Origin of the sequence: Acidovorax temperans, from assembly GCF_028596105.1 — a bacterium.
Lineage (GTDB): Bacteria > Pseudomonadota > Gammaproteobacteria > Burkholderiales > Burkholderiaceae_C > Acidovorax > Acidovorax temperans.
In genome coordinates this window covers 745172-859858 of the sequence record NZ_CP117193.1, presented here as the reverse complement: position 1 = coordinate 859858, position 114687 = coordinate 745172, and the positions used below count along the sequence as shown (strand labels likewise).

At 63.0% G+C, this 114687-nt stretch carries 104 protein-coding genes, 3 pseudogenes and 2 riboswitches (2 of these 109 only partly in view); of the genes and pseudogenes, 46 read left to right on the top strand and 61 right to left on the bottom strand.

Features of this window, described 5'->3' with window-relative positions; genetic code table 11:
* The 3 genes from PQV96_RS04015 to PQV96_RS04005 form a co-directional block, all read left to right on the top strand.
* Positions 1-1148, top strand: partial view of a cyanophycin synthetase gene (locus PQV96_RS04015; RefSeq protein ID WP_273624682.1) — the 3' portion only. Its footprint begins 1087 nt before the window's first position; only the last 1148 of its 2235 coding nucleotides appear in the window; its start codon lies beyond the left edge, outside the window; the stop codon is at positions 1146-1148.
* Positions 1149-1226: 78 nt separating this feature from the next.
* Positions 1227-3806, top strand: a complete 2580-nt coding sequence (gene cphA / locus PQV96_RS04010) for a cyanophycin synthetase (RefSeq protein ID WP_142081834.1) — start codon at positions 1227-1229, stop codon at positions 3804-3806.
* On the top strand, positions 3803-4294 hold the full coding sequence (locus tag PQV96_RS04005; protein ID WP_142081836.1) for a CreA family protein: 492 nt from the start codon (positions 3803-3805) through the stop codon (positions 4292-4294). Before cphA ends, PQV96_RS04005 begins: the two co-directional genes overlap by 4 nt.
* A gap of 122 nt (positions 4295-4416) precedes the next feature.
* On the opposite strand, the gene PQV96_RS04000 is transcribed toward PQV96_RS04005, so the two are convergent.
* Positions 4417-5064 (bottom strand): DsbA family oxidoreductase, encoded by a 648-nt coding sequence (locus tag PQV96_RS04000; protein WP_142081837.1) that lies wholly within the window; start codon positions 5062-5064, stop codon positions 4417-4419.
* 226 nt (positions 5065-5290) lie between these two features.
* On the opposite strand from PQV96_RS04000, the gene PQV96_RS03995 reads away from it, so the two are divergent.
* From PQV96_RS03995 to PQV96_RS03950, 10 genes and pseudogenes are all read left to right on the top strand, one after another.
* Positions 5291-6280, top strand: a complete 990-nt coding sequence (locus PQV96_RS03995) for a YcjF family protein (protein ID WP_142081839.1) — start codon at positions 5291-5293, stop codon at positions 6278-6280.
* A gap of 315 nt (positions 6281-6595) precedes the next feature.
* Complete coding sequence (locus PQV96_RS03990) at positions 6596-7873, top strand: SPOR domain-containing protein (protein WP_273624681.1); 1278 nt, start codon at positions 6596-6598, stop codon at positions 7871-7873.
* Positions 7874-8034: 161 nt separating this feature from the next.
* On the top strand, positions 8035-10569 hold the full coding sequence (locus PQV96_RS03985) for an EAL domain-containing protein (protein WP_273624680.1): 2535 nt from the start codon (positions 8035-8037) through the stop codon (positions 10567-10569).
* A gap of 127 nt (positions 10570-10696) precedes the next feature.
* A complete protein-coding gene (locus PQV96_RS03980; protein ID WP_066695091.1) occupies positions 10697-11386 on the top strand; it encodes a DUF3334 family protein in 690 nt (229 codons plus the stop codon).
* Positions 11387-11510: 124 nt separating this feature from the next.
* On the top strand, positions 11511-11834 hold the full coding sequence (locus PQV96_RS03975; protein WP_067512141.1) for an ArsR/SmtB family transcription factor: 324 nt from the start codon (positions 11511-11513) through the stop codon (positions 11832-11834).
* A gap of 29 nt (positions 11835-11863) precedes the next feature.
* Positions 11864-12358: an ArsI/CadI family heavy metal resistance metalloenzyme gene (locus PQV96_RS03970; RefSeq protein WP_273624679.1), complete on the top strand. Its 495-nt coding sequence runs from the start codon at positions 11864-11866 to the stop codon at positions 12356-12358.
* Positions 12359-12385: 27 nt separating this feature from the next.
* Positions 12386-12892, top strand: a complete 507-nt coding sequence (locus PQV96_RS03965) for an arsenate reductase ArsC (protein WP_273624678.1) — start codon at positions 12386-12388, stop codon at positions 12890-12892.
* Between the two features lie 28 nt (positions 12893-12920).
* Complete coding sequence (arsB, locus tag PQV96_RS03960; RefSeq protein WP_273624677.1) at positions 12921-13997, top strand: ACR3 family arsenite efflux transporter; 1077 nt, start codon at positions 12921-12923, stop codon at positions 13995-13997.
* A 171-nt stretch (positions 13998-14168) separates the two neighbouring features.
* Positions 14169-15116: pseudogene (gene garD / locus PQV96_RS03955) on the top strand (galactarate dehydratase); the annotation flags it as partial.
* Between the two features lie 151 nt (positions 15117-15267).
* Positions 15268-16092 (top strand): oxygen-binding di-iron domain-containing protein, encoded by an 825-nt coding sequence (locus PQV96_RS03950; RefSeq protein ID WP_066695076.1) that lies wholly within the window; start codon positions 15268-15270, stop codon positions 16090-16092.
* 155 nt (positions 16093-16247) lie between these two features.
* Here the strand turns inward: PQV96_RS03950 and hisD are convergent, their stop codons facing one another.
* From hisD to PQV96_RS03795, 31 genes are all read right to left on the bottom strand, one after another.
* The gene (gene hisD, locus PQV96_RS03945) at positions 16248-17573 is read right to left on the bottom strand and encodes a histidinol dehydrogenase (RefSeq protein WP_066695074.1); all 1326 of its coding nucleotides are present in this window, start codon (positions 17571-17573) and stop codon (positions 16248-16250) included.
* Positions 17574-17593: 20 nt separating this feature from the next.
* A complete protein-coding gene (gene hisG, locus PQV96_RS03940) occupies positions 17594-18244 on the bottom strand; it encodes an ATP phosphoribosyltransferase (protein WP_044397041.1) in 651 nt (216 codons plus the stop codon).
* 189 nt (positions 18245-18433) lie between these two features.
* Positions 18434-19705: a UDP-N-acetylglucosamine 1-carboxyvinyltransferase gene (gene murA, locus PQV96_RS03935; RefSeq protein WP_273624676.1), complete on the bottom strand. Its 1272-nt coding sequence runs from the start codon at positions 19703-19705 to the stop codon at positions 18434-18436.
* A gap of 85 nt (positions 19706-19790) precedes the next feature.
* On the bottom strand, positions 19791-20033 hold the full coding sequence (locus tag PQV96_RS03930) for a BolA family protein (RefSeq protein WP_044397039.1): 243 nt from the start codon (positions 20031-20033) through the stop codon (positions 19791-19793).
* A 1-nt stretch (position 20034) separates the two neighbouring features.
* A complete protein-coding gene (locus tag PQV96_RS03925) occupies positions 20035-20790 on the bottom strand; it encodes an ABC transporter permease (protein ID WP_207373994.1) in 756 nt (251 codons plus the stop codon).
* A complete protein-coding gene (locus PQV96_RS03920; protein ID WP_207373995.1) occupies positions 20787-21725 on the bottom strand; it encodes an ABC transporter ATP-binding protein in 939 nt (312 codons plus the stop codon). The genes PQV96_RS03925 and PQV96_RS03920 overlap by 4 nt, the downstream gene beginning before the upstream one ends.
* A gap of 50 nt (positions 21726-21775) precedes the next feature.
* Positions 21776-22072, bottom strand: coding sequence for an STAS domain-containing protein (locus tag PQV96_RS03915; protein WP_044397037.1), 297 nt, complete (start codon positions 22070-22072; stop codon positions 21776-21778).
* 35 nt (positions 22073-22107) lie between these two features.
* A complete protein-coding gene (locus tag PQV96_RS03910; RefSeq protein WP_273624675.1) occupies positions 22108-22749 on the bottom strand; it encodes an MlaC/ttg2D family ABC transporter substrate-binding protein in 642 nt (213 codons plus the stop codon).
* A 142-nt stretch (positions 22750-22891) separates the two neighbouring features.
* Positions 22892-23689 carry an MlaA family lipoprotein gene (locus PQV96_RS03905; protein ID WP_082758742.1) on the bottom strand — a complete coding sequence of 266 codons (798 nt, stop codon included), beginning with the start codon at positions 23687-23689 and terminating at the stop codon, positions 22892-22894.
* Positions 23686-24174 (bottom strand): outer membrane lipid asymmetry maintenance protein MlaD, encoded by a 489-nt coding sequence (gene mlaD, locus PQV96_RS03900; protein WP_066695061.1) that lies wholly within the window; start codon positions 24172-24174, stop codon positions 23686-23688. The genes PQV96_RS03905 and mlaD overlap by 4 nt, the downstream gene beginning before the upstream one ends.
* 31 nt (positions 24175-24205) lie before the next feature.
* Positions 24206-24988, bottom strand: a complete 783-nt coding sequence (gene mlaE / locus PQV96_RS03895; RefSeq protein WP_044397034.1) for a lipid asymmetry maintenance ABC transporter permease subunit MlaE — start codon at positions 24986-24988, stop codon at positions 24206-24208.
* Positions 24985-25803 (bottom strand): ABC transporter ATP-binding protein, encoded by an 819-nt coding sequence (locus PQV96_RS03890; RefSeq protein ID WP_273624674.1) that lies wholly within the window; start codon positions 25801-25803, stop codon positions 24985-24987. Before PQV96_RS03890 ends, mlaE begins: the two co-directional genes overlap by 4 nt.
* Before the next feature lie 234 nt (positions 25804-26037).
* The gene (locus PQV96_RS03885; RefSeq protein WP_273624673.1) at positions 26038-26841 is read right to left on the bottom strand and encodes an amino acid ABC transporter ATP-binding protein; all 804 of its coding nucleotides are present in this window, start codon (positions 26839-26841) and stop codon (positions 26038-26040) included.
* Complete coding sequence (locus PQV96_RS03880; protein ID WP_044397031.1) at positions 26822-27475, bottom strand: amino acid ABC transporter permease; 654 nt, start codon at positions 27473-27475, stop codon at positions 26822-26824. Before PQV96_RS03880 ends, PQV96_RS03885 begins: the two co-directional genes overlap by 20 nt.
* A 187-nt stretch (positions 27476-27662) precedes the next feature.
* Positions 27663-28460 carry an amino acid ABC transporter substrate-binding protein gene (locus tag PQV96_RS03875; protein ID WP_273624672.1) on the bottom strand — a complete coding sequence of 266 codons (798 nt, stop codon included), beginning with the start codon at positions 28458-28460 and terminating at the stop codon, positions 27663-27665.
* Between the two features lie 258 nt (positions 28461-28718).
* Entirely contained in the window at positions 28719-30197 is a 1479-nt protein-coding gene (locus tag PQV96_RS03870; protein WP_273624671.1) for a glutamate synthase subunit beta, read from the bottom strand.
* Positions 30198-30247: 50 nt separating this feature from the next.
* Positions 30248-34981 carry a glutamate synthase-related protein gene (locus PQV96_RS03865; protein ID WP_273624670.1) on the bottom strand — a complete coding sequence of 1578 codons (4734 nt, stop codon included), beginning with the start codon at positions 34979-34981 and terminating at the stop codon, positions 30248-30250.
* 180 nt (positions 34982-35161) lie between these two features.
* Entirely contained in the window at positions 35162-35866 is a 705-nt protein-coding gene (locus PQV96_RS03860; protein WP_066698368.1) for a transposase, read from the bottom strand.
* A 474-nt stretch (positions 35867-36340) separates the two neighbouring features.
* Positions 36341-37159, bottom strand: coding sequence for a hypothetical protein (locus PQV96_RS03855; RefSeq protein ID WP_066698387.1), 819 nt, complete (start codon positions 37157-37159; stop codon positions 36341-36343).
* 128 nt (positions 37160-37287) lie between these two features.
* The gene (locus tag PQV96_RS03850) at positions 37288-38763 is read right to left on the bottom strand and encodes an alkaline phosphatase (protein WP_273624669.1); all 1476 of its coding nucleotides are present in this window, start codon (positions 38761-38763) and stop codon (positions 37288-37290) included.
* A gap of 32 nt (positions 38764-38795) precedes the next feature.
* Positions 38796-40214 (bottom strand): alkaline phosphatase, encoded by a 1419-nt coding sequence (locus PQV96_RS03845; protein WP_420482184.1) that lies wholly within the window; start codon positions 40212-40214, stop codon positions 38796-38798.
* An 862-nt stretch (positions 40215-41076) separates the two neighbouring features.
* Positions 41077-41970 carry a class I SAM-dependent methyltransferase gene (locus PQV96_RS03840; protein ID WP_420482183.1) on the bottom strand — a complete coding sequence of 298 codons (894 nt, stop codon included), beginning with the start codon at positions 41968-41970 and terminating at the stop codon, positions 41077-41079.
* A 29-nt stretch (positions 41971-41999) separates the two neighbouring features.
* Positions 42000-42623 (bottom strand): DUF1415 domain-containing protein, encoded by a 624-nt coding sequence (locus tag PQV96_RS03835; protein ID WP_273624668.1) that lies wholly within the window; start codon positions 42621-42623, stop codon positions 42000-42002.
* Positions 42624-42730: 107 nt separating this feature from the next.
* On the bottom strand, positions 42731-43891 hold the full coding sequence (locus tag PQV96_RS03830) for a deoxyguanosinetriphosphate triphosphohydrolase (RefSeq protein WP_273624667.1): 1161 nt from the start codon (positions 43889-43891) through the stop codon (positions 42731-42733).
* A 67-nt stretch (positions 43892-43958) separates the two neighbouring features.
* Positions 43959-45089, bottom strand: a complete 1131-nt coding sequence (aroB, locus tag PQV96_RS03825; RefSeq protein WP_273624666.1) for a 3-dehydroquinate synthase — start codon at positions 45087-45089, stop codon at positions 43959-43961.
* Positions 45090-45191: 102 nt separating this feature from the next.
* On the bottom strand, positions 45192-46751 hold the full coding sequence (locus tag PQV96_RS03820; protein WP_207375407.1) for an Ig-like domain-containing protein: 1560 nt from the start codon (positions 46749-46751) through the stop codon (positions 45192-45194).
* 23 nt (positions 46752-46774) lie between these two features.
* Positions 46775-48913: a type IV pilus secretin PilQ gene (locus PQV96_RS03815; protein WP_273624665.1), complete on the bottom strand. Its 2139-nt coding sequence runs from the start codon at positions 48911-48913 to the stop codon at positions 46775-46777.
* Positions 48910-49413, bottom strand: coding sequence for a pilus assembly protein PilP (locus tag PQV96_RS03810; RefSeq protein WP_044397021.1), 504 nt, complete (start codon positions 49411-49413; stop codon positions 48910-48912). Before PQV96_RS03810 ends, PQV96_RS03815 begins: the two co-directional genes overlap by 4 nt.
* A 38-nt stretch (positions 49414-49451) precedes the next feature.
* Positions 49452-50138, bottom strand: coding sequence for a type IV pilus inner membrane component PilO (locus PQV96_RS03805; protein ID WP_273624664.1), 687 nt, complete (start codon positions 50136-50138; stop codon positions 49452-49454).
* Entirely contained in the window at positions 50135-50761 is a 627-nt protein-coding gene (locus PQV96_RS03800; protein WP_207375415.1) for a PilN domain-containing protein, read from the bottom strand. The genes PQV96_RS03805 and PQV96_RS03800 overlap by 4 nt, the downstream gene beginning before the upstream one ends.
* Positions 50758-51837, bottom strand: coding sequence for a pilus assembly protein PilM (locus PQV96_RS03795; RefSeq protein ID WP_273624663.1), 1080 nt, complete (start codon positions 51835-51837; stop codon positions 50758-50760). Before PQV96_RS03795 ends, PQV96_RS03800 begins: the two co-directional genes overlap by 4 nt.
* A 261-nt stretch (positions 51838-52098) precedes the next feature.
* Here PQV96_RS03795 and PQV96_RS03790 point away from each other — a divergent pair, with 261 nt between their 5' ends.
* Entirely contained in the window at positions 52099-54492 is a 2394-nt protein-coding gene (locus tag PQV96_RS03790; RefSeq protein WP_273624662.1) for a penicillin-binding protein 1A, read from the top strand.
* An 81-nt stretch (positions 54493-54573) separates the two neighbouring features.
* Here the strand turns inward: PQV96_RS03790 and cyaY are convergent, their stop codons facing one another.
* Entirely contained in the window at positions 54574-54903 is a 330-nt protein-coding gene (gene cyaY, locus PQV96_RS03785; RefSeq protein WP_207375412.1) for an iron donor protein CyaY, read from the bottom strand.
* 12 nt (positions 54904-54915) lie between these two features.
* On the opposite strand from cyaY, the gene lptM reads away from it, so the two are divergent.
* The 3 genes from lptM to PQV96_RS03770 all read left to right on the top strand — a co-directional run bounded on the left by lptM (position 54916) and on the right by PQV96_RS03770 (position 57018).
* On the top strand, positions 54916-55101 hold the full coding sequence (gene lptM, locus PQV96_RS03780) for an LPS translocon maturation chaperone LptM (protein WP_207375413.1): 186 nt from the start codon (positions 54916-54918) through the stop codon (positions 55099-55101).
* Between the two features lie 261 nt (positions 55102-55362).
* A complete protein-coding gene (locus tag PQV96_RS03775; RefSeq protein WP_066698437.1) occupies positions 55363-55674 on the top strand; it encodes an HU family DNA-binding protein in 312 nt (103 codons plus the stop codon).
* Between the two features lie 169 nt (positions 55675-55843).
* A protein-coding gene (locus PQV96_RS03770) for an IS3 family transposase (protein ID WP_273624661.1) occupies positions 55844-57018 on the top strand; the annotation gives its coding sequence in 2 pieces (ribosomal slippage) (positions 55844-56096 and positions 56096-57018; 1176 coding nt in all).
* Between the two features lie 104 nt (positions 57019-57122).
* On the opposite strand, the gene PQV96_RS03765 is transcribed toward PQV96_RS03770, so the two are convergent.
* The 4 genes and pseudogenes from PQV96_RS03765 to PQV96_RS03750 all read right to left on the bottom strand — a co-directional run bounded on the left by PQV96_RS03765 (position 57123) and on the right by PQV96_RS03750 (position 60493).
* Positions 57123-58430 carry a D-amino acid dehydrogenase gene (locus tag PQV96_RS03765; RefSeq protein WP_420482182.1) on the bottom strand — a complete coding sequence of 436 codons (1308 nt, stop codon included), beginning with the start codon at positions 58428-58430 and terminating at the stop codon, positions 57123-57125.
* Between the two features lie 164 nt (positions 58431-58594).
* Positions 58595-58683, bottom strand: a riboswitch (glycine riboswitch).
* A 159-nt stretch (positions 58684-58842) separates the two neighbouring features.
* Positions 58843-59406, bottom strand: a complete 564-nt coding sequence (locus tag PQV96_RS03760; RefSeq protein ID WP_273624660.1) for a histidine phosphatase family protein — start codon at positions 59404-59406, stop codon at positions 58843-58845.
* 110 nt (positions 59407-59516) lie between these two features.
* Positions 59517-59748: pseudogene (locus tag PQV96_RS03755) on the bottom strand (hypothetical protein).
* A gap of 258 nt (positions 59749-60006) precedes the next feature.
* A pseudogene (locus PQV96_RS03750) lies at positions 60007-60493 on the bottom strand (GreA/GreB family elongation factor).
* Positions 60494-60926: 433 nt separating this feature from the next.
* On the opposite strand from PQV96_RS03750, the gene PQV96_RS03745 reads away from it, so the two are divergent.
* Positions 60927-61757, top strand: coding sequence for an urease accessory protein UreD (locus PQV96_RS03745; protein ID WP_273624658.1), 831 nt, complete (start codon positions 60927-60929; stop codon positions 61755-61757).
* 46 nt (positions 61758-61803) lie between these two features.
* Here the strand turns inward: PQV96_RS03745 and PQV96_RS03740 are convergent, their stop codons facing one another.
* The gene (locus tag PQV96_RS03740; RefSeq protein ID WP_273624656.1) at positions 61804-62715 is read right to left on the bottom strand and encodes a response regulator transcription factor; all 912 of its coding nucleotides are present in this window, start codon (positions 62713-62715) and stop codon (positions 61804-61806) included.
* Entirely contained in the window at positions 62705-66085 is a 3381-nt protein-coding gene (locus PQV96_RS03735; RefSeq protein WP_273624655.1) for a hybrid sensor histidine kinase/response regulator, read from the bottom strand. Before PQV96_RS03735 ends, PQV96_RS03740 begins: the two co-directional genes overlap by 11 nt.
* 204 nt (positions 66086-66289) lie before the next feature.
* Between PQV96_RS03735 and urtA the strand changes: the two genes are divergently transcribed.
* From urtA to ureG, 17 genes are all read left to right on the top strand, one after another.
* Complete coding sequence (gene urtA / locus PQV96_RS03730) at positions 66290-67567, top strand: urea ABC transporter substrate-binding protein (RefSeq protein WP_066698459.1); 1278 nt, start codon at positions 66290-66292, stop codon at positions 67565-67567.
* 90 nt (positions 67568-67657) lie between these two features.
* A complete protein-coding gene (gene urtB / locus PQV96_RS03725; RefSeq protein WP_044397003.1) occupies positions 67658-68572 on the top strand; it encodes an urea ABC transporter permease subunit UrtB in 915 nt (304 codons plus the stop codon).
* 27 nt (positions 68573-68599) lie between these two features.
* Complete coding sequence (gene urtC, locus PQV96_RS03720) at positions 68600-69805, top strand: urea ABC transporter permease subunit UrtC (RefSeq protein ID WP_273624654.1); 1206 nt, start codon at positions 68600-68602, stop codon at positions 69803-69805.
* A 17-nt stretch (positions 69806-69822) separates the two neighbouring features.
* The gene (gene urtD, locus PQV96_RS03715; RefSeq protein ID WP_273624652.1) at positions 69823-70566 is read left to right on the top strand and encodes an urea ABC transporter ATP-binding protein UrtD; all 744 of its coding nucleotides are present in this window, start codon (positions 69823-69825) and stop codon (positions 70564-70566) included.
* 19 nt (positions 70567-70585) lie between these two features.
* Complete coding sequence (gene urtE, locus PQV96_RS03710) at positions 70586-71275, top strand: urea ABC transporter ATP-binding subunit UrtE (protein ID WP_044397000.1); 690 nt, start codon at positions 70586-70588, stop codon at positions 71273-71275.
* Positions 71276-71311: 36 nt separating this feature from the next.
* Positions 71312-72544 carry a formamidase gene (gene fmdA, locus PQV96_RS03705; RefSeq protein WP_207374898.1) on the top strand — a complete coding sequence of 411 codons (1233 nt, stop codon included), beginning with the start codon at positions 71312-71314 and terminating at the stop codon, positions 72542-72544.
* A 16-nt stretch (positions 72545-72560) separates the two neighbouring features.
* The gene (locus tag PQV96_RS03700; RefSeq protein WP_273624649.1) at positions 72561-72911 is read left to right on the top strand and encodes an FmdB family zinc ribbon protein; all 351 of its coding nucleotides are present in this window, start codon (positions 72561-72563) and stop codon (positions 72909-72911) included.
* Positions 72912-73082: 171 nt separating this feature from the next.
* On the top strand, positions 73083-74129 hold the full coding sequence (locus PQV96_RS03695) for an aliphatic amidase (protein ID WP_054254879.1): 1047 nt from the start codon (positions 73083-73085) through the stop codon (positions 74127-74129).
* Positions 74130-74189: 60 nt separating this feature from the next.
* Complete coding sequence (locus tag PQV96_RS03690; RefSeq protein ID WP_273624643.1) at positions 74190-75014, top strand: CbbQ/NirQ/NorQ/GpvN family protein; 825 nt, start codon at positions 74190-74192, stop codon at positions 75012-75014.
* 6 nt (positions 75015-75020) lie between these two features.
* On the top strand, positions 75021-76667 hold the full coding sequence (locus PQV96_RS03685) for a nitric oxide reductase activation protein NorD (RefSeq protein WP_273624641.1): 1647 nt from the start codon (positions 75021-75023) through the stop codon (positions 76665-76667).
* A gap of 231 nt (positions 76668-76898) precedes the next feature.
* Positions 76899-77201: an urease subunit gamma gene (locus PQV96_RS03680; protein WP_044397060.1), complete on the top strand. Its 303-nt coding sequence runs from the start codon at positions 76899-76901 to the stop codon at positions 77199-77201.
* Positions 77202-77246: 45 nt separating this feature from the next.
* Positions 77247-77852 (top strand): HupE/UreJ family protein, encoded by a 606-nt coding sequence (locus tag PQV96_RS03675; RefSeq protein ID WP_273624638.1) that lies wholly within the window; start codon positions 77247-77249, stop codon positions 77850-77852.
* A gap of 23 nt (positions 77853-77875) precedes the next feature.
* The gene (locus PQV96_RS03670) at positions 77876-78181 is read left to right on the top strand and encodes an urease subunit beta (protein ID WP_207374895.1); all 306 of its coding nucleotides are present in this window, start codon (positions 77876-77878) and stop codon (positions 78179-78181) included.
* 89 nt (positions 78182-78270) lie between these two features.
* Positions 78271-79989 carry an urease subunit alpha gene (ureC, locus tag PQV96_RS03665; protein WP_273624635.1) on the top strand — a complete coding sequence of 573 codons (1719 nt, stop codon included), beginning with the start codon at positions 78271-78273 and terminating at the stop codon, positions 79987-79989.
* 79 nt (positions 79990-80068) lie between these two features.
* A complete protein-coding gene (ureE, locus tag PQV96_RS03660) occupies positions 80069-80764 on the top strand; it encodes an urease accessory protein UreE (RefSeq protein ID WP_273624633.1) in 696 nt (231 codons plus the stop codon).
* Positions 80765-80775: 11 nt separating this feature from the next.
* Positions 80776-81486: an urease accessory protein UreF gene (locus tag PQV96_RS03655; protein ID WP_207374892.1), complete on the top strand. Its 711-nt coding sequence runs from the start codon at positions 80776-80778 to the stop codon at positions 81484-81486.
* A 62-nt stretch (positions 81487-81548) separates the two neighbouring features.
* Positions 81549-82208 carry an urease accessory protein UreG gene (gene ureG / locus PQV96_RS03650; protein WP_273624630.1) on the top strand — a complete coding sequence of 220 codons (660 nt, stop codon included), beginning with the start codon at positions 81549-81551 and terminating at the stop codon, positions 82206-82208.
* A 65-nt stretch (positions 82209-82273) separates the two neighbouring features.
* Here the strand turns inward: ureG and glmS are convergent, their stop codons facing one another.
* Positions 82274-84202, bottom strand: a complete 1929-nt coding sequence (gene glmS, locus PQV96_RS03645) for a glutamine--fructose-6-phosphate transaminase (isomerizing) (RefSeq protein WP_273624628.1) — start codon at positions 84200-84202, stop codon at positions 82274-82276.
* A 138-nt stretch (positions 84203-84340) separates the two neighbouring features.
* Here glmS and PQV96_RS03640 point away from each other — a divergent pair, with 138 nt between their 5' ends.
* Entirely contained in the window at positions 84341-84832 is a 492-nt protein-coding gene (locus PQV96_RS03640) for an Lrp/AsnC family transcriptional regulator (RefSeq protein WP_273624626.1), read from the top strand.
* Positions 84833-84861: 29 nt separating this feature from the next.
* Here PQV96_RS03640 and PQV96_RS03635 read toward each other — a convergent pair whose 3' ends face one another.
* The 3 genes from PQV96_RS03635 to PQV96_RS03625 form a co-directional block, all read right to left on the bottom strand.
* Entirely contained in the window at positions 84862-85653 is a 792-nt protein-coding gene (locus tag PQV96_RS03635; RefSeq protein WP_273624623.1) for a sensor histidine kinase, read from the bottom strand.
* Between the two features lie 20 nt (positions 85654-85673).
* On the bottom strand, positions 85674-87104 hold the full coding sequence (glmU, locus tag PQV96_RS03630) for a bifunctional UDP-N-acetylglucosamine diphosphorylase/glucosamine-1-phosphate N-acetyltransferase GlmU (protein ID WP_273624621.1): 1431 nt from the start codon (positions 87102-87104) through the stop codon (positions 85674-85676).
* A gap of 171 nt (positions 87105-87275) precedes the next feature.
* On the bottom strand, positions 87276-88031 hold the full coding sequence (locus tag PQV96_RS03625) for a Crp/Fnr family transcriptional regulator (protein ID WP_273624619.1): 756 nt from the start codon (positions 88029-88031) through the stop codon (positions 87276-87278).
* A 134-nt stretch (positions 88032-88165) separates the two neighbouring features.
* Here PQV96_RS03625 and PQV96_RS03620 point away from each other — a divergent pair, with 134 nt between their 5' ends.
* Positions 88166-88558 (top strand): BLUF domain-containing protein, encoded by a 393-nt coding sequence (locus PQV96_RS03620; RefSeq protein WP_273624617.1) that lies wholly within the window; start codon positions 88166-88168, stop codon positions 88556-88558.
* 64 nt (positions 88559-88622) lie between these two features.
* On the opposite strand, the gene PQV96_RS03615 is transcribed toward PQV96_RS03620, so the two are convergent.
* Positions 88623-89180: a DUF2917 domain-containing protein gene (locus PQV96_RS03615; RefSeq protein ID WP_207374544.1), complete on the bottom strand. Its 558-nt coding sequence runs from the start codon at positions 89178-89180 to the stop codon at positions 88623-88625.
* A gap of 245 nt (positions 89181-89425) precedes the next feature.
* On the opposite strand from PQV96_RS03615, the gene PQV96_RS03610 reads away from it, so the two are divergent.
* The 3 genes from PQV96_RS03610 (at position 89426) to PQV96_RS03600 (ending at position 91658) form a co-directional block, all read left to right on the top strand.
* Positions 89426-90421, top strand: coding sequence for a LysR substrate-binding domain-containing protein (locus tag PQV96_RS03610; RefSeq protein WP_207374543.1), 996 nt, complete (start codon positions 89426-89428; stop codon positions 90419-90421).
* A gap of 137 nt (positions 90422-90558) precedes the next feature.
* Positions 90559-91137 carry a hypothetical protein gene (locus PQV96_RS03605; RefSeq protein WP_066693851.1) on the top strand — a complete coding sequence of 193 codons (579 nt, stop codon included), beginning with the start codon at positions 90559-90561 and terminating at the stop codon, positions 91135-91137.
* Entirely contained in the window at positions 91134-91658 is a 525-nt protein-coding gene (locus PQV96_RS03600; protein WP_066693853.1) for a GGDEF domain-containing protein, read from the top strand. Before PQV96_RS03605 ends, PQV96_RS03600 begins: the two co-directional genes overlap by 4 nt.
* Before the next feature lie 19 nt (positions 91659-91677).
* On the opposite strand, the gene tyrS is transcribed toward PQV96_RS03600, so the two are convergent.
* A complete protein-coding gene (gene tyrS / locus PQV96_RS03595) occupies positions 91678-92910 on the bottom strand; it encodes a tyrosine--tRNA ligase (protein WP_066693855.1) in 1233 nt (410 codons plus the stop codon).
* A 198-nt stretch (positions 92911-93108) separates the two neighbouring features.
* On the opposite strand from tyrS, the gene PQV96_RS03590 reads away from it, so the two are divergent.
* Positions 93109-94467 carry a M23 family metallopeptidase gene (locus PQV96_RS03590; RefSeq protein WP_273624611.1) on the top strand — a complete coding sequence of 453 codons (1359 nt, stop codon included), beginning with the start codon at positions 93109-93111 and terminating at the stop codon, positions 94465-94467.
* A gap of 56 nt (positions 94468-94523) precedes the next feature.
* On the top strand, positions 94524-95633 hold the full coding sequence (locus tag PQV96_RS03585; protein ID WP_207374541.1) for an anhydro-N-acetylmuramic acid kinase: 1110 nt from the start codon (positions 94524-94526) through the stop codon (positions 95631-95633).
* A gap of 25 nt (positions 95634-95658) precedes the next feature.
* Here the strand turns inward: PQV96_RS03585 and erpA are convergent, their stop codons facing one another.
* The 6 genes from erpA to PQV96_RS03555 form a co-directional block, all read right to left on the bottom strand.
* Positions 95659-96024, bottom strand: a complete 366-nt coding sequence (erpA, locus tag PQV96_RS03580; protein WP_044396980.1) for an iron-sulfur cluster insertion protein ErpA — start codon at positions 96022-96024, stop codon at positions 95659-95661.
* A gap of 59 nt (positions 96025-96083) precedes the next feature.
* Complete coding sequence (locus tag PQV96_RS03575; protein WP_044397058.1) at positions 96084-96482, bottom strand: bactofilin family protein; 399 nt, start codon at positions 96480-96482, stop codon at positions 96084-96086.
* A gap of 128 nt (positions 96483-96610) precedes the next feature.
* The gene (locus PQV96_RS03570) at positions 96611-97327 is read right to left on the bottom strand and encodes a DUF6776 family protein (protein ID WP_207374540.1); all 717 of its coding nucleotides are present in this window, start codon (positions 97325-97327) and stop codon (positions 96611-96613) included.
* A gap of 108 nt (positions 97328-97435) precedes the next feature.
* Positions 97436-97828 carry a 30S ribosomal protein S9 gene (rpsI, locus tag PQV96_RS03565; protein ID WP_044396979.1) on the bottom strand — a complete coding sequence of 131 codons (393 nt, stop codon included), beginning with the start codon at positions 97826-97828 and terminating at the stop codon, positions 97436-97438.
* A gap of 12 nt (positions 97829-97840) precedes the next feature.
* Positions 97841-98272, bottom strand: a complete 432-nt coding sequence (gene rplM, locus PQV96_RS03560) for a 50S ribosomal protein L13 (RefSeq protein ID WP_044396978.1) — start codon at positions 98270-98272, stop codon at positions 97841-97843.
* Positions 98273-98377: 105 nt separating this feature from the next.
* Positions 98378-100405 (bottom strand): serine/threonine protein kinase, encoded by a 2028-nt coding sequence (locus tag PQV96_RS03555; protein WP_273624604.1) that lies wholly within the window; start codon positions 100403-100405, stop codon positions 98378-98380.
* A 243-nt stretch (positions 100406-100648) separates the two neighbouring features.
* Here PQV96_RS03555 and PQV96_RS03550 point away from each other — a divergent pair, with 243 nt between their 5' ends.
* Positions 100649-101536 carry a 23S rRNA (adenine(2030)-N(6))-methyltransferase RlmJ gene (locus PQV96_RS03550; RefSeq protein WP_142083440.1) on the top strand — a complete coding sequence of 296 codons (888 nt, stop codon included), beginning with the start codon at positions 100649-100651 and terminating at the stop codon, positions 101534-101536.
* A gap of 18 nt (positions 101537-101554) precedes the next feature.
* Here PQV96_RS03550 and PQV96_RS03545 read toward each other — a convergent pair whose 3' ends face one another.
* The 4 genes from PQV96_RS03545 to ahcY form a co-directional block, all read right to left on the bottom strand.
* Positions 101555-102124 (bottom strand): septal ring lytic transglycosylase RlpA family protein, encoded by a 570-nt coding sequence (locus tag PQV96_RS03545; protein ID WP_273624601.1) that lies wholly within the window; start codon positions 102122-102124, stop codon positions 101555-101557.
* Positions 102125-102126: 2 nt separating this feature from the next.
* Positions 102127-102978: a methylenetetrahydrofolate reductase [NAD(P)H] gene (gene metF / locus PQV96_RS03540; protein WP_142083439.1), complete on the bottom strand. Its 852-nt coding sequence runs from the start codon at positions 102976-102978 to the stop codon at positions 102127-102129.
* On the bottom strand, positions 102975-103976 hold the full coding sequence (locus PQV96_RS03535) for a TlyA family RNA methyltransferase (RefSeq protein WP_207374537.1): 1002 nt from the start codon (positions 103974-103976) through the stop codon (positions 102975-102977). Before PQV96_RS03535 ends, metF begins: the two co-directional genes overlap by 4 nt.
* Positions 103977-104202: 226 nt before the next feature.
* Entirely contained in the window at positions 104203-105639 is a 1437-nt protein-coding gene (gene ahcY / locus PQV96_RS03530; RefSeq protein WP_207374536.1) for an adenosylhomocysteinase, read from the bottom strand.
* A 63-nt stretch (positions 105640-105702) separates the two neighbouring features.
* Positions 105703-105783: riboswitch (S-adenosyl-L-homocysteine riboswitch) on the bottom strand.
* 176 nt (positions 105784-105959) lie between these two features.
* On the opposite strand from ahcY, the gene PQV96_RS03525 reads away from it, so the two are divergent.
* The gene (locus PQV96_RS03525; protein ID WP_207374535.1) at positions 105960-107588 is read left to right on the top strand and encodes a peptide chain release factor 3; all 1629 of its coding nucleotides are present in this window, start codon (positions 105960-105962) and stop codon (positions 107586-107588) included.
* A gap of 6 nt (positions 107589-107594) precedes the next feature.
* The gene (locus PQV96_RS03520; protein ID WP_207374534.1) at positions 107595-108404 is read left to right on the top strand and encodes an HAD-IIB family hydrolase; all 810 of its coding nucleotides are present in this window, start codon (positions 107595-107597) and stop codon (positions 108402-108404) included.
* A gap of 175 nt (positions 108405-108579) precedes the next feature.
* Here PQV96_RS03520 and PQV96_RS03515 read toward each other — a convergent pair whose 3' ends face one another.
* From PQV96_RS03515 to PQV96_RS03495, 5 genes are all read right to left on the bottom strand, one after another.
* Positions 108580-109821 carry an ROK family transcriptional regulator gene (locus PQV96_RS03515; protein ID WP_207374533.1) on the bottom strand — a complete coding sequence of 414 codons (1242 nt, stop codon included), beginning with the start codon at positions 109819-109821 and terminating at the stop codon, positions 108580-108582.
* A gap of 13 nt (positions 109822-109834) precedes the next feature.
* Positions 109835-110287: an RbsD/FucU family protein gene (locus tag PQV96_RS03510; protein WP_207374532.1), complete on the bottom strand. Its 453-nt coding sequence runs from the start codon at positions 110285-110287 to the stop codon at positions 109835-109837.
* 9 nt (positions 110288-110296) lie between these two features.
* Entirely contained in the window at positions 110297-111115 is an 819-nt protein-coding gene (locus PQV96_RS03505; RefSeq protein ID WP_207374531.1) for an ATP-binding cassette domain-containing protein, read from the bottom strand.
* Positions 111116-111117: 2 nt separating this feature from the next.
* The gene (locus tag PQV96_RS03500; RefSeq protein WP_273624595.1) at positions 111118-112077 is read right to left on the bottom strand and encodes an ABC transporter permease; all 960 of its coding nucleotides are present in this window, start codon (positions 112075-112077) and stop codon (positions 111118-111120) included.
* A 165-nt stretch (positions 112078-112242) separates the two neighbouring features.
* Entirely contained in the window at positions 112243-113256 is a 1014-nt protein-coding gene (locus PQV96_RS03495; RefSeq protein WP_273624593.1) for a sugar ABC transporter substrate-binding protein, read from the bottom strand.
* A gap of 136 nt (positions 113257-113392) precedes the next feature.
* On the opposite strand from PQV96_RS03495, the gene PQV96_RS03490 reads away from it, so the two are divergent.
* Complete coding sequence (locus tag PQV96_RS03490; RefSeq protein ID WP_273624591.1) at positions 113393-114451, top strand: PfkB family carbohydrate kinase; 1059 nt, start codon at positions 113393-113395, stop codon at positions 114449-114451.
* 3 nt (positions 114452-114454) lie between these two features.
* Here PQV96_RS03490 and PQV96_RS03485 read toward each other — a convergent pair whose 3' ends face one another.
* Positions 114455-114687, bottom strand: partial view of an NYN domain-containing protein gene (locus tag PQV96_RS03485; protein ID WP_273624589.1) — the end only. 1264 nt of this gene lie beyond the right edge of the window; the window shows 233 of its 1497 coding nt (coding positions 1265-1497); its start codon lies beyond the right edge, outside the window — the gene reads right to left on this strand; its stop codon occupies positions 114455-114457.

The window sequence follows — 114687 nt, the reverse complement described above, 5'->3', positions numbered from 1 at the left end:
CCGACACCAAGGTGCAGCTCGAACTCAAGCGCCAGGACCTCCAGGCGGATTCGGTGCCCGCTGCAGGCCGCCAGGTGGTCATCCAGCGCAACGGCAACGTGGCGGTGGACTGCACGGACGATGTACACCCCGAGGTGGCTTACATCGCCCAACTGGCTGCCAAGGTGGTGGGCCTGGACATTGCCGGTATCGACATGGTGGCGCAGGACATCAGCAAACCCCTGCACACGCAGGGCGGCGCGATTGTGGAAGTGAACGCCGGCCCCGGCCTGCTGATGCACTTGAAGCCCGCCGTGGGTGCGCCCCGCCCCGTGGGGCAGGCCATTGCCGAACACCTCTTCCCCTCAGAAGACCACCCAGAAGGCACGGCCGGCCGTATCCCCGTGGTGGGCGTGGCCGGCACGCGTGAGACGTCCACCATTGCCCGCGTGGTGGCCTGGCTGCTGCACCTGGGTGGCCACCACACCGGCCTGGCGTGCCGCGATGGCCTGTTCCTGGACCGCCGCCGCGTCGAGTCTTCGGACAGCGCCCACTGGGAAGCCGCCCACCGCCTGCTGATGAACCAGATGGTGCAGGCCGCCGTGATTGAAAACGATGCCCGCACCATCCTGCGCGATGGCCTGGCTTACGACCGCTGCACCGTCGGCGTGGTGACCGACATGGACGGCTTGGAATTGCTGGCCGAGTTTGACGTGCATGAGCAAGACCAGATGACCAAGGTGCTGCGCACCCAGGTGGACGTGGTGCTGGACAACGGCGCCGCAGTGCTCAATGCCGCCATTGCGCAAGTGGCTGCGCTGGCCCCGCTGTGCGACGGCGACGTGGTTCTGTACGCGCAGGACCCCACGCTGCCCGCCATCGTGGAGCACCGCGCCAACGCCAATGGCCGTGCCGTGCTGCTCAAAAAGGGCTACGTGGTGCTGGCCACTGGCGCTGCAGAGCATGTGCTGGGCACCCTGGACGAGCTGACCTTTGGCCGCAACGCTGTGGTGCCTGACACCGACGCCCTGCTGGCCGCCATTGGCGCTGCGTGGGCCCTGAACATTGCCCCTGACCTGATTGGTGCTGGCATCAAGACCTTCGAGCCCGAGCTGCAAGCCCCCGTTGGCATCCGCCCTGCGGGCGTGAGCACGCTGAACGCGCTCTGAGCAGCCCACCCCATCTTGCTGCACGCGATGACACCCCAGCGCACGGCGCACTGACGGAACATAAAAGAGAGAATTTCCATGGATGTAACCCGCACCCGGGCCCTGCGTGGCCCCAACCTCTGGAGCCGCCACATGGCCATCGAGGCCGTGGTGACCTGTACCGAAACCGAGCGCGCCATCGGCAAGATGGCCGGCTTTGAAGACCGCCTGCGCGCACTGTTTCCAGCCATTGGCGTGCTGCACCCCGAGGGGGGCGATAGCGACATCTCGCTGGCGCATGTGCTGCAAACCGCTGCCCTGGCCCTGCAAGCCCAGGCCGGCTGCCCGGTAACTTTTGCCCGCACCTCGGCCACCACAGACCCCGGCGTGTACCAGGTGGTGGTGGAATACAGCGAAGAGGCCGTGGGCCGCAAGGCGTTTGAAGATGCGCAGCAGCTCATCCAGGCCGCCTTGGGTAACGGCAGCTTCGACGCCGACAAAGCCGTGGCCGACCTTCGCGAGCTGGACGAAGACGAGCGCCTGGGCCCCAGCACGGGCTCCATCGTCGAAGCCGCCGTGGCACGTGGCATTCCTTATCGCCGCCTCACCCGCGGCAGCCTGGTGCAGTTTGGCTGGGGTTCCAAGCAACGCCGCATCCAGGCGGCCGAGGTCGATTCGACCAGCGCTGTGGCTGAATCCATCGGCCAAGACAAAGACCTGACCAAGCGCCTGCTGCACGCCGCTGGCGTGCCCGTGCCGCTGGGCAAACCGGTGGAAACGGTGGAAGAAGCCTGGGAAGTCGCCCAGAAGGTCGGTCTGCCCGTGGTGGTCAAACCGCAAGACGGCAACCAGGGCAAGGGCGTAACGGTCAACATCACCGACCGCGCGCAGCTGGAAGAAGCCTACAAGAACGCCGCCGAATACGGCACCGTGATGGTCGAGCGCTTTTTGCCCGGCCACGACTTCCGCCTGCTGGTGGTAGGCGACCAACTGGTGGCCGCAGCGCGCCGCGAACCGCCCCAGGTGCTGGGCGATGGCCAGCACACCGTGCGCGAACTGGTGGATGTGGTCAACCAGGACCCCCGCCGTGGCGAGGGCCACGCCACCTCGCTCACCAAGATCCGCCTCGATGACATTGCCGTGGCCCGCCTGGCTGCGCAGAACCTGACGCCGGATTCCGTTCCTGCCAAGGGCCAGCGCGTCATCCTGCGCAACAACGCCAACCTCTCCACCGGTGGCACCGCCACCGACGTGACGGACGACGTGCACCCCGAAGTGGCCGCCCGCGCCATTGCTGCCGCCCAAATGGTGGGACTGCACATCTGCGGCGTGGACATGGTGGCCGAAACCGTGCTGCGCCCGCTTGAAGAGCAAGGCGGCGGCTTTGTGGAAGTGAACGCCGCCCCTGGCCTGCGCATGCACCTGGCGCCCAGCTATGGCAAGCCACGCAACGTGGGCGCAGCCATGGTGGACAAGCTCTTCGCCCACGGCGACGACGGCCGCATCCCCACCGTGGCCGTCACTGGCACCAATGGCAAAACCACCACGGCACGCCTGATTGCGCACCTGTTCACCGCCCAGGGCCTGCGCGTGGGCATGACCAACACCGACGGCGTGTACGTGAACGGCCGCCAGATTGACAGCGGCGATTGCAGCGGCCCCAAGAGTGCCCGCAACGTGCTGCTGCACCCCGAGGTGGATGCAGCCGTGTTCGAGACCGCCCGGGGCGGCATCTTGCGCGAAGGTCTGGGCTTTGACCGCTGCCAGGTGGCCGTGGTCACCAACATTGGCGCAGGCGACCACCTGGGTCTGAACTACATCACCACGGTGGAAGACCTGGCCGTGCTCAAGCGCGTGATCGTGCAGAACGTGGCCACCACAGGCTACGCCGTGCTCAACGCGGCAGACCCCATCGTTGCCGCCATGGCACCGGCCTGCCCCGGCAAGATCATCTTCTTTGCCAGCGACCGCCACCATCCCGTGATGGCCACGCACCGCGCACAGGGCCATCGCACCGTGTACGTGGATGGCGACTCCATCGTGGCTTCGGAAGGCTCGTGGCGTGAAACCATCCACCTGCGCGATGTGCCCATCACACGCAACGGCCGGATTGCCTTCCAGGTCGAGAACGTCATGGCCGCCGTGGCAGCCGCCTGGGGCGTGGACATGCCCTGGCAAACCATCCGCCGGGGCCTGTCGGGCTTTGTGAACGACAGCGACAACGCGCCCGGCCGCTTCAACATCATGGACTACCGCGGCGCCACCGTGATTGCCGACTATGGCCACAACCCTGACGCCATGCGCGCCCTGGTACAGGCCGTGGACGCCCTGCCCGCCAAGCGGCGCAGCGTGGTCATCAGCGGCGCGGGTGACCGCCGCGACGAAGACATCCGCGAGCAGACGGTGATTCTGGGTGCTGCATTTGACGACGTGATCCTGTACCAGGACGCAGCCCAGCGCGGCCGTGCCGACGGCGAGGTGATGGCCCTGCTGCGCGAAGGCCTGGCAGGCGCACCGCGCACCACACACGTCGAAGAAATCCGCGGCGAATTCATCGCCATCGACGCCGCCCTGGCGCGCCTGCAGCCCGGCGACCTGTGCCTGGTGCTGGTGGACCAGGTGGAAGAAGCGCTGGCCCACCTGGCTCAGCGCTGCGCTGACGCGGGACCTGCGGCATGAGGCCCCACGCGCTGGCCGCGCTGGCGCTGTGCGCGGCCCTTGGGTTGCCGGGGGCCGCACAAGCGGCTGCGGGCGAAAAAATCGGCACGGTGGACACCGCCTTCCAGTGGCTGGGCCGCGACCACGACATCATCGTGGAAGCCTATGACGACCCTGGCGTGCAGGGCGTGACCTGCTACGTGTCGCGGGCACGCACTGGCGGTATCAAAGGCACACTGGGTTTGGCCGAAGACCGCGCCGAGGCATCGATTGCCTGCCGGCAGGTGGGGCCCATCAGCTTCCCAGAGCCACTGAAGAAGCAGGAAGAAGTGTTCAGCGAACGCATGTCCATCCTGTTCAAGCGCCTGCGCATCGTGCGCATGGTAGACGCCCCGCGCAACACCCTGGTCTACTTGACCTATTCCGAAAAGCTGGTGGACGGCTCGCCGCAAAACAGCGTCACAGCCGTGCCGGTGGACAGGGCCCAGCCCATTCCGGTGCGCAAGTAAGCCGCCGGCTTCACCACCACCGCCCCGCAGCGGCCATCGTTGCGGGGCGTTTTTATTTGAGCATCAAAATGGCCTCTAGCGCTTTATCTATAAGCGCCAGCAGCTATCATTTTTGAATCTTCTCAAGACTGCGCTGCAATTTGTCGCAGGGCCTGCTCAAACACCTCCACCGGTTGCCCGCCGGAGATTAGGTGGCGCTCGTTGATGATGATGGCGGGCACCGAGTGGATGCCGTTTTGCAGATAGAACTGCTCGCGCTCACGCACCTCGTCGGCGTAGCGGTTGGAGGCCAGCAGGGCCTGCGCTTCCTGGGCATCCAGCCCCACGCTGGCAGCCACGCGCACCAGCACTTCGTGGTTGCTCGGGTCTTGCCCGTCGGTAAAGTAGGCTGTGAACAGCGCATGTTTCAGCACCTTCTGCAGGCCCTGCTCCTCGGCCCAGTGCAACAGGCGGTGTGCGTCAAAGGTGTTGTAGATGCGGCTGCGCTTGTCCATGCCGAAGGTGAACCCCAGCTCCGCCCCGCGCGCAGCGATGGCTTCGCGGTTCTTCTGGCTTTGCTCGGGCGTGGCGCCGTATTTTTCCTGCAGGTGCTCGCCAATGTCCTGGCCCTCGGGGCCCATCTGCGGGTTCAGCTCGAAGGGCTGAAAGTGCAAATCCAGCGCGACTTCGCCCTGCAGCCGCTCGGCCGCCTGCTCCAGCGCCTTGAGGCCGATGATGCACCAGGGGCAGGAGACATCGGAGACGAAATCGATCTTGAGCGTGGTGGTCATGTGCGGGCTTTCAGGGGGCAAAGCCGCCATCGTAGGCGGCATTGGCGCTGGCCGCAGCATGGGCGGGGATGACCCTTTTTTACCCACAGGGCTGCGCACCACCAAAAACCCCACGCCACCAGCCATTGATAGCGCGCCGATCCCCCCGATATGCCACGCTAACGCCCGCGCTCGGCCCGCCACCCGCGCGCACTTCCCTTGAATTGACCGTGGAAAGAGCCCTCCCATGAACCTGCAGCAGCAACAGTCCGTCCTCACCATTGCCATGCTGGCCGCCTTTGCCGATGGCGCCAAAGACGACACCGAGCGCGAGGAGATTCGCCGCATTGCGCAATCGTTGGCAGCCGAGGGCAACATGCCCGACCTGCCCCGCCTGTACCAGGACGTGCTGCTGCGCCGCACCAGCCTGGAATCAGCCGCCGCCGCACTGCAAGACCCCACCCACCGCCAGCTCGCCTACGAAATGGCCGTATGCGTGTGCGATGTGGATGGCCGCCAGACGCCTACCGAGCGTGAATTCCTGGCCCATCTCAAGCAGACCCTGCAACTGGGCGGCGCAGCCACCGACGCCTTTGAGCAGGAAGAACAAGCCCTGCTCAACGCCCTGGACGGCGCTACCGCAACCACCGCTACCAAACCCGGCTTGCCAGTGCCGGTGCCTGCAGCCGTGCCCAGCGGCCCCTCGGCCGCCGCAGTGCAGCGCGACGCGGAACTGGACAAATCCATCCTGAACTACGCGCTGCTCAATGGCGCGCTGGAGCTGCTGCCGCAGTCGTGGGCTTCCATGGCCATCATTCCGCTGCAGATCAAGATGGTGCACGCCATTGGCCTGGCCCACGGCGTGGAGCTGGACCGGGGGCACATCAAGGAATTCATCGCCGCGGCCGGGGTGGGCATGGCGTCGCAATACGTCGAGCAGTTTGGCCGCAAGCTGCTGGGTGGCCTGCTGGGCAAGGTGGCTGGCAAAACGCTGGGCAACATCGGCCAGGCCGCCACCGGCATGGCGTTTTCGTTTGCCACCACCTACGCGCTGGGGCAGGTGGCCAAGCGCTACTACGCTGGCGGGCGGGTGATGAGCACCGCCATGCTGCGCGAGAGCTTTCAAGACATGCTCGGCCCCGCCAAGCAGTTGCAGACCGAATACCTGCCGCAAATCCGGCAAAAGGCCGCCACGCTGGATGCGGGGCAAATCATGTCGATGGTGCGAGGCGCCTGAGCCCCTCACCACGAGACGCGCCTTTACCCCAAGTGCGCAAGCTTGCGCATTGACTCGCTATTAAATTGATAGCTGCTAGCGCTTACTGCCAAAGCCTCAAGCCCTCATTTGATTCAAAATTTGGGCATCCTTTGGTAGGCCCCGCCCAGCCGCTGCCATGCTCCGGCCGTACTCTCCGGCGCAACACGCGTATGCGCGGCGGGGGGCCGCGCTACTGCACCGCGCCCCCGTGCTTTTCCCCGCATTGGACGCTGAAGCGGCATGCCAGAATGCGGCATGCCCGCCCCTTTGGTCACCACACCAACCGTTGCCCATATGACCCTGGAGTCTCCTTCCGACAAGGCCATCACCAGCCTGTACCGGGCGGCCCTGGGGCCGGTGAACACCGAGCGCTACATGCCCGTGTTTGCCCGGCTGGATGCCGTGGGCCGCACGCTGACGAGCTGGCACTGGTCGGCCTGCTTCTTCACGCTGGGGTGGATGGTGTTCCGGCGTCTGTGGGGCGCCGCGCTGGTCTATGTAGCGGCCGCAGAGGGTGTCGCACTGCTGGTGTTTGGCGTGGGCCGCCCGCTGCTGCAATGGCCGCAAGCGGTGGAATGGGGCGTGGTGGGCGCCTTTGCCGTGGTGGGCAGCGTCATCCCGGGGCTGTACGCCCACGCCATCTTGCACGCCGACATTCGCAAGCGCGTGACCAGCGCGCTGGCCGCCTCGGCCAACATTCCGCAGGCCTGCGACCTGCTGGCCGCGCAGGCCGTTTCGCGCAAGCGGCTGCATGGCGTGATAGGCGGGCACGCACTCATCGTGGCTGCGGCCTTGCTGGCCTATGTGCTGTTTCCCCAAGGCCTTTTTGACACGCCTGCAGCGCAGCCCGCTGCCGCTGTACAACAGCCCGCCAGCCGCGCTGCATCCTGGAACCAGCCCGAACCGACGCTGGCCACCGCCAGCCGCACGGCCGTGACCGCCTCAGAGGCGGCATCGCCTGTGTCTGCACAGGCACCGCTGCCTGAGGAAGATGCGCGTGCCACTGCCGTGGCAGCCTCCGCACCCCTACCTGCAGCAGAGTCCTCCTCCAGCGCGTCTGCGCCCGCTGCAGCTCCGGCACCGACCGAGCCAGCCAGTCAGGCCATCGCAACCAACGCGCAGTCGCCCGACACCCCCCGCAGCGCCAAACCAACGGCAGCGAACAACGAGAAAACCAAGGCGCCCCCGCCCACCAGCAAGGCCAGCGCCCCCGCCAAAGCATCTGCCCCTGCGCCCGCCGCGTCCAAAACGGCTTCTGCCACCAAGTCCGCAGAACCTGCACGCCCCAAGCCAACCGCAGCAGCCAAAGCGCCTGCGGAGGACCTGGCGACCGTCGGCTCGGCGCCCGGCTTCTACATCAACGTGGGCTTGTTCGCCGACGAAAGCAATGCGCGCAAGGCGCAGTCTCGGCTGCTGAACGAGGGGCTGCCCGCGTTTCGCCAGACGCTGGATGGCGCCAAGGGCACTCGCGTGCGCGTACGGGTGGGGCCCTATGCGTCGCGCAGCCAGGCAGAGGCCGCCGCCACCACAGTCAAAGCGTTGGGCCTGGAAGCCGTGGTGCTCCGCAAGTAGCCCCTACGGGAAAACATCAGTTGACAAAACCTCTTTTGGCAATACTGAACCCCACCAAAAGGTTACTGCATGTAACCAAAAATGGCGCTCGGTGTTAAATTGATACAACATAGGCGCGGAGCATCCTCTCCCCGCCCGAATCAGCAATTCACAGGCAGCCCGTGGAACTTGATCGCGACTTTCAACGCCGCAAGGATTTTTTGTCGTTAACCCCCGAGGATGAGCGCACGCTGCGCGGATTGCATTCTTTGCTGGGCGATCAAACCCCGGGGTTCGTGGAATCGTTTTACGACCATCTGTTGTCCTTCGGGGAAACACGCGCGCTCATTCCCGACGAGTCCACACTGAGCCGCCTCAAAAAGGCCCAATCCACCTACTTCAAGGCCCTGGTGGCAGGCGTGTATGACCGCCCCTACCTTGAAGACCGCCTGCGTGTCGGCCTGGCGCACGCCAAGGTAGGCCTGTCCCCTGGCTGGTACCTGGGGGCTTACAGCCACTACCTCACTGAACTGCTGCCACGCGTTGCCAAGGGTATGGGGGCAGCACAGACCGAAGAGCTGATGCACACCTTCCAGGCGCTCATCAAGGTGGTGTTTCTCGATGTGGGGCTGGCCATCGACAGCTACATCGCCCACCGCGACGATCTGATTGCCGACTTGCGCGACTATGGCGCGGCGTTTGCCAACCTGCCCTACGGCACGATGGTGGCCACGTCCGATCTGAAGGTGGTGTTTGCCAACCGGGCGTTTGAAAACCTGTTTGGCTTCTCCCCGGGCAGCCTGCGCGGCTGCCCTCTGTCGAATGTGATGGATGTGGCCCACATCTCTGCGCTGATCGATGCCGCCATGCGCCAGCAAAGCGCGCGCGAGACGCTGGAGGTGCGCCCCCACCACAACCCGCTGGCCGTCCCCGTGAGCATCACAGCCCACACACTGCCCAAGACCGAAGACGGCGACGAGCAGCGCTTGCTGCTGGTGTTTGAGGATTTGCGCGAACAAACGCAGCTCACGCGCGACCTGCTCAACGCCCAGGCGGTGGCCAACATCGGCACCTGGCAGACGCATTTCGACGGCCCCATCACCCTGACCCCCCAGGCGGCACGGCTTTTTGGCTGGCCCATGACCAAGCCGTTCACCTATGCGCAATTTCTGACCTCCATCCACGAGGACGACCGGGTTCGGGTGGATGGCGAATGGAACGCTGGCTTGCGCCTGGGTCGTTTCCGGTTTGAATGCCGGGTGCAGTCGAGCCCCGGCGTGCGCTGGGTGGAAATGCGCGGCGTGATTGAAAAAGACCGCACGGACCAGCCCATTCGCGGTTACGGCACGGTGCTGGACATCACCGACCGCAAGGCCACCGAGCACGCCATGGAGCGCCTGGCGTTTTACGACTCGCTCACCGGCCTGCCCAACCGCACCAACGGCATGATGCTGGCGCAGCAAATGCTCGACCAGGCCCGGCAAGAAGGGGTGGCGGCCGCTATGCTGTTTGTGGACTTCGACCGCTTCAAGGAAATCAACGACACCCATGGCCACATCGTGGGTGACAACGTGCTCAGCGAACTGGCGGCCCGGTTTCGCTCGGCCTGCGCCAAGAATGATGTCTTTGCGCGCGTGGGGGGCGATGAATTCATGTGCGCCTACAAGCTCGCACCCGGCGAAGACCCACTGGAGCGGGCAAAGCAGTTGCAGCACGCGATCGGCCTTCCGGTGGTGTTCGGCAGCCTGAAGTTTGAGGTAGGCGCCAGCATCGGCGTGGCCCTGTTCCCCGAGCATGGCGACAGCGTGGAAGACCTGCTCAAGCACGCCGACATCGCCATGTACGACATCAAGGGGCGCGGGGGCGGCAGCATGCTCTTTAACGAAGCGCTGGGCCTGAAGCTGGAGAGGCGCATCTCGCTGGGCGCCAAGCTGGCCCATGCACTGGCCCATTCGCAACTACAACTGCACTACCAGCCCAAGGTGCACCTGGCCACCGGCACGCTGTGCGGCGTGGAAGCACTCTCGCGCTGGTGCGACGAAGAGGGGCAATGGATCAGCCCGGCCGAATTCATTCCGGTGGCGGAAGAGCGCGGGCTGATCAACGAGCTGGGGGACTGGACGCTGGCCCAGGCCGCACGCGACATTCGCTACTGGCAGGAAGCGGGCGCGACGGTGGTGCCCCGCGTGGCGGTCAACGTGTCTGCAGCGCAGATGATGGACGAAGGCTTTGCGGAGCGTGCCCTCCACCTGGTGCGTGCGCAAGGGGTGGAGCCCAGCATGATCGAGCTGGAGATGACCGAATCCGCACTGATGAACGAGCCCGAAAAGGCGCGCCATGCGGCTTCGCGGCTGGTGCAGGCGGGTTTCTGCCTGTCCATCGACGACTTCGGCACCGGCTACTCGTCGCTGGAGCGGCTGCAGAGCTTTCCCGTGTTCAAGCTCAAGATCGACATGTCCTTCGTGCGCGACATGGACACCCATGCAGGCAACCGCGCCATCGTCACGGCCGTGATCGGCATGGCCAAGGCGCTGAAGCTGGAGACGGTGGCTGAGGGCGTGGAGACTGCGGCGCAGGCGGCCTTGCTGACGGAGCTGCATTGCGACGAAGCGCAGGGCTACCTTTATTCCAAGGCCGTGCCACCGCAAGAGCTGCTGCAGCGCTGGCTGCAACAACCCACAGCAGTGACAGCCCCCGGCAGCACACCCAAGGCTTGAACCGGCCCCTGCGCGACCCCCGTGTTGTGCAGGGCACCACCCACGGAGCAATGCTGATGGCGGCCAATGCTTTCATGGCCTATGCTAGCGGGCACTGTTCCCTATCAACGCAACGCACATCGCCACCATGAGCCTCCCTGATCAATCCGTCGTATTCGGCACCGAAGACCTGCTGATGAGCCTGTGCAACTCCGTCACGCGCGTGCTCTCCGTGGCCACGCAAAGCCAGGTGCACTATTCCGGCATGGTGCAGCGCATCTCCAAAACCTGCCTGAAGCCCGACATTGGCTGCTTTGTGCTGTTCGATGGCGGCTTCTCGGGCCTGGTCATCATCAATTTCTCTGCCTCCGCCGCGATGGAGCTCTACCAGAGCTACCTGCTGAGCATGGGGATGTCCAAGGAAGACCTGGTGTCTTCGTACACGTCTGATGAAGTCAGCAACGTGATGGGCGAACTGATGAACCAGGTGGTGGGCGACTTCACCGGCAAGATCCGCCGCGAACTGCAAACCCACATCACCCAGAACCAGCCCAAGATGCTGGTGCTGAACAAGCAGGTGATGCTGAGCGTGGACGCCAACCTCGACAACCCCGAGGCCCGCCGCGTGACCTTCTACACCGGCAACAACAACATCTTCTACCTGGAACTGGCCATCGACCGGACCGAGTTCATCAAGCTCTACGACTTCGAGCCCCAGGAAACCCCCGACCCCGACGCGCTGATGGCCCAGGCCCACCAGCCCGCGCCCGCTGCTGCAGCACCTGCCGCCGCGACGGACAGTGACACCGACGACCTGCTCAAGTCTCTGGGCATGTAAGGACAGCGGCGACAGCACCTGCCGCACACCTGCAGGCTGCCACACGCGGCCCAACGATCATGGCACCGGAAACCCCGGTGCTTTTTTCTTGCCTTGACTTCCATATTTCAATTATCATTGAATTATGGAAACCAATGATGTTGTCAAAGCCATGGCGGCGCTGGCCCAGGCCTCGCGCCTGGAGATTTTTCGCGCCCTGGTCGTGGCCGGCACCGAGGGCATGACGCCCTCGGCCCTGAGTGATGCACTGGGTGTGGCGGCCAACACCCTCTCGTTCCACCTGAAGGAACTGACCAACGCCGGCCTGGTGGCGCAAGAGCGTGCAGGCCGCAACCTGATCTACCGCGCCCAGTTCGAGCGCATGAACGCGCTGATGGGCTACCTCACCGAAAACTGCTGTCAGGGCCAGGCCTGCCTGCCCGCGCAGACCACCCACTGCGCCTGCTGAGCCCCCCTTTTTCACCCCGGGAGATCCCCATGAAGCGCTTTCACGTTCACCTGCACGTCAATGATCTGGCCGCCAACATTGCCTTCTATTCGCGCCTGTTTGGCGCTGCCCCCACCCGCGTGGAGGCCGACTACGCCAAATGGATGCTCGAAGACCCACGCGTGAACTTCGCCATCTCCACGCGCGGTGCGCAGGCGGGGCTGGACCACCTGGGCTTTCAGGTGGATGACGCGGCCGAACTGGCGGCGCTGAAAGAGCGTGCCACGGCCGCCGACATGGCTTTGCTGGACGAGGGCGCTACCACCTGTTGCTACGCCCGCAGCGAAAAGCACTGGATCACCGACCCCCAGGGCGTGGCGTGGGAGCACTTTCACACGCTGGGCAACATTCCTGTGTTCAATGAAGCCTCGGCTGCTGCCGGCGCGTGCTGCGCACCCAGTGCCAACCCAGCCCAGCAAGCCCAGGCTGCGGCCCAAAGCGCCTGCTGCGCTCCGTCAACCACCCAGTCGTCCAAATGCTGCTGACCCGCGGCTGAACCCAAGGAACCTTGCATGAGCGCCACCCGCCCACCCCTGAACGTTCTCTTCCTGTGCACACACAACTCAGCGCGCAGCATCCTGGCCGAAGCGCTGCTCAACGCCATGGGCGAAGGGCGCTTCAAGGCCTATTCCGCCGGCAGCAGCCCGCGTGACAACCAGCAGCCCAACCCACTGGGTCTGCAGGTTCTGCAAAAAGCCGGTATCCCCACCGAAGGGCTGCGCAGCAAAAGCTGGGACGAGTTTGCGGCCCCCGGCGCGCCCCACATGGACCTCATCATCACCGTGTGCGACAACGCCGCGGGCGAGGTGTGCCCCTTCTGGCCAGGCCACCCGGCCAGCGCCCACTGGGGGTATGCCGACCCGTCCGAAGGCAATGGCAGCGACGAAGAAAAGCTCGAAGCCTTCCGCAAGACCCTGCACGCCATCCAGCGCCGCCTGTCGCTGCTGATCAGCCTGCCCGACGAAAAGCTGCACCACGCCATGCTGCAAAGCACGGCGCGCGACCTGGCCAGCCATTGATCCACCCCTACTCTCTGCTCCGTTCACCATGTCCACCCTCACGCCCACCTCTTGCCCCCCCGCCGCGCCCGCCACCCAGGGCATGAGCGTGTTCGAGCGCTACCTCACCGTCTGGGTGTTCCTGTGCATCGTGGTGGGCATTGGGCTGGGGCAGTTGTGGCCCGGCGCGTTCCAGGCCATTGGGCGCATGGAAGTCGCCCAGGTCAACCTGCCCGTGGGCGTGCTGATCTGGGTGATGGTCATCCCCATGCTGATGAAGGTGGACTTTGCCGCGCTGGGCGAAGTGCGCCAGCACATGCGCGGCATTGGCGTCACGCTGGTGGTGAACTGGCTGGTCAAGCCGTTTTCGATGGCATTTCTGGGCTGGCTGTTCATTCGCCAGTGGTTCGCCCCGTGGCTGCCCGCAGACCAGATCGACAGCTACATCGCGGGTCTCATCCTGCTGGCCGCCGCGCCGTGCACGGCCATGGTGTTTGTGTGGAGCCGCCTGACCGGGGGCGACCCGTTGTTCACACTGTCGCAAGTGGCGCTGAACGACAGCATCATGGTGCTGGCCTTCGCACCGCTGGTGGCATTTTTGCTGGGGGTGTCGGCCATCACCGTGCCGTGGGACACACTGCTCACCTCGGTGGTGCTGTACATCGTGATCCCCGTGGCCATTGCCCAGGCGCTGCGCCGTGCCCTGTTGGCACGCGGTGCAACGGCGCTCGATGCTGCACTGGCACGCATTGGCCCCTGGTCCATCGGGGCGCTGCTGGCCACGCTGGTGCTGCTGTTCGCCTTCCAGGGCCAGGCCATCCTCAACCAGCCGCTGGTCATCGCCTTGCTGGCCGTGCCCATTCTCATCCAGGTGTTCTTCAATGCAGGGCTGGCGTACTGGCTCAATCGCGCAGTGGGTGAGAAGCACAGCGTGGCCTGCCCCTCGGCGCTGATTGGTGCGTCCAATTTCTTTGAACTCGCCGTGGCCGCCGCCATCAGCCTGTTCGGTTTTCACTCTGGCGCCGCGCTGGCCACGGTGGTGGGGGTGCTGATCGAGGTACCGGTGATGCTGCTGGTGGTGCACATCGTCAACCGCAGCAAGGGCTGGTACGAGCGCACTGCGTAAAAGCGGCGCCTGGCAGGGTGAGGCGAGTGCCAGCGTACTCCGCTCACCAGTTCAAAAATGATAGCTGCCAGCGCTTACCAAATAAGCGCTGGAGGCACTTTTGCCTGATTAGCGACATATCTCAGACTGAGCAGAACCAACGCCAGCTAGAGGACCCCAAAGGACATGCCGAGCCTGGGCTGCGAAAAGCTGCAGCCCGAGCGTTTGCTGCCTCCTGGTTCCATCCCCGTGGTGGACGAGCGCAGCAGCACCCATGGGCTGGATGTGGTGTGCCTGCAGGACGAGGCCCATGTGGGCTTCATGTCGATGGTGGAGTCCATCATGCGCCAGGCAGAAACCCACATGCAGCGCCTGAATGCGCGCCGCCGCGAAACCGTGCCTGCCAGCGAACTGGTGGTGGGCGTGCAGTGCGGGGGCAGCGATGCGTTCTCGGGCGTCACCGCCAATCCGGCCGTGGGCTTTTGCACCGACCTGCTGGTGCGGGCGGGTGCCAGCGTGATGTTCTCGGAAACCACCGAAGTGCGTGACGGCATTGCGCAGCTCACGGCCCGCGCCGCCACCCCCGAGCTGGCCGAGGCCATGGTGCGCGAGATGGCCTGGTACGACGCCTACCTGCAGCGCGGCAGCGTGGACCGCAGTGCCAACACCACGCCTGGCAACAAAAAGGGCGGGCTGTCCAACATCGTCGAAAAGGCCATGGGCTCCATCGTCAAGTCCGGCTCCGCCCCCATCTCCGGCGTGCTCTCGCCGGGCGAAAAGCTCCAAACCCGGGGTCTGACCTACGCGGCCACGCCTGCGAGCGACTTCATCTGCGGCACCCTGCAACTGGCGGCAGGCATGAACCTGCATGTGTTCACCACCGGCCGCGGCACGCCTTACGGGCTGGCCGAGTGCCCGGTCATCAAGGTGGCTACCCGCACCGATCTGGCGCGCCGCTGGCACGACCTGATGGACGTGAACGCAGGCACCATTGCCGAAGGCAAGGCCACCATTGAAGAGGTTGGCTGGCAGCTCTTTCACCTGATGCTGGACGTGGCCAGCGGCCGCAAGAAGACCTGGGCTGAACACTGGAAGCTGCACAACGCCTTGGTGCTGTTCAACCCGGCCCCGGTGACCTGAGCCGCGGGAGGCCTCTTTCACGCAGCAGCCTGTGAGGGAGGTGCCTGGCAAAGCCAGCACCACCTTTTTTTAACAATTCGGCTTGATATTGATCAACTGTCGTTGTTGGGGTACTCGTACAGTCAACGCTTCATTGCTTCTGTGCGCCACCATGTCCATCGAACTCTATCGCGACAAGAACCATGCCTGCATCATGTTCACCGACCTCATCGAGGAGGATGGACAGGCGGTGCAGGCCAACCAGTTCCTGATCGTGGACGATGACACCGGGGCCATCATCGACCCGGGCGGCAACCTGGCGTTCAACGAGCTGTTCATGGGAATGACGAAGCATTTCCCGCCCCACAAGCTGTCGTACCTGATCGCCTCCCACGCAGACCCGGACATCATTGCCTCGCTGGATCGGTGGCTCACCAGCACCAAGGCATCGCTGGTCATCTCCCGCGTGTGGGAGCGCTTTGCACCGCACTTCACCAAGGTGGGCAAGACAGAAAACCGCGTCATCGGCGTGCCCGACAGCGGAGGCCACCTGCCCCTGGGGCGGCATGAACTGGTGCTGTTGCCAGCCCACTTCATGCACTCCGAAGGCAACTTCCATTTCTACGACCCGGTCAGCAAGATCCTCTTCACGGGGGACCTGGGCGTGTCGATGATGTCCGGCGCCGAGGCAAGCCGCCCCGTCACCGATCTGCAGGCCCACATTCCCCGCATGGAAGGCTTCCACCGCCGCTACATGGTGTCCAACAAGATCCTGCGGTTGTGGGTGAACATGGCCCGGCAGCTGGACATTGCCATGATCGTGCCGCAGCACGGCGCACCCATCATGGGCAAGCCAGCCATCCAGGATTTCTTTGCGTGGATCGAGAACCTCAAATGCGGCATCGACCTGTTTGATGACCGTGCCTACCAGGTGCCCACAGCGCACATCGACCCCGTGACGCGCCAGATGCGTCCCGCCTTGCGGCAGGTGGGTTGACCCTCTGAGCAGGACTGCTGGCGGGCGGGCCCTGCTTTCTGGCAACAAGCCGCACGACAAACGAGTTTTGGAGCCCCCCTCGAACAAGGGCTCTCACCGCCTCGCTAACGACTTGGCCGACAGACCACCGCCGGTGTTCGGCCGCTGGCAAAGTCTCAGCCCTGCTTCTTCAAACGCATTTCCGCCGCCTGCGCATGGGCCTGCAGGCCCTCGCCGTAGGCCAGCTCGGCAGCGATTTTCCCAAGCACCTGGGCACCCGCTTCGCTCACCTCAATGAGGCTGCTGCGCTTCTGGAAGTCGTACACGCCCAGGGGCGAGGAAAAACGCGCGGTGCCGCTGGTGGGCAGCACGTGGTTGGGGCCTGCGCAGTAGTCGCCTAAGGATTCGCTGGTGTAAGCACCCAGGAAGATCGCGCCCGCGTGGCGCAGCAGGGGCTCCCAGCGGTGTGGGTCGTTGCTGCTGACTTCCAAGTGCTCTGGAGCGATGCGATTGCTGATGGCGCAGGCTTCTTCCATGTCTTTCGTCAGGATCAGCGCGCCACGGCCGGTAAGGCTTTTGGCAATGATCTCGGCGCGCGGCATGGTGGGCAGCAGGCGGTCGATTTCGCGCTGTACGGCGTCGAGGTAGGCGGCGTCGGGGCACAGCAGGATGGACTGGGCCAGCTCGTCGTGCTCGGCCTGGCTGAAGAGGTCCATCGCCACCCAGTCGGGCGGCGTGGTGCCGTCGGCCAGCACCAGGATTTCGCTGGGGCCCGCAATCATGTCGATGCCCACGGTGCCGAACACGCGCTTCTTGGCGCTGGCCACGTAGGCGTTGCCGGGGCCAGTGATCTTGTCCACCTTGGGCACGGTTTCGGTGCCGTAGGCCAGCGCGGCTACAGCTTGGGCACCGCCGATGGTGAAAGCGCGGGTCACACCGGCCACGTAGGCAGCAGCCAGCACCAGCGCGTTCTTTTCACCCTTGGGGGTGGGCACGACCATGATGATTTCTTCGACCCCCGCGACATGGGCCGGGATGGCGTTCATCAACACGCTGGAGGGGTACGCCGCCTTGCCGCCCGGCACATAAATGCCGACACGATCCAGAGGTGTGACCTTCTGGCCCAGCAAGGTGCCGTCTTCGTCGCGGTAGCTCCAGCTCTCGCCCGAGGCCTTCTTTTGAGCCATGTGGTAACTGCGCACCCGCGCTGCGGCCGCTTGCAATGCGTCACGCTGCACCGCAGGGATGGCGTCGAAGGCCTCCTTGAGTTCCGCCTGGGTCAGCTCCAGCGCTGCCATGGTGGGGGCGGTAAGGCCATCGAAGCGGGCGGTGTACTCCAGCACCGCCGCGTCTCCGCGCTTTTGCACATCGGCCAGGATGTCGGCCACGCGCTGCTCGATGGCCGCGTCGGTGTCGGCAGACCAATGCAGGCGGGCTGCAAAATCAGCCTCAAAAGTGGCTGCAGCGGTTGACAGACGGGCGGGAGCAGCTACCAATTTCATAGTGCGTTGCAGTTCAGGTTTCAGTTTTGCTCTGCCGGAATGGCCGAGGCAAAGGCATTGATGATGCGGCGCAGTGGTTCACGCTTGAGCTTCAGCGCCGCCTGGTTGACCACCAGGAACGAGCTGATGTCCATGATGCGCTCCACTTCCACCAGGTGGTTGGCCTTGAGGGTGTTACCGGTGGAAACCAGATCGACGATGGCGTCGGCCAGGCCGGTGAGCGGTGCCAGCTCCATGCTGCCGTAGAGCTTGACCATGTCCACGTGCACGCCCTTAGTCGCAAAGAATTCGCGGGCGATGGAGGTGTACTTGGTGGCCACCTTCAGGCGGGAACCCTGCTTGACGGCGCGCTCGTAGTCAAAGTCCTGGCGCACGGCCACGCTCACGCGGCACTTGGCAATGCGCAGATCCAGCGGCTGGTACAGGCCCTGGCTGCCATGCTCGATCAGGGTGTCCTTGCCCGTCACGCCCAAATCCGCGCCGCCGTATTCCACGTAGGTGGGCACATCGGACGCACGCACCAGCACCACGCGCACGTCAGGCTGGTTGGTGGGCAGGATGAGCTTGCGCGACTTTTCGGGGTCTTCCAGCACCTCGATACCCGCAGCAGCCAGCAGCGGCAGGGTTTCTTCAAAGATGCGGCCCTTGGAAAGCGCCAGGGTGATCGTCATGTCATTTGCTCCGATGTTCTTCGTTTCGCCACACGCCTTTGAAACCGGCACACCGCAGGCGAGAGCCGCCGTGCAAGGGCCGCCAAGCCGCGTAAGCGGCGCTTCGCTCGCGTGCACTGGCGGCGTCCCCCTTCCCACGCGCAGCGTGAGAGAAGGGGGAAGCGGCGAAGCCGCTCAGGGGGATGTCCTTCATGCCACTCGCTCGATGTCGGCACCGATGCCGCGCAGTTTGGCTTCCATGCAGTCGTAGCCACGGTCCAGGTGGTAGATGCGGTCGACCATGGTTTCGCCATCGGCCACCAGGCCGGCGATGACGAGGCTGGCCGAGGCTCGCAGGTCGGTCGCCATCACGGTGGCGCCGGACAGGCGTGGCACGCCTTCAATGACCGCCACCTTGCCGTCCACCTGGATTTTTGCGCCCAGGCGAACCAGCTCGTTGACGTGCATGAAGCGGTTTTCAAAAATTGTTTCGGTCACCGTGGCCGTGCCCTGGGCAATGCAGTTGAGCGCCATGAACTGCGCCTGCATGTCGGTGGGGAAACCGGGGTATTCGGTGGTGCGAAAGCCCTGGGCCTTGAGCGTGGCACCGCCAGTGCTTTGCACGCGGATGCCGCCTTCCACCGCCTGCACGGTGGCGCCCGCTTCGCGCAGCTTTTCGATGACGGCATCGAGGTGGTCTGCGCGACCGTGGCGCAGCACCACATCACCGCCCGTGGCGGCCACAGCGCACAAAAAGGTGCCCGCCTCGATGCGGTCGGCCACCACGCGGTGGGTGCAGCCGTGCAGCTTCTCGACGCCCTGGATGCGGATCCGGCTGGTGCCGTGGCCTTCGATCTTCGCGCCCATGGCGATCAGCATCTCGGCCAGGTCCGAAATTTCAGGCTCTTGCGCAGCGTTTTCGAGCACCGTCTCGCCCTCGGCCAGCGCAGCAGCCATCATGAAGTTTTCGGTGCCCGTCACGGTGACCATGTCGGTGGTGATGCGGGCGCCCTTCAGGCGCTTCCACCCTGCGGGCAGCTTGGCGATCATGTAGCCGTGCTCGACCACAATCTCGGCGCCCATGGCGGCCATGCCCTTGATGTGCTGGTCCACCGGGCGCGAACCAATCGCGCAGCCTCCAGGCAGCGACACCGTGGCCTCACCAAAGCGCGCCAGCAGCGGGCCCAGCGCCAGCACCGAGGCACGCATGGTCTTGACCAGCTCGTAGGGGGCCTCGGGCGAGTTCAAGGCGCTGGCGTCAATGCGCACGGTGCCGTCGTCAGCCCGCTCGGCCGCTACGCCCATGTTGCGGATGAGCTTGAGCATGGTGCTCACGTCCTGCAATTGGGGCACGTTGAGCAGGGTCACGGGCTCGGCCGTGAGCAGTGCGGCGCACAACTCCGGCAGGGCGGCATTTTTGGCACCAGACACCAGCACCTCGCCTTGCAAGGTACGGCCGCCGCGGATCAGGAGTTTGTCCATCTCAAAAAACCAGAATATGAGTCAAAAGTGCTTCCAGCGCTTTCGTGTCAAGCGCCAGCAGCTATCAATACAGTAGCAAGCCGAATCAGGCCTGCTGGGTGGCCCACTCGGCGGGCGTAAAAGTCTTCATCGACAGCGCATGCACTTCATCGGTCTGCATGCGGTTGCCCAGGGTGGCGTACACGCGGCGCTGGCGCTGCAGGGTGCGCTGCCCCTCGAACTCTGCCGAGACGATGGTGGCGTACCAGTGGCGGCCATCGCCCTCCAGGGTGATGTGGTCGCAGGCCAGGCCAGCGCTGATGATGTCTTTGAGTTGGTCTGCAGTCATTTCAGTTTCTGATTTTGTAGCCAGTGCGCAGCAGGTGCACGGCCAGTGCGCTTACCGCCAGCCAGGCCAGGCCGACGATGCCCAGGCTGATCCAGGGCGACACATCGCTTTGGCCAAAGAAGCCGTAGCGGAAGCCGTCGATCATGTAGAAAAACGGGTTGAGGTGGCTCACGGTCTGCCAGAACGGCGGCAGCGACTGAATGGAGTAGAACACGCCCGACAGGAAGGTCATGGGCACGATGATGAAGTTCTGGAACGCGGCCATCTGGTCGAACTTGTCGGCCCACAGCCCGGCAATCAAGCCCAGCGTGGCCAGCAGCGCGGCGCCCAGCAGGGCAAACACCACAATCCACAGCGGCGCCGCAAACTCCGGCCGTGCAAACGCCAGCGTGACGACGAACACTCCAAGCCCCACCACCAGGCCGCGCACCACCGACGAGCCCACATAGGCCAGGAACCACGCCCAGTGCGACAGCGGCGTGAGCAGCACAAACACCAGGCTGCCCATGATCTTGCTCTGGATGATGCTGGACGAGCTGTTGGCAAACGCGTTTTGCAGCACGCTCATCATCACCAGGCCCGGTATCAAAAACGCGGTGTAGCTGATGCGGTCGTACACCTTCACATGGTCTTCGAGCACATGGCCGAAGATCAGCAGGTACAGCACGGCGGTGAGCACCGGCGCGGCCACGGTCTGGAAGCTGACCTTCCAGAAGCGCAGCACCTCTTTATAAAAAAGCGTCTGCCAACCCGTCATAAAGCCACCTCGGACAAAGGAATGTTGGAAGCCGAGGTACCCGACATCACCTGCAAGAACACATCCTCCAGGTCGGGCCGGCGGATCTCCATGTCCTGCACCTCCACGCCAGCGACGCGCAGCGTAGCCAGGTGGTTTTCAATTTCTGCCGCGTCCTGCGCGGGCAATTGCACGATGCGACCGGTAACCCGGGCGATAGGGGCCAGCGCCGCAGGCAGCACCGCGTCGGTCTTGAACTGCAGCACGCTGCCCGAAGCGGCCTTGAGCAGCTCAGATGTGCGGTTCAGCGCCACCACCTGCCCGGCCTTGAGCATGGCGATACGGCCGCACAGCGCCTCGGCTTCTTCCAGGTAATGGGTGGTGAGCAGCACCGTGTGCCCTTCCTTGTTCAGGCGGGCGATGAAGTGCCACAGCGTCTGGCGCAGTTCTACGTCCACACCGGCGGTGGGCTCGTCCAGCACGATGATGGGCGGCTTGTGCACCAGCGCCTGGGCGACCAGCACGCGGCGCTTCATGCCGCCCGAGAGCTGGCGCATGTTGGCGTTGGCCTTGTCGGCCAGGCCCAGGTTTTCGAGCAGCTCGTCAATCCAGGCGTCGTTGTTCTTCACACCGAAATAGCCGGACTGAAAGCGCAGCGCCTCGCGCACGTTGAAAAAGGGGTCGAACACCAGCTCCTGCGGCACGATGCCCAGCTTGCGGCGGGCATCGGCATAGTTGGCTTGCACATCGCTGCCTTGCACCAGCACACGGCCACTGGTGGCGCGGCCCAGGCCCGCCAGGATGCTGATGAGAGTGGTTTTGCCGGCGCCATTGGGCCCGAGGAGCCCAAAAAATTCGCCCTGTTCAATGTCCAGACTGACTTGGTTCAGCGCCTGGAAAGGGCCTTTGGGCGTGGCAAAGGTCTTGGAGATGGCTTGGAATGAGACTGCGGGCATGAAGCCCTCGATTTTACGGGCTGGGGGCGGTCTGTGCTCGTCTGCCCCCATCAGGCCGCATCGTTGAGCAGGCCATCCACCCCATACAGCCCCGCCATGCCCTGCAGCGCCTGTGGCAGGCCCTGCACGGCAAAGCGCAGCCCGGCGGCCAGCGCTTCGCGCCGAAACTCCAGCAGCACGGCCAGGGCCGAGGTGTCAAACACGCGCAGCGGGGCGGCGTCTACCACTAGGGCGCTGCCAGGCGCAGCGCCCCCCACCGACTGCAGCAACTGCGCCAAACAGGCCGTGGCCTGACGGTGGGTCAGCTCGGAGGGCAAACGCAGTGCAGCGGCGGCAGAGGTCGTCATGGCTTGGGGAATGAAAAGAAGCTGCGCGCCAACGGTCAGCCTTTAGCGGCGTTCGACTTGTTGCGGGCCACCAGCGTGTCGATCAGGCCATCAATGCCCTTGGCGTTAATTTCCTGCGCGAACTGGCTGCGGTAGGTTTCCACCAGCCACACGCCCAGCACGTTGAGGTTGTAAATCTTCCAGCCCGCGCCCTCGCCCGGCGTCTTTTCCAGGCGGTAGTCGAGCTGAATGGGGTCCCCCTTGCCCACGATTTCGGTGCGCACCAGCACATCCTTGTCGTCTGCGGCCGCCCGCATGGGTTTGATGCGCACCGTCTGGTCGCTCACCTGCGCCAAGGCGCCTGCGTAAGTGCGCACGAGCAAAACCTTGAACTCGTCCTGCAAGCGCTTTTGCTGTTCTGGCGTAGCCTGGCGCCAGCCGGGGCCCACCGCAGCAGCGGTCATGCGGCGAAAGTTCACGTTGGGCATCACGGTCTTGTCCACCAGCGCGATCACCTTGTCGATATCACCCGCCTGGATGGCCTTGTCAGCGCGCACGGTGTTGAGCACGTCCACCGAAAGGCGCCTGATCAGCGCATCCGGCGTCTCATCAGCCGCCAGCACCGCCAGTGGCAGCCCCAGCGCATAAACGGTTCCAACAGCAAGGGCAGCACGCCCCAATTCACGTCGATTCATCATTCTTTCGGCTCCAGCTGCGCCACGGGCAGCCTTGATGGCATTTTGTTCTGGGCTCTCAGCACACAGGCTTCTGCTGTGTACCAAGGTGCAAGCATGTGCAACGCCGCGCGCAGTCCACGCAGCATCACGGGCTTATCGGGTCTTAGCGGTCAGGCTCGGGCGGCAGCACGCCGTCATTGGCGCCGCGATCGGCATCGTCCTTGAACAGCGGCTCGCTCGACTGGCCCTTGCGCAACTGCATGTAGACGTCGCGGGTGAAGGAGTATTTGTCGAGCGCGGCATTGTCGATCACAGACCCGGCGCGCAACAAGTTCGCGCGCGTGTCCACCATGCGCAGGGCGTACAGCGAATTGCGGTCAGACACCGGACGCACCTGCCGCAACAGGTTGCCATTCACATCCAGCGGCAGTGCCACAGCATCGCGCAGCGTGGAGGGCCCCAGCAGGGGCAGCACCACATACGGACCGGTGTCCACGCCCCAGCGCCCCAGCGTGAGGCCGAAGTCCTGGCGGGACCGCTCAATGCCCAACTCGCTGGCCACATCCAGCAAGCCGCCCAGGCCAAAGATGGTGTTCACATTCACCCGCATGAAGCTGTTGGCCGTGCCCTCGGCACGCAACTGCAGCAGGTTGTTCACAAACGACCACACATCGGACAGGTTGCCGAAGAAGTTGCTCACGCCCGTACGCACCGGCGTTGGCGTCACCTCCACATACGCCGTGGCCACGGGTTTCAGAATGGCCGCATCCACATCATCGTTGAAGCGCGTCATGCTGCGGTTGTAGGACTCGAACGGGTCGTCCGGGTTGGAACGCGGGCCACTGGCGCAGCCCACCAGTGCCAGCGCGGCCAATACGGGCAAGCCCCGGCGGGCCCAGGCCGCGAGTCGGGGTTGGGCCGCCTTCACTGCGGGGGCGTCATTGACTGTCGATGTTTTCATTTGTTGGTGTCCGTCCCTGCGGATTTGCCGCCGTCTTCGGCCTTGTTATAGAGGAACTGGCCGATCAGGTTTTCCAGCACTACGGCCGACTGCGTGGCCGTGACCGTATCCCCGGCCACCAGGTTTTTCTCGTCGGCGCCCGCTTCAATGCTGATGTACTGCTCACCCAGCAAACCGCTGGTCAAAATCTTCAGCGAGCTGTCTTTGGGGAAAGCGTAGCGATCATCCATGGACAAGGTCACACGCGCCTGAAAGGTCTTGTCATCAAACGTGATGGATTCCACACGCCCGACCACCACACCCGCGCTGCGCACTGCTGCCTGGGGCTTGAGGCCACCGATGTTGTCAAACCGCGCACTGATGAGGTAACCCTTTTGAAAATTGAAACTGAGCAGGTTGGCCGACTGCAGCGCCAGGAACACCAGCGCCACTGCACCCAGCATCACAAACAACCCGACCCACACATCATTTTTGGAGCGTTGCACGCTGATCCTTCCACCACCGGGCGAGCCGGCATCAAATACTGAACATCAAGGCCGTGAGGACGAAGTCCAACGCCAGCACGGCCAACGAGGCAATGACCACCGTGCGCGTGGTGGCACGGGAAACCCCCTCGGGCGTAGGGCGGGCCTCAAAACCCTGCAAAAGCGCAATGAACGTCACGGTGAAGCCAAACACCAGGCTTTTGAGCACGCCATTGCCCACGTCTTTCCACACATCCACCCCGCCCTGCATCTGGCTCCAGAAGGCGCCGGGGTCGATGCCGATCATCAGCACGCCCACCACCCAGCCGCCAATCACGCCCACGGCGCTGAACACGGCAGCCAGCAGGGGCATGGTGATGACACCGGCCCAAAACCGGGGGGCGAGGATGCGGCGCACCGGATCCACGGCCATCATTTCCATGGCGCTGAGCTGCTCACCCGCACGCATGAGGCCGATCTCGGCCGTCAGCGAAGTACCTGCACGCCCCGCGAACAACAAAGCCGTGACCACCGGGCCCAGCTCGCGCACCAGCGACAGCGCCACCAAAAGGCCCAGCGCTTCCGAAGATCCGTAGCGCTGCAGCGTGTAATACCCCTGCAGGCCCAGCACAAAACCGACAAAGAGCCCCGACACCGCAATGATGGCCAGGGAGTAGTTGCCCAGAAAGTGCACCTGATCGCGCACCAGCCCTGGCCGCGCAAACGCCGCGCCCACCAGTTGCATCAGGCGAGCAAACAGCCGGGCGCCACGGCCAATGTCGGCCAGTTTCGACCGCACGGCAAAACCGAGGTTGGCGGGATGGAACCAGTTCATGGCCGTGCCCCTGCGGTAGGGCCAAAGTCCTGGGCGGCATCAGGCCCTGGGTAGTGGAAGGGCACGGGCCCCACCGGCAGCGCATTCACGAACTGGTGCACCAGCGGGTCGGTGCTGGCCATCACCTCCGCAGGGGTGCCCTGCGCCGCCACCACACCCGGCCCCAGAACGATGACGTGGTCCGCCAGATGGAAGGTCGCCGTGAGGTCGTGCGACACCAGCACGCTGGTCAGGCCCATGGCATCGTTGAGCTGGCGGATGAGCTGGGCCGTGGTGCCTAGCGAGATCGGGTCCAGGCCCGCAAAGGGCTCGTCGTACATGATGAGTTCGGGGTCGAGCGCAATGGCCCGGGCCAGGGCCACACGCCGGGCCATGCCGCCGGATATCTGGCTGGGCAGCAAATCCCGCGCCCCGCGCAAGCCCACGGCGTTCAGCTTCATCAGCACCACATCGCGGATCAGGGCTTCAGACAAGTCCGTGTGCTCGCGCAGCGGAAAGGCCACGTTCTCAAACACGCTCAGGTCGGTGAACAACGCTCCGAACTGGAACAGCATGCCCATGCGACGGCGCGCTGCGAACAGGCCGGCCGAATCGAGCATGCCCACGTCCTGCCCGTCAAACAGGACCTGGCCCTGCTGTGCGCGTTGCTGCCCGCCAATCAACCGCAAGACCGTGGTTTTGCCCCCGCCCGAGGCGCCCATGAGCGCCGTGACCTTGCCGCGTGGCACTTGCAGCGACACGTCGCGCAGGATCACCCGCTCCCCATAGGAGAAGGTGACATTGCGCAAGTCAACGAGGGCGGAAGTTTCTGGCATTCAAAAGTGCAGGGACAAAGCAAACGAAAAGGAACGGGCAAACTCCGATTGTCGCGGCGCAGCATTCACCGCAGAAGGCGCTATGGTAATCCATGCACCTATACATACATTCACGTTTGTTTGTTTCTGAAACGTGAATGCTGTGTTCGCAATGTCGGAGGCTGCGCACTAGTGAGTAACAGCACTCCCATCCGGAGAGTCGGGGCAACCCACGCGCGTCACATCAGAGGCCTGCTACAGCATATGGTTCAAAAATGTCCGGCTGCGCTCGTGGCCCGGGCTGCCAAAAAACTCGGCAGCAGGCCGCGTTTCCAGCAGCTCGCCCTGGTCCATGAACGCCACGGTGTGCGCCACCTCGCGCGCAAAGCCCATTTCGTGCGTCACCACCAGCATGGTCATGCGCTCCTGGGCCAGGGCGCGCATGGTGCGCAGCACCTCGCCCGTGAGTTCGGGGTCGAGCGCCGAGGTGGGCTCGTCGAACAGCATGATGTCGGGCTCCATGGCCAACGCCCGGGCGATGGCCACACGCTGTTTTTGCCCACCCGACAGGCGCGCGGGGTAGTTGTCACGCTTGGCACGCAAGCCCACTTTGTCCAGCAGCACTTCCGCGCGGGCGATGGCTTCGTCACGGGCCATGCCGCGCACCACCATGGGCGCTTCAATGAGGTTCTCCAGCACCGTGAGGTGCGGAAACAGGTTGAAGTGCTGGAACACCATGCCCGTCTTGCGGCAGATGCGGCGCACTTCGGCCTCACTGCCGTACGTGCAGCTCCCCGCAGCATCCGTCTGCGCCAGAGCCTCGCCTTCGATGGCGATGAAGCCCCGGTCGATGGTTTCCAGGTGGTTCAGGCAGCGCAGGAAAGTGCTCTTGCCCGAGCCCGAAGGCCCGATCAGCGCCACCACTTCGCCCTGCCCCACCGTGAGCGAGACATTGCGCAGCACGGGCACACGCCCAAAGGTTTTGTGGATGCCCCGCGCCTCGATCATGGGCTGGCTGGCGGCAGCGGCGCATGCGCGCTCATTCGTCGTGCTTGGCATAACGTTTCTCCAGACGCTGAAAGCCCCAGGTGAGCACCAGGGTCATCACAAGATAGAAAGCCGCCGCCACGATGAAGGGCGTGGTGGTGAAGTCACGCTGCACGATGCCGCGCGCTGCACGCAGCAAGTCGTTGAGGGCCAACACGTAGATGAGAGACGTGTCTTTGACCAAGGTGATGGTCTCGTTGCTCATGGGCGGCAGGATGCGGCGCACCATTTGCGGCAACACGATGCGGCGCATGGTCTGGCCATAGCTCATGCCCAGCACCTTGGCACCCTCGTATTGGCCCCGGTCAATGGACTGGATGCCCGCACGGAAGATTTCAGCGAAATACGCCGCGTAGTTCAGCGCGAAGGCGACCACGGCAGCAGGAAAATCTGGCAGCCGCACACCGATCACCGGCACGAACGGCAGCGCAAAGTAGATGAACAACATCTGCAGCATGAGCGGCGTGCCACGCATGAGCCAGATGTAGCCATTGACGAAGGCCGACAAGGCCTTCCAGCGCGACACGCGCGCCAACGCCAACACCAGCCCCAGCGGCACCGCCAGCAGCAAGGTGATGACAAAAAGCTTCAGGGTGACGGTAGCGCCTTGCGCCAGCGGCCCCAGAAGAGAAAGAACGTAATCCATGCTGTCGCGACAGTTCCGTGTGTTTTTTGCTCTTGGCCGTTACCACTGGCGCGACCTAAGTCAGCGACCGCCGCGCAAGGGCCTGAGCTGGCCGCGCCGCCCCGCCGCGCTGGCGGTGTCCCCCTTCCGCATCGCGTAGCGATGCCAGAGAAGGGGGAAGGCGCGCAGCGCCTCAGGGGGTTGTCCCTTATTTGATGATGTTCTTACCGAACCACTGTTCGGCAATCTTGGCAGCGGCGCCATCGGCCTTCATGTCGGCCAGAGCCTTGTCGAGCTTGCCCTGCAGCTCGGTGTCGTCCTTGCGCACACCCACGCCGTAGTCTTCCGTGCCGAAGTGGGCTTCCAGAACCACGTAGTCCTGGGGCTTCTTGGCCACGTAGTAACGGCCCACCACTTCGTCCACCACCACGGCATCCAGGCGGCCGGTGGACAGGTCCATCAGCGCGGTCACATTGTCGCCAAAGGTCTTGAAGTCCTTGAAGCTCTTGAAGACGGCCTCTTCCTTCTTCACGGCGTCCACAGCGCTGCTGCCTTCCTGGGCGCCCACGGTCTTGCCGGCCAGATCGGCCTTGGTCTTGATGGCGGAGCTGGCTGCCACCACGATGATCTGGTGGTTTTCCATGTAGGGTGCGGTGAAGGCAATGTTCTGCTTGCGCTCTTCGGTGATGGTCAGGCCGTTCCACAGCGCGTCCACGCGCTTGCCCGACAGTTCGGCTTCCTTGGCGCTCCAGTCGATGGGCTTGAAGCTCACTTCCAGGCCCAGGCGCTTGGCGGCTTCCTTGGCCATGTCGATGTCAAAACCCACCAGCTCGTTCTTCTCGTCACGGAAACCCATGGGCGGGAAGTTGTCGTCCAGGCCCACAACGATCTTGGTCACGGCCGCTGGCGCGGGCGTGGCGGCTGCAGGCGCGGGGGTTTCGGTCTTGCTGCACCCAGCAAGCAAGGCACCCAGCAAAACGAGGGCAGCGGCAGCGGTCTTCTTCATGGCAAATCGACTCTCAAAACACAAAAATAAAACACGGCACGCAATCGCGGCCGTGGCGCAGAACCCATGATTGTCCCTTAGAACCTGTTCTTATGACGTCCAGCCGGGCACCTGCAAACCTGAGCGGCGCCTCGGCACTTCATACCAAAACAGCCTCCAGCGCCCACTCAATAAGCGCGACCAGCTATTAAAACAGGAGCAACGAAAAAGCGCCCCGCAGGGCGCTTGGCATGGTGAGCGGCGGCGCAGCGCCTTCGCTCAGCGTGGCAGGTCGGAGTACCCCATCAGGAACTCGTCCACCGAGCGGGCAGCCTGGCGGCCTTCGCGAATGGCCCACACCACCAGCGACTGCCCGCGGCGGATGTCGCCCGCAGCGAACACCTTGGGCACGTTGGTAGCGTAGCCGCCGTCAAAATCGGTCGTGGCGCGGGCGTTGCCGCGGGCGTCTTTTTCCACGCCAAAGGCATCGAGCACCGTCGCCACCGGGCTCACAAAGCCCATGGCCAGCAGCACCAGGTCGGCCTTGAAGACCTTTTCGGTGCCGGGCACTTCAACGAACTTGCCGTCCTTGAACTCGACCTGCACGGTCTTGAGACCGGTGACCTTGCCCTTGTCGCCCATGAACTCCTTGGTGGAGATGGCAAATTCACGCTCGCAACCCTCTTCGTGGCTAGAAGAGGTGCGCAGCTTGTAGGGCCAGTAGGGCCAGACCAGTGGCTTGTTCTCCTGCTCGGGGGGCATGGGCATCAGCTCGAACTGGGTCACGCTGGCCGCACCATGGCGGTTGCTGGTGCCCACGCAGTCAGAGCCGGTGTCGCCGCCACCGATCACGATGACGTGCTTGCCATCGGCACGCAGCTGGCCCTTGACCTTGTCGCCAGCGTTCACGCGGTTTTGCTGGGGCAAAAATTCCATCGCGAAGTGCACGCCATCGAGGTCTCGGCCGGGCACGGGCAGGTCGCGCGATTGCTCGGCGCCACCGGTCAGCAGCACGGCGTCAAACTCTTTTTGCAGTTCTTCCGGCGTGATGGTTTCCTTGGCCAGGTTGGTGACCTTGGAGCCCTTGCCCAGCGGGTCCTTGGCTGCGCCCACCACCACACCGGTGCGGAAGACCACCCCCTCGGCCTTCATCTGCTCCACACGGCGGTCGATGTGCGACTTTTCCATCTTGAAGTCAGGAATGCCGTAGCGCAGCAGGCCACCCACGCGGTCGTTCTTTTCAAACACCGTCACATCGTGGCCCGCGCGGGCCAGTTGCTGGGCTGCCGCCATGCCGGCAGGGCCTGCGCCCACCACGGCCACCTTCTTGCCTGTCTTGTGCTTGGCAGGGCGCGGCTGCACCCAGCCTTCCGCCCAGGCGCGGTCGATGATGGCGTGCTCGATGGACTTGATGCCCACGGGGTCGTTGTTCACATTCAGCACGCAAGCCGCTTCGCAAGGCGCGGGGCAGATGCGGCCGGTGAACTCGGGGAAGTTGTTGGTGCTGTGCAGGACGGCAATCGCGCTCTTCCAGTCTTGCTGGTACACGAGGTCGTTGAAGTCCGGGATGATGTTGTTGACCGGGCAGCCGTTGCTGCAGAACGGCGTGCCGCAGTCCATGCAGCGCGCGCCCTGGATCTTCGCCTGGTCTGCGTCCAGACCAATGACGAATTCCTTGTAGTGCTTGAGTCGCTCACCGACGGGCTTGTAGCCCTCTTCGATGCGCTCGTATTCCATGAAGCCAGTAGTTTTTCCCATGACGGAGTGTCCTTGTCTATGAATGTGGTGCGAAGGTCTGCGGGGTCACCTTATTTGGCGGGTACTGCTTCTTTTTTAGTAGCAGCTACCGCTGGTGTAGCGGACTCCTCCAGCACTTTCCGTTCATAAATCTCAGCCAGCGCGCGCTTGTACTCGGTGGGGAACACCTTGACGAATTTGGCGCGCGAAGCGGCCCAGTTGTCCAGCAGCTCGCGGGCGCGCTTGCTGCCCGTCCAGCGGTTGTGGTCTTCCAGCAGCTTCTTGAGCTGGGCTTCATCGGTCTGGCCGTTGTGCCAGATCGAGCGGGGCACGGTGGCTTCTTGCTCAGCAGAAGGCAGGATGCGTTCCAGCGCGACCATCGACATGTTGCAGCGCGACTCGAACAAACCGTCTTCGTCGTACACGTACGCCACGCCGCCGCTCATACCCGCCGCAAAGTTGCGGCCCGTCTTGCCCAGCACCACCACGGTGCCGCCAGTCATGTATTCGCAACCGTGGTCGCCCGTGCCTTCCACAACGGCAGTGGCACCCGACAGACGCACGGCAAAACGCTCGCCCGCCACACCGCTGAAGAAGGCTTCACCCGTGGTCGCACCGTACATGACGGTGTTGCCCACGATGGTGTTGCGCACCGCGTCGCCACGGAAGTCAATGCTGGGGCGCACGATGACGCGGCCGCCCGACAGGCCCTTGCCTGTGTAGTCGTTGGCATCGCCAATCAAATACAGCGTGATGCCGCGTGTGAGGAACGCGCCAAACGACTGACCACCCGTGCCTTCGAGCTGGATGCGGATGGTGTCATCCGGCAGGCCTTCAGGGTGCACGCGGGTCACAGCGCCCGAGAGCATCGCGCCGACCGAGCGGTTGACGTTGCGCGCCACTTCGATGAACTGCACGCGCTCGCCCTTTTGGATGGCGGGCTGGCTGCGCTCGATGAGCTTGCGGTCCAGCGTGTGCTCGATGTTGTGGTCTTGCACGTCCACATGGAAGCGCGGCACATCGGCGGGCACATTGGGCTGGGCAAACAGACGGCTGAAGTCCAGGCCGCGTGCCTTCCAGTGCTCGATACCGTTGCGCATGTCCAGCAGATCGGTGCGGCCGATCATGTCGTCGAACTTACGGATACCCAGCTGGGCCATGATCTGGCGCACTTCTTCCGCGATGAAGAAGAAGTAGTTCACCACATGCTCTGGCTTGCCCGAGAACTTCTTGCGCAGCTCGGGGTCTTGCGTGGCCACGCCCACGGGGCAGGTGTTAAGGTGGCACTTGCGCATCATGATGCAGCCTTCCACCACCAGCGGAGCGGTGGCGAAGCCGAATTCATCCGCGCCCAGCAGCGCGCCGATGGCGACGTCACGGCCGGTCTTCATCTGGCCGTCGGCCTGCACGCGGATACGGCCGCGCAGGCGGTTGAGCACCAGGGTCTGCTGGGTTTCGGCCAGGCCGATTTCCCACGGGCCGCCCGCGTGCTTGATGGACGACCAGGGCGATGCGCCCGTGCCGCCATCGTGCCCTGCGATCACCACGTGGTCGCTCTTGCACTTGGCCACGCCAGCAGCAATGGTGCCCACGCCCACTTCGGACACCAGCTTGACGCTGATGCCTGCGTGCGGTGCCACGTTCTTCAGGTCGTGGATCAGCTGGGCCAAGTCCTCGATGGAGTAGATGTCGTGGTGCGGTGGGGGCGAGATCAGGCCCACACCGGGCACGCTGTGGCGCAACTTGCCGATATAGGTGGACACCTTGCCGCCGGGCAGCTGACCACCTTCGCCGGGCTTGGCGCCCTGGGCCATCTTGATCTGGATCTGATCGGCCGACGACAGGTATTCTGCCGTCACGCCAAAGCGGCCCGAAGCCACCTGCTTGATGCGGCTGCGCAGCGAGTCGCCGTCCAGCAACGGCAGATCCACCTCCACGTTCTCGGCGCCAATCACGCTCTTGAGCGTGTCGCCCTTCTTGATTGGAATGCCTTTGAGCTCGTTGCGATAGCGGCGCTCGTCCTCACCGCCCTCACCCGTGTTGCTCTTGCCGCCAATGCGGTTCATGGCCACGGCCAGGGTGGCGTGGGCTTCCGTCGAAATGGAACCCAGCGACATGGCACCGGTGGCAAAGCGCTTGACGATTTCCTTGGCGGGCTCGACTTCGTCAATCGAGATCGCCTTCGCGGGGTCAATCTTGAACTCGAACAGGCCGCGCAGCGTCATGTGGCGCTTGCTCTGGTCGTTGATGATCTGGGCGTATTCCTTGTACGTGTTCCAGTTGTTGGCACGCGTGCTGTGCTGCAGCTTGGCAATCGCGTCCGGCGTCCACATGTGGTCTTCGCCACGGGCGCGCCAGGCGTATTCACCACCCGCGTCCAGCATGGTTTCGAGCACAGGGTCGTCACCAAACGCGGCCTTGTGCATGCGAATGGCTTCTTCGGCGATTTCGAACACGCCAATGCCTTCCACGCGGCTGGCGGTGCCGGTGAAGTACTTGCTGACGGTTTCCGTGTTCAGACCGATGGCCTCGAACAATTGCGCACCGCAGTAGCTCATGTACGTGCTCACGCCCATCTTGGACATGATCTTGGACAGGCCCTTGCCGATCGCCTTGACGTAGTTGTAGATGGCCTTGTCGGCAGACAGGTCGCCACCCAGGTCTTTGTGCATATCGGCCAGGGTTTCCATGGCCAGATAGGGGTGCACGGCCTCGGCGCCGTAGCCGGCCAACACGGCGAAGTGGTGCACTTCGCGGGCCGTACCGGTTTCAACCACCAGACCGGCAGTGGTGCGCAGGCCTGCAACCACCAGATGCTGGTGGATGGCAGACAACGCCAGCAGCGCGGGGATGGCCACTTGCGTGGCGCTCACGGCTCGGTCGCTGATGATGAGGATGTTGGCACCGCCCTTGATGGCGTCCACGGCTTGCGCGCACAGCGACGCCAGCTTAGCTTCCACGCCCTCACGTCCCCAGCTCAAGGGGTAGGTGATGTCGATGGTCACGCTCTTGAACTTGCCGTGGGTGTGGCGTTCAATGTCGCGCAGCTTGGCCATGTCGGCAAAGTTCAGCACAGGCTGGCTGACTTCGAGGCGCATGGGCGGGTTGACCTGGTTGATGTCCAGCAGGTTGGGCTTGGGCCCGATGAAGCTGTTGAGCGACATCACGATCGCTTCGCGGATCGGGTCGATCGGCGGGTTCGTCACCTGGGCGAACAACTGCTTGAAGTAGTTGTACAGCGGCTTGTTCTTGCCCGAAAGCACGGCCAGCGGGCTGTCGTTGCCCATGGAGCCAATGCCTTCCTCGCCATTCTTGGCCATGGGAGCCATCAGGAACTTGATGTCTTCCTGCGTGTAGCCGAAGGCCTGCTGGCGGTCCAGCAACGGCAGGTCAGCAGCTTGAGGAGCCACGGCGGAGGCGCCCGTTTCAATGCTGTCGAGCTTGATGCGCAGGTTCTCGATCCACTGCTTGTAGGGCTTGGTGTTGACGATGTTGGCCTTGAGCTCATCGTCATCGATCATGCGGCCTTGTTCCAGGTCGATCAGGAACATCTTGCCGGGCTGCAAGCGCCACTTGCGCACGATCTTGTTCTCGGGGATGGGCAGCACGCCGGACTCGGAGCCCATGATGACGAGGTCATCATCGGTGATGCAGTAGCGCGAGGGGCGCAGGCCATTGCGGTCCAGCGTGGCGCCAATCTGGCGGCCGTCGGTGAACACGATGGAAGCCGGGCCGTCCCAGGGCTCTAGCATGGCAGCGTGATATTCATAGAAAGCGCGGCGGCGCTCGTCCATGGTGGTGTGCTGCTCCCAGGGTTCTGGGATCATCATCATCACGGCCTGGCTGATGGGGTAGCCCGCCATGGTCAGCAGTTCGAGGCAGTTGTCGAACGTCGCCGTGTCGGACTGGTCGGCGAAGCTGATGGGGTAGAGCTTTTGCAGGTCTGCCGCCAGCACGGGCGAAGCCATCACGCCTTCGCGCGCCTTCATCCAGTTGTAGTTGCCCTTGACGGTGTTGATTTCACCGTTGTGCGCCACGTAACGGTACGGGTGGGCCAGTGGCCACTCAGGGAAGGTGTTGGTCGAGAAGCGTTGGTGCACCAGGCCGATGGCCGAAACGCAGCGCTCGTCCTGTAGGTCGAGGTAGTACTTGCCCACCTGGTCGGCCAGCAGCAGGCCCTTGTAGACCACGGTGCGGCTGGACATGGACGGAACGTAGTATTCCTTGCTGTGCTTGAGCTTGAGCGCCTGGATATTGGCGCTGGCCGTCTTGCGGATCACGTACAGCTTGCGCTCCAGCGCGTCCTGCACGATCACGTCGTTGCCACGGCCGATGAACACCTGGCGCAGGATAGGCTCCTTCTTGCGCACGGTGGGGGACATGGGCATGTCCACATTCACCGGCACATCGCGCCAGCCCAACAGCACCTGGCCTTCGGCCTTGATGGCGCGCTCCATCTCCTGCTCGCAGGCCAGACGGGATGCGTGCTCCTTGGGCAAAAAGATCATGCCCACGCCGTATTCGCCAGCCGCAGGCAAGGTCACACCCTGCTTGGCCATCTCTTCGCGGTACAGCGCGTCAGGGATCTGGATGAGGATACCGGCACCGTCACCCATCAGCGGGTCGGCACCCACCGCACCACGGTGGTCGATGTTTTCCAGGATCTTCAAGGCCTGCGTCACGATGTCGTGGCGCTTGATGCCTTTGATGTGGGCGACAAACCCGAGGCCGCAGGCGTCGTGTTCGTTACCCGATGAATACAAACCGTGTTGTTGCAGATGCTGGATCTCGGCAGCCGTGGTCATGGCGCACTCCTCGTGGAATTGTTCGCAGGGAACGCAAGATTAGTGCAATGCAGCAAATTCTGGCAAGCACTTTAAATGGGGTCAGATACCATTTATTAATGAGAATAAATCTCAATTAATTAAATTAGGGACATATCAATTAGGATAGCAATTATCGCTTACTGGACAAGCGCTATCGGCCTATTCGGTTTGAACTTCGGGGATGCGCGAGGGCCGCCCTGCCCGCCCTTTGGTCACGCGGCGCTCGGTGCGTTGCTGCAGCTGCGCGAGAAAATCTGCATCGCCCAGGGCCCAGCCGGACAGCGCGGCATCGGTCAGCGCCTGCTGTTCGGCGCCGCTGATGCCGGCCTGCACCAGCGCGCTGTAGGCGGCCTCGCGGGCGAACGGCGTGTTGTCCAGCGCCCAGTACAGGGCGTGCGGCGTGATGAGCTTGTCCACCCGCAGGCCCACGCACTGCGCGTAGCTGGACCAGGGATAGTCGGCCGGCTGCGCCACGCGGCCAGCGCGCACCGGGTTCAGGTCGAGGTAGGCCATGGCCTGCAGCAGGTAGCGCTCGGCCTGCAGCACGGTGGAGCGGTAGCGCCCCTCCCACAGCGTGCCCGACCGGCCATGCCGCAGGTTGAAGCCGCGCACGTAGCTGCGGCCCACGGCCTGCATCATTTGCGGCAGACCCTCGGCCGTCTGCGGCGTGGCCAGCAGGTGCAGGTGGTTGTCCATCAGCACGTAGGCGTGCACGGCCACGGCGTGGCGCCGCGACTGTTCGGCCAGCAGGCCCAGCATGGCCTCGTAGTCCACCGTATCGACAAAGATCGGCTGGCGGTTGTTGCCACGCTGGATGACGTGGTGGACGGTGCCGGGAAGGGTCAGACGGGGCAGGCGGGCCATGGAAGTTGCGACAGAGGGTGGCGGCGCCATGGTAGCGGAGCGGGCGCCGGTGCGGTGCGCCAGGCAGGCCGCGGTTCCTGGAACCAGGCGGCAAGATACGCTATGAGATAGATAGCAAACAGCGCAGCGGGAAAAGCGCTTGACGCCTCTACCGCGCTGAAAACCGCAGAGTGCGTGCCTTCGTGTTTCGCCCACCAAAATCGCTCGTGAATACCAGCGGATTGCTATTTATTCAATAGCGATTAACGCAAGTACACCAAGCGCTAGCGGCATAAAACACCATCAAACCTCAACGCCACCGCGGCTGTCGTTGCAACGCGCGCGGGTCAACGCCACGGCAGCCGCCCGGCCGGCCGCTGCGACGTCGGCCACAGTCCAGCGCGGGGGGGGCGCAGTCGGCACCACGCCGCCCGCAGGCCGCGCCACACCATGCGCCCCTCACGGCGCTAGGGCATCCTTCGCGCAGCCCTGCCCTCAGTCCAGCAGATCCGAATAGTCCCCGCGCCCGAACGCCTCGCTCGCCTTCCACGGCATCACGGCTGGCAGCGGCAGGCGCTCGACGGTCACGCGGGTGATGTCGGTGCCGTGCGCGTCACGGCGCTCGATGGTGCGCGGGTACTGGCCGGCCACGTCCCAGTCCACGGTGGTGGTGCGCTCGCCCTGCACGCGGCGGTAGCGCTGCACGCCGGCCTTGGGGGCGCCCACGGTCTGCATGCCCTGCAGCGTGGCGGGCGGCACGATCCAGTACGACGCGTCCCACGAACCGCCGTAGCCCACGTTGCCGTGGTGCGCACGGTCCACCTCGATCACGCGGCGCGTTTCGCTCAGGATGACCTCGACGCGCTCGGTGCCGTCCGCCGCGCGCGACACGCGCAGCGGCGCGCCCTGGGCTTCGTCGTGCGCATGGCCGGCGTGCGGGCCGTGCGAATGGGCGTGGCCGTGGGTGACGCTCTCGCTCAGCGCCGCGGGCAGTTCGCGTTCGGTCCACACGGTGCCGGGCTGGCGCACCAGTCGGTTGGTGTGGCGCGTGTCGCGCTGCACACCGTCGTTGCCGATGCTGCGCGTGAAGTAGCTCACGCGCAGGTTCAGCGCCGGCGCGGCCGCCACGGCGGCGGTGGTGGCCGCCACGCTGGCAGGCGTGCTGGGCCGGGCGGCGGGCGCATCGTCCTGCACGGACAGCACGCCGGGCGTGCGCCCCGCGGCATGGACCAGGGTGGGCGCCAGCGCGCCCAGGCCACCGGCCAGCAGCAGGACGGCCGCAGCCACAGGCGCGCGAAGGAAGGAGGAAACCATGGAACACCTCAGAAAAACAGTCAGGGCCGTGCCGGCAGGGTGCAGGCGCGGCCCGAAGCAGAAAAGACGAAACGGGGCCACCCCGCATGGAGTGGCCCCGCGGACCGGTGAAACGGCCCGCAGTGCGGTCACAGGCCGGCCGCTTCCTTCACCTTCGAGAACACGCGGGTGTTGTCCACCGTGCCCTTGAAGATCTTGGCGCCAGCGCCGCCGGCAAACAGCATCACATCGCCGCCGCCGTGGGTTTCGGAGCCCGGCGTACCCAGGTTGATGCCCACTTCCTGCAGGAAGTTGTCCTGCGTGGTGTCCACGGCGGTCAGGTCGTCGCGGCTGGCGCCACGCACCGGGGCCACCCAGGGCTTGTTGCCGTCTTCGGCGTTCACCTGGCTGCTGGCGGTGGCGTTGGGGCGGCCGCCGTTGCCGAACACCAGCGTGGTGTAGGGCTTGCCGTCGGCGGCCAGGGCGGGCTTGCCGGTCTGGTAGTCGATGGCCTTGCCGAGAATCGGCGAGCCGATCTTGGTGTAGCCGTTGAAGGCGATGGCGTGGTCATGGTCGGCCGTCACCACGATCAGCGTGTTCTTCAGGCCGGGGTCCTTCTTCTCCATGTAGGCGCGCACGTTCTCGATGGCCTTGTCGAAGGCCAGCGTGTCTTCCAGCGCGCGCTTGGCGTTGGTGCCGTGCAGGGCGTGGTCGATGCGGCCGCCCTCGACCATCAGGAAGAAGCCCTTGTCATTGCGGCTCAGCACGTCGAGCGCCTTGGTGGCCATGTCGGACAGGCTGGGCTGGTCCAGCTTCTGGTTCACGCGGTCGAGCTCGTAGGCCATCTCGCTCTGCGAGAACAGGCCCAGCAGCCGGGTGACCTTGCTGGTGTCCAGCGCGGCCAGTTCGCTGCCCTTGCTCACGTAGGTGTAGCCGTTGCCCTGCATTTCCTGCACCAGGTTGCGCGTGTCCGTGCGCTTGCTGGACGGATTGGCTGCCTTGGGCAGGTAGTTGCGCTGGCCGCCGCCCATGAGCACGTCGAGGCCCGCAGTCACGGACTGCTCGGCGATGGTGTTGTAGGCATTGCGGTTGCAGATGTGGGCGTAGGTGGTGGCCGGCGTGGCGTGGACGACGCGCGTGGTCGAGACCGCGCCCACCGCGCGGCCCTTGGCCTTCGACAGTTCCAGCAGCGTGACGGCGGGCGTGCCGTTGCTGGCGGGGCAGGCGGTGTCCTCGCCCTTGATGTACTGCGAGCCGTCGGGCGCGTAGGCCGAGGTTTCGGCGGACATGGAGATGACCTCGTTGTTCATCTTCACGCCGGTCATGTAGGCGGCCATGGAGGGCGCGCTGTCGGTGGTCTGCGCGTCGCGCGAGAAGGTCTTGATGCGCGCGGCGTAGGGCAGCGTCTGCATGGCGAGCTTGGCGCGTTCGCTGGTGGGCAGCTTGGCGGGGTTGCCGGCGGCGATTTCCTTCTCGCCCTTGTAGATGCGCGCGGCCGTGACGGTGACCGGGCCCATGCCGTCGCCCAGGAAGAAGATGACGTTCTTGGCCTCGCCGGCGGCCTGGGCCGCGCCCGATGCCAGCAGTGCCACGGCCAGCGCGGTCTTGCGGATTGCGGAGTTCATGTGTGGATTCCTTGTGTTGTGCTGGCGCTGGCTTACAGGCCGAGGGACTTCTTGATGAGGCCGAACACCTCGTGGTTGGTCAGCACGCCGCTGAAGTTGTCCGCGCCCAGGCCGGTGGCGCCCAGGAACACGTCGCCGCCGCCGTGCGTCTCGCCGCCCGAGGGCATGGGCACCACGGCTTCCTGCAGGTAGTCGATGCTCTCCAGCTCGGCATCGCTGATCGGGCCGCGCACGGGCTTGTAGCCCGGGCCGTTGCCGAAGCCCAGCACGGTGTAGGGGTTGCCATCGACATCCTTCGAGGGCGCGCCCTTGACGTAGTCCTTCACCAGGCCCAGCACGCCGGGGTTGCCGGGCGCGGTCTTGCCGGTGATCTTGGCGTAGCCGTTCATCTGCAGCGTGTGGTCGTGGTCGGCGGTGACGACGACCAGCGTGTTCTTCAGCCCGGGGTCGATGGCTTGCATCTTTGTCAGCGCGGTCTTGATGGCGTTGTCGAAGGCCACGGTGTCCTGCAGCGCGCGGCGCGCGTTGGTGGCGTGCAGCGCGTGGTCGATGCGCCCGCCTTCCACCATCAGGAAAAAGCCCTTCTTTTTCGCGGCCAGCGCGTCGATGGCCTTGCCGGTCATTTCGGACAGGCTGGGCTCCTTGGCGCCGTCGCGGTCCAGGTCGTAGGCCATGTGGTCCTTGGTGAACAGGCCAGCGATCTTGGTGCTGCCGTCCACGGGCAGCTTGTCGAACGCGGCCTTGTCGGCGGCGAAGCTGTACTTGGCCGTCTTCAGCTCGGCGATCAGGTCGCGCTTGTCGTTGCGCCGGCCGCCGCTCTCCACGGGCGTGAAGTAGTTCGTGCCGCCGCCGAAGACCACGTCGATGCCGTCGCCCAGCTTGGCGTTGTAGCCCGCGCCGCCGGGCACCAGGGCCGCGGCGATGGTGTTCTCGGCGTCGCGGTGGCACACGTGCGCATAGGTGGTGGCGGGCGTGGCGTGGGTGATGCGCGTGGTCGTTACCACGCCGGTGCCGTAGCCGGCGGCCTTCATTTGCTCCAGCAGCGTTTCCACCGCCGTGCCGTTGCCGCTGGCAGGGCAGGTGCTGTCGTACTTGACGTGGTAGGGCTTGCCGTCGGCGCCGGTGGCGCGGGTCTCGGGCGACATGGAGATGACCTCGTTGTTCATCTTCACGCCGGTCATGTAGGCGGCCATGGAGGGCGCGCTGTCCGTCACCTGGCCGTCGGCCGAGTAGGTGTGCACGAAGGCCGTTTCGGGCAGCTGGTCCATGGTGAGTTCACCGTCTTCACCCACCTGGTAGATGCGCGCCGCCGTCATGGTGGTGATGCCCATGCCATCGCCCAGGAAGAACAACACGTTCTTGGTCGGCACCGCCGGACCGTCGTTGCCGCCACAGGCGGTCATCAGCATCGAAGCGCCAGCCAATGCGGCGCACCACACTTTGTGTTTCATCAGATTTTCCTCTGGAGTCGTTGCGAAGCACTGGATGGGCGCTCGCTTTGGGTTGAAGACCTGAGGGACTCTAGGAAGTGCACATGACAGGGGTGTGACGCGGGCGACCGCGCTCGGGATGCGTTCGGCGTGCGGCTTGGCGGCGCAGCAGAGGGATCTGCGTGCAGGGCTTTGCCGCAGCTTTGCTACTGAATCAAGAGCTGCTGGCGCTTATCAAATAAGCGCTGGAGGCCGATTTGGCATCAACGCTGCGTGCGTTGCCATGCGCACTCGGAGGAAGAAGGAGGGGTGCAGCGACGGGCGGTGGTGGCATGCTCCGCGAGGCGCTCGCCCGGCCACCGGCGGTATCCGTGCTGTAGCCAGAAAGATGGGGAACGTCGATCCGACTCCGCCGCACAGGCCGGTAGGGTGCCCGCCACCACGGCCATGGACGCCTTGGTCCTTCGGCCAAGACGCGAGGCCGTCGCCGCCGAAACGATGCCGCACTATGCGCAGGTACGGCGTGGTGCGGTGCCGGTCGGACGCTACCGACCGCGCGCCATCGGCAGGCGAAGCCAATCGTTGAACAAGCCTGCGTGTGGGCGTAGCTTGCTTACGGCCGGTTGCCGGTTGCCGGTTGCCAGTTGCCAGTTGCCAGTTGCCAGTTGCCAGTTGCCAGTTGCCAGAAGAACGGTAGCAGCACGCAGCGGGCGATCCACCGCTCTGCATCACGAATGGCTCGCACACCACCGAACGCTGCGTTCGCTATGACAAAGATAGCTGCATGCGCTTTTTCAGCAATCGCTACAGGCCGATTTCATTCCAAGGAGGCACAAGCTCGGCGTCAGAGGCGGGACGGTCCGGACGGCCGCTCCGCGGCAGCTCACTCCGCGTCTGTGGCCACCCCAAAGCGCGCCGCCAGCGACTGCTCCAGCCCGAACTCCTGCAGGATCGCGCGCAGGCGCTCGGCCGCGCTGCGCTTTTTCTGGCCGGTGTAGCGCGCAATGATCAGCTCGTTCTTCATGCTGTGCTCCCACCCCACCAGCTCGGTCACCGTGACTTGGTAACCCTGCGCCTCCAGATAGAGGCAGCGCAACACGTTGGTCACCTGACTGCCCAACTCCCGGGTGTGCAGTGGGTGGCGCCACAACTCGGCCAGCGGTGTGCGCCCCAGCTGCAAAGCTTTGTCACGCCGCAAGCAGGCCGCCATTTCAGCCTGGCAGCAAGGCACCAGCACCATGGCCCTGGCCTGCTTCTGAAGGCCGAAGGCAATGGCGTCATCGGTCGCGGTATCGCAGGCATGCAAGGCAGTGACCACATCAATCTGGGCGGGCAACTCGGCCGCATCCATCGACTCGGCCACCGATAGATTGAGAAATGACATGCGGCCAAAACCTAGGCGCGCCGCCAATAACCGTGATCGCTCGACCAGTTCGGCGCGCGTTTCAATGCCATAGATATGACCACGACCCAGCGCCTTGAAGTACAGGTCGTACAGAATGAACCCCAGGTACGACTTGCCCGCTCCATGGTCCGCCAGCGTAGGGCTGCGCCCCTCCGCCGAGAAGTCTTGCAGCAAAGGCTCAATGAAATTGAACAGGTGGTACACCTGCTTGAGCTTGCGGCGAGAGTCCTGGTTCAGCTTTCCTTCTCTGGTCAGGATGTGCAGTTCCTGCAGCAGCTCAATGGATTGACCAGGACGCAGTTCCTGCATCACCGCAGCATCAGCGCCGCGCTCCTTCGCCGTTACATGAGAGGTCGGCTTTCCCGTTTTCATTCCCTGACGGTTCGCTTGGCGTGGAGCATTCATGCATGTTCCCCCTGGCCGTTCACTGAAGGCTGCGCATGCATAGGGCACCTGGGCCCTACATCCAGGTCCGCCCACCCCTGCGGCCCCAGGCCTTCCAGCACTTCAATGTTTCTCTCAAAAATGGCATCAGCCTCGGGGAAAACCGCTACAGCACGGTCGATGCTTTCTTCACGCAACAAATGCAAGGTGGGATACGGCGTGCGGTTGGTGCAATTGGAAACGTCGTCTGCCTGCGTGCCAGCAAACTGGAACTGGGGGTGGAAAAAAGCCACCTGCAAGATGCCGTCAAGCTCCAGTTCTTCAATCAAATCATCGGCCAACGCGGTGAAGTCATTGAAATCCAGGAAGTCTTGCATGCACGCAGGCGCGATCAGCAATGTCGTATCGCGCTCTTCGGCAGAGATCGCGTTCAGCGCCAAGAGCTCGCGTCGCAAATCGCCCAGCAACGCCTGCGACCCTGCCGCCGGGCTGACCACGTAATGCACCTGCCCTTTGACGTGCACGCCTTTGGCAAACGGGCATAGATTGAGGCCGATGACCGCGCGCTCCAGCCATCGCACGGTGTCTTGCAGCACCACGTCTTCACGGATGCCGTTGGGTAAAGGGCTGGTTTCGGTCAAAGAGGAATGTGGGGAAGATGGCATCAGGCACGCAGGGTGAGGGGTCGCGACACGCGAAGGCGCAAATTGTAGGCGCCGGGCCGCCTTGACCGCTCGGCTACGCTCCATCAAGCCATCAAACGCTCACCCGACAGACGCTCGTGTTCGCGGATGGCGAACCTGTCTGTCATTCCGGCGATGAAGTCAGCCACTGTCACTGCGCGCACCGTGTCGTCACCCTGCTGCGCCTTCCATGCGAAGGCTGGCTTCATCTCAGCCGGACTGTGCACGTAAATGGCAAACAAATCTCGCACAATCCGCTTCGCATTTCCCGTCATCTCCATCACCTGGGGGTGACGGTACAGGGAACGGAACAAAAACCGCTTGAGCTCTAGAGACTGCTCACGCATCAATGGACTGAAACGCACCAGAACCGGCAATGCACGCACCGACTCCACGTCGGTCGGCCGGTATTCATTGATCGCCTCACGCGTCGCATCTATCACATCGTAAACCTGCGCGCTGAGCATTCGACGGATGGATTCATGCAAACAGCGGCGCTGCATGCCTTGGCCCAGCAAATGCGGATGTTCTGTGGTCGCTTCGTCACGAAAGCGCGCAAACAGCGGCACATCGTCCAGCTGATCCAAAGTCAAAAGCCCCGAGCGCACACCATCGTCAATATCGTGCGCGTTGTAGGCAATTTCGTCAGCCAAGTTGCACAGCTGGGCTTCCAGGCTCGGTTGCTGCTTGTGCAAAAACCGCCATCCCACGCCATTCGGCTCTTGCCCTTCCAGGCGCTGCGCATTTTGCAAAGAGCAATGCTTGAGGATGCCCTCCCGGGTTTCAAACGTGAGATTGAGGCCATCGTAGGCGGGGTATCTCTCTTCCAGGCTATCGACCACCCGCAAACTCTGCAGGTTGTGCTCAAACCCACCAAAAGGCTTCATGCATTCGTTGAGCGCATCCTGCCCCGCATGACCAAACGGGGTATGCCCCAAATCATGCGCCAGCGAGATGGCCTCCACCAAATCCTCATTGATCTGAAGCGCCCGGGCAATGGAACGCCCCAGCTGGGCAACCTCCAGGGAATGCGTCAACCGCGTACGAAAAAGGTCACCTTCATGGTTCAGGAACACCTGCGTCTTGTAGACAAGGCGCCGGAACGCGGTGGAGTGAACGATGCGGTCGCGATCCCTCTGGTAGTCCGTGCGGGTCGGAGCGGCCACCTCAGGGTGCAGGCGCCCTTTGCTGTTGGCAGGATGACAGGCAAACGGGGCAAGATTCATGGCTTCGCATTAAAACGACCTCTAGCGCTTATCAGATAAGCGCTAGAAGCTATCAAATTAATAGCAATCAAGCGCAACAGGCATCAATCACTTCACGCACCAGCGCATCGGGCGCGGCACGCACGCAGGCCCGGCCCGGCCCGTCAATCAGCACAAAACGGATTTCGCCCGCCTCCGCCTTCTTGTCCACGCGCATCAGTTCCAGATAGCGACCAGCATTGTCGGCAGCATCCAGCACCGCGCCACGCAGGGGCAGTCCGGCACGCTGCACCAGCACCTTCAAGCGCGCCACAAACGCATCATCTACCAAGCCCAGCCGGTGCGACAGCTCGGCCGCCATCACCATGCCTGCACCCACACCCTCACCATGTAGCCAGGCGCCATAACCCATGCCGGCCTCTATGGCGTGGCCAAAGGTGTGACCAAAATTCAAAATGGCGCGAAGTCCGGCCTCGCGCTCGTCCTGCCCCACCACCCAGGCCTTGATCTCGCAGCTGCGCCGCACCGCATGCGCCAGCGCCGTGCGGTCGCGCGCCAAAAGCGAATCCATGTGCTCTTCCAGCCAGCCCATGAAGTCCATGTCGGCAATCGGCCCGTATTTGATGACCTCAGCCAGGCCGGCAGAAAGCTCGCGCGCAGGCAACGTATCGAGCGTGGCCAAGTCACACACCACCAGCTGCGGCTGGTAGAACGCGCCAATCATGTTCTTGCCCAGCGGGTGGTTGATGGCCGTTTTGCCGCCCACCGACGAATCGACCTGCGCCAGCAGCGTGGTCGGCACCTGCACAAACGGCACACCGCGCATATAGCTGGCAGCGGCGAAGCCCGTCATGTCACCGACCACGCCGCCGCCCAGGGCGAACAACACGGTCTTGCGGTCGCAGCCGTGCTGCAGCAGGGCGTCGAAGATCAGGTTCAGGGTTTGCCAGTTTTTGTGCTCTTCGCCGTCTGGCAGCGTCACCGTGTGCACGACTGGATAGCGTTGCTTCAGTGCCACGACCAACCTTGAACCGTAAAGGGGCTGCACCGTTTCGTTAGTCACAACCAAAGCAGCCGTGCCTGCTGGCACTGCCCCATCACCGCTCAGACCCTGCAGCAGATTTTGACCGATTTGGATGTCGTAGCTACGGTCATCCAGCTGGATGCGCACATTCTCGGCATTGAAAAATACGAACGGCTTCATGCGAAATTTATTCATCAAAAAATAATCCCCGGCTAGCGGGGATCATTTCAACTAAAGAGGTCAGATAAACCAATGCGGAAGCGGAAACTTTTGTTGGATACCAGACACCGTTATACCTTACTGACAACTAGGTGCAGCTACATCCAATCGCACGGTTTGCACGGTCTTGCTAGGCCCTCCAGTAAACGTGAAGATCCAAGTGTCTTTACCGCCAGGGCTACCCGCTTTACCACCGGCTGACAATCGCACTTCTGTACGACCACTGGACCGATCCAGCGTTGGTGAGCCAGCTATTACCGACGGGGTAGCAAGCTCCTTCAGTGAAGTCACTGCGATAGTAGTGCCAGTCGGCGCAGCAAACTTTTTATCAGTACCCAGGAACAAGCTCACGCTTTCATACTTACAAGTTGCTTTGTCGGCCAATGACAGCTGGAGGGCCTCACTTGGTGGAAGTGCCGCATATGAAATCCCGATATCAGAAAGTGCCTTTTCATAGAGGTTAAGCCAACCAACCGAGGTCACCCACAGCTGCATCGAATCGCTGATTAATGTTCCCTGCCCCGTCTGCGTAGAGAACACAACGGTCACGGGCTCACCGTCTGTCGGGCGCGGGTTCTGCACCGTGTAGTCCACGCTGCAAACACCGTTAACGGTAGTGCAACCACCGCGTCCGGATGTTCCGACAGCGCCAAAATCTGCTTGCGCAACCACGGGCACGCCGTCTGCGACCGGATTACCGTTGGCATCAACAATCCTCACAGTCAACTTAGACGAATCGCCGGAAAGATCGTAGTCCAAATTAAACTTTGAGGCAGAAAGGTCAAAACCACTCGGAGTAGCCACACCGGTTGTGACCGTCAACGTGTCGGACTGCGTGCTGATGCTGCTACGGTCACGAACCGCTGCCTTGATGATGACCGAGGTCGGCGAAGACTTCGAGTTCACCGTCGCAATGACCTGACCGGAAGCGTTGGTCGTGCCAGACGAGGCATTCAGGGTCACGCTGTCAGCCGGCACCGCGGTGAAATCCACCACGACGTCCTGGAGCGGTGAGCCACTAGAGTCCACCACGGTAAAAGTCAGCAGGGCTACTTCAGAGCGTCCGTTACCGCCAGCACCTGCAATCACGATGGATTTGTCGCTGGGAGCGACGTTGGTGAAATTGATGGCCGAGGCAGCTGCCTGTGGATTTTGTACCACACCGCCAGAAATAGCCACGTTTTGCCTACCAACCAAAGAGACTTCCGTGCCCGTTTTGCTGGTCACGGCGGTCGTTGCGACAAGCTGTGTTGCCCCCTGCGACGTCACGGTTGCAGCCTTCAAATCGATCTCAGCAACGCCAGCACTATTGGTGAGGGCCGTCGCCGATCCCGGCATGAATGCCAGCAAGCCGGGACCACTTTCAGAAAAAGTAACGATGACATTCGATATGGCATTGCCCGATGGGTCTTTGACGGTCGCCCTGGCGCGCACCGTGGGATCGGAGGACGCGAAGTTATTCACCGCCACGTCCGCGCCAGTGACACGGCTGTACGCCTGAACGGTCACAGTCCCATTGTTCGCAGTACCACCTGTGCCACCACCACTGCCGGAAGTGCCAGGGTCACCACCCCCACCACCGCATGCCACCAAAACGGCCACCAATGGCACGGTCAATATCCTGAAAAGATTTCTCATTTTTTCCCCAACAATTAATCTATTTACCGCACTGGACCACGGTCAGTAATGACCTTCGGCGTAATAAAAACCAACATTTCACGTTTCGAAGACTCTTTTGTCCGGCTCTTGAACAAATTGCCCACCACCGGCACATCCCCCAAAACAGGAATTTTATTTTCCTGATTTGACTCTTCCATCTCAAAAATACCACCAATAACAACCGTGCCACCATTTTCAATCAAAACCTGAGTTTTAATATGTTTTGTATCAATCGCAACACCTTGGGTTGTCGTTTCACCTCGGCTGTCCTTATTAACATCCAAGTCTAAGATAATATTACCTTCTGGCGTTATTTGAGGTGTGACTTCGAGCTTCAAAACAGCTTTCTTGAAAGCAATAGTAGTGGCTCCGTTAGGTGCGGTAACCGAATAGGGATACTCAGTCCCTTGCTCGATCAGAGCTTTTGTTTGATCCGCAGTGATCAATCTTGGGCTAGAAACAATTTTACCTTGCCCTTCCGCCTCCATGGCAGAGAGTTCAAGCGTCAAAAATCTGTTAGCTGCTGAGTTGAAAATGGAAAGAGCAAAAGATCCAAAACTTTCTGTGCCAGACAATGACGCTGGCAAATTGACAAATGTACCCGAGGTGTCAAAAGTAGAACCATAACCCGTAGAAGTGGTTGCGTTTTGGTAGCTGGTGCCAAATGCTATGCGATTGTTCCCACCAATGCCGTACCCGCCATCTCCACCGCGCTGAGCGCGAAGATCTCCGCCTCCAAGCTTCACACCGAGAGAGCGACCAAATGTGTCACGAGCCTCAACAATCCGAGCCTCAATTACAACCTGACGTACGGCGACATCCAAGGTATTCAAAAGCTGGCGAACCTCTTCCAGCTTTGCTGGCGTATCCGTGACAAAAATTTGATTAGTTCGAGGTTCAGAAATCGCACTCCCTCTCTCAGAGAGAAACCTGTTTGAACTACTACCAGCGGTGGAGCCGCTAGAAGTGGTGAGTTGGTTAACCATATCAGCGGCTTTGGCATAATTCAACTGAAATGCCTGAGTCCGCAAAGGCTCCAATTTCTGAATTGCTTGAGCAGCCTGATAATCCTTCCTCGTACGATCATCTATCTCGTCTTTAGGAGCGATCCACAGCACGCTGCCCGTTTTTCGCATCCCGAGACCCTTGGCATCCATGATGATTTGCAAAGCCTGGTCCCACGGAACGTCTTTTAAACGAAGGGTAAGCGCCCCAGTTACCGTATCTGATGTGACGATATTGAAATTGGTAAAGTCTGCAATAACTTGCAAAAGTGAGCGAACTTCAATGTTCTGGAAGTTCAAAGACAATTTTTCTCCGCTATAGCTTGGGCCAGAAGTCAGCTTTGAAAGATCGATTTTTTTCTGACGAACCTCAATAACAAACTGATTATCGCTTTGGTAAGCACTATGCTCCCACTCACCGACTGGCTCAACCAACATCCGAACTTTATCGCCCTGCTGAGTAGTGGTCACCGTTTGAATGGGGGTACCAAAGTCACCCACATCCAACCGGCGACGCAAGCCCTCGGGCAAGCTAGACCGAAGAAACTCAACCGCCAGTCCTTTACCCTGCTGCTGAAGATCAACACCTATCTGATTGTTAGGCAGCTCCACGATCACTCGTCCAGAGCCATCAGCGCCACGACGAAAATCAATATCTTTGATTGCAAGAGTATTGTTGTTATAGCTATCCGAAAACTTTACAGGGGTCTGCACCTGATTCGGAGACGAAGAACTCACCGCATCTAACATGATCAGCAACGAGTTGCCCTGCAACTCTGCCTTGTACGATGTGGGCTGTTTAAGGTTCAGAACGATTCGTGATCGCCCACCTGCCTCCACCACGTTTGCAGACCTAAGATTGCCTTGATTAATTTCCACCACGCTCCGCCCGGAGCCGTTCGTGGCTCCAGGGAAATCCAACGCAATGCGAGCAGGGGATTGCGTGGAGAAGCCGGTTGGCAAGGCAGACAAAGGCTCGGCGAGTTCTACACGGAGCACCTCTGCCCCCCCCTGAACGGAGCCAGTCACTGATCGTATGGACTGATCTGCAATTGCAAAGAACGGAACGGCGACAGCACAGAAGGCCAAAGTCCCTCGTTGGATATTCTTGATGAATAAATTATTTTTCAGGATCATTTTTTTGCACCCTCTTGCAAATCGAGTGAAGTCATTTTCTCGGTCCAATCCCCAGTGGAGTCCTGGACAATTTCCCTCAACTGAATTGCAGATTCAGTTATTTTCACTACACGACCGTAATTCTGCCCAAGATAATCACCGACTTGAACTTGATATAGAAGATTATCAACCTTTAACAAAGCAGTCGGCTTGCCAGCTTTGGTGAGACTTCCCACCATTGCCATGGTATCCAATGGATACGCCTCCAAAGGCTGCTTCCGCCTGATTTGCTCCGGCGCTATGAGCGAAGCATTCGCACCTGTTTGGGAAGAGTCCCGTTTCAACGCCTGAACCAATTTCAAACTGTTAAACGGATCCACTTCAGACGCCACAACGTACGCCTGAGGTTCGAATTTTTTCGGCTCCGATATAGGAGTCACACGAGGTTTAGTTTGCGCCCTCTCATTTGCCATCCACTGCTGCAAATCATCTTCACCAGAGGAAACACATGCAGAAAGCATCCCTGCAATCAGAGGTATAAGTACTAATTTAGGCGCAATCACTTGGAAGCTCCCGGTTTAGTGGAACCAGCTTTTCGTTGAGCCTGAATTTCTTCCCCATCTAAGTACCTAAAAGTTCGAGCCGTCCCCTCCAAAACTAGCACATTGGTGTCTTTGGCATTTCCAGAAATCGATAGATCATTCAGAGTGACAATGCGAGAAAGATGTGCCACATCAGCAGCAAAAGAGCCAATGTCGTGATACTTGCCAGTTACTTTTAACGCAATAGGCAATTCTGCGTAATAGTCTCTAACCACTAACTGCCCAGGCCTGAAAAGCTCAAACTGCAAACTGCGCCCAAGACCTGCTTGATTGATATCAGAGAGCAAAGCAGCCATTTCCGCCTTGCTGGGCAATTGTTTCTCTAACTGAAGAACATACTGCTGCACCTGCTCACGCTGCTTTTTCAAAGCATCCAAGCTAACAGCTTTTAAGAGTTTTTTCTGATAATCAGCACGAAGTGACACCTCTGTGCCTCGCTCAGCCTCCAGCTCTGCCACATAATCTTGCAAGACCACAAACCACAGAACCACTGCCACGATCAAGGCGGTAGCAACATACAACAAAACGCGCGGCAAAACAGGCCAAAGTGACGGATCCTTTGCATCCAGCCCACCGAATTGACGCTGCAGATATATCTGCAGATCCTCTAGGTTGAGTCGCGAAGATGATTTTTTACTGGTCATGGTTGCTTTTCCCCTGCCGCACCAGTTTTTGTGGATAAAGCACTTGAAGCTTTTGCAACTTCACTTGGACGCATAAGGGTGAATTGCATCTTAAAGCTAGCTACACGGCGTTGATCTTTAGGGCCAACAGAAACATTCGCAGCGGTAATTTCAAGTAACTCCGGCTTAGAAATCCATGGCGTGTTATTCGAAAGGTTTCTTAGAAGCTCAGAAACTCTCTCGTTCGACTGCGCCACCCCCTGCATCATGACAGTATTGTTGCTTTGCTTAAAATTCGATACATACACCCCATCAGGCAACTGACGCACCAGCTCATTCAGCAAATGAACTGGCATATTTCTATCTGCCTGAAGATTTTCAACAGCTTTTTGCCGAGAAATGAGCGCTGATATTTCTTCCTCGATAGTGGCTATTTCCTTTATCTGCCCTTCCAAAACAGCAATTTCCCGACTCAAAAACTGGTTTCTCCCCTGCTGATCTGCTATCAGCATTTGCAGCCACCAGTAAATCACACCCGCTATGATTAACCCTACCAAGAAAGAGGCAAACAAGGATGCCTGGAATGCTTCTCGGCGGCGCTTTCTGGCAACCTCTCGGTGAGGAAGTAAATTAATCAAAATCACCGCAAAAACCTCCGCATAGCCAATCCACACGATGTGAGATATGAAGGCGCTTCACGCACCATCTTCTTCAATCGCACGCCGCTTCCAATCTCCATACCGTCAAAAGGATTCAGGGAGCTACATGGGAAACCAGATTGCTGAGTCACGGCCTCAGTCAATCCCGGCAAAGGGGCAGAGCCTCCGGCCAGCATGATGTGATCCACACGGTTGTGCGGGGTACTGGTGAAAAAGAACTGAAGAGCCCTTACGATTTCTTGAGCCATACTATCGACAAAGGGGCGGAGAACCGCGGACTGGTAGTCCTCAGGCAGATCACCGTTTCGCTTCTTGGTCTCAGCCTCCTCCACGGAGAACCCATATTGCCGGACGATGAGTTGTGTAAGTTGGGCACCACCGAATGCCTGATCTCGGTCGTACAGCACCTCGTCGTTAGAAATCACCTGCATGCTCGTGGTCAAAGCACCCACCTCGAAAAGGGCCACTATGGCATTTGAGCCTTTCCCCGGCAAGGCTTCTATAAGTCGCCCGGCAGCCAAGCGGGATGCATTGGACTCAATGTCAACAACGATAGGCTTAAGGCCTGCAGCCTCCGCCAAACCTTGTCGATCCTGAACTTTCTCACGTCGAGAAGCTGCAATCAGCACATCAATGTCGTCAGGAGAATTTTTGCTGGGACCAATCACGCAAAAATCCAAGCTCACTTCATCCAGCGAGAAAGGAATATATTGATTTGCCTCTGACTCCACCTGCACTTCAAGTTCTTGCTCGGTCATCCCCCCAGGCAAGGTGATACGCTTAGTGATCACGGCTGATGAAGGGAGGGCAAGCGCTACGTTCTTTGTGCGAGTGCCACTTTTTTTGACAACGCGGCGCACTGCTTCAGCAACTTCATCGAATTTTTCGATGTTGCCATCCGTTATCCAGCCACGCTCCAAGGGCTCGATAGCGCAACGTTCAAGAACGAGGCCTCCCGCCTTGTCCTTCCCCAACTCGACCAGCTTGACGCTGGACGAACTGATGTCGATACCCAGCAGAGGTGCAGCCTGACGACTGAACAAAGATCCCATTGAGATCAAGATTGGCCCCCTGTAATTTGTATAAATAACGCAACAAAACTTAACAATTCACTTGAATGCTATCAGTAAGATAGTTCTCCGGCAAAGAATTTTGCCTGCTTACGAGCCATCCAACGTTGCCAAAACAAGACGGTTTTTTGCGTCTCCTGTGAGTTACATGACCACTCTGCCGTTTTCAACGGCATTCGGGCCCCATTACCTCAACTCGGCATAATTTTTGTCAGCATTTTTATAATGCTCTGAACAGTTTTGAGCAGCGATATGCCCTCCCGCCCCTTTGACACAGCCCCACAAACTACCCCGAAGTCCAGCGCCAGCCGCAAATGGGCAAGCACTCTTCTCAAACTTTTGACCTGGGGCTTAGGCCTAGCGGCCGCATCGGCGGTCGGTTTAGCGCTGACTGTGTTCATCGCTCTCGCGGTCGCTTACCCCAATCTTCCAGACGTATCGGACTTGGCCGACTACCGCCCCAAGCTGCCACTGCGCGTCTTCTCTTCTGAAGGAGCCTTGCTTGGCGAGTTTGGCGAAGAGAGGCGAAATTTGACTCCGATCCAGGACATCCCACAGGTGATGAAGGATGCAGTTTTGGCCATCGAAGACACCCGCTTCTTCCAACACGGCGGTGTGGACTACAAAGGGATCGTGCGTGCGGGGCTGGCAAACGTTGGCAGGGTCAAAAGCCAAGGCGCATCTACGATTACCATGCAAGTTGCCAGAAATGTTTACCTATCTTCAGAAAAAACATTTACTCGCAAAATTTACGAAATATTACTCACATTCAAGCTTGAGCACTTGCTCACGAAAGATCAGATTCTTGAAATATATATGAATCAGATTTTTCTTGGTAACCGTGCATATGGTTTCGCAGCAGCATCTGAAGCATATTTTGGCAAACCTCTCCAATCTATCTCCATCGCGGAGGCGGCTATGCTGGCAGGCCTTCCCAAGGCCCCTTCAGCTTACAACCCCATCAACAATCCTAAGCGTGCCCGGTCGCGTCAGTTGTACATCATTGAACGCATGGAGGAGAACGGCTTCATCACAGAACAGGAAGCCATTGAAGCGAAAAAGGAAGAACTGAAAATCCGGTCAGGGTTGAGCAATACGCGAGTGCACGCGGAGTACGTGGCAGAGATGGCCCGGCAACTTATCTTTGCTCAGTATGGCAACGAAGCCTACACACGCGGTCTTAACGTGTACACCACGCTCAACGCTGGGGACCAAGAAGCCGCCTATACCGCTCTGCGGCGTGGGATCATGGATTACGAGCGTCGGCAACATTACAGGGGGCCGGAGAAATTCGTAGCACTCCCATCAGGAGAGGGGCCAGAAGTAGAAGATGCGATTGACGAAGCTCTGGCCAGCCACCCCGATAACGGCGATGTGCTTGCTGCTGTGGTGCTTGAAGCCACTGCAAAAAAAGTTGTGGTCGCACGTGCCAACGGGGATGTCATTGAGGTCACGGGCGATGGACTGAAGCCGGTGCAGTCTGGCTTGAGCGACAAAGCAGCCCCTAATATCAAAATCCGTCGGGGTGCTGTCATACGAATCTCAAAAGGAGCAAAGAACTGGGAGATTACACAGCTGCCAGAAGTCGAGGGGGCGTTTGTCGCCTTGGACCCTCGTTCAGGAGCCATCAAAGCTCTAGTGGGGGGGTTCGACTTCGATAAAAACAAGTTCAATCACGCCGCTCAAGCCTGGAGACAGCCAGGGTCGAGTTTCAAACCCTTCATCTATTCGGCAGCCTTGGAGAAAGGCTTTACTCCTGCCACGGTGATCAACGATGCCCCGCTGTTTTTTGATGCCGGCACGACAGGAGGCCAACCCTGGGAGCCAAAAAACTACGATGGCAAATATGACGGGCCAATGACCATGCGGACGGGCTTGGCCAAATCTAAAAATATGATTTCCATCCGGATTCTTCAGTCAGTGGGTCCGAAAACGGCCCAGGAATGGGTATCACGTTTTGGATTTGATGCCGAGAAGCACCCAGCCTATCTGACCATGGCACTGGGCGCAGGTTCGGTCACGCCTATGCAGATGGCTGCGGCTTATTCGGTATTTGCTAACGGCGGCTATCGCGTGCACCCATGGCTGATCACTAAAGTCACAGATCACAAAGGCCGAGTTATCTCGGAAACCACACCTCCGACACTCGACGAGACGAATCGGGCTATTGATGCACGAAATGCATTTGTGATGAACAGCCTGCTGCAAGAGGTGACCCGCTCTGGAACTGCCGCCAGAGCACAGGCAACGCTCAAACGTACAGATCTGGCAGGCAAAACAGGCACTACCAATGACTCTGTGGACGCTTGGTTTGCGGGGTACCAGCCCACTGTGGCGGCGGTCACCTGGATCGGATACGACACACCGCGAAACCTGGGCAGTCGCGAAACTGGAGGGGGGCTGAGCTTACCCGTGTGGATCAGTTTCATGGACAGAGCACTCAAAGGCGTGCCAGTCACTGAGCCTAAGGTGCCTGCGGGTGTGGTGAACGTTGGGGGTGATTGGTTCTATGAAGAATATGCACGCAGCGGCGTACCTAGCCTGGGCTTGGAAGACAAAGGATCTTCCACGACACCTCTTGCAGCGCCGCCACAGCAGCCGGCGGCAGAAGAGCGCAACCGTATTTTGGAGCTTTTCAAAAACTAGGTCGGTGCATCAACACGCCGTCCAGTTCAATTGATATTCGCTGGAGCACGATGTGGATTGGGGCAACCCTGCCCTGCTGTCTCATGCCGCGAATGTCAAAGGGATCCCGGTCTGAAGTGAGGCAGCTCGGCTCAAGCAAGCGAAAAATTCACCCTCGCCTTTGGTGTCTTGCCAAGAAGACCCGTCATATCGATAGTGGTATCCGCCCGATCTAGCAGCCATCCAGATCTCGTGAAGAGGTTTTTGCAGATTGATCACGATTTGGGTTCGGTTGGGAAAGGTCAAAGTGATCATTCCTCCGGATCGCTGGTTATCAATATCGGCATCAGAGGCCGCATTGATGTCATCGCAGTTACGCTCTACCGCAAGCAGGAGCTTCTCTGCAAGATCCATGAATTCAAGATCAGTCATTACAATTTGCATATGTTGAAAGTAGCCCAAATTCTAGTGAGTGCGCTTGTCCTTGCTGGCAGTGCGGCAGCCTTGGTCGGATGCGGGCAGCGCGGGCCCCTTTATTTACCGAGTTCTCCCGAGGCTCAAAAGAGAGCGACTTTGCCCGAGACACTGAACCCCGCCTCATCCGAAGCCAGAGAAAAATCCAAGCAATGACTTCTATGCGAACTAGGGTCGTGCAGCCTCTCCTGAGGTGAAGAGTCGATGAAACTGTTGACGTGGCGCACCCTTGGGGGCTTGAACTTCAACTGAACAGATTCAGACAGACTTGCTGTGGCGGCTTGCATCGCAGAAGTTGGTACCTGATCGGCATGAAGAGTCTTCTGAGACTGGGTGAGCGAACCGATCACATCAACGCAAGTTACACAGATTGAGCTATAAACCTGCATCTCAACACTTTTAAATCACAGAGCATCTATGAACCGCGCAGAACTCGTTGAAATCCTCGCCTCCAAGAACGACCTGTCCAAGGCAGCCGCCAATGCCGTACTGGAAACGCTGATCGACACCATTCAGACTGCAGTCAAGAAGGGCGATGCTGTCCAACTCGTGGGATTTGGTACTTTCAAATCTGCGAAGCGTGCAGCACGCACAGGCAAGAATCCTTCCACTGGCGCCGCCCTGAAGATTCCGGCAACCACAGTGCCTAAGTTTGTCGCAGGTGCGAAGTTCAAGGCCGTGGTGGACCCGAAAGCAGCCAAGCGCAAGGCAGAGAAGGCAGGCAAATAAATCTCTGCCGCATTGCTAGCGATATGCAACCGCCAATGCCTAGCCACATTGGCGGTTTTTTATTGCCCGGCAGCCTAGGCAAGTCTCATGTGAGGTTGCCCCTGAAAAGTGGAGTTCTTGACCCTTGTTGAAAATACCGACAAGGAGTTGAGCAACGAGTGACAAGCAAGTGCGTGCGCAGTACACGCGGGAGTTCAAACTGGAGGCTGTTCGGCAGGTGCGAGCTGGCCAGGCGATTGCGGTGGTGGCCAAGGTGCTGGGCATTCCCAAGGCCAGTCTGGGCAACTGGGTGCGACTGTCATCCAAGGGAGAGCTGGACGACGTTGGCAGCGCCGACAAGGCGACCAAAGTCTCGCCCGAGCAGATGGAGATTGCCCGGCTGCGCGCCGAGAATGCTCGCCTTCGCATGGAGCGCGACATCGCAAAAAAAGCCGCGGCGTACTTCGCGCAGGACACGCTGCGAGGTACGCCTGGATTGACCAAATGAAGTACCGTTACCCGGTGAGCGTGTCCTGCGGGGTGCTGGAGGTCAGCGCCAGCGGGTACTTCAACGGACTGCGCCGGCGAGAGGATGGTCATGGCCGACTCCACAGCGATGAAGCCCTGCTGGCGCACATCCGTGCCATCCACGCCGAGGTCAAGGGCAAATACGGCTGGCCACGCATGCACAAGGAGCTTGTGGCCCGAGGCATCCGGGTGGGCAAAGACCGGGTTCGCAAGCTCATGCAGCAGCATGGCATCAAGGCCAAAACGAAGCGCAAGTTCGTGGTCACCACCGACAGCCGCCACAGCCTGCCGGTGGCACCTGACCTGCTGCAGCGGCGCTTCAACCCTGAAGCTCCCAACCAGCTCTGGAGTGGCGACATCACCTACATCCAAACCGACGAAGGCTGGCTGTATCTGGCCGCCGTCATCGACCTGTTTAGCCGCCAGGTGGTGGGCTGGAGCCTGCAGTCGCACATGCAGGCCAGCCTGGTCAAGGACGCGCTGACCATGGCGTGGTGGCGTCGCCGGCCACAACCCGGTCTGATATTCCATAGCGGCCGGGGCAGCCAGTATTGCAGCCACGAGGTCCAGGGCGCACTGAAGGACTGGGGCATGCGTTCATCGATGAGCAGGAAGGGCAACTGCTGGGACAACGCACCGACGGAAAGCTTCTGGGGGCGGCTGAAAACAGCCAGCGTACATGGGTGCAAATTCGCTACCCGTGAGCAAGCCAGGCAGGGCGTGATGGACTGGATGGCCTTCTACAATCACCGCAGGTTGCATTCCTCGCTGGGCTACCTCAGCCCGATGCAGTACGAACAACGCTGGTACGAGGCACAGCGTAAAAAGGCCGCGTGAATCGTGGGTTAAGAAATACACGAAACAGGGGCAAGGTCATCCCCGCCCTGAAGAAAGTCAAGCTCGGCAAAGCGAGCTGGCGAATCCTGGGACAACTCTGCCAGCTAGCCAATAGCCCATCGGGCCTCCAACCTCCGAAGAAGGGGCCGCCTCAGGCCGCCGCAGCGGTCACCGGCAAGCGCACACTGGACGGCGCGGCAGCGCCTGCAACCAGTTCCCCCAGCAGGTCTGCAGTCGCAGCGCTGAGGGTCCATCCCAAGTGTCCATGGCCGGTGTTGTAGAAAACGTTGGCCTGGCGGCCACGGCCTACCTTCGGCATGCATGTCAGGCATCATCGGACGCAAACCAGCCCAAGGCACGACCTGCCGGGTAGACACTCCAGGGAAGCACTGCTGCACCCAGTCCACCAACGGCCGGATGCGATCAGCGCGGATGTCGCGGTTGACGCCATTGAACTCGGCGGTGCCTGCCACCCTGAAGCGGTCTTCACCCAAACGGCTGGTCACCAGCTTGGTCTCGTCGTCCAGCAGGCTGACCGTGGGTGCAGCTCGGCGGCTGGCCTCATCCAGCAAATTCACGGTGATGGAATAGCCCTTGACGGGGTACACATTCACCCGGTCGCCCAGTTGGCTGGCCAAAGCACGGCTGCCAACACCGGCACAAACCACGACGCCGTCATAGCTCTGCTCTGTGACGCCCTCGGGCCCTTTCAGTTCGATACGGGCTTCGCTGCCGTTGCTGCGCACCGACAGCACGTCCTGGCCGTACAGGCAGTTCACGCCCAGGCGCTCACAAGCCTGCGCCAAGCCCTGTGTGAACCGATGAATGTCACCGGTGGAATCACTCTCGGTGTAGTAGCCGCCGTAGTAGCTACCCGCCAGCGTGGGCTCGATGGCCGACATCTCCTGCGGCGTCACGGCCCGGCGCTCCAGACCTCCGGCGGCCAGCAGTTTCGAGACGCGTCCAGCGTGCTCAAAGCCCTTGCGGTCGCGGTAGATGTGCAAGATGCCTTCGCGCCGGTGGTCAAACGCAATACCCTCGGCCTCAGCCCAGACGAACAAGTGCTCGCGCGCGGCGATGGCCAGTCGGGCTGTCTCGACGGTGTTGGCTTCGTAGCGCGGAATGCTGGCGATGAACTCGGCGAACCAAGAGATCTTGTGCCAGCTGGGCCGTGGGTTGACCAGCAACGGCGCATCACTGCGCAGCATCCACTTCAAGCCTTTGACCAGGGTTGAGGGATGCGTCCAGGTTTCGGCATTGGAGGCAGAAAGCTGGCCACCATTGGCAAACGATGTTTCCATCGCGGCATAGCGGTGCCGCTCCAGCAAGGTGACGGTGAAGCCGCGGCGGGCAAGGGCGTAGGCAGTGGTAACGCCAGTGATACCACCGCCGATAACGGCAAGACTCTTCATGGAAATACTCCAAACGTCGAGGGAAGACGAGGCCTGCAGCACACCATGCACGGCAGGCGCCCCCTCTGTTTGGAGCCTGAGAGATTCACCCAGCAACGCGTGCGTAGTGGGCTTGCTCCTGCGGCGGTTTCGGCGGACGAGGCCAAAACACTCTTCAGAGTTGTTGCAGCGAACCGGTCCTTTTGCCTGAGAGTTTCCGGGGCGGTTGCTCCTTCGGCGCCGCGACATGCGCGGTCTCTCCCGGTTCGTGCGAGGTGTACAGACTAGCAGAGCTGTGCAGTCAGCAAAAGGGGGACAACCCTAGAGCCCCATGCATAGACGCCCGACCAAAGCATTTGACGGCCAGGAGTACTGGCTGCGCAACGGGCATTACAAAAAATCGAAGCCATTCAGAAGCAGGCCTTCAACATCTTCAGCTGCCAGACCGCATCAGCCCGCGAGCCTGCAGCGTACCCCCCGCGTCCACGAGGAAGCCCTCTCCCATGGCAGGGTAGGCCCCCGTCAGACCGATCATGGTCACTTGGTGCGTGACCCACACCTCCAGCGAGCCCGAGGGGAACTGCCGTAGACGCCTGCGCAGCATCTGGAGCTGCGGCGCTTGCTGGTCTTGTATAGCAAAAGTGGAGTTCAGTGCGAGCCAGTCTTCATGACGGCCAAAGGCCAGCCGGGCTGTGTCTTGGCAACGGCACCACTGGCTGCTCAACACCGCCCGGGGCTCCAACCCATGCTGCCTAAACCAGGCACCGATGTCCACAGCCTCAGCCCGGCCGGCTTCGGACAAATTGCGCTGTGAACTGCATTGACCCAAGGTAAAGCCTGGCGGATCGCCCACCCCCGGCTCGGTACTGGTGTGGCGAATCAGCAGTACACCGCCCTCACGCGCCATCATGGCAAGAGACGGCGCCGATGGCGCTCCAAAGGCGGTACGCCCCAGAACACACAAACCCGACCCGATCAGCCATGCGCGTCGATCCATTTTTTCATGCTCCAGCGTTGGGGCCTCAAAACGACCTGGCATCGCCGATCCGCATCTGCCTGATTGAGGGCCCGTCTCAGGACTGGATACCAACCGACCATATTTTTCCGTCAGGGGAGCCGCAAATCCATACCAAGCTTCCAGGAAAGGCCGAACGTTAAGGCCAACACACACAAGCGCCAGTATGAAGATGGCGAAAAACTTGCTACCCCTGCGTATCAGGGCGCGCCTATCCATCACCTTCTTGCCCTGGTCGTAATGCCACTTGATGGCAAAAAACATGCAGGCGCCAAAGATAAGAACCTTGAACGTCAGGAAAGCTACCGGAACCCAATCAATCATTCTGAGAAACTCCAATGGTTCGCACCAAATAACCTCATCAACAGCGAGCTCGCATCCATGCGCCCCTGCGTCCTGCTCTGCCAGAGCGCGGACACGCTAGATTCGTGAACTCACCAGCGACACCTTGTTGCTGCCTAATAGCGACAGCGCAGCAAATAGCGTTCGTTAGCGGAATGCTTCCAACAGCAAGTTCCGCTTGCGGACTGCACGGTCTGCCTGAACCGTCAAGACTCCTACAGTGCGAAACAGCCTTTCGGCTCAGTGAACCCGTAGCACCTCAAACTGCTGTTGGTGGGGAGAGACCTGTATCGAGACCTCATCACCTTCGCATTTACCCAGCATGGCCTTGCCCAAAGGTGCTTCGCTACTAATGACCTGAACGAGGTGAGCCCCGCTCACCAACTTCATACTGCCGCCTTCCGGACCGAGAAAAAGCTGCAGCTGCTGCTTATCGTTTGCATCGACCAAGCAAACCAGCGCACCGATTTGTATGCCTTGATTGGCGTCATAGGGGCGCGGATGGAACTGGCGCCAATGGGCCATCGCATGGCGGATGGCTTCTGCGCGTCGAGCTTGGCTCGGTCGCAAGGTAAGCGGCTTCGAGCCCCAACGTGTCGTATTTGTTCTCGGCGATGTTTTCTTCGTGGGTCGCCGCCTCATGGGCCACTCGCACTGCCTCTTCAACCTCCAGCAGGTCCTCGGCTAGTCGCTCCAGCACTTGCTGCCGCAGCAAGAATTTATCCATGATGAAAGATAGGCATCTCAAACAAGCGAAGGCAACTCGTAATTATGAAGGGCTCCGCCCGCCGTTGATACTTGGGCTGGCAGACTGGGATGGAAACGCTTCTGTTATCCCAAAGGCTGAACATTAACTTTGGGCGACTGCTTCAATGACGCAAGCTCGAGACTTCGAACAGAGTGCAGCTCCATCAATGCTGCGCATTGCGCCAGCGATGTCTCATCGATGTTGAAGCAGGGATGATGACGCGGGTACTAGGAGCTGGCTCCTTTTTACAGAGATCCTGCTGTCACCCAAGTGAGCCACTCGCGGTGCCAGCCGGGCGCACAACGGCCACATCTCAAGTTAGGCGCAAAACTTGCATGGTCTTCCAAATGCCGACCTATCACGCCCACCTAAGACTTATCCGGTACCCGTCCAACGTGGCGTCCCGATACCCATGAGCTGGCGCGCCTGCTTGGAGCTGCACTACAGCTTGGAATCGGCGCGCACCGTTGCCCGCTATCGCCATGACGGGCCGCTGCGCGTGCTGCGGAGCCTCTACCCCGAGGGCGACACCGTTTGCCACAACGTACTGGTCCATCCGCCGGGCGGTCTGGTGGGGGGCGACACGGTGGAGACCCAGGTTTCGGTGGCGCCCGGCGCGCACGGTCTCGTCACCACACCCGGCGCCACCCGTTTCTACCGCTCGTTGGGCGAGCCGGCCCGTCAGCGCGTGCACGCCCGGCTGGAGGCTGGCGCACGGCTGGAGTGGCTGCCGCTGGAGGCCCTGGCCTATAACCAATGCCAAGCTGAGAACTGTGCGGTGTTTGATCTTGCCCCAGGTGCCGAACTGCTGGGCTGGGATATCACCGCGCTAGGCCTGCCCGCGGCAGACCAGCCTTTTGCGGAGGGCTGCTTCACGCAGCATCTGGAGGTGCCGGGCGTCTGGCTGGAGCAGGGCCGCATCGCGGCCGACGACCTTCGGCTGCTCAATAGCCCGCTGGGCCTGGCCGGCCAGCGCTGCCTGGCCACGCTTTTCTTCATAGCAGGTACGCCCATCGAGCGCCAGCGCCGCGACGTCGCGCTCGACGCTGTGCGCCGGGTGATCGACGCGCATCCCTTGCGGCTCAGCGCCGGCGCTACCAGCCCGCATCCACAGGTGCTGGTGCTGCGGGTACTGGCACCGCTGGTTGAACCGGTACTGGAACTGTTGCGCCCGGCCCGTGCAGCGTGGCGCCAGGCACTATGGCAGATGGACGCTGTGGCACCTAGGGTCTGGGCAACCTGAGCTTGTAGCGGCACGATGCGACCGATGGAGCTCTGGACTCCCCGGCTCAGGCGTCCTGCAGCAGGCTGCTCGCGATCGCTGCTGCCGCCGTTCGCGTTTCCACCCCGAGCTTCTCGAAGATGTGCTCCAGGTGTTTGTTCACCGTGCGCGGGCTCATGCCGAGGATGTCGGCGATGTCGCGATTGGTCTTGCCCTTGGCGAGCCAGGAGAGCACCTCAGTCTCACGCGGTGTGAGGACTGCATCACTCAGGCGTTTGTGTGCTGCATTCACTGCGGGACCGCCCTGGCGCAACAGGATCATGGTCTCGCCCGGGCCGGTCTGCCCTAGGTATTGGGCCTGCAACTGGCTGCCGTTGGGCAGCGGGGTTAGCGTCTCGCCCTGCGTGATGGCAGCCTGCAGCCAGCCCTTTAGCGGCGTCGCGTCGTCCTGCGGGCCCAGCGCTTCTTCCAGCCAGTGCATGGCCTGCGGCGAACGCCAGGCGATGCGCCCCTGGCTGTCGAGCAACACTACACCGAGTCCGGCCACATCCACCGCCTCGCGAGCCAGTCGGCTGACATGCGCATTGCGCAGATGCGTGGCCAAGCGTGCGAGCACCTCGGGAATCTTCAGCGGCTTGACCACATAGTCCACTCCGCCACTGGCAAACCCTTCAACGATTTGTTCAGTCTCGGCCAAGCCAGTCATGAAGATCACCGGTACGTGGGCCCAGGAGGGTTCGGACTTGAGGCGGCGGCACAGAGCAAAACCGTTCTCGCCCGGCATGATGGCGTCAAGCAGCACTGCGTCGGGCACGGCCATCTCGAAACGTTCCAGCGCCTCGATGGCGTCGCGCGCCACCAGCACGGTGTAGCCTTCGATTGCCAGCGCATCGCAAAGCATGCGCAGGGTGTCGGGCGCGTCGTCCACCACCAGCACGACGCTGGAGACTGCAGGCGGCATGACGGGTTCAGCTTTCATCTTCGGTTTCTTTCAGGCGTTCGATCAGGGCAGAGAAATCAAAACGGTCCACGTGCACCGTCAGGCTTTGCAGCACTTCCGCAATCGCCGGCTCCTGCTCGGCACTGCTGCGCAGCAGGCCACGCAAGCCACTGGCGTTGCCCATGCGAGCCAGGCCGATCAGACGGTGGCGCAGTTCATCTGGCAGCGGCAACTTGTCTGCCGACTCCCGCTTCACCGATGGGACTTCAGGGGTGTGCGGCAGGTTGCTCTCGTGCACCCACTCCAGCTGCAGGACCCGCGCCAGCAGGTCCAGCAGCTCGGACTCGATCACTGGCTTGCTCACGAAACCCTGGCAGCCAACGGCTTCCAGCAGCTCGGGTCGGTTCTCGAACGGGTCAGCCGAGACGAAGATGATCGGCAAGTCAGGCCCAACATTGCTGCGGATGAGTTGCGCGGTCTGCCAGCCGTTGAGGTCGTCCATGTTGATGTCGAGCAGTACCGCATCGAGCCGGTGCTGCTGCAAGATCTCCAGGCATTCGCGGCCGCTGGCTGCCTCGCGCATGATGAAGCCCAGCGGCAGCAGCAGGCTGGCCAGCAGCTGCCGCTGGATGGGCTGGTCGTCCACCACGAGCAAGGTGCGGCGAGGGTCGAGGTAGCCGACGATGGGACGCAGGTGGCGCAGGGTGCGTGCGACCGGAGCCTTGATCTCGCGCAAATACAGGCGCACGCTGAAGGTGCTGCCCTGGCCCACGGCGCTGCGCAGTGTGAGCTCACCGCCCATGAGGCTGGTGAGCAGACTGGTAATGGTCAGGCCCAGGCCGGTTCCCGCTTCGCTGGCACGCCGTCCGGCGCTGCCGCGCTCGAAGGGCTGGAAGATGCGCTCCTGGTCTTGCGGTGCGATGCCGATGCCAGTGTCTTCCACCTCGAAGCGCACCACTTCGTGTCGGCAGTCCACGCGCAGCACGACAGCACCCCGGTTGGTGAAGCGCACGGCGTTGCCCAGCAGGTTGATGAGGATCTGGCGCAGGCGCTTGGCGTCGGCCTGCACCCAAGCGGGTACGCGGCCCTGGGTTTCGAGGCGGAACGCGAGGCCCTTGCCCTCGGCCTGGGGTTGCACCATGCGCGCCAGTTCGGAGAGGAATTCCTGGAAGGGCAGCGGCGCTGGGTCCAGCCTCAGGCGGCCTGCCTCGATGCGGGCCAGGTCCAGCAGGCCGTCGATCAGTGCGTGCATGTGCTGGCCGCTTTGCTGGATGGTCGTGACGGCCTCGCGCGCGCTGCCCTGAAGCTCGCCGCTGCGCAGCAGGATTTGCGAATAGCCCAGGATGCTGTTGAGGGGCGTGCGCAGCTCGTGCGTCATACCGGCCACGTAGCGCGTCTTGGCCTGACTCGCGTTCTCGGCCACCTCCTTGGCGCTTTGCAGCGCGGCGTCGGTGCGCTGGTGGGCGTCGATTTCCTTTTGCAGCAACTGGGTCTGTCGCTCAGATTCGTCGTGCGCCATGCGCCGGCTTTCGTTGGCCAGCACCAGCCACCAGGCCCACACTGCGGCCAGTAAAGCAAGCAGCGAAAACACCTTGACAAAGGGGCCACGCAACGCGTCGGGCGGCGCGGTCAGGCTCTCCTGCATGTAGACCACACCCAGCACAAAGGCCATGACGGCGCAAAGGGAGAGGAAGACCGTGAAGTACTGGCCGACGCGGAAGTTGAAGCGGTTGTTCAGGCTGGGGGGCAGGATGGCTGCGAGCGCGGCGCGCACCTGGTCAGCCGCGCGCGCCTGGGTCTTGCAGCGATCATGGCAGCGTGATTCGAGCGAACAGCACAGCGAGCAGATCGGCGCACCGTAGGCCGGGCAGGCGGCCATGTCGGTGCTCTCAAACGGATTTTCGCAGACGCTGCAGCGCACGAGTTCACCGACCTGCCAGGGCGAAGGATCGCGGCGCGCAAGGTAGTAGCGTCCCCGGGTGGCCCAGGCCAGCAGCGGCGCCGTGACCATGGCGGTGAAGAGCGCGATGAAGGGCGCGAAGGCGGCCGCGTATTCGCCCAGCCAGCCAAAGTGGGCCACGACCGCGAGCACCACGGCCAGTCCCATCGCACCCAGGCCCACGGGGTTGATGTCGTAGAGGTAAGCGCGGCGGAACTCCACGCCCTTGGGACTCAGGCCCAGCGGCTTGCTGATGACCAGGTCCGCGACCAGCGCGCCCACCCAGGCGATGGCCACGTTGGCGTACAGGCCCAGCACGCGCTCGAGCGCGCCGAAGACGCCCAGCGTCATGAGCAGCATGGCGATGATGACGTTGAACACCAGCCAGACCACCCGGCCCGGGTGGCTGCGCGTGAGCCGCGCGAAGAAGTTGCTCCATGCCAGTGAGCCGGCATAGGCGTTGGTGACGTTGATCTTGACCTGCGAGATCACCACGAACAGCACCGTGAGCAGCAGCGCAGCCGTGGGGTCGCTCAGCGAGCGCAGGTAGCCCACCAGGTACATCTGCGTGGGTTCGGCCGCGTGCAGCGGCGATGTGCCGTACTGCAGCGCGACGAAGGCCAGAAAAGCCCCGCCCAGCATCTTGAGCATGCCCGGCAAGATCCAGCCCGGGCCTGCCACGAGCACTGCGCCCCACCAGCGCCAGCGGTTGGCCGGGGTGCGCGCAGGCATGAAGCGCAGGTAGTCCACCTGCTCGCCGATCTGCAGCACGAGCGCGAAGGTCACCGCAGCGGCGGCGCCGAACATCAGCGGCTCAAAGTCGCTGCTGCCCGAGGTCAGGCCGGACAGGCCGGTGAACTGCACGTAGAAATCGGGCTGGGCCAGCGCGAACCATGCGAAGGGCCACAGCAACAGCACCACCCACAGCGGCTGGGTCCAGGTCTGCAGGCGGGAGATGAACGTGATTCCGTGCAGCACCATGGGGATGATGACCAGCGAGGACAGCACGTAGCACCACACCAGCGGCCAGTCCAGCACCAGCTGCAGCGCCAGCGCCATGATGGCCGCCTCCAGGGCGAAGAAGATGAAGGTGAAGCTGGCGTAGATGAGCGAGGTGACGGTAGAGCCCAGGTAGCCGAAGCCAGCGCCGCGCGTGAGCAGGTCCATGTCCAGCCCGTAACGTGCCGCATAGACGGCGATGGGCAGACCCGTGAGGAAGGTGACCAGCCCCATGACCAGGATGGCCCAGAGCGCGTTGGAAAAGCCGTAGTTCAGCGCGATGGCGCCGCCGATGGCCTCCAGCGCCAGAAAGGACACGCCGCCAAGGGCGGTGTTGGCCACGCGCAGCTCGCTCCATTTCCGTGCACTCTGGGGCGTGTAGCGCAGCGCGTAGTCCTCCAACGTCTCGTTGGCTACCCAGGAGTTGTAGTCGCGGCGGATGCGAAAGATCTTTTGTGGTGCGTTGTTCATGCGTGCGCTTTTTTGGTGCATGCGCTGTCAATACCAGTGCATACGCAAGAACCGTACTCAGCGATGTGCGCAGCCCGCGTACGTCAATTGACGTATGGGCCGTGGAAAGGGTTGTCCCTAATCTCAAGGCCGTGGTGACGCCGTGTCGCCCAGCACCTCCCGCAGGTGTTCTTGGTTCCCAACTCTTCTCTTCAGGAGTGCCCCATGAAAGACCAGACCGATCCGTCCCTGCTCCACCCGTCTGCTGCCGCCGACCTGCAGCGCCGCCGCCTTCTCCAGGCCATGGGCGCCATGTCCGTGGTCGGTCTGCCCGGCATAGCCATGGCCCAGCAGTTCCCTACCGCCAAGGTCAACACGACCAAGCTTGCCGTGACCGACACCGAAGTGGTGGTGGGCCAGTTGCACTCGTCTTCCGGCACCATGGCCATCTCTGAAACCGGCTCGATCCAGGCCGAACAGCTGGCCATTGACCAGATTAACGCCATGGGCGGCATCCTGGGCCGCAAGATCCGCGTCATCAAGGAAGACGGCGCTTCCGACTGGCCGACCTTCGCCGAAAAATCGAAGAAGCTGCTGGTCAACGACCACGTGGCCGCAGTCTTCGGCTGCTGGACCAGCGCCTCGCGCAAGGCCGTGCTGCCGATCTTCGAGAAGGAAAACGGCCTGCTCTACTACCCGACCTTCTACGAAGGCCTGGAGCAGAGCAAGAACGTGATCTACACCGGCCAGGAAGCCACGCAGCAGATCATCTACGGCCTGGACTGGGGCGCGAAGGAGAAGAAGGCCAAGACCTTCTTCCTGGTGGGCTCGGACTACATCTGGCCGCGTACCTCGATGAAGATCGCGCGCAAGCACATCGAGAGCGTGGCCAAACTGGGCAAGGTGGTTGGCGAGGAGTACTACCCGCTGGGCAACACCAACTTCAACTCACTGATCAACAAGATCAAGGTGGCCAAGCCGGACTGCATCTTCGCAGCCGTGGTGGGCGGCTCCAACGTGGCGTTCTACAAGCAGCTGAAGGCCGCCGGCATCACTGGCGACAAGCAGTTCCTGCTGACGCTGTCGGTCACCGAAGACGAGATGACGGGCGTGGGCGGCGAAAACTTTGCCGGCTTCTACAGCTCGATGAAGTACTTCCAGACCCTGGACAACGAGAACAACAAGAAGTTCGTCGAAGCCTTCAAGGCCAAGTACGGCAAGGACGCCGTCATCGGCGACGTCACGCAGGCAGGCTACCTGGGTCCCTGGCTGTGGAAAGCCGCCGTCGAGAAGGCGGGCAGTTTCGACGTTGACAAGGTGGTGGCCGCCTCGCCAGGCATCGAGCTCAAAACCGCACCCGAAGGCTATGTCAAGGTGCACCAGAACCACCACCTGTGGAGCAAGTCGCGCATCGCCATGGGCAACAAGGACGGCACCTTCAAGGTGGTGGCCGAGTCGCCCAACCTGATCGAGCCCGATCCGTTCCCGAAGGGCTATCAGTAAGCAGGAATCCCCGCGAGGGGGTGCCAGTGGCGGCCATGGTTTCAGCAACGGATGGCCGCCACCCTTCTTCTCAGACAGACAGGTGACGCCATGGAATTTTCGGAAATGCTCAACATCGCCCTCATGCAGGGCTTCGCAGGACTCAGTCTGTTCTCGGTGCTGCTGCTCATGGGCCTGGGCCTAGCCATCATCTTCGGCCAGATGGGCGTGATCAACATGGCCCACGGCGAGTTCATGACCATCGGCGCCTACACGGTCTTTCTCTTTTCCACGCTGACAGAGAAGTTCGCACCCGGCTTTATGCCCTACTACTTCCCGCTGTCCATCGGTGTGGCCTTCATCTTGGCCTTCATCGCCGGCTGGCTGGTGGAATGGGGGCTGATCCGCTTTCTCTACAAGCGCCCGCTGGACACGCTGCTGGCCACCTGGGGCCTGAGCCTGGCCATTCAGCAGGTGTTCCGTTCAGCCATCGGACCCAAGGAAGTCAGCCCTGCGCTGCCCGAATGGCTCATGGGCTCTTGGGCTCCGGCCCCGGGGTTGGACATTCCGATCAACGGCCTGTTTGTGCTGGGCCTCACGCTGCTGGTCACCTGCGGCGTTTTGCTTGCCCTCTACAAGAGCCGCTGGGGCCTGCGGGTGCGCGCCACGGTGAGCAACCGCACCATGGCCAACGCCATCGGCATCAACACCAGCAAGACCGACCGCCTGACCTTCGCCATCGGTTGCGGCATCGCTGGTGTGGCGGGGGCAGCCTTCACCACCATCGGCTCCACGGGGCCGACCAGCGGCTCGCTCTACATCGTCGATTCCTTCCTGGTGGTGACTTTTGGTGGCGCCGCCAGCCTGCTGGGCACAGTGGCATCCGCCTTCGGCATCGCGCAGACGCAGTCCATCAGCGAGTTCTTCATCAGTGGCTCCATGGCCAAGGTGCTCACGTTGTCGCTGATCGTCGTGATTCTGATGATCCGCCCGCAGGGCCTGTTCGCCAGCAAGGTGCGCCGCTGATCCTGCCCTCAATTCTGGAGTCCTACCATGAACAAGTTCACCGCATGGATCAACAGCAAGGGGCTGAGCAGCGTGCTCATCCTCGCCGTCGTGCTGCTGGTCCTCTTCCCGCTCGCCTTCGACATCTTCCGTCTCAACCTGGTGGGCAAGTACCTGACCTACGCCTTCGTGGCGCTCGGTCTGGTCATGCTCTGGGGCTACGGCGGCGTGCTGAGCCTGGGCCAGGGGGTTTTCTTCGGCCTGGGCGGCTATGCCATGGCCATGTTCCTCAAGCTGGAGGCTTCCGACCCCGAGAGCACCAAGATCCAGTCCACGCCCGGTATTCCAGACTTCATGGACTGGAACCAGCTCACAGAGCTTCCCCTGTGGTGGCAGCCCTTCGAACACCTGCCCTTCGCGATGATTGCCGTTGTCGCCATTCCCACGCTGCTGGCTTTCATCATCGGTTATGCCATGTTCAAGCGACGCGTGGGCGGTGTGTACTTCGCCATCATCACCCAGGCGGTAGCGCTGATCCTCACGGTGCTCATCATCGGCCAGCAGGGCTACACGGGTGGCGTTAACGGTATGACCGACCTCAAGACGCTGCTGGGCTGGGACATCCGCACCGACAGCGCCAAGTACATCCTCTACTACCTCTGCGCCCTGATGCTGCTGGGCAGCATCGCACTGTGCCTTTGGGTGCAGAAGAGCAAGCTGGGCACCCTGCTGCTGGCCATGCGCGACAAGGAAGACCGGGTGCGCTTCTCGGGCTACGACGTGGCCATGTTCAAGGTCTTCGTGTTCTGCCTGGCGGCCGCGCTGTCCGGTATCGGTGGGGCGCTGTTCACGCTGCAGGTGGGCTTCATGTCGCCGTCTTTCGTGGGCATCGTTCCCTCGATCGAGATGGTGATCTACGCCGCCGTGGGCGGGCGCATGAGCCTGGTGGGCGCGGTCTACGGCGCACTGCTGGTGAACTTCGGCAAGACCTACTTCTCCGAGAGCTTCCCCGACCTCTGGCTGTTCCTGATGGCCGGGCTGTTCATCGGCGTGACCATGGCCTTCCCCGACGGGCTGGCTGGTGTGTGGGAGAAGAAAGTCAAACCCTGGTGGGCGCGCAAGCAGGCCGAACGCCTGGCCATCCGCGCGGCCGTAGCGCGCGATGCTGCCACGCCGGCGACCCCCACTGACGACATCAACGCGCCGAGCACTGTGCGTCCGCTGCATGCCACCCCCACGGGCCAGAACGCCTGAAATCCCAGGAGTCCATCATGAGCAACACCGACTTCGCCGTGGCCATCGAAGACCTGACGGTCTCCTTCGACGGCTTCAAGGCCATCGACAGCCTGACCCTCTATATCGACAAGAACGAGCTGCGCGTGATCATCGGCCCCAATGGCGCGGGCAAGACCACGCTGCTGGACCTGATCTGTGGCAAGACCAAGGCCAGCAGCGGCAGCATCAAATTCAGGAACGAGGAACTCACCGGGCTGGACGAGCACATTCGCGTGCGCCGCGGCATCGGCCGCAAGTTCCAGACACCCTCGATCTACGAAAACCTCTCCGTCTTCCAGAACCTCGAGGTTTCCTACCCCGCAGGTCGCTCGGTCTTCGGCGCCCTCGCCTTCAAACGCACCGACGAGGTCAAGGCGCGCGTGCAGGTAGTGGCTGAGGAGATTGGCCTGGCCGACGCCCTGGAGATGGAATCTGGCCTGCTCTCGCATGGTCAGAAGCAGTGGCTGGAGATCGGAATGCTGCTGATGCAGGAGCCCGAGCTACTGATGCTCGACGAGCCCATTGCCGGGATGAGCGCCCGCGAGCGCGAGCTGACAGCCGAGCTGCTCAAGCGCATCTGCAAAGGCCGCTCGGTGATCGTGATCGAGCACGACATGGAGTTCGTCAAGCAGATTGCGCACAAGGTCACCGTGATGCACCAGGGAAAGATCCTCGCCGAGGGCTCTATGGAGGCGGTGCAGGCTGACCCCAAAGTGATCGACGTCTACCTGGGCCACTGATTTCACCGGAGAACACACCATGCTCAAAGTCACCGACATGTACACGGCCTATGGCCAGAGCGAAGCGCTGCACGGCATCTCCTTCGAAGGACACAAGAACGAGACGGTTGCCATCATGGGCCGCAATGGCATGGGCAAGACCACGCTGTTCAAGAGCCTCATGGGTGTGCTGCCGCTGAAGTCCGGTCGCATCGAGGTCGCGGGTCAGGACGTCTCGAAAGACGAAAGCTACAAACGCGTCGCCAAGGGCATTGCCTACGTGCCTCAGGGTCGCATGATCTTCCCCACCCTCACGGTGGAGGAGAACATCCAGACCGGCCTGGAGAACTCCAGAACCAAGCAGATCCCGGACGAGATTTACGCGCTGTTCCCCGTGCTGTGGGACATGCGCCGGCGCAAGGGCGGCAACCTCTCGGGCGGGCAACAGCAGCAGCTGGCAATTGCCCGCGCTTTGGTGACCGACCCCAAGGTGCTGCTGCTCGACGAACCGACCGAAGGCATCCAGCCTTCCATCATCAAGGACATCGCCAAGGCGCTTAACGAGATCCGCAAGCTGCGCGAGATCACCATCGTTGTGTCCGAACAGGTGCTGTCCTTTGCCATGGACGTGGCCGACCGCCTGTTCGTCATCGAAGGCGGCCGCCTCGTGCACGAGACGCTGCGCGAGCAGACCGACGTCAACCGCATCAAGTCCTACCTCTCTGTCTGATCCATCCGTTTTCTTTCGTCCTCAAGGAGCATCGCCATGGCTGACACCCTCATCAAAGTTGATCTGACCCAACCCGCCCCGAGCAACCCGCTGGTGCACAACCGCTGGCACCCGGACATCCCGATTGCCGTGTGGGTCAAGCCAGGCGACGACTTCATCCTCGAGACCTACGACTGGACCGGCGGCTACATCAAAAACAACGACAGTGCGGACGACGTGCGCGACATCGACCTCACCACCGTGCATTACCTCTCAGGCCCAGTGGGCGTGCAGGGCGCAGAACCCGGCGACCTGCTGGTGGTGGACCTGCTGGACATCGGCGCCAGGGACGACAGCCAGTGGGGCTTCAACGGCTTTTTCAGCAAGCAGAACGGCGGCGGCTTCCTGACTGACCACTTCCCGCTGGCGCAGAAGTCGATCTGGGACTTCAACGGCATGTTCACCAAGAGCCGCCACGTGCCGGGCGTCGAGTACGCCGGCCTGATCCACCCGGGTCTGATCGGCTGCCTGCCCGACAAGAAGATGCTCGACGAGTGGAACAAGCGCGAGGCCGAACTGATCGCCACCGACCCCGACCGCGTGCCCGGCTTGGCCAACCCCCCCTTTGCGGCCACAGCGCACTGCGGCAAAGCCCAGGGCGACGTTGCCAACAGAGTGGCTGCCGAAGGCGCACGCACCGTGCCGCCTCGCGAGCACGGTGGCAACTGCGACATCAAGGACCTGTCGCGCGGCTCGCGCATCTTCTTCCCGGTCTATGTGGATGGCGGCGGCCTGAGCGTGGGCGACCTGCACTTCAGCCAGGGCGACGGTGAGATCACCTTCTGTGGTGCTATCGAGATGGCCGGCTGGGTCCACATGCGCGTCAACCTCATCAAGGGCGGCGTGGCCAAGTACGGCATCAAGAACCCGATCTTCAAGCCCAGCCCGATCACGCCGAACTACAAGGACTACCTGATCTTCGAAGGTGTCTCGGTCGACGAGCAAGGCAAGCAGCACTACCTGGACGTGACCGTGGCCTACCGCCAGGCCTGCCTGAACGCCATCGAATACCTGAAGAAGTTCGGCTACAGCGGCGCCCAGGCCTACTCCATCCTCGGCACAGCGCCGGTGCAGGGCCACATCAGCGGTGTGGTGGACGTGCCCAACGCCTGCGCCACGCTGTGGCTGCCAACGGAGATCTTCGACTTCGACATCAACCCCACGGCGGCCGGCCCGGTGAAGTTCATCGACGGCAGCGTGCAGATGCCAATCTCGCCCGACAAGAAGTAAGCCCCAGGAGCCCTGCATGCCCACCTATGACTACGCCTGTCCGGCCTGCGGCGGCTTCGAGGCGCTGCGCAGCCTGTCGCAGCGCGATGAGCCCTGCAGCTGCCCGGACTGCGGCACCGCTTCGACCCGCGTCTTCGTGGCCGCACCACGCCTGGCCTGCCTGAGCAGCGAGACGCGCCGCGCGCACGAGACCAACGAACGGGCATCGCATGCCCCGCGTTCCTCGCGCGATGGCTCGTACGGGCGGCTCAAGCACCCGGCAGGGTGTGGCTGTTGCTCGACCAGCGGCAAGCGTGGGGCCACCGTCACCGCCCCCAGTGGCGCCAAGACCTTTCCTTCGAAGCGGCCCTGGATGATCAGTCACTAAGGACTCACCCCCAGGCTGCGCAAAGGGCGTGTCGCTTCGCCACCCCCCTTGCAGGGGGCGGACACCTGTGGCCCGGCTGAGCCGGTTCCACGGTGTCCCTCCGATCTGGAGTGGCAAACGGCCGGCGCGTGCAGCACCTGTTTTTGTATAGATGAATCGGAGTCAACAACCATGATCCACGGCGATATTTCCAGCAGCAACGACACCGTCGGCGTTGCCGTCGTCAACTACAAGATGCCGCGCCTGCACACCAAGGCCGAAGTGCTGGCCAATGCGCGCAAGATCGCCGACATGGTGGTCGGCATGAAGCAGGGCCTGCCCGGCATGGACCTGGTGATCTTCCCCGAGTACAGCACCCACGGCATCATGTACGACGCCAAGGAGATGTACGACACCGCCGCTGCGGTGCCGGGCGAGGAGACCGCCATCTTTGCCGAGGCCTGCCGCAAGGCCAAGGTGTGGGGCGTGTTCTCGCTCACCGGCGAACGCCACGAAGAACACCCGAACAAGGCGCCCTACAACACGCTCATCCTGATGAACGACCAGGGCGAGATCGTGCAGAAGTACCGCAAGATCATGCCCTGGGTGCCGATCGAAGGCTGGTACCCGGGCAACTGCACCTACGTGAGCGAAGGCCCCAAGGGCCTGAAGGTCAGCCTCATCATCTGCGACGACGGCAACTACCCCGAGATCTGGCGCGACTGCGCCATGAAGGGCGCCGAACTCATCGTGCGCTGCCAGGGTTACATGTACCCGGCCAAAGACCAGCAGGTGCTGATGGCCAAGGCCATGGCCTGGGCCAACAACAGCTACGTGGCCGTGGCCAACGCCACCGGCTGGGATGGCGTCTACAGCTACTTCGGTCACAGCGCGCTCATCGGCTTCGACGGCCGCACGCTGGGTGAATGCGGGGAAGAGGAAATGGGCGTGCAGTACGCAGCGCTGTCCAAGAGCCTGATCCGCGACTTCCGCAAGAACGGCCAGAGCGAGAACCACCTGTTCAAGCTGCTGCACCGCGGCTATACCGGCAAGATCAATTCCGGCGAAAGCGGGGATGACGCCAAGGGGGTTGCCGCCTGCCCGTATGAGTTCTACGGCAAGTGGATCAGCGACCCCGAAGGCACACGCAAGCAGGTCGAGTCGTTCACGCGCTCCACCGTCGGCACGGCCGAATGCCCGATCGACGGCATCCCGAACGAGGCCCCCAGCCACCGTTGAGTCGCTACCGCCGGCCCGGCACCCGAGCCGGCATGTCCCCAGTTGTCCCGAGGCTGCACCGTGTCTGCTCCTGCCCCTGTCTCCGATCCGCTCGCGGCCTACCGCATCACCGAAGCGCCCTACTACCGCCCGTGCAGTGGCGAGGTGGCGCTGTACCAGCACGCCTACGCGCACCGCCTGCCGCTCATCCTCAAGGGGCCGACCGGCTGCGGCAAGACACGCTTCGTGGAGTACATGGCCTGGAAGCTCGGCCGCCCGCTGGTGACACTGGCCTGCAACGAGGACATGACGGCGGCCGACCTGGTGGGCCGCTGGCTGCTCGACGCCGACGGCACGCGCTGGCACGACGGGCCGCTCACGCTGGCGGCGCGCCATGGCGCGATCTGCTACCTCGACGAGGTGGTGGAGGCGCGCCAGGACACCACGGTGGTCATCCACCCGCTGACCGACGCGCGCCGCATGCTGCCGCTGGACCGCAAGGGCGAGCTGGTGCACGCCCACCCGGACTTCCAGCTGGTGGTCTCCTACAACCCGGGCTACCAGAGCCGCAGCAAGGACATGAAACACTCCACGCGCCAACGCTTCGCCGCGCTGGAGTTCGACTACCCCGACGCCGCGGTGGAAACCGAGATCGTGGCGCACGAGGCCGGCATCGATGCCGCGCTGGCCGCGCAGCTGGTCGGCGTGGCGCAGGGCTCGCGCGCGCTGCGCCAGCAGGGCCTGGACGAAGGTATCTCCACCCGCATGCTCATCTACGCCGGCATCCTGATCCGCGACGGCGTGGCCCCGCGCGACAGCTGCGAGATGACGCTGACGCGCGCGCTGACCGACGACCCGGACCTGCTGGCCGCGTTGCGCCAGCTCGTGGATGCCCACTTCCCCTGAGCCGCGATGTGCCGCGCCGACGCTGACACGCCCACCCTCGCCGCGCTGGGCCTGCTGCTCGGCGCCCTGAGCCGGCGCACGCTCACGCTGCAAACACTGGCCGGCGCCTCCCCGTCGCCGTCCACGGCCCCGCGTGCCGTGCTCAGTGTCACGCACCTGCTGCTGCCGGCGGCGGTCATGCAGGATGCCACGCTGGCACGCGCGGCCATTGCCCACGCAGCGGCGCACCTGCTGTATTCGTCACAGGCCCAGTCTGCGGGCACGCTCAAGCCACTGGGCCTGGCCGTGGCGTCAATGGTCGAGGATGCGCGCGTTGAAGCGCTGTTGATGCAGCGCCTGCCCGGCGTGCGCCGCTGGTTCCTGCAGGCCCAGCCGGCGCACGACCCGCACGGGCTGGACGTGCCCAGCCTGCTGGCCCGCCTGGGCCGCGCGCTGCTCGACGGCCACTACGCCGACGGCAACCACTGGGTGCACAAGGGCCGCACGCTGTTTGCCGCCACCCGCCATGACCACGGTCTGGCGGACCACACCGCCTTCCGGCGCCTGGCCTCCATCCTCGCCAACGACCTGGGCCAGATGCGCGTGCGGCTAGACCCGCAGCAGTGCGTGGTGCCGGCCGCCTACCGCGACGACCATAGCTACCTCTGGCAACACGGCGCCACGGCCGACGACACCACCGAAGCGCTGCAGGTACCCGCCGCGCCACCCCGGCCCGCCGACGCGTCAGCAGCCGACACTCCGCCGACCGATGCCGAAGAACAACCCATCGACGAGGGCATCTGCCACCTCTACCCGGAATGGGACTACCGCCTGCAGCGCGAACGCACCGACTGGTGCACCGTGCGCGAGGTCGTGCCCCCGGCCGCAACACTTCACGGCTTGCCGCCCGCAGCCGAGCCCGCCACGCCCTGGCGCAGCCGGCGCCGTCTGAGCCGCAACCAGCGCCTGCGCCGGCAGTGGGAAGGTGAGGACCTCGATCTCGACGCCGCCATCGATGTGCAGGTGCAGCGGCGCCTGGCGCTGGCTCCCGATGGGCGGCTGTTCGTGCGCCCCGGCATCGAGGCGCCGCGCTGCAGCGTGCTGGTGTTGCTCGACCTGTCGGCCTCCACCGGCGACGTTGCCGCCGGCAGCACGCAGCCCTTGCTGGCCGTCGAGCAGCAGGCAGCGCTGCTGCTGGCGCGTGCCGCCCAGGCCGGGCACGACCGCATCGCCATCCACGGCTTTGCCTCCAACACCCGCGCTGCGGTGCAATACCTGCGGCTGCTGGACTTCGGCACGCCGCTGGATGCGGCGCACACCCAGCGCATCCTGGGCACCCGCGCTGCCGGGTCCACCCGCATCGGCGCTGCGCTGCGCCATGCCACGCGCTGCCTGCTGGCCGAGCCCGCCGGCCCGCGCGCCATCGTGCTCATCACCGACGGCGCACCGTCGGACATCGACGTGTTCGATGCCCGCTACCTGACCGAAGATGCCCGCGCCGCCGTGCTGGCCGCGCGGCGCCTGGGCGTGCAGTGCCATGGCCTGGTGGTCGACCCCGGGGCTGACGCCTACGTACGCCGCATCTTCGGCTGGCGTAACTACCGCGTGGCCGAGACCACCGCCCAGTTGCCGCGCCAGTTGGGCGAACTCTACGACCGACTGGCAGCACGCTGAGCCCCGGCCATTAACCCACCTCGTCTTGCACTCCAACATGGTGCACAGCACCACTGTGGTGCACGCTGGCGTGCGCACCAAGCACGGGCGTGGCCGCGGCCTCGCCATCCCGTGGGCGCCCTGGCGGCCACAAGAAGGCGGCACGGCAATTGCATGAACGAGCGCCATGGAACCGCCCCCGCGTTCGGCCTGCCTTGACAGCCGCGCGGTCTGATGTGGAAGCGAAGCAATATGGAACTGACTCCCCGCGAAAAAGACAAGCTGCTGATCTTCACCGCCGCCCTGCTGGCAGAGCGCCGCAAGGCCCGGGGGCTGAAGCTCAACTACCCCGAGGCCGTGGCTCTGATCAGCGCCGCCGTGATGGAAGGCGCACGCGACGGCAAGACCGTGGCGCAGCTCATGAGCGAAGGCCGCACCGTGCTGACCCGCGCGGACGTGATGGAGGGCATCGCCGAGATGATTCCGGACATCCAGGTCGAGGCGACGTTTCCCGATGGCACCAAGCTGGTCACCGTACACCAGCCGATCGTCTGACGCACTCTGCTGTCGCCGTCTGCCCCCTTTTTTGGAGATTCACCCATGCTTTCCCCCCGCACCAAATCCGCTCTTATTCTGATAGCTGCCAGCGCTTTATCCATGAGCGCTAGCGCCCATACAGGCGTAGAAGCGCACAGCCACAGCGGTTTCATCAGCGGCTTTGTGCACCCCCTGTTCGGGCTGGACCACCTGGCTGCCATGGTGGCCGTGGGCCTGTGGAGCGCCCTGGCCGCCCGCAGCGCCGGGCGCGACCTGCTATGGGGCCCCGCGGGCTTTGCGGCCATGCTGCTGGTGGGCGCCGTGCTGGGGCTGCAGGGCGTGGCGCTGCCTGCGGTGGAGCCGATGATTGCCGCGTCGCTGCTGGTCACCGGTCTGCTCGTCGTGTCGCGCCTGCGCGTGCCCGGGCTGGTGGCGGCACTGGGTGTGGGCGTGTTTGCCGTCTTCCACGGCGTGGCCCATGGCTATGAGCTGGCAGGCAGCGACAGCGCCTGGTGGACCCTGGCAGGCATGCTCACGGCTACCGTGCTGCTGCACAGCGCAGGCCTGGCGGCGGGCTGGGCGCTGCGCCACCGCCATGTGTGGCTGGCCCGCGCTGCAGGTGCTGGCGTGGCTGCGTTCGGTGGCGCGCTGCTGGCGCAGATGGCCTGAGCCTTCCCTTCCAAGGAGCCTTCATGATCCCCGGCGAACTCATCACCGAACCCGGCGAGCACGTGCTCAACGCGGGCCGCCGCACCCTCACGCTGGTGGTGCGCAACACGGGCGACCGGCCCATCCAGGTCGGCTCGCACTACCACTTTGCCGAAACGAACAACGCCCTGGGCTTTGACCGCGCCGCTGCACGCGGCATGCGGCTGAACATTGCATCCGGCACCGCCGTGCGCTTTGAGCCCGGCCAGGAGCGCACCGTAGACCTGGTGGACTACGCAGGCGAGCGCAAGGTGTATGGCTTTCAGGGCCTGACGCAGGGCGCGCTCTGAAACATTGAAACAAATCAGCCTCTAGCGCTTATTGGATAAGCGTAGGCAGCTATCAAAACCATAGTAGACCGTTCTAGCGGAGCACCCCCATGGCAACCATTGGACGACGCGCCTATGCCGAAATGTTCGGCCCCACCGTGGGCGACCGGCTGCGCCTGGCCGACACCGAACTGATCCTCGAAGTCGAGGCCGACTACACCCTGCGTGCAGGCAGCTACGGCGAAGAGGTGAAGTTTGGCGGCGGCAAGACCATCCGCGACGGCATGGCCCAAAGCCAGCGCACCAATGCCGGTGGCGCGGTCGATACGGTGCTGACCAACGCCCTGGTGGTGGACCACACCGGCATCTTCAAGGCCGACGTTGGTCTCAAAGCGGGCCGCATCGCGGCCATTGGCAAGGCGGGCAACCCCGACACGCAGCCCGGCGTGGACATCATCATCGGCCCCGGCACCGAGGTCATCAGCTGCGAGGGCAACATCGTCACCGCAGGCGGCATCGACAGCCACATCCACTACATCTGCCCGCAGCAGATCGAGGAAGCCCTGGCCAGCGGCGTGACCACCATGCTGGGCGGCGGCACCGGCCCCGCCACGGGCACGCTGGCCACCACCTGCACGTCCGGCCCCTTCAACATGGAGCGCATGCTGCAATCAGCCGACGCCTTCCCCATGAACCTGGGCTTCCTCGGCAAGGGCAACGCCAGCCTGCCCGATGCGCTGCACGAGCAGATCAACGCCGGGGCCATTGGCCTCAAGCTGCACGAAGACTGGGGCACCACGCCCTCGGCCATCAGCAACTGCCTGGACGTGGCGGACGAGACCGACACGCAAGTCGCCATCCACTCTGACACGCTCAACGAATCCGGCTTTGTGGAGAACACCATCGCCGCCGTGGCCGGTCGTGGCATTTGCGCCTTCCACACCGAAGGCGCGGGCGGCGGGCACGCACCCGACATCCTGCGCGTGGTGGGTGAGGACAACTTTTTGCCCAGCTCCACCAACCCCACCATGCCCTACACGCACAACACGCTGGACGAGCACGTGGACATGCTCATGGTCTGCCACCACCTCGATGCCAGCATTGCGGAGGACCTGGCCTTTGCCGAAAGCCGTATCCGCAAAGAGACCATCGCCGCCGAAGACATCCTGCACGACCTGGGCGCCATCAGCATGATGAGCAGCGACAGCCAGGCCATGGGCCGCGTGGGCGAGGTCATCCTGCGCACCTGGCAAACCGCGCACAAGATGAAGGTGCAGCGCGGCAGCTTGCAAGGTGACACGGTCCGCAACGACAACACGCGCATCAAGCGCTACGTGGCCAAGTACACCATCAACCCCGCCATTGCCCACGGCATCGCTCACGAGGTGGGCTCGCTCGAAGTGGGCAAGTGGGCCGACATCGTGATATGGAAGCCTGCGTTCTTCGGCGTCAAACCCGCGCTCATCCTGAAGGGCGGCTTGATCGCCATGGCCGCCATGGGCGACCCCAATGCCTCCATCCCCACGCCCCAGCCCGTGCACTACCGGCCCATGTTCGGCGCGTTTGGCGGGGCCATTGCCAAGACCTCGCTCACCTTTGTGTCGCAAGCGGGGCTGACCGCAGGCATTGGCGAGCGCTTTGGCCTGCGCAAGACGCTCAGCGCGGTGCGCAATATCCGTGGCGTGCGCAAGCAGCACATGGTGCACAACAGCTACGCCCCCAAGATGGAGGTGGACGCGCAGACCTACACCGTGCGCGCCGACGGCCAGCTGCTCACCTGCGAGCCCGCCACGGTGCTGCCCATGGCGCAGCGGTACTTTTTGTTCTGAGCAACGCAGGCCGCCCACGCACCGCACATGCCGGGGCCACAATGCGCGTTTTGTTGATTGCCTGTTGCGACGGAAACCCATGCTCCAAGTCTCCAAACTTCTCCCCCAGGGCCAAGGTCTTGCGCCCGTCCTGCTCAAGCGCGCCACCACCGTCGAACTCGACTGGGACGTGCGCCAGAAAAGCCGCTTTGCCGCCACCGACTCGGCCGGGCGCGAACTCGGCATCTTCCTGCCACGCGGCACGCTGGTGCGCGGCGGCGATGTGCTGGTGGCCGAAGACGGCTCCATGGTCCGCGTGATTGCAGCGCCCCAGCCGGTGCTGGTCATTACCCACTGCCAACACCACGGTACGCCGTTCGACCTGACCCGCGCCGCCTACCACCTGGGCAACCGCCATGTGCCCATCGAGCTGCAGCCCGACCACCTCAAAATCGAACCCGACCATGTGCTGGCCGACATGCTGCGCGCGATGCACCTGATCGTGACGGAGCAGAACATGGCGTTTGAGCCCGAAGGCGGTGCTTATGCAGCAGGGCATGGTGGTGGACACAGCCATGGGGGGCATGGACATGGCGACGATCATCACCACGGTCACGGCCAGGGCCACTCACATGACCATGACCATGACCATGACCATACCCACGATCATGGACATACCCACGAACACAGCCATGCAGCTGCGCCCGCCACAGCCCCGGCCCGTGGGCGCACCGTGTCCATCCCCGTAGTGGCCCAGGGGCATGTGCACGGCCCCGACTGCAACCACGACCACTGACCCCCCGCTCCATGCGCCTGGACCGCCCCACGCCTCTGCCTGCCGCCAGCTTCTTGCAGCTGATGTGGCTGGCCTCGCCCGCGCTGCCCGTGGGTGGGTTCTCTTACTCCGAAGGGCTGGAAAGCGCCATTGAAAACGCAGGCCTCGCCAGCGAAGCCGCCGTGGGCGACTGGCTGCTGGACCAGCTCCACATCACCCAGGCGCGCGGCGACATGGCCCTCATCGCCAAGGCCGTGGGCGCTTGGCGGCGCGGCGACATGGGGCATGTGAAAGAACTCAACGACTGGGTGCTGCACACCCGCGAAACCAGCGAGCTGCGCCTGCAGACCGAGCAAATGGGCCGGTCCATGGCCGACTGGCTGCGCAACCAATACCAGGGCGATGAGGCCCTGATGCCCGCCGTGCGCGACCTTGCCGCCCTGCCGCCCACCTACCCCGTGGCCTTCGCACTGGCCGCATCGCCCACCCAGGCCAGCGTGCGCGAGGTGCTGCTGGCCTACGCCTTTGGCTGGGCCGAGAACATGGTGCAGGCCGCACTCAAATCCATGCAACTGGGCCAAAGCGCAGGCCAGCGCATCCTGGCCCGGCTGGCTGCGGCCATCCCGCTGGCCGCAGACCACGCCGCCAGCCTGATGGACAGCGAGCGCCAGGCGTTTTCGCCCATGCTGGCCATTCTGAGCGCCCAGCACGAAGTGCAATATTCAAGACTTTTTCGCTCCTAGCGCAAGCAGGACAAGCGCAATTAGCTATCCATTTAATAGCAAATGATGCCATCACCCACACCATGACCACTGCACTGCACCACATCCCCCACCGCACCAAAAACCTGCCCCCCCTGCGCGTAGGCATCGGCGGCCCCGTAGGCTCCGGCAAAACCACGCTGCTGGAGATGCTGTGCAAGGCCATGCGCGATGACTACGATCTCATCGCCATCACCAACGACATCTACACCAAGGAAGACCAGCGTCTGCTCACGGTGAGCGGCGCCCTGCCCGCCGACCGCATCCTGGGCGTGGAAACCGGCGGCTGCCCCCACACCGCCATCCGCGAGGATTGCTCCATCAACCTCGAAGCAATCGACCGCATGCTGGGCGAGTTCCCCAACGCCGACATCGTGTTTGTGGAAAGCGGCGGCGACAACCTGGCAGCCACCTTCAGCCCCGAGCTGAGCGACCTCACCATCTACGTCATCGACGTGGCTGCTGGCGAAAAAATCCCCCGCAAGGGCGGCCCCGGCATCACCAAGAGCGACCTGTTCGTCATCAACAAGACCGACCTGGCCCCCCACGTGGGCGCCAACCTGGAGGTGATGCGCGCCGACACCGAGCGCATGCGCAAGACAGCGCAAGGCCTCAAGCCCTTCGTGATGACCAACCTCAAGACACAGTCTGGCCTGGACGAGGTCGTGAGATTTATCGAGAAGAGCGGCTTGCTCAAGGCCTGAGTGCATCGCTCACGGTGGACACCAGCACGTGGGCTGCTGAACACCGGGGCTTTGCTCCACAGAGATCACTCCACCGTGACGCTCTTGGCCAGGTTACGAGGCTTGTCCACATCCGTCCCCCGCGCGCAGGCCGTGTGGTAGGCCAGCAGCTGCAGTGGCACCACGTGCAACAGCGGCGAAAGCGCGCCGTAGTGTTCGGGCATGCGGATCACGTGAAGGCCTTCGGCGCTTTCGATGTGGGTGTCGGCGTCGGCCAGCACGTAGAGCACACCGGCGCGGGCGCGCACTTCCTGCATGTTGCTCTTGAGCTTTTCCAGCAGCGCGTCGTTGGGCGCCACGGTCACCACCGGCATGGCGCTGGTCACCAGGGCCAGCGGGCCGTGCTTGAGTTCGCCTGCCGGGTACGCCTCGGCGTGGATGTAGCTGATTTCCTTGAGCTTGAGCGCGCCTTCGAGCGCAATGGGGTAGTGCAGGCCCCGGCCCAGGAACAGGGCGTTCTCCATGCGGGCGAAGTCTTCGGCCCAGCTGATGAGCTGCGGCTCCAGCGCCAGCACGGCCTGCAGGGCCACGGGCAGGTGGCGCATGGCTTTGAGGTGCTCGGCCTCTTGCGCTTCGGTCAGGCGCCCCTTGCTTTGGGCCAGCGCCAAGGTCAGCAGGAACAAGCCCGCGAGCTGCGTGGTGAAGGCCTTGGTGCTGGCCACGCCAATCTCAACCCCGGCGCGGGTGATGTAGGCGAGCTTGCACTCACGCACCATGGCGCTGGTGGCCACGTTGCAGATTGTGAGCGTGTGCTGCATGCCTAGGCTCTGCGCGTGGCGCAGCGCGGCCAGGGTGTCGGCGGTTTCGCCGCTTTGGCTGATGGTGACGACCAGAGTGCGCGAGTTGGGCACGCTGGTGCGGTAGCGGTATTCGCTGGCCACTTCCACCTGGGTGGGAATGCCCGCGATGTCTTCCAGCCAGTACTTGGCGGTGCAGCCGCTGTAGTAGCTGGTGCCGCAGGCCAGGATGAGGACGTTGTCGATCTCCTTGAACACGCGCCACGCGGCCGCGCCGGGCTCGCCGTGCAGGCCTGCGCCGTCAAACAGCTCGGGCACGATGCCTTCCACGCCTTCGAGCGTGTCGGCAATGGCGCGCGGCTGCTCGAAGATTTCCTTTTGCATGTAGTGGCGATACGGGCCCAGCTCGGCCGCGCCGCTGTGGGCCAGCACAGTGCGCACGGGGCGCTCGGCAGGCGTCAGCGCCTGGCGCGTGGCCGCACCCTGGGCCACGATCCAGTAGCGGCCCAGTTGCAGGTCCACCAGGTCACCCTCTTCCAGATAGACGATCTGATCGGTCACACCCGCCAGGGCCATGGCATCGCTGGCCAGGAAGTGCTCGGAGCCGTCTTTGCCTACGCCCAGGATGAGCGGCGAGCCAGCGCGTGCGCCCACCACGCGGTGGGGTTCGTCCTTGTGGATTACGGCGATGGCGTAGGCGCCGTGCAGCTGTGCCACAGCGGCCTGCACCGCTTCAAACAAGTCGCCCTGGTAGAGGCTGTCCACCAGGTGGGCGATGACTTCGGTGTCCGTCTGGCTCACAAACACGTAGCCGCGCGCCTGCAGGGTGGCGCGCAGTTCTTCGTGGTTTTCGATGATGCCGTTGTGCACCAGCGCCACACGGCCTGGCTGGCTGGCGGCATCGCCCGTGCCGTGGCTGAAATGCGGGTGGGCGTTGTGCATGGCCGGTGCACCGTGCGTGGCCCAGCGGGTGTGGGCGATGCCGGTCGCGCCGTCCAGGTGCTCGGCGGTCACTTGTTCCAGCAGTTCGGCCACGCGGGCGGTGCTGCGGGCGCGCTGCAGGCCACCCTGGGGCGTGCCGTTGCGCGACGCATCAAGGCTGGCGGCGTGCACTGCCACACCGCAGGAGTCATAGCCGCGGTATTCGAGCCGTTGCAGGCCCTGCACAAGGATGGGAACGATGTTGCGCGTGGATACCGCGCCGACGATGCCGCACATGGATGGTGCCTCCGATAAAACCAATGCGACGGATGGTAGGCAGGCGCCGGAGAAATATGCAGTTGATTTTTTATAGAAAGTGAAATTTAATTTCTACACATATCTGTACAGAAATAATATTTCACAATCAACTTTTTTATGGAATCAATCACCCTCGATGCCATCGACCTGCAACTGCTGGACTTGCTGCAGCACGATGCCGCCCAAAGCAACCAGGCCTTGGCCGAGCGGGTGCATGTATCGCCCCCCACCTGCCTGCGGCGCGTGAAGCGGCTGCACGATGTGGGCCTGATCGAGCGGCAGGTGGCCCTGCTGCAGCCCGACCGGCTGGCCGCCGTGCAAGGCCATGGGCTGGCCTGCCTTGTGGAAGTGAGCCTGGACCGCCAGAGCGCCGAGGCGCTGGACGCCTTTGAAGCCCGCGCCGTGGCCGACGCCGAGGTGCAGCAGTGCTGGCGCGTGTCGCCGGGGCCGGACTTTGTGCTGGTGGTGCACACGCGCGATATGCCAGGCTACTTGGCGCTGTCGCAGAGGCTGTTCACCGCCGATGCGAATGTGCGCAATGTCAAGGCGTTCTTCAGCACCAAGCGGGCAAAATTTGAAACAAAAGTGCCGCTAGCGCTCAACCCATAAGCGCCAGCAGCTATCTTTTCAATAGCAAATCAAGCTGCCGCCGCAGGCCACTCCACCCGCACCGTGCAGCCCTGCCCCAACGCCGCCGTGGCCGTGATGTGGGCACCGTGGCGCTCGGCAATGGTGCGGCACACGGCCAGGCCTGCGCCCACGCCGTCAAATTCGGTTTCGCGGTGCAGGTGCTGGAAGATGCCGAACAGGCCTGCAGCGCGCTCGGGGTTGAAGCCCGCGCCGTTGTCTTGCACTTCCCACGCCACCCAGCCTGCGCCGCGCTCTGCGGGCACGGTGCGCACCGCCATGCTGGGGGCTGGCTGGTGCTGGCTGAACTTGACGGCGTTGCCCAACACCTGCACCAGCAGCTCGTGCAGCAGGGCTGGGTCGGCCTGCAGGGTGGGCAGGTCGGCGGCCACGCTCCATTGCGCGGCCTCTGCCGTGGGCAGCGCGGCACGGGCTTTTGCTACCGCGGCAGCCAATGCCACCGGCTGCAGGTGCAGCGGCGCACGCCCCACGCGCGACAAGGCCAGCAGCCCGTCCAGCATCTGTGCCATGCGGCGGGCCGATTGCTCCATGGTGCCGACGAACTCTTGCGCCTCTTGCAGCGGCGGGCTTTGCTGCACATCGGCGGGCAGGTCGCCCAGCACCTCGCGCACCAGCTTGCCGTACGACGTGATGTGGCGCAGCGGCGCTCGCAGGTCGTGCGAGACCACGCGCAAAAACTCTTCCTGCGCAGCCGCCATGTCGGCCACCTGCTGCTGGCTGGCGGCCAGCGCGGCGCGCAACTGCTCAGGTGTGAGGTCGGGGGTCATGTCTTCGTCAAGCATGGCGCTCGGCTCGCAGCTTCTCAAGCCTTCGGCTGCTTCTTGGGTCTTTGCCAATTGGCAATGCTGACCTGTTTGCCACGTGCCACGCTCAACGCACCGGGCGGCGTGCTCTTGCTGATGGTGCTGCCGCCGCCCACTGTGCCACCGGCGCCAATGGTCACGGGCGCTACCAGCACGCAGTTGCTGCCGATGTGCACATCGGCCTCAATCACCGTGCGGTGTTTGTTGGCGCCGTCGTAGTTGGCGGTGATGCTGCCTGCGCCGTAGTTCACGCGCTCGCCCACCGTGGCGTCGCCCAGGTAGGCCAGGTGGTTGGCCTTGGCACCATCGGCCAGCGTGCTGTTCTTCACTTCCACAAAGTTGCCGATGTGCACTTCGCGGCCCAGTTGCGCGCCGGGGCGCAGGCGGGCAAAGGGACCGATCAAGGCGCCCTCGCCCACGGTAGCTCCGGCTTTTTCGCCGTCGATGTGGGTGTAGGGGTGGATGACTGCGCCCGCCGCGATGCGTGCATTGGCAATGCAGCAGTTGGCACCAATGCTCACGCCCTCGCCCAGCTCCACGCGGCCGGTAAAGACGCAGTTCACATCGATTTCTACATCCTGCCCGCAGACCAGCTCGCCGCGCACGCCGGTGCGGGTGTCGTCGCGCAGGTCAAAGCGGGCCGGGTCGGCCAGGCGCACGCCCTGCTCCATTAAGGCGCGGGCCTGGCGCAGCTGGTGGGCACGCTCCAGCTCGGCCAGTTGCAGGGGGCTGTTCACGCCCGCCACCTGCAGGGCATCGGTGATGCGGTGGGCCACCACGGGCACGCCGTCGGCCACGGCCATGGCGACCACGTCGGTCAGGTAGTACTCGCCCTGGGCGTTGTGGTTCGTCAGCCGCGCCAGCCAGGGCGTGAGCAGGCGCGCGGGCACGGCCATGATGCCGCTGTACACCTCGGTGATGGCGCGTTGCGCATCGCTGGCGTCTTTGTGCTCGACGATGCCTTGCACGGCGCCGTCGGCATTGCGCACGATGCGGCCGTAGCCGGTGGGGTCGGGCAGCGTGACGGTGAGCAGCGCCAGCCGCTCGCCACCACTGGCGGCCACCAGTGCGCGCAAGGTGTCCGCCTGGGTCAGGGGCACATCACCCGAGAGGACGACCGCCGTGCCATCCGCAGGCAAATGAGGCACGGCCTGCTGCACCGCGTGGCCCGTGCCCAGTTGCGGCTCCTGCCGCACAAACTTCAGATCAAAATGGGCTGTAGCGCCCGTGAATCCTGCGGTAGCCGCTTCCACTTCTGCAGCACCGTGGCCGGTGATGACGATGGCGCTGCGGGCCTGCAGGTGGGCGGCCTGGTCCAGCACATGGTGCAGCAGCGGGCGCCCGGCCAGGCGTTGCAACACTTTGGGGGTGCGGCTTTTCATGCGCGTGCCCTTGCCGGCCGCCATGATGAGGATGTCGAGTGAAGTCATGAAAGCAAATCCGTGGGTGGGGCGCAGCGGGCAGCCGCCGCGCGGGTTGCCGCCGATTATCGGGGCTGGCCCGCCACGCGTTGGCCCGCTATGTAAACAATAGCTGCCTGCGCTTTTGCAGCGGGTGCCGCAGGCACTTTTTGTGTGATATGGCGGCGCTAAAGCACCGCGCTACAGCAGGGGCAGCAGCCGGGGTGGCCGGTCGTAATACTCGGCAATGCGCGCCAGCGCCCGGGTGTTGAGCATGCGCAGCCGCCCGTTCTTGAGTTCGTGCAGACCCAGGGCCGACAGGCGCCGCAGCGTCTTGTTGGTGTGCACCAGCGAGAGCCCCAGCGCATCGGCAATGTGCTGCTGGTTGAGCGGGAATGCGACCGAGCCGTCCTCCACCAGCCCGATGCGTTCCATGCGCCGGTACAGGTGCATGAGCAGCATGGCCACGCGCTCGGTGGCGTTGCGCCGGCCTGCCGTGAGCAGGTGGTCGTCCACATGGCCTTCTTCGTGCGCCGACAGCCAGGTGATGTCATAGCCCAGACGCGGGTGCTCGCGAAACAGCGTCCATAGGCCATCGCTGGGGAACACGCACAGCGTGCAATCGGTAAGCGCCTCCACCCCATGCATCGAGGCATCGCCAAACTCTTGCTGCAAGCCCACCAGGTCGCCGGGCAGCAAGAAGTTCAGGATCTGGCGCCGCCCGTCGCTGAGCGTTTTGTAGCGAAACGCCCAGCCCGAATACAGCGTGAAAAGGCGGGCATTGGCCTGGTTTTCATGCACCACAGCGCCGCCTGCGGGCACCGTGGCCGTGTCTGCCCGAAAGCGCTGGATAAAGTCCAGCTGCTCGGGCTGGACAGGGGTGAACGCCCCCGTGCGCCGCAGCCTGCAAGCATCGCAGGCGGGGGGACAAGCGGAGGTGGGAAGGGTGGCGTTCATGGTGGCGCCATTCTATGGATGCGACCGACGGTGCTAGCCCGCGCGCTGTGGGCATGGGCACCACAAATGCCGCCGGCGCTATGTCTTAGTACATTGCGGCACGGCCAGGGGCCGTCTAGTATTGGGCCGCTCTTATGAACACCGCACTCTACGAAGTCCTCTATGTGAGCACCCTCGCCCCCGACCAACCGCTGCAGGTGGTGGCCGAGATTGCAGCCCACGCCCGCCCGGCCAATGCCGCGATGGACATTACCGGCCTGCTGATTTTTGACGGCCAGCGTTTTTGCCAGCATCTGGAAGGACCGCAGAAGGCGGTGCTCAAACTGATGGAGCGCATCCGCGACGACACACGCCATGTGAACGTGGAAGTGGTGCACCACGGCCTACTGCAGGCGCGGCGGTTTCGGGAGTTCAGCCTGGCATTCAGCACCGTAGAGGACGAAGAGGCCCTGGCGCGCATGGAGCAACTGGACGGGCAAGCAGCGCTGGCCGCCTTCGACGTGTTGCGCGAATCGCTGGTGCTGTGAGCCGACGCCATCTGCACCAGCCGCATCAAAAGCTATTATTTTGATAGCTACTGGCGCTTGATAGTCAAGCGCTGCAGCCGCTTTTCATGCAAACCTCCTTTTCGCCGGGCGCTGCGGTAGCCATCACCCGGCCCAGGGCAAATCCTGCCAACCCCGCACCCAGCCGCCCCGCCACTGCCGTGACCTGGACCGCAGCTGCGCCTACGGCCCGCCCAGCGCCAGCCAACGCTCGCACAAGCTCTTGCAAGGGCTGCACCACGCCCAACTCCCAATCGCGGGCGGCGCGGGTGCGTGCTTGGTGGCGGTGCGGCTGCGGGGCCACATGGTCCCACCGGAAGAGCACGGGCGCGTCGCGCTCCCCCGGCAATCCCCAGGGTTCCAGCACCACATGCTGGCCCACGGCAACGGCGATCGCATCGCCCGCCTGCAGTACCAGGTCTTGCGCGGGCGCTGCACCGGTCAACCAGACCCGGCCCCGGGCAATGCGCAACACCCCCGACTCACGCGGCTTGAGCGACAACGCCCGCCCGGGTGCCAGGCGCCAGCACCCCGCTGCCGCGCGGCGGTGCACCGAAGGCTGCGCGCAGGGTTGCAGTGGGGGAACAAGGGGGCGGGCTGGCATGGTCGGCTCCTAAATGAAAGAGTGGTCTAGGGATCCTCTGCATGCATCGAGCTGGCCAAGGGTGCGCTGCGGATCGGGATGGGCTGCAAGGCGCAAAACGCAGCAGACCGCCCGAGACCGCAGATGCACACGGCGCGGTGGTTTGTGCAGAGGGTCCATAGGCCCGCATCGTGCGCGCGCGGGCCTGCACAGTCCAATGACAACGCGCTACCCTATTGATTCCGATAGTGCATCAATCACACCCCATGACTCCTGCCGAAAACGCCCCCGCCATCGTCCGCACCCGGGCTGTTGCCACCGGCCACTGGCGCGCCTTTCTGGCCGTGGCCAAGCACCTCAACTTCCGCGCGGCGGCGGATGAATTGGCGCTCACCCAGTCGGCGGTCAGCCGGCAGATCCAGGCGCTGGAAGACGAGGTGGGCGTGCCTTTGTTCCTCCGCCACACGCGTGCGGTGGAGCTGACCAGCGCCGGGGCACAGCTGCACCGCGCCGTGGGGCCGGCCATTGAGCGCATGGACGCCGCCGTGCGGCTGGTGCGCCAGACGGCCGGGCGGCGCAGCGTGGCCATCACCACCTGGGCCAGCTTTGCATCGATGTGGCTCATCCCCCGGCTGGAGGAATTCCAGCGCGACCACCCCGGTATCGACATTCGCATTGATGCCAGCGACGCGCAGCTGGACCTGGACACCTCGGACGTGGACCTGGCACTGCGCTACAGCGTGCCCGGCCCCGCCACGCAAGGCGGCATGCGCCTGTTTGGCGAGCAGCTGGCCGTGGTGGCCAGCCCCTGGCTGCTCAAAGGCAAGCCCGAGCTGCGCACACCGGCCGACGTGGCACAGTTCACCCTGATCGAGGCCAGCGACGCGCACCGCTCCGCCCACCTGGAATGGCTGAGCTGGCGGCGCTGGCTGGACATCCACGGCGTGGACAAGCTGCAGCCCGAGCGCTGGCTGTATTTCAACTACGCGCACCAGATTGCCCAGGCCGCCCTGAGCGGCCAGGGGCTGGCGCTGTCGCGCATGCCCCTGATTGCCGACGCGCTGGCAGCGGGGGACCTGCTGGAGGTGCTGCCCCAGCACCGCATCGACACCCCGCTGGCCTACTGGCTCATGGTGGGCCCACGCAGCGCACAGCGCCCCGAAGTCAAGGCGTTTTGCACCTGGCTGGCGGCGCAGGCTGAAATCACGCGAGCGGCCATTGGCGATGGACCCGACCCCGACACGCAAGACCACCTCGACTGAAAACACCCGTGAAAACACCAGTCGCCGCCGCAGCCACTCGGGGGACACTTTGCCTTGGCCAAGCTCAGAGCCCCCGCAACACCCGCTGGCACCCTGCCGGGGCACCCCGCTGACCACGGCCCACCCCTGCCGCCACCATGCACCCGATCGAGGCCCCCAACGACAACTTTCGCCTGCTGATACGCCAGGCGTCGGCCTTGTGCGTGCTGGTGCACAGCCTGTACATCGCGCTTTTTGTGTGGGCCCAAGTCAATGCCCTGGCCGGGCTGAATGTGGCCAGCGTGCTCACCCATTGCACGGCGTTCTGGCTGTCGCGCACCGACCGCCACGTCAGGGCCGCATCCCTGGTGCTGATCGCCGAGATCACCGTGCACGCCATTGCCGCCACGGTGGTCATCGGCTGGGAGGCGGGCTTTCATTACCTGATGCTGCCCGTGGTGCCGGTGGCCATGCTGTCATCCAGCGAACACCGGATGACCAAGAACGCCATTGCGCTGTGCCTGTCTGCCATCTACCTGGGCCTGGACGGCTGGAGTGACACGAACCCACCGCAGTACCTGCTGGACGACACCGTGCTGGACTTGCTGCGCTACCAGAACATCGTCACGCTGCTGCTGGCCTTCATCGTCCTCTCGCGCGGCTACTACAACATGGTGACCCAGGCGCAGGCCGCGCTGGCCAAGGAAGCGTCCACCGCCCCCTCACTGGCGCCGTGAACCGCCGCCGCCTGATGGACATGGGGCACAGCGAAATGGCAAAGCAGCAGCGCGGCGAGCCGCCCCTGGCCCTGCTGCTGTGTGACCTCGACCACTTCAAGCGCATCAACGACACCCACGGCCACCGCGCGGGGGACCTGGTGCTGCAGGATTTTTACCGCCGCGCGCTGGGGGTGACCCGATCCACCGACACGATCTGCCGCTGGGGCGGCGAAGAGTTTCTGATTTTGCTGCCAGATACCCCCACCGCAGGGGCCCACGACCTGGCAGAGCGCCTGCACCAGGCCGTTGTCACCACCCCGTTCAGGGTGGGTTCAGGCAAAGTGCTGCATGTGACGGTGACCATCGGCGTGGCCACCGTGCGCGCCAGTGAAGACTTGCTGGACGCAGTGCACCGCGCAGATGCCGCGCTGTACCAGGGCAAGCAGCAAGGGCGCAACCAGGTCGTGCTGAGCCAGGCGCCCACGGGGCAGGATGCGCGGCCCGAGCGGGCGCGCAGCCCTGCCATGCGGCAGGACTGAGCCCGCCCAAAAACGCGGGTCAGCCCAGCGTCACGCGGGCAAACTTGCGCTTGCCCACTTGCACGACATAGGTGCCCGCCTCCAGCTTCAAGCCCTTGTCGCTGACCACACTGCCATCCACACGCACGCCGCCGCCGTCGATCAAACGGTTGGCCTCGCTGGTCGATGGCGCCAGATTGGCCTGCTTGAGCAAGGCGCCAATACCCAGAGGCGCGCCGGACAACGCCACATCAGGAATATCGTCGGGCACGCCGCCCTTGCTGCGGTTGATGAAGTCTTGCTCGGCCGCATCGGCCGCTGCAGCGCTGTGGAAGCGGGCCGTGATCTCCTTGGCAAGCGCCACCTTCGCATCCTTGGGGTTGCGCCCGGCCGCCACTTCGACCTTGAGCGCGGCGATCTCGTCCAGGCTCTTGAAGGACAACAAGGTGTACCAGTCCCACATCAGGGTGTCCGAAATCGACAGCACCTTCGCAAACATGGTGTTGGCGTCTTCGGTGATGCCGATGTAGTTGTTCTTGGACTTGGACATCTTGTCCACACCGTCCAGCCCCACCAGCAAAGGCATGGTGAGCACGCACTGCGGCTCCTGGCCATATTCCTGCTGCAAATGGCGGCCCATTAGCAGATTGAACTTCTGGTCCGTGCCGCCCAGCTCCAGGTCGCTCTTCAGGGCCACAGAGTCATAACCCTGTAGCAGCGGGTAGAGGAATTCGTGCAGGCTGATCGAGCTGCCATCGGTGAAGCGCTGGTGAAAGTCGTTGCGCTCCATCATGCGGGCCACCGTGTACTTGGCCGACAGCTGGATCATGCCGCGCGCGCCCAGGGCGTCGCACCACTCGCTGTTGTAGCGAATTTCCGTGCGCGCCGGGTCCAGCACCTTGGCGGCCTGGGTGTAATAGGTTTCGGCGTTGAACTTGATCTGCTCGGGCGTGAGCGGCGGGCGCGTGCTGTTGCGGCCAGAAGGATCACCGATCAGCGTCGTGAAATCGCCGATCAGAAAAATCACCTGGTGGCCCAGATCCTGCAGCTGCCGCATCTTGTTGAGCACCACCGTGTGACCGATGTGGATGTCGGGTGCCGTGGGGTCCAGACCCAGCTTGATACGCAGGGGTTTGCCCGTGGACTCGGAGCGCGCCAGCTTCTTGGCCCACTCGTCCTGCGGCAGCAACTCTTCCACACCCCGCAGCGAGACTTCCAGGGCCTTTCGTACACCATCGGACAGCGGGCTTGTTGTAACAGCAGATTGATTCATAAGGGTTTTTTTCGATGTCTGGGGATCGCGCGCCGCTATACTCGGGCTCCATTGCAAAGGCGGATTCTAGTAGGGCCGCCGTTTCGGCACTGGATTCACCGGCCGAAATTTGCCTTGTATCCATCTCAGTGCCTCCACGTGCCGCCGAGCCATCCGCTCCCGGCTCAGACGTTGACACACCAATTCTGGGGATAGAACTTGATTCACGGCTTGACCACCGCCAGCCTGGCTTTGCTTGATCGCCTGTCCCAAACCGCCCAAAAACACCCCAAGCGCATCACCGCTGCAGTGGCCGCTGTGCTGCTGACAGGTGGCGGCGGGGCGTTTGCTGTGGCTTCGCTTGGCCCCGATGCCGCGGACCTGCCCACCAAACTGGTGAGCTATCCGGTTGAATCGCTGGCAGAAAACCTTTCCCTCGAGGCTCTGGAAGCACCAGGCTTCTCGCTGTACCGGTCTGAGCAGACCCGCAGCAGTGACACCGCTGAATCGCTGCTGCAACGCATGGGCGTTGCCGATCCAGCCGCGGCGGCATTCTTGCGCGCTGACAACACGGTGCGCCAAAACTTGCTGGGCCGTGCGGGCCGCCTGGTTTCCGCAGAAACCACGGACGACCATAGCCTGGTACGCCTGACTGCACGTTGGGCCACCGACGACAGCGGCACCTTCCGCCGACTGGTGGTTGAACGCAAGGGCGAAGGCTTCGCCTCCCGCATCGAAACTGCCCCCCTCACCAAAGGCACCCGCCTGGCTGGTGGCGTGATTCGCAGTTCATTGTTTGCAGCCACAGACGCCGCCAACATTCCCGATGCCGTTGCCGTGCAAGTGGCGGAAATCTTCTCCGGCAACATCGATTTCCACCGCTCCCTGCGCAAGGACGACCGCTTCGCCGTAGTTTACGAAACACTGGAAGCCGATGGCGAGCCGCTGCGCACCGGCCGCGTGTTGAGCACCGAGTTCCGCAACAACGGCAAGACCTATGAAGCCGTGTGGTTCCAGGAACCCGAGGCATCCAAAGGCGCCTATTACACCCTGGAGGGTGAAAGCATGCGCCGCGCGTACCTCGCCTCTCCCGTCGAATTCTCTCGAGTGACCAGCGGCTTCAAGATGCGGATGCACCCGATCCTGAAAACCTGGCGCGCACACCTGGGCACCGACTATGCAGCCCCTACAGGCACCCCGGTGCGCACGGTGGGTGATGGCGTGGTGGAGTTTGCAGGGGTACAGAACGGTTTTGGCAACGTGGTCTTCGTCAAGCACCGCAACCAGCACGTGACTGTGTATGCCCACCTGAGCCGCATTGATGTCAAGAATGGTCAGTCGGTAGAACAAGGCCAAACCGTGGGTGCCGTGGGCGCCACGGGCTGGGCGACCGGACCGCACCTGCATTTTGAGTTCCGCATCAACGGTCAGCACCAGGACCCACAAACCATCGCCCAGCAAAGCGAGGCAGCAGCACCGGTCTCTGCTGCGGCGCGGCCCGCCTTCCAGCGCTTGGCCGCCGCCATGCGCACCCAACTGTCGTCAGCAGACCTGATCCAGCAGGCCAGCGCTCAGTAAAAGTATTCCCCCCGCCTGCGCACGGCCAGCGGGGGAATGAGCCAGACGCCACAACCATGGGTGATCTCTACATCGGACTGATGTCTGGCACCTCGCTGGATGGGGTGGATGCTGTTCTGGTGGACTTTGCCGGAGAACGTCTCCAAGTACTGGAGCACAAATCTGCCCCTTTTTCTGACGAGCTCAAAAGCGAGCTGCTGGCCCTGAACACGTCTGGAGCCGACGAGTTGCACAGAGCTGCACTCGCGGGCAACGCTGTCTCTCGCATCTATGCATCCCTGGTCCAGCAACTGCTGAGTGACCTGCAACTCAACGCTAGTCGAATCAGTGCCCTTGGCGCCCATGGACAAACCGTTCGCCATCGCCCCCAGGAGTTCGACGGCACGGGCTACACACTGCAGTTGCAAAACCCAGCCTTGTTGGCGGAGCTCACCGGCATTCGTGTAGTGGCCGACTTCCGCAGCCGCGACGTCGCGGCCGGGGGCCAGGGCGCACCTTTGGTTCCTGCATTCCACCACGGTGTTTTCCGCAAGCCCAACCAGACGGTGCTGGTGCTCAACATTGGCGGCATCTCCAACATCAGTGTGCTACCAGCGCAAGGACCGGTGATCGGCTTTGATTGCGGCCCCGGCAATGCGCTCATGGACTACTGGTGCCAACAGCACACTGGCGCACCCTACGATGCTCAAGGCCGCTGGGCGGCCCAGGGCACTGTGCACCCGGCCCTGCTGGAAACCTTTTTGAAAGAGCCGTTCTTTCAGAAAGCGCCACCGAAAAGCACCGGAAGGGACTTGTTCAATGTGGCGTGGCTCAACAGCAAGTTGCAGCACTTTGCGGAACTGCGCCCCGCCGATATACAAGCCACTTTGACCGAGCTGACTGCCCAGGCTTGCGCGAACACAGTCAAACAATACGGTGGAGGCGCAACTTTGATGGCAGTGTGCGGTGGCGGCGCGCTCAACAACCACCTGATGCACCGCCTGAAGGACTTGCTGGCCCCTTTACCCGTGGAGCCAACGGATGTGCTGGGCCTGCCTGTGATGCAGGTGGAAGCCTGCGCTTTTGCGTGGCTGGCCCGTCAAACCGTCCTTGGGCAAGCAGGGAACCTTCCAAACGTCACGGGCGCACAAGGCGCCCGTGTTTTAGGGGCCATCTACCCCGCTTGATGCCCTTTTGCAGGGCTTGGCCTGGTCAGGCAGAGAAGCTGGAACCGCAACCACAGGTGGTGGTAGCGTTCGGGTTCTTGATCACAAACTGTGCGCCTTGCAGGTCTTCCTTGTAGTCGATCTCAGCGCCCACCAGATATTGGTAGCTCATCGCGTCGATCAACAACGACACCCCGTTCTTGGTCATGGTGGTGTCGTCGTCATTGGTGATTTCATCGAAGGTGAAACCGTACTGGAAGCCAGAGCACCCGCCGCCCTGCACGAACACGCGCAGCTTCAAATCCGGGTTCCCTTCCTCCGCAATCAGATCCGCAACCTTGGCCGCAGCGCTGTCGGTGAACAGAATCGGCGCGGGCATTTCGGTGGGGACGTTTTCAGCAACTGTACTCATGGGGACTCCGGATTCAGAATTTGCATGCGATGGTACTGCAACACCCCCATGCGCTCAGCTCACTGGTTGTTTGACGCTAGTTTGAGTGGGGGCTTTTCTTCAATCAACACGGCTGCAGGTTGCAACTGACCCGCAATCGTTGCCCCTTGGTGCATCTCCAGCGCCCTGTAGTTCACATTGCCTGTGATGCGCGCCTTGGGCTGCAGTTCCAGCAGCTCCGCGGCGTGCACTGGCCCCACCACCGACCCATTCACGATCACATGGTCAGCATGCACAGCGCCCTCCACTCGGGCCGTTTCGGAAATCACCAAGATGCTGGGTTGCTCGGTCGAAGCACGGATATCACCTACCACATCCCCGTCGATCCGGATTCCTTCTTCAAACAAAACATTGCCTTCGATGCGGGTGCCATGGGCAATCAAGCTTTTGATGGGCGGCTGCTTCTTGCGAGAAAACATTGGAACTCCTCCTCAGACGCCTTTGCGGCGCTCCACTACGAAATCATTGAGACACCGCACCACCACGCCAGACAGCAAACCCCAGCACCAGTGCATTGCACACACGTCCGCAAGCTCCCTCGGCGGACTCAATCCAGATCTACCGCCTGGATTGCCCGAATGGCCTGGCCTTCATAGACACGGGCGGTCACGGTTTTTACCACGACATTCAGAGGCAAAGCGAATACGCCTCCCAAGCGGCGGTACTGGCGAAACTGGATCGCCTGCCCTTCGGGCGGGAAGGCCTGCGTCCAAGGCTTGCCGTTGAGAACACCCGCAAGCACCAATTCCAGGCGCCCTTTGAATTCCGGCGCATTGCGTGCAGCGGCAGCCTGAATGACCAGCACCTGCCACTTCAGCTGCGCACCACCCACCAACTCCGCCTTCAGGCCACGTATGGTGACGCCATCCGATTTGGCCGCAGGAATGAGTTTTTCAAAAAAACCCAGATCGTCTCGCAGGGCGCGATTCTCCGCTTCCAGCTGTTTCACCTGGGCAGTCAAGCGCTCCAGTGTTGCACGATCAGCAGTCAAGAGACTCTCCGCCGTTTGCGACAGCAACTGGGTTTGCTGTGACTGCTCCCGCAATCGATCAATCTCGGCGCGCAGTTGCATCACCTCCTGCCGCGAAGTGGGCTCAAGGCCTGCAATCGACTTGCCAAACTCAAAAGCCCACAAGGCGGTGGCTGCACTCAGGCCCAAAGCAAGCGCCAATACCAGCCAGCGCAGGGGCCACGGCATCGCACTGCGAATGGCCACCCTGGGTGCGCTAATGGTCAACCGCCGACGAAGCAAACGAAAACGCATGTACGAACCATCCCCCTTGAAGAAGCACGCACCATAAACGAAAAAACCGCCCGAAGGCGGTTTTTGCAGAGGCCGGGGGAAAACCCGGTCTCCTGAAGGCTGCGAAGATTAACGCTTCGAGAACTGCTTTGCACGACGTGCAGAGTGCAGACCGACCTTCTTACGCTCCACTTCACGTGCATCACGTGTCACGAAGCCGGCTTGGCTCAGTGCAGACTTGAGTGTTGCATCGTAGTCGATCAGAGCGCGGGTGATGCCGTGACGGGTCGCACCGGCTTGACCGGATTCACCACCGCCGTGGACATTGACCTGGATGTCGAAAGTTTCGACATGGTTGGTCAGCACCAGGGGCTGCTTGGCAATCATGATCGATGTTTCGCGGCCGAAGTAGGACTGGATGTCCTTGCCGTTCACAGTGATCTTGCCGGAGCCTTTTTTCAGAAACACGCGGGCGACGCTGGACTTGCGACGGCCGGTGCCATTGTTCCATTCACCAATCATTCTCAAGGCTCCTTAGATTTCCAGCACTTTGGGCTGCTGGGCGGCGTGGGGATGCTCAGCACCACCGTACACCTTGAGTTTCTTGATCATTGCATAGCCCAGGGGACCCTTAGGCAGCATGCCCTTGACAGCCTTTTCCAGAGCACGACCAGGGTGCTTGGCTTGCATGTCGCGGAAGTTGGTGGCCGTGATACCGCCGGGATAGCCCGAGTGACGGTAGTACACCTTGTCCAGGGACTTGGTGCCGGTAACCTTGAGTTGGGCTGCGTTGATAACGACGATGAAGTCACCGGTATCGACGTGAGGCGTGTAAATGGCCTTGTGTTTGCCGCGCAAACGGAGAGCAACTTCGCTGGCTACTCGTCCGAGGACCTTATTGGTCGCGTCAATCACAAACCACTCGTGCACAACCTCAGCGGGCTTTGCGCTGAAAGTAGTAGTCATGAGTTTCTCTTTTCAAGAGGGGGTTTGTAAGGGCCCTTTTCCACGGTCGGTGCTTCTCTGAAGGAAGCCTCTTAGGTGGGACTGATGTGTTCGCCGCGGGGCCGCTCAATCGCTGCGAAGCCTGTGATTATACGAAGTTTCACAAAAACGGTACAACCGCTCATCCCGAAGGCCGACCACCGAGGCGCCGAACCACTCAGTTGCCCATCTGCCGGGCACGCTGCTCCTCAGCCTCGTAGCGCTTTCGGTTCTCGACACAGATGGCCTGCCCGACCTGCGACGGCTTTTGGCATTCCTGATGAATGCACATGGGTTTGGCCAAGAAGCCAGCATTCGCGCAGACCTCTTGGGGCGTCGGGATTTTGGCGGGTGCTGGCCGGGGTTTCGGTTCAGGCGGTGGCGGGGGGGCGGAGGAGGCGCTTCCACAGTCACCACCGGTGCGGGGGCACGCTCTGGGGCCACCTTTTTTGCAGCGGCGCTGTTGCGCACCACGGGCTTGGGCGCCGGAGCCGGCTGGGACGCAGAAGCTGCAACCAGCGGAGGATCCACGAGACTGGGCTCCGCCACAGCCACCTCACTGGCGACCGAGGCGCTGGCCACCGGGGCAGACGCTTCCACCAGCGTCAAAGCGGCTGGTGGCTCAGCCACTTCGGTGATGATGTCATCCGCCACCGGCGCCTTGCGTGCATACAGCCCCCAGCCAGCACTCGCCACCGCCATGAGAGCAACCGCAGCCACAGCCCCCCAGCGCAAACTCTTGTGGCGACGCGAGACAGCCGCGCGGGCCCGTTGACTCGATTCGTGCGAAGCGCTCGCAGACCTGGAAGACTTGGAAGCATGCCCCCCTACTTCGCGGTGCGCGCCCGATCCTGAACGATGACCTGACGGGCTGGACGACTCCAACTCCTCCATCATCACCGTATCGCCCGGGTCCATGAAGACGGTATCTGCAGCCTCTACAGCCACCGTATCAGGGCCTGAGTCAGCATCCACCCGCTTGGAATCGTGCAAAGCGGCAGGAGCAGAGACCGCGGCTTGCGCGCCTGCCAGCGATGCCTGGATATCCGCCACGATCTTGGGCGCAGAGGTCACATCCACGGTGGGCGTCAGCAACCCTGGGCCGGGCTGGTCCGCAGGCTCGACCCAGATGTCGCCCAGGTCAGCGCGGAAATCGAATCCGTCAATGCCTTCAGGCGCAGACACCATTTCCATGGCCTGCAAGAAGGCGTCAATGTTCTGAGGACGATCTTCGGGGCGCAAAGAGAGGGCCTGGGTCACCGCTGCGACAAATGCAGGCGAATACTCAACACCAAACTGCCGCTTCACGGTCTTGGCAATGCGGGGGAACGGCACCATGCGATCTCGAATGGAACGCAAGGTGGCCGGCAAAGGCGTGTCATTGCACAGGCAGCCATGCACGACCGCCGCCAGCGAATACAAATCGCTCCAGGGCCCCTGGCGCAGATCATCATCGGTTTCTGAATACTGCTCGATGGGCGCGTAGTTGACCTTGAGCACCGCAGTGTGCTGGCGCCCCTGGTCGTTGATGGCGTGGCGTGCGGCCCCCAGGTCCAGCAACACGGGGGGGCCATAGTCTTGCAAGAAGATGTTGTCTGGCGAGATATCGCGGTGCAGCGTCTTGCCGTCGTGCAACACCCGCAGCGCCCCCAGCACTGACCACAGCACCTTGCGCAGCCAGGCCTCTGGCGGCGGAGTGCGCATCTGCGCACGCGCTTGCTTGAACGTGATGCCGCTGTAAAGCGGCATGACCATGTAAGCCGTGTTGTTCGCCTCCCAGAAACGGAACACCTTCACGAGCGAAGGGTGATCAAACTGGGCCAGCAAGCGCGCTTCGCCCACAAAGGAAGCCAGTCCGGCCTGGAAGGTCTGCTGATCGGACGAGGATCGAACCCCCAGGGATTGCCCGTGCACACGGCCTGCCAGAGCCGTCGGCATGTATTCCTTGATGGCCACCGCGCGGTGCAGGGAATGGTCAAACGCCTTGTAGACCATGCCAAAACCGCCCACACCCAGAAGCCCCAGGATTTCAAACTCAGCCAGCCTGGTGCCGGGCGGCAGCGCATCAACGTGGCTGACGCCGGCGGCAGGGGTTTGGCTGGAACGTTCGATCATGGTGAAAAGGGAGCAGGACCGGGTCTGAAAGGGCACTCAATCGGTGCCTGCCAAGCGTCTCGGCTGGGCAACAGACGCGATGATGCGATATCAAAGCCTGTAGAGAAGCTACAAAAAGCACACTGTCTGAGAAAAACATCACAGACCGCCGGAAGGTTGTGATTTTGCCCGGCTCCTGACCCATGCGTATGAGGTTTCTCAGCACTTTCCGTCGTCAAGGTACGCAATCGTTACCATACGGGCATGTTCAGTTATCGCCACGCATTCCACGCAGGCAACCATGCCGATGTGCTCAAGCACACGGTTTTGATTGCCACCTTGCAATATCTCACGGAGAAAGACGCGGCGTTGACCGTTCTGGATACCCACGCCGGCGCGGGCCTCTACCGGCTGGATGGCGACTACGCCAGCACCAGCGCAGAGGCCTCGGATGGCATCCTGCGCCTGGTCGCCCCCGAAGTACCGCCCCTCACCCCGGCTCTGGCAGCGTATGTAGACATGGTGCGGGCCTTCAACCAAGGCAGCAAAACCAAGGTGTACCCCGGTTCGCCCTTCATCAGCCAGCGCCTGCTGCGCGGGCATGACAAGCTCAAGCTGTTTGAACTCCACCCCACGGACATGCGCGCGCTGGCTGGCAACGTGGCCCAGCTGGAAGCCGGCAGGCAAGTGGCCGTGCTGCACGAGGATGGCTTTGAAGGCGTCAAAAAGTTTCTGCCTCCACCAGCCCGCCGCGCTTTGCTGCTGTGCGATCCCAGCTATGAAATCAAGAGCGACTACGGCAAGGTGCTAGACATGGTCACCGATTCGCTCAAGCGCTTTGCCACCGGCACTTATGCGGTGTGGTACCCCATCATCCCCCGCCCAGAGGCCCATGATTTGCCACGACGCTTGAAGACCCTGGCCACCAAGGCGGGCAAGAGCTGGCTGCATGCCACGCTGACGGTGAAATCCAGCAAGGTCACGGAAAACGCGGCCGGAGAAACCAAGCGCCCCGGCTTGCCAGCCAGTGGCATGTTCCTGATCAACCCGCCCTTCACCCTCAAGCCCGCGCTGAAGGAAGCCCTGCCGCAAATGGTGGAATTGCTGGCGCAAGACAAGCACGCCACCTACACGCTGGAATCGGGCAGTTAAGAAAATGCCTGCAGCGACTTAGTCTGGTCGCTTGGGCGGGCAGGTGTCCTCGCCAGTGCTGAGGGGGAACACATCCACCGGCTTGAGCCCCAAGCCGTGCAACCCCAGGGCAATGGCAGCGCCTCGGCTCAGGTCTACCACCCGGTTGGCGGCATGCGGGCCCCGGTCGTTGATGCGAACGACCACCCCGCGCCCTGTGATCTGGCTGCGCACGCACACCATGGTCCCGAACGGCAAGGTGCGGTGGGCAGCGGTCATGGCATGCATATCAAAGCGCTCGCCACTGGCGGTGCGGCGCTTGTGAAAACCAGGGCCGTACCAGGAAGCCAGCCCGGTTTCGCTGGGCAAGACTTCCGCCTCCTCCTCACCCTCTTCGTCCTCATCGCTGCTCAGCAGATCGATGGCGGAGCGCTGGGCGGAAAGCGGTTTTTCCGCATCAGAGGATAGCGTCGCACCGGGGTCGGGCATGCCCGAATCCTCATGGGCAAGAACAACGACAGGCAAGGCCAGCACCATAGCGGCACAGGCCAGCAAGGCAGCCCAGAACCTGCGCCCACTTGCAAGCCCTGCTGCGCGCTGCCCTGGCACGTTTACAGCTCCAGTCGGCGGCAAATCTCCAGCGTGGCCGCGCTCTGGTTCATGGTGTAGAAGTGCAAGGCGGGCACCCCGGCGCTGCGCAACTGGTCGCACAGATCGGTCACCACGTCCAGGCCAAACGCCTTGATGCTGGCGGTATCGTCGCCAAACGCCTGCAGGCGCAGCCGGATCCAGCGCGGAATCTCGGCGCCACAGGCATCCGAAAAGCGCATCAGTTGCGTAGAGCTGGAGATGGGCATGATGCCGGGCACGACGGGAATGTCTGCACCCAGCTTGTACGTATCCTCCACAAAGCGGAAGTACGCATCGCTGTTGTAGAAATACTGGGTAATGGCGGCATCAGCACCCGCACGCACCTTGGCCACGTAGGCCTTGAGGTCAGCCTCGGGCGAGCGGGCCTGCGGATGCACCTCGGGGTACGCGGCCACCTCGATGTGGAAGTCCCGCCCCGTTTCTTCGCGGATGAAGGCCACCAGGTCGCTGGCGTACTGAAATTCGCCGCCCGCGCCATAGCCGCTGGGCAAGTCGCCCCGCAAAGCCACCAGCCGCCGCACGCCCATGCCCTTGAGCACAGCCAACTGTTCACGCACCGACTGCCGCGTGGCGCCAATGCATGAAAAATGGGAGGCCGCGCTGACGCCTTCCGAAAGGATCTCTTTCACCGTGGTGAAGGTGCCCTCTTGCGTGGAGCCACCCGCCCCATAGGTCACGGAACAAAACTCTGGATGCAGGGCATACAGCTGCTGGCGCACGGTACGCAGCTTGACCGCGCCCTCTTCGGTTTTTGGCGGAAAGAATTCCAGGCTCACCGGGAAACCGGTGGCTTCGGTCTTGGCAGCGTTCATGCAGCCCTCCTTGCGTCAATAAAGAATTCCCGGTTGCCGTCGCCGCCCTGAATAGGGCTGTCGATCCACGACAACACGTCCAGGCCCACCTCGGCACAGCAATCGCGGATGCGCTTTTCCACCACGGGGTACAGCGCTTCGTCGCGCACAATGCCGCCCTTGCCAACCTGGCCGGGCTGTAACTCAAACTGCGGCTTGACCAGCATGAGCAGCCGGCCCTGCGGGGCCAACAGCGGCACCAGCGCGGGCAGTACCAGCGTCAGAGAAATGAATGACAAATCGCCCGTGATCACATCAAACACGGGCGTGATGTTCACCTCCTCACGCCCCGGCTTGCGACGGCGCACCACGGGCAAAGAGCCCTCGGCACGCGCCTTGGCCTTGGCAGCGCGCTCGGCCTTGAAGGCTTCCACGTCCTGCTCCTTGGCGTCGTCGCTGTCGTCGTACTCTTCATCCACCAGCCCGCCGTTGCGCATCCAGCTGTAGGGGGCCACGGGCTGGGTCTCGTTGTCCTCTTCGTCCTGCACCTCTTCTTCAGACAAGGCCACGTCGCAGCCTTCCAGGAGGGACTCGGCAGTCATCGCCCGAGCGTTCAGGCCTTCCACGCCCACTACGCGCGGGTCATCGCGCAAGCGCTCGTGCAACTGGCCGTGGCCCACGTCCACACCAATGACCTGGGCAGCGCCGTGCTGCAGCAAGCAGTCGGTGAAGCCGCCAGTGCTCTGCCCCACATCAAGGCAGCGCAAGCCTTTGACCACCAGCCCCGTCGCCTTGAGGGCGCCTTCGAGCTTGAGCCCGCCACGCGAGATGTATTTCGCCTCGGCATCGTCGAGCAAGCGCACCTCTGCCATGGGTGGAATGTCATCGCCGTTCTTGACCACCTTGTTCCAGGCAGACAACGGCGTCAGCCGCCATTCCACCCCCGAGGCGATCAGGCGTTGCGCCTGTGAGCGCGTAGCGGCATGGCCGCCTTCCACCAAAAAAACATCTGCGCGCATGCGTACTCTCTTGTCATCCGACGGAAATTGGAATAAAAACAGGCACCAGCGCTTACCCAGTAAGCGCTGGCAGCTCCTAAATCAGGAGCATTCAACCTCTATCGCCAGGGCTTACAGCGGCTAACAAAACTCAGCGAAGCGGTTCTGGCTAGGCGCTGTGTTGCAGGCAGTACAAGCAGTACGACAAGACACAGCAACGACGCCAGAAGAGATTTGTTAGCCGCTCTTAGTAGCGGTAGGTATCTGGCTTGTAAGGGCCTTGCTTGGGCACGCCGATGTAGGCGGCTTGCTCGTCTGTCAGCTCCGACAACATCGCGCCCACCTTCTTCAGGTGCAGGCGTGCGACCTTTTCATCCAGGTGCTTGGGCAGCACGTAGACCTTGCCGTTTTCATAGAAGTCGCTGTGCGTGAACAGTTCGATCTGGGCAATCGTCTGGTTGGCAAAGCTGGAAGACATCACAAAGCTGGGGTGGCCCGTGCCACAGCCCAGGTTCACCAGGCGGCCCTTGGCCAGCAGGATGATGCGCTTGCCGTCAGGGAAGATCACATGGTCCACCTGGGGCTTGATTTCTTCCCACTGGCAGTGCTCTTCGAGCTTGGCGACCTGGATTTCGTTGTCGAAGTGACCGATGTTGCAGACGATGGACTGGTCCTTCATGGCCTTCATGTGCTCGAACGTGATCACGTCGCGGTTGCCGGTGGTGGTCACGAAGATGTCGGCCTTGTCGGCGGCATATTCCATGGTCACGACCTTATAGCCTTCCATCGCGGCTTGCAGGGCGTTGATGGGGTCGATCTCGGTCACCCACACCTGGGCGCTCAGGGCGCGCAAGGCCTGGGCCGAGCCCTTGCCCACATCGCCGTAGCCCGCCACCACGGCCACCTTGCCAGCAATCATCACGTCGGTAGCGCGCTTGATGCCGTCCACCAGCGACTCGCGGCAGCCGTACAGGTTGTCGAACTTGCTCTTGGTCACCGAGTCGTTCACGTTGATCGCGCGGAACATCAGGCTGCCCTTGGCCGACATTTCCTTCAAGCGGTGCACGCCGGTGGTGGTTTCTTCCGTCACACCAATGATTTGTGCGCTCTTGCGGCTGTACCAAGTGGGGTCCACCGCCAGCTTGGCCTTGATGGCGGCAAACAAAATGCGCTCTTCTTCGCTGCCAGGGTTGGCCAGCACGCTTTGGTCCTTTTCGGCCTGCTTGCCCAGGTGCATCAGCAGCGTGGCGTCACCGCCGTCGTCCAGAATCAGGTTGGGGCCTTCGCCTTCGGTGCCTGCAGGGCCAAAGTCAAAAATGCGGTGGGTGTAATCCCAGTAATCCACCAGTGTCTCGCCCTTTACCGCGAACACGGGAGTGCCCGTGGCGGCAATGGCAGCGGCAGCGTGGTCTTGCGTAGAGAAGATGTTGCAGGAAGCCCAGCGCACCTGCGCGCCCAGGGCCTGCAGGGTTTCGATCAGCACAGCCGTCTGGATGGTCATGTGCAGCGAACCGGTGATGCGCGCGCCCTTCAAGGGCTGCTTGGCCGCGAATTCCTCGCGGATGGCCATCAGGCCGGGCATCTCGGTTTCAGCAATGCGGATTTCTTTACGGCCCCATTCGGCCAGGCCGATGTCGGCAATGATGCAGTCGGTGTTGACGGGGGCGTTGACGCGTGCGTTCATGGTGTGCTCCAAAGCAGGTTTGAAAAGCCACTTGACGGGGAAGATGCAACTCACCACACGAAAAGTGGATGAGCGTCGTTGCTTGATGACTCCGAGCCTCACGCCCCGCAGATGGCAGGGGGCGCTGCAACGCTCCTCGGAAGTGCGGATTATAAAAGCAGTCGCCATGCAGGCGTCTCGCGTGCCACTTCAGCCCCCAAGCCCACTGGGTAAAATCGCCAACCAAAAGCCCCCGCGCCACCGCGCTCCACAGGGGCTGCGCACCCTCTGACCCCGCAGCGCGCCGCCTGTCGCGCCTGCCTACCCATTTGGAACCCCTTGTGTCCTACGCCCCAGAAACCCGGCGCCGCCGCACCTTCGCCATCATTTCCCACCCTGACGCAGGTAAGACCACGCTGACGGAAAAACTGCTGCTGTTCTCGGGCGCGATCCAGATCGCCGGTGCGGTGAAGGGCCGCAAAGCCAGCCGCCACGCCACGTCGGACTGGATGGAGATTGAAAAGCAGCGCGGCATCTCGGTGGCATCGTCGGTGATGCAGATGGCTTACCGCGACCATGTGGTGAACCTGCTCGACACCCCCGGCCACAAGGACTTCTCGGAAGACACCTACCGCGTGCTCACCGCCGTCGATTCGGCCCTGATGGTGATCGACGCCGCCAACGGTGTGGAAAGCCAGACCCGCCGCCTGATCGAGGTGTGCCGACAGCGCGACACGCCCATCATCACCTTTGTGAACAAGATGGACCGCGAAGTGCGCGACCCGCTGGACATCATGGACGAGGTCGAACGCGAGCTGGGCATGCCCTGCTGCCCCATCACCTGGCCCGTGGGCCAGGGCAAGAGCTTTGGCGGCATCATCAACCTGCGCACCAAGAGCATGACCGTGTTCCAGCCCGGCAGCGAAAAGCGCCCGCAGGACTTCGAGACCATTCCCCTGTCTGACGCTGACAACCTGCGCGCCCGCTTCGGCCAGGCATTCGACGACGCGCTGGAGAGCATGGAGCTGGCCGTGGGCGCATCCGCAGAGTGGGACCACGATGCCTTCCTGAAAGGCAAGCTCACCCCCGTGTTCTTCGGCTCCGGGGTGAACAACTTCGGGGTGATGGAAGTGCTGGACGCGGTGGTCGATATGTCGCCCCCGCCCGGCCCGCGCGTGGCCTACACCGAGGTCAACCGCAACCGCGAAGAAAAAATCATCCAGCCTGAAGACGAGAGCTTCTCAGGCGTGGTGTTCAAGGTGCAAGCCAACATGGACGCCAACCACCGCGACCGCATCGCCTTTGTGCGCGTGGCCTCGGGCAAATACACCCCTGGCATGCGGATGAAAGTGCAGCGCACCGCCAAAGAACTGCGCCCCACCAGCGTGGTGACCTTCATGAGCCAGCGCCGCGAAGCCGTGGACGAGGCTTATGCAGGCGACATCATCGGCTTCACCACTCACGGCGGCGTGCAACTGGGCGACACCATCACCGATGGCCCCAACCTGCAGTTCACCGGCCTGCCGTTCTTCGCACCTGAAATGTTCATGACCGTGGTGCTGAAGAACCCCCTGCGCACCAAGCAACTGCAGCAGGGCCTGATGCAGCTGGGCGAAGAAGGCGCCATCCAGGTCTTCAAACCCGACGCAGGCGGCAACATGCTGCTGGGCGCCGTGGGCCAGCTGCAGTTTGAAGTGGTGCAGCACCGCCTGAAGACCGAGTACGACTGCGACGTGCGGCTGGAAGCCTGCCAGTACACCGGCGCACGCTGGATCACCGCCGACACCCCAGCCGAGCTGCGCGAGTTCGAAACCGCCTACCCGCTGCGCATGGCCCATGACGCAGCCGACACGCTGGCGTATCTGTGCACATCGCCGTATGACGTGCGACTGGCGCAAGAGCGGTTTCCGAAGATTCACTTTCATCCGCTGCGGGAGCATGCGGGGTTGGCGTTGCAGAAGGCTGGTTGAGCCCGCATGCAGCCTCTGGACCTCTGGCCAACAGCGGCCCGCCGCGAACTGGCGGGCGTGTTCACCGACATCGACGACACGCTAACGACCGAGGGCGCCATCACGCCCGACGCACTGCAGGCATTGGCTGACCTGAAGGCAGCGGGCCTGTTGGTCATCCCCATCACCGGGCGGCCGATTGGATGGTGCGAGCCGTTCATGGCAGGGCCCGCGGGCGCGACCTGGCCGGTGGATGCCATGGTGGCCGAGAACGGGGCCGTGGCATTCACCCGGGGCGCTGGCGCTCAACCACCGCTGGTCAAGCGCTACCAGCAAGACGCCGCCACGCGCAGCGCCAACCAGGCACGCATGCGCGAGATCGCCGCGCTGGTGGCTTCGGAAGTGCCTGGTGTGGCCCTGAGCCGCGACAGCGCTGGGCGCGAGACCGACCTGGCTTTTGACTACGCGGAGTTCGACCGGCACCCGCCGGAGACCGTGCAACAGGTGCTGGCTCTGCTGCAGCGCGAAGGCATGCAGACCACGGTGAGCAGCATCCACATCCACGGCTGCTTTGGGGACTTCAACAAATGGCAGGGCGCCAACTGGATCGTGCGCGAGCTGCTGGGACGCGATCTGGCGCAGGAGCTGGACCGCTGGGTGTTTGTGGGCGACTCAGGCAATGACCAGGCGATGTTCCAGCACTTCACCCATAGCGTGGGCGTGGCCAACATCGCGCGGTTTGTGCCGCAGCTCTCACATCTGCCACGGTATGTGACGCAGGGCGAACGGGGCGCGGGGTTTGCGGAAGTGGCTAGGGCAATTCTGGCGCACCGCTAAAGACGAGCAAATCAAGCGACAGGGCGCTGTCGCCACAGCCCGGGCTGATCCACGCAACAGGGCCAGCCCCACCGGGACCGTGCACGCAAGACCGCCATGGTGCAGTTTTGACTAAAAACGCCAGCTTGCGCCAGTGGAATATGCCGTGACAGCTATTATTTAAATAGCACACCCATCAAGCCTTGAGGAAAATATCCGTATCCGGCGCAAAACACGCATGCAGCGGCAGCAGCGCTCCGCCCAGCGCGCGCGCGTCGGAGCCCATGGCGCCCAGCTCCAGCCGGGGCGGCTGGTGCAGGCCCTCCCAGTTGTAGTCGGCCATCGCGTGCCGCGCGCCCTCGCACAGCGCCTGCAGCAGCTCGGGGGCCGCAGCGCCATCGACCACCACGGCATCCAGATCCAAAAACGCAGTGGCCGAAACGATGCAGTGCGCCAAGCCCGCCGCTGCGCGCGCAATCCATCCCCGGCTGTGTTCCAGCCACGGTGCCTGCAGCACACGCTTGTCGTAGGCGGCCATGGGGTCGAGGCCGTGTTCGCGAAAGCGCTGCTCCAGTTCCCACAGGGATGCCTGGCTGATGAGCTGCGCGGGCGCCTGGCCCGGCTGCGCGGGTGACAGGGGCAGCGAGGCCACGGCGCCCGCGTTGCCGTGCAGGCCCCGGTGCAGGTGCGAGTTGATGACCAGCCCGCCGCCCACAAAGGTGTCCATGAACAGGTACAGAAAACTCGGGATATCTCGCCCGCGCCCCTGCAGCAGCTCCGCCACGCAGGCGGCCGAGGTGTCCTTGGCAAAACTCACGGGCAGCTCGGTCATCTGCTGCACCTGCTCGGCCAGGTCGATGTTGTTCCAGGCTTCGGACTGCGCTTCGGTAAGCCCCAGCATACGGTGCCAGCCGCCGAGCTGGAACGGCGCGGCCACGCCCACGCCCACCACGCGCGAGCGCAGCGGGCCCAGGCCGTCGAGCAACTGGTTCAGGTGTGTGCGGATGGCGGGCAGCAGCACCTCGATGTCAGGGAAGGCGTAGTCGAGCACGATGCGCTCGCGCACATGGCCGGTGAAATCGACCAGCAGCCAGTCGGCGCTGCGGCGGCCGATCTTGATGCCGATGGCAAAGGCGCCGTCGGGGTTCAGGCCGATGGGCACCGAAGGCTGGCCCACACGACCACGCACCGGCGCTTCGCGGCGCAGCAGCTGGTCTTCATCGAGCCGCGCAGTGATCAGGCCGATGGTCTGCGCCGTGAGGCCGGTGACGCGCGCCATCTCGGCTTTGGCCAGGCTGCCGTGGGTCCGCAGGGCCTGCAGCACCACGCGTTCGTTGAACTGGCGCAGCCCTACGTGGTTGGAGCCGCGCTGGCGCAGCAGCGCGGGGCTGGCGGCGGCGTTGTCAACGGCGGAGGGAGAAGCGTCGGCGTCCAGCATGGTGTTGAAACGGTCAGGCGTTCAGAGTGTCGCCGATGACGCCCTTGCGCAGCAGGAAGTTACCCCAGGGCTGACGCTCGCCCGTCACGACGATGGCATAGGCTTTTTTGACGCGTTCGTAGAACGCAAAACGCTCCACGCCCTCGGCCTGCGCGCTGGTCACGCCCTCGCGCGCCAGCACGTCCAGGGTTTCGCGCTGCAAGGCTGAACGGTACGGCACCTCGGTGCCACCCACCTGCATGTAAGCCACGGGGTGCGACACATCCTGCGCCAGGGGCAGCACGCTGGCCACGGCCTGCACAGCGCGCGCCATGCCAATGCCGGGCAGGCGCAGCACGGGCTTGCCAGCCCCAAGGCTCATGGCGGTGAAGTTGGCATCGGCCAGCACGATGGCGTCGTCGTGGCCCATCTCGGCCAGCACCTTGAGCAGGTCGGGAGTCAGCAGGGGATCAATGTTTTTCAGCATGGGGGCGTTTCAGGCGAGGCATTCGACGGGCAAATCGGACGCGGCCATGGCCCCGGTCATCACGGCCACGGTGTCGCTCATGCTGATCTTCTTGGGGTTGACCACGGCCGCACGCTTGCCCAGGCGGGCGATGTGGATGCGGTCGGCAATCTCGAACACATGGGGCATGTTGTGGCTGATGAGGATCACGGGCAGGCCCTTGTCGCGCACGCGGCGGATCAGCTCCAGCACCATGTTGCCCTCCTTCACGCCCAGGGCGGCGGTGGGCTCGTCCATGATGACCACGTGGCGTGCAAATGCTGCCGCACGCGCCACGGCCACGCACTGGCGCTGGCCGCCCGAGAGCGTCTCCACCGCCTGCGTCATGGAGCGGATGCCGACCTTCAACTCGGCCATGCGGGCCACGCTTTCTTCGAGCATCTTCTTTTTGTCGAGCATGCGCAGCGCGCTGCCCAACAGGCCGGGGCGGCGAAGCTCGCGGCCCAGAAACAGGTTTTCGGCAATGGTCATGGCCGGGGCCACCGCCAGGTCCTGGTACACGGTTTCGATGCCCGCACGGCGCGCGTCGATGGGGCTCTTGAATTGGATGCGCTGGCCGTCGAGCAGGATCTCGCCTTCGTCCGGCACGGTGGCGCCCGACAGCGCCTTGATCAGGCTCGACTTGCCCGCACCGTTGTCGCCGATCACGGCCAGGATTTCACCGGCGCGCAGTTCAAAGTCAGCGCCGTCGAGCGCCGTGACCTGCCCATAGCGCTTGACCAGGCCCTTGGCCTGCATGACCAGCGGGGCGTTCGTTTCCTGGGTCGTTGTGTGTGTGGAGGTCCTCATGATCAACGCACTCCTTTGCGCGAGAGTTGGTCGGTGGCCACGGCCAGGATCACGAGGATGCCAGTGACCAGAATTTGGTACACCGACGACACACCCATCAGCGTGAGCCCGTTGCGGAACACGCCCACAATCAGCGCCCCCACCAGCGTGCCCAGAATGACGCCGCGCCCGCCAAACAGGCTGGTGCCGCCCAGCACTACAGCGCTGATGGCGTCGAGGTTCTCCGTCTGGCCCGCATTGGGGTCGCCCGCGCCGGTGCGCGCCACCGACAGCAGCGACGCAATGCCGTAGAACAGGCCTGCCAGCACGTACACGCCCAGCAGTACCTTGTCGGTGGCAATGCCGGTGAGGCGCGTGGCCTCTGGGCTGTTGCCCACGGCGTACACATGGCGGCCGGGCGCGGTCTCGCGCAGCGCAAACCAGGTGACGAGGTACAGCACCAGCATGAGCACGGCCCCCCACACGATGGCGGTCTGCCCCAACTGGAAGGTGTTGCCCAGCGCGACCATGCCCGCAGGGATGTCGGTGATGGTCTGCGCGCCCGAATACAGCTGCGTGGCGGCAAACGCGATGTTGAGCGTGCCCAGCGTGACGATGAAGGGCGGCAGCTTGATCTTGGTGACCAAGAGGCCGTTGACCAAACCAAACAGCATGGTCACCGCCATGCCGCAGGCAATGGCCACGGGGGCCGAGAGGCCGTAGTCCGCCGCCATCTTGGTCATCACGATGCCGCCCAGCGCCATCACCATGCCACACGACAGATCAATGCCCGCCGTGAGGATGACTAGCGTCTGGCCGATAGCGATAACCGCCACGACCATGACCTGCTGCAGGATGAGCGCGAAGTTCTGCGCCGACAGAAAACGCTCGCTCTGCGTGGCAAAAAACGCGCACGCCAGGATCAGCGCGATGAACGGCTCCAGCGTGGCCAGCGGCGGTAGTTTGGAAGCGGTCGAGGACATGGCGGCTCCGTGCGGGTGGACAAAGGTGGCGCTCAGAAAGCAGTTGACGGTTGGGAGCCGATCGCAAAACTCAGCGAAGCGGTTCTGGCTAGGCGCTGCGTCGCAGGCAGTACGGTAGTACGACAAGACGCAGCAACGACGCCAGAAGAGTTTTGAGAACGGCTCTTACTTGGCGCCCCAGCACAGGTCGGTGCCAGTCTTCACATCCTTGCTGTCCACGCCCGCCATGGGCTTGGCAGCGATCAGCGTCACGCCGGTGTCGGTGTAGCCGCTGACCTTCTTGCCGGTCTTGGCGTATTCCACGCCTGCCGCCACGCCCATGGCGGCCATGCGCAGTGGGTACTGCTGGCTGGTGGCGGCGATCACACCCTTGCCCACATCGGCAATGCCTGCGCAGCCGCCGTCCACCGAGACGATGAGCACGTTCTTCTCTTTGCCTGCGGCCTTGAGCGCGTTGTAGGCACCGGCGGCGGCGGGCTCGTTGATGGTGTAGACGATGTTGATGTCGGGGTTCTTCTGCAGGCAGTTTTCCATGCCGGTCTGGCCCTTGGCGCGGTCGCCAAAGCTGTCGGCCATGCAGACCACTTCGGCGGGGCGCGACAACTCGTTGCTCTTGGCATCGTTGGCCTGCAGGCCAAAGCCCTTCAGGAAGCCGTTGTGCCGCTGCGCACCCACAGGGTGGCCGGGGAACAGGTCCAGCGTGGCGATCACGGGCTTCTTGCCCGCAGAGGCGGCCTTGGCGTACTGGCCGATCAGCTCGCCCGCCTTGTAGTTGTCGGTGGCAAGCAGCGCGTCCGTCGCATCCATGGGCTCGGTGGGGCTGTCGAGCGCAATCACCATCACGCCACGTGCCTGCGCCTTCTTGATGGCGGGCACGATGGCCTTGGCGTCGCTGGGGGTGATGAGGATGGTCTTGGCACCGGCGGCGATCAGGTTCTCCATGGCCGTGACTTGGCCTGCGTTGTCGCCGTCGGTCTTGCCTGCCGCCGACACCAGCTTGGCGCCCAGCTTCTTGGCCTCGGCCGTGGCGCCCTCTTTCATCTTCACGAAGAAGGGGTTGGTCTCGGTCTTGGTGATGAGGCCGATGACGGGCTCGGACGTCTGTGCCTGGGCCAGGCCACAGGCCAGGGCGCCGGTGAGGGCAAGGGCAGAAAGCGCGAAAGCGGGGGTGCGTTGCATGGCGTTGTCTCCGGGTATTGGGATGGCAAATTCCTGTCGGCCCCGTGTTGCGCGGCTGGCAGGTGAACCACTCTTGTCGGGTGGATGGGATCGAACTATAGTGGCCGACAAGTTAATAAATCAAGTGGATTTACTTATGGTTTTCCCTATCCAGTCCGCTGGTTCTGCCACTGCCCACACCGCACCGCCGCTGCGTGTGGCCACGGCGGGCGAGGCCTTGTTCGACCTGATCGAAGAGCCCGATGGCCGTCTCAAGCCCTGCGCTGGCGGCGCGGTCTACAACCTCACCCGCGCGCTGGGCCTGCAGGGCGTTGGCACGCAGTACCTCAACCCACTGTCGGGCGACATGCTGGGGCGGCAACTGGCACGTGGCCTGCACGATGCGGGTGTAGCCCTGGCCGCGCCCAGGCCGGTGCGCGCGCCCAGTGCGCTGGCGCTGGCCGCGCTGGATGCCGGGGGCAAGGCCAGCTACAGCTTCTACCGCGATGGCGTGGCCGACCGCCAGGTGACGGTAGCAGCACTGAATGCCGCATGCGCCGCATTGCCTGAGCTGCAGGTGGTGGCCACGGGCTGCCTGGCACTGGTGGCGCAGGACGCCGCCATCTACCAGCCCTGGCTGGCAGCACAGCGCGCAGCGGGCCGCATGGTGGTGGTGGACGCCAACCTGCGCCTGTCGGCCGTGGACGATGCGGAGGCCTACCGCGCCAACGTGATGGCCGCCCTGCAGCATGCCCACCTCATCAAGGTGAGCGACGATGACCTGGAGGCGCTAGCCGTGCCGGGCACCACTGCGCTGGAGCGCGCCCACTACCTGCAGCAGCAGACGCAGGCGCAATGGCTTGCGCTCACGCTCGGGCCGGACGGCGCCTGGCTGCTGCAGCGCGATGGGCTGGCCGTGCATGCGCGCGAAGATGCACCGATCACGGTGGTGGACACGGTGGGCGCGGGCGACTGTTTTCTGGCGGGGCTGATCACCGCCTTGTTGGCCGGGCCCGAGCGGGGGGAAGAAGCGCTGGCCCTGCGCGCGGGGGGTATCACGGCGCCCATCACGGAAGCCCGGCTGCGCACCGTGCTGCACCACGCGCTGGCCAGTGCCAGCCACTGCGTAGAGCGGGCGGGCTGCACGCCCCCACGTTACGAAGAAGTGCGCGAAAGGCTGGCGCTGCGGCGCTCAACGACCGCCGCAGGCCGGTAGCCCTTACTCGGCCGGCTTGGCCGCCGGTTTGCGGGCCCGGCTGCGCGGGCGGGCAGCGGGGGCCTTGGCGGAGGCGGTGCCTTCTGCCTCCGCAGCAGAGTCCTCAGGCGCAGCGGCCGGGGCATCGGCTGCTTCACCCCCAGCACGCGCACCGCGTGCGCGGGGCGTGGCGGCCTTGCGTGGGCTGGCGGCAGGCTTTGCACTGCCTCCACTGCGCGCACGGCTGCGGCGAGGGG

Excerpts from the sequence above, each read along its gene's own strand:
- cphA (WP_142081834.1), top strand. The coding sequence starts at position 1,227 with ATGGATGTAACCCGCACCCGGGCCCTGCGTGGCCCCAACCTCTGGAGC.
- PQV96_RS04005 (WP_142081836.1), top strand. The coding sequence starts at position 3,803 with ATGAGGCCCCACGCGCTGGCCGCGCTGGCGCTGTGCGCGGCCCTTGGG.
- PQV96_RS04000 (WP_142081837.1), bottom strand. The coding sequence starts at position 5,064 with ATGACCACCACGCTCAAGATCGATTTCGTCTCCGATGTCTCCTGCCCC.
- PQV96_RS03995 (WP_142081839.1), top strand. The coding sequence starts at position 5,291 with ATGAACCTGCAGCAGCAACAGTCCGTCCTCACCATTGCCATGCTGGCC.
- PQV96_RS03990 (WP_273624681.1), top strand. The coding sequence starts at position 6,596 with ATGACCCTGGAGTCTCCTTCCGACAAGGCCATCACCAGCCTGTACCGG.
- PQV96_RS03980 (WP_066695091.1), top strand. The coding sequence starts at position 10,697 with ATGAGCCTCCCTGATCAATCCGTCGTATTCGGCACCGAAGACCTGCTG.
- PQV96_RS03975 (WP_067512141.1), top strand. The coding sequence starts at position 11,511 with ATGGAAACCAATGATGTTGTCAAAGCCATGGCGGCGCTGGCCCAGGCC.
- PQV96_RS03970 (WP_273624679.1), top strand. The coding sequence starts at position 11,864 with ATGAAGCGCTTTCACGTTCACCTGCACGTCAATGATCTGGCCGCCAAC.
- PQV96_RS03965 (WP_273624678.1), top strand. The coding sequence starts at position 12,386 with ATGAGCGCCACCCGCCCACCCCTGAACGTTCTCTTCCTGTGCACACAC.
- arsB (WP_273624677.1), top strand. The coding sequence starts at position 12,921 with ATGTCCACCCTCACGCCCACCTCTTGCCCCCCCGCCGCGCCCGCCACC.
- PQV96_RS03950 (WP_066695076.1), top strand. The coding sequence starts at position 15,268 with ATGTCCATCGAACTCTATCGCGACAAGAACCATGCCTGCATCATGTTC.
- hisD (WP_066695074.1), bottom strand. The coding sequence starts at position 17,573 with ATGAAATTGGTAGCTGCTCCCGCCCGTCTGTCAACCGCTGCAGCCACT.
- hisG (WP_044397041.1), bottom strand. The coding sequence starts at position 18,244 with ATGACGATCACCCTGGCGCTTTCCAAGGGCCGCATCTTTGAAGAAACC.
- murA (WP_273624676.1), bottom strand. The coding sequence starts at position 19,705 with ATGGACAAACTCCTGATCCGCGGCGGCCGTACCTTGCAAGGCGAGGTG.
- PQV96_RS03930 (WP_044397039.1), bottom strand. The coding sequence starts at position 20,033 with ATGACTGCAGACCAACTCAAAGACATCATCAGCGCTGGCCTGGCCTGC.
- PQV96_RS03925 (WP_207373994.1), bottom strand. The coding sequence starts at position 20,790 with ATGACGGGTTGGCAGACGCTTTTTTATAAAGAGGTGCTGCGCTTCTGG.
- PQV96_RS03920 (WP_207373995.1), bottom strand. The coding sequence starts at position 21,725 with ATGCCCGCAGTCTCATTCCAAGCCATCTCCAAGACCTTTGCCACGCCC.
- PQV96_RS03915 (WP_044397037.1), bottom strand. The coding sequence starts at position 22,072 with ATGACGACCTCTGCCGCCGCTGCACTGCGTTTGCCCTCCGAGCTGACC.
- PQV96_RS03910 (WP_273624675.1), bottom strand. The coding sequence starts at position 22,749 with ATGATGAATCGACGTGAATTGGGGCGTGCTGCCCTTGCTGTTGGAACC.
- PQV96_RS03905 (WP_082758742.1), bottom strand. The coding sequence starts at position 23,689 with ATGAAAACATCGACAGTCAATGACGCCCCCGCAGTGAAGGCGGCCCAA.
- mlaE (WP_044397034.1), bottom strand. The coding sequence starts at position 24,988 with ATGAACTGGTTCCATCCCGCCAACCTCGGTTTTGCCGTGCGGTCGAAA.
- PQV96_RS03890 (WP_273624674.1), bottom strand. The coding sequence starts at position 25,803 with ATGCCAGAAACTTCCGCCCTCGTTGACTTGCGCAATGTCACCTTCTCC.
- PQV96_RS03885 (WP_273624673.1), bottom strand. The coding sequence starts at position 26,841 with ATGCCAAGCACGACGAATGAGCGCGCATGCGCCGCTGCCGCCAGCCAG.
- PQV96_RS03880 (WP_044397031.1), bottom strand. The coding sequence starts at position 27,475 with ATGGATTACGTTCTTTCTCTTCTGGGGCCGCTGGCGCAAGGCGCTACC.
- PQV96_RS03875 (WP_273624672.1), bottom strand. The coding sequence starts at position 28,460 with ATGAAGAAGACCGCTGCCGCTGCCCTCGTTTTGCTGGGTGCCTTGCTT.
- PQV96_RS03870 (WP_273624671.1), bottom strand. The coding sequence starts at position 30,197 with ATGGGAAAAACTACTGGCTTCATGGAATACGAGCGCATCGAAGAGGGC.
- PQV96_RS03865 (WP_273624670.1), bottom strand. The coding sequence starts at position 34,981 with ATGACCACGGCTGCCGAGATCCAGCATCTGCAACAACACGGTTTGTAT.
- PQV96_RS03860 (WP_066698368.1), bottom strand. The coding sequence starts at position 35,866 with ATGGCCCGCCTGCCCCGTCTGACCCTTCCCGGCACCGTCCACCACGTC.
- PQV96_RS03855 (WP_066698387.1), bottom strand. The coding sequence starts at position 37,159 with ATGGTTTCCTCCTTCCTTCGCGCGCCTGTGGCTGCGGCCGTCCTGCTG.
- PQV96_RS03850 (WP_273624669.1), bottom strand. The coding sequence starts at position 38,763 with ATGAACTCCGCAATCCGCAAGACCGCGCTGGCCGTGGCACTGCTGGCA.
- PQV96_RS03845 (WP_420482184.1), bottom strand. The coding sequence starts at position 40,214 with ATGAAACACAAAGTGTGGTGCGCCGCATTGGCTGGCGCTTCGATGCTG.
- PQV96_RS03840 (WP_420482183.1), bottom strand. The coding sequence starts at position 41,970 with ATGAAAACGGGAAAGCCGACCTCTCATGTAACGGCGAAGGAGCGCGGC.
- PQV96_RS03830 (WP_273624667.1), bottom strand. The coding sequence starts at position 43,891 with ATGAATCTTGCCCCGTTTGCCTGTCATCCTGCCAACAGCAAAGGGCGC.
- aroB (WP_273624666.1), bottom strand. The coding sequence starts at position 45,089 with ATGAATAAATTTCGCATGAAGCCGTTCGTATTTTTCAATGCCGAGAAT.
- PQV96_RS03820 (WP_207375407.1), bottom strand. The coding sequence starts at position 46,751 with ATGAGAAATCTTTTCAGGATATTGACCGTGCCATTGGTGGCCGTTTTG.
- PQV96_RS03815 (WP_273624665.1), bottom strand. The coding sequence starts at position 48,913 with ATGATCCTGAAAAATAATTTATTCATCAAGAATATCCAACGAGGGACT.
- PQV96_RS03810 (WP_044397021.1), bottom strand. The coding sequence starts at position 49,413 with ATGCTTTCTGCATGTGTTTCCTCTGGTGAAGATGATTTGCAGCAGTGG.
- PQV96_RS03805 (WP_273624664.1), bottom strand. The coding sequence starts at position 50,138 with ATGACCAGTAAAAAATCATCTTCGCGACTCAACCTAGAGGATCTGCAG.
- PQV96_RS03790 (WP_273624662.1), top strand. The coding sequence starts at position 52,099 with ATGCCCTCCCGCCCCTTTGACACAGCCCCACAAACTACCCCGAAGTCC.
- cyaY (WP_207375412.1), bottom strand. The coding sequence starts at position 54,903 with ATGACTGATCTTGAATTCATGGATCTTGCAGAGAAGCTCCTGCTTGCG.
- lptM (WP_207375413.1), top strand. The coding sequence starts at position 54,916 with ATGTTGAAAGTAGCCCAAATTCTAGTGAGTGCGCTTGTCCTTGCTGGC.
- PQV96_RS03775 (WP_066698437.1), top strand. The coding sequence starts at position 55,363 with ATGAACCGCGCAGAACTCGTTGAAATCCTCGCCTCCAAGAACGACCTG.
- PQV96_RS03765 (WP_420482182.1), bottom strand. The coding sequence starts at position 58,430 with ATGAAGAGTCTTGCCGTTATCGGCGGTGGTATCACTGGCGTTACCACT.
- PQV96_RS03760 (WP_273624660.1), bottom strand. The coding sequence starts at position 59,406 with ATGGATCGACGCGCATGGCTGATCGGGTCGGGTTTGTGTGTTCTGGGG.
- PQV96_RS03745 (WP_273624658.1), top strand. The coding sequence starts at position 60,927 with ATGAGCTGGCGCGCCTGCTTGGAGCTGCACTACAGCTTGGAATCGGCG.
- PQV96_RS03740 (WP_273624656.1), bottom strand. The coding sequence starts at position 62,715 with ATGAAAGCTGAACCCGTCATGCCGCCTGCAGTCTCCAGCGTCGTGCTG.
- PQV96_RS03735 (WP_273624655.1), bottom strand. The coding sequence starts at position 66,085 with ATGAACAACGCACCACAAAAGATCTTTCGCATCCGCCGCGACTACAAC.
- urtA (WP_066698459.1), top strand. The coding sequence starts at position 66,290 with ATGAAAGACCAGACCGATCCGTCCCTGCTCCACCCGTCTGCTGCCGCC.
- urtB (WP_044397003.1), top strand. The coding sequence starts at position 67,658 with ATGGAATTTTCGGAAATGCTCAACATCGCCCTCATGCAGGGCTTCGCA.
- urtC (WP_273624654.1), top strand. The coding sequence starts at position 68,600 with ATGAACAAGTTCACCGCATGGATCAACAGCAAGGGGCTGAGCAGCGTG.
- urtD (WP_273624652.1), top strand. The coding sequence starts at position 69,823 with ATGAGCAACACCGACTTCGCCGTGGCCATCGAAGACCTGACGGTCTCC.
- urtE (WP_044397000.1), top strand. The coding sequence starts at position 70,586 with ATGCTCAAAGTCACCGACATGTACACGGCCTATGGCCAGAGCGAAGCG.
- fmdA (WP_207374898.1), top strand. The coding sequence starts at position 71,312 with ATGGCTGACACCCTCATCAAAGTTGATCTGACCCAACCCGCCCCGAGC.
- PQV96_RS03700 (WP_273624649.1), top strand. The coding sequence starts at position 72,561 with ATGCCCACCTATGACTACGCCTGTCCGGCCTGCGGCGGCTTCGAGGCG.
- PQV96_RS03695 (WP_054254879.1), top strand. The coding sequence starts at position 73,083 with ATGATCCACGGCGATATTTCCAGCAGCAACGACACCGTCGGCGTTGCC.
- PQV96_RS03685 (WP_273624641.1), top strand. The coding sequence starts at position 75,021 with ATGTGCCGCGCCGACGCTGACACGCCCACCCTCGCCGCGCTGGGCCTG.
- PQV96_RS03680 (WP_044397060.1), top strand. The coding sequence starts at position 76,899 with ATGGAACTGACTCCCCGCGAAAAAGACAAGCTGCTGATCTTCACCGCC.
- PQV96_RS03675 (WP_273624638.1), top strand. The coding sequence starts at position 77,247 with ATGCTTTCCCCCCGCACCAAATCCGCTCTTATTCTGATAGCTGCCAGC.
- PQV96_RS03670 (WP_207374895.1), top strand. The coding sequence starts at position 77,876 with ATGATCCCCGGCGAACTCATCACCGAACCCGGCGAGCACGTGCTCAAC.
- ureC (WP_273624635.1), top strand. The coding sequence starts at position 78,271 with ATGGCAACCATTGGACGACGCGCCTATGCCGAAATGTTCGGCCCCACC.
- ureE (WP_273624633.1), top strand. The coding sequence starts at position 80,069 with ATGCTCCAAGTCTCCAAACTTCTCCCCCAGGGCCAAGGTCTTGCGCCC.
- PQV96_RS03655 (WP_207374892.1), top strand. The coding sequence starts at position 80,776 with ATGCGCCTGGACCGCCCCACGCCTCTGCCTGCCGCCAGCTTCTTGCAG.
- ureG (WP_273624630.1), top strand. The coding sequence starts at position 81,549 with ATGACCACTGCACTGCACCACATCCCCCACCGCACCAAAAACCTGCCC.
- glmS (WP_273624628.1), bottom strand. The coding sequence starts at position 84,202 with ATGTGCGGCATCGTCGGCGCGGTATCCACGCGCAACATCGTTCCCATC.
- PQV96_RS03640 (WP_273624626.1), top strand. The coding sequence starts at position 84,341 with ATGGAATCAATCACCCTCGATGCCATCGACCTGCAACTGCTGGACTTG.
- PQV96_RS03635 (WP_273624623.1), bottom strand. The coding sequence starts at position 85,653 with ATGCTTGACGAAGACATGACCCCCGACCTCACACCTGAGCAGTTGCGC.
- glmU (WP_273624621.1), bottom strand. The coding sequence starts at position 87,104 with ATGACTTCACTCGACATCCTCATCATGGCGGCCGGCAAGGGCACGCGC.
- PQV96_RS03625 (WP_273624619.1), bottom strand. The coding sequence starts at position 88,031 with ATGAACGCCACCCTTCCCACCTCCGCTTGTCCCCCCGCCTGCGATGCT.
- PQV96_RS03620 (WP_273624617.1), top strand. The coding sequence starts at position 88,166 with ATGAACACCGCACTCTACGAAGTCCTCTATGTGAGCACCCTCGCCCCC.
- PQV96_RS03615 (WP_207374544.1), bottom strand. The coding sequence starts at position 89,180 with ATGCCAGCCCGCCCCCTTGTTCCCCCACTGCAACCCTGCGCGCAGCCT.
- PQV96_RS03610 (WP_207374543.1), top strand. The coding sequence starts at position 89,426 with ATGACTCCTGCCGAAAACGCCCCCGCCATCGTCCGCACCCGGGCTGTT.
- PQV96_RS03605 (WP_066693851.1), top strand. The coding sequence starts at position 90,559 with ATGCACCCGATCGAGGCCCCCAACGACAACTTTCGCCTGCTGATACGC.
- tyrS (WP_066693855.1), bottom strand. The coding sequence starts at position 92,910 with ATGAATCAATCTGCTGTTACAACAAGCCCGCTGTCCGATGGTGTACGA.
- PQV96_RS03585 (WP_207374541.1), top strand. The coding sequence starts at position 94,524 with ATGGGTGATCTCTACATCGGACTGATGTCTGGCACCTCGCTGGATGGG.
- erpA (WP_044396980.1), bottom strand. The coding sequence starts at position 96,024 with ATGAGTACAGTTGCTGAAAACGTCCCCACCGAAATGCCCGCGCCGATT.
- PQV96_RS03575 (WP_044397058.1), bottom strand. The coding sequence starts at position 96,482 with ATGTTTTCTCGCAAGAAGCAGCCGCCCATCAAAAGCTTGATTGCCCAT.
- PQV96_RS03570 (WP_207374540.1), bottom strand. The coding sequence starts at position 97,327 with ATGCGTTTTCGTTTGCTTCGTCGGCGGTTGACCATTAGCGCACCCAGG.
- rpsI (WP_044396979.1), bottom strand. The coding sequence starts at position 97,828 with ATGATTGGTGAATGGAACAATGGCACCGGCCGTCGCAAGTCCAGCGTC.
- rplM (WP_044396978.1), bottom strand. The coding sequence starts at position 98,272 with ATGACTACTACTTTCAGCGCAAAGCCCGCTGAGGTTGTGCACGAGTGG.
- PQV96_RS03555 (WP_273624604.1), bottom strand. The coding sequence starts at position 100,405 with ATGATCGAACGTTCCAGCCAAACCCCTGCCGCCGGCGTCAGCCACGTT.
- PQV96_RS03550 (WP_142083440.1), top strand. The coding sequence starts at position 100,649 with ATGTTCAGTTATCGCCACGCATTCCACGCAGGCAACCATGCCGATGTG.
- metF (WP_142083439.1), bottom strand. The coding sequence starts at position 102,978 with ATGAACGCTGCCAAGACCGAAGCCACCGGTTTCCCGGTGAGCCTGGAA.
- PQV96_RS03535 (WP_207374537.1), bottom strand. The coding sequence starts at position 103,976 with ATGCGCGCAGATGTTTTTTTGGTGGAAGGCGGCCATGCCGCTACGCGC.
- ahcY (WP_207374536.1), bottom strand. The coding sequence starts at position 105,639 with ATGAACGCACGCGTCAACGCCCCCGTCAACACCGACTGCATCATTGCC.
- PQV96_RS03520 (WP_207374534.1), top strand. The coding sequence starts at position 107,595 with ATGCAGCCTCTGGACCTCTGGCCAACAGCGGCCCGCCGCGAACTGGCG.
- PQV96_RS03515 (WP_207374533.1), bottom strand. The coding sequence starts at position 109,821 with ATGCTGGACGCCGACGCTTCTCCCTCCGCCGTTGACAACGCCGCCGCC.
- PQV96_RS03510 (WP_207374532.1), bottom strand. The coding sequence starts at position 110,287 with ATGCTGAAAAACATTGATCCCCTGCTGACTCCCGACCTGCTCAAGGTG.
- PQV96_RS03505 (WP_207374531.1), bottom strand. The coding sequence starts at position 111,115 with ATGAGGACCTCCACACACACAACGACCCAGGAAACGAACGCCCCGCTG.
- PQV96_RS03500 (WP_273624595.1), bottom strand. The coding sequence starts at position 112,077 with ATGTCCTCGACCGCTTCCAAACTACCGCCGCTGGCCACGCTGGAGCCG.
- PQV96_RS03495 (WP_273624593.1), bottom strand. The coding sequence starts at position 113,256 with ATGCAACGCACCCCCGCTTTCGCGCTTTCTGCCCTTGCCCTCACCGGC.
- PQV96_RS03490 (WP_273624591.1), top strand. The coding sequence starts at position 113,393 with ATGGTTTTCCCTATCCAGTCCGCTGGTTCTGCCACTGCCCACACCGCA.